Source organism: Embleya scabrispora (genome assembly GCF_002024165.1).
In the GTDB taxonomy this organism is placed as follows: domain Bacteria; phylum Actinomycetota; class Actinomycetes; order Streptomycetales; family Streptomycetaceae; genus Embleya; species Embleya scabrispora_A.
On record NZ_MWQN01000001.1, the window covers coordinates 6,077,400 to 6,192,742 of the forward strand.

78 protein-coding genes (2 of these 78 cut by a window edge) are annotated in these 115,343 nt (G+C 72.1%); 42 read left to right on the forward strand and 36 right to left on the reverse strand.

Features of this window, described 5'->3' with window-relative positions:
• The 6 genes from B4N89_RS26615 to B4N89_RS26640 all read left to right on the forward strand — a co-directional run.
• Positions 1 to 1,705, forward strand: the end of a protein-coding gene (locus tag B4N89_RS26615) for a non-ribosomal peptide synthetase (RefSeq protein ID WP_078978320.1). The gene continues 6,074 nt to the left of window position 1, outside the view; only the last 1,705 of its 7,779 coding nucleotides appear in the window; its start codon lies off the left edge, out of view; its stop codon occupies positions 1,703 to 1,705.
• A gap of 11 nt (positions 1,706 to 1,716) precedes the next feature.
• Complete coding sequence (locus B4N89_RS26620) at positions 1,717 to 9,399, forward strand: non-ribosomal peptide synthetase (RefSeq protein WP_078978321.1); 7,683 nt, start codon at positions 1,717 to 1,719, stop codon at positions 9,397 to 9,399.
• A gap of 4 nt (positions 9,400 to 9,403) precedes the next feature.
• Positions 9,404 to 13,294 (forward strand): non-ribosomal peptide synthetase, encoded by a 3,891-nt coding sequence (locus tag B4N89_RS26625; RefSeq protein ID WP_078978322.1) that lies wholly within the window; start codon positions 9,404 to 9,406, stop codon positions 13,292 to 13,294.
• Positions 13,295 to 13,385: 91 nt separating this feature from the next.
• Entirely contained in the window at positions 13,386 to 14,111 is a 726-nt protein-coding gene (locus B4N89_RS26630) for a thioesterase II family protein (RefSeq protein WP_078979656.1), read from the forward strand.
• A gap of 121 nt (positions 14,112 to 14,232) precedes the next feature.
• On the forward strand, positions 14,233 to 15,171 hold the full coding sequence (locus tag B4N89_RS26635; protein ID WP_078978323.1) for an ATP-binding cassette domain-containing protein: 939 nt from the start codon (positions 14,233 to 14,235) through the stop codon (positions 15,169 to 15,171).
• On the forward strand, positions 15,168 to 15,929 hold the full coding sequence (locus tag B4N89_RS26640) for an ABC transporter permease (protein ID WP_078978324.1): 762 nt from the start codon (positions 15,168 to 15,170) through the stop codon (positions 15,927 to 15,929). Before B4N89_RS26635 ends, B4N89_RS26640 begins: the two co-directional genes overlap by 4 nt.
• A 13-nt stretch (positions 15,930 to 15,942) precedes the next feature.
• On the opposite strand, the gene B4N89_RS26645 is transcribed toward B4N89_RS26640, so the two are convergent.
• Entirely contained in the window at positions 15,943 to 19,086 is a 3,144-nt protein-coding gene (locus tag B4N89_RS26645) for a BTAD domain-containing putative transcriptional regulator (protein ID WP_078978325.1), read from the reverse strand.
• Between the two features lie 516 nt (positions 19,087 to 19,602).
• Here B4N89_RS26645 and B4N89_RS26650 point away from each other — a divergent pair.
• The 10 genes from B4N89_RS26650 (at position 19,603) to B4N89_RS26700 (ending at position 46,067) form a co-directional block, all read left to right on the forward strand.
• Complete coding sequence (locus B4N89_RS26650; RefSeq protein ID WP_078978326.1) at positions 19,603 to 19,914, forward strand: phosphopantetheine-binding protein; 312 nt, start codon at positions 19,603 to 19,605, stop codon at positions 19,912 to 19,914.
• Positions 19,911 to 21,158 carry a cytochrome P450 gene (locus B4N89_RS26655; RefSeq protein ID WP_078978327.1) on the forward strand — a complete coding sequence of 416 codons (1,248 nt, stop codon included), beginning with the start codon at positions 19,911 to 19,913 and terminating at the stop codon, positions 21,156 to 21,158. The genes B4N89_RS26650 and B4N89_RS26655 overlap by 4 nt, the downstream gene beginning before the upstream one ends.
• Positions 21,155 to 21,892 (forward strand): thioesterase II family protein, encoded by a 738-nt coding sequence (locus B4N89_RS26660; RefSeq protein ID WP_078978328.1) that lies wholly within the window; start codon positions 21,155 to 21,157, stop codon positions 21,890 to 21,892. The genes B4N89_RS26655 and B4N89_RS26660 overlap by 4 nt, the downstream gene beginning before the upstream one ends.
• Before the next feature lie 67 nt (positions 21,893 to 21,959).
• On the forward strand, positions 21,960 to 25,052 hold the full coding sequence (locus B4N89_RS26665) for a type I polyketide synthase (protein ID WP_078978329.1): 3,093 nt from the start codon (positions 21,960 to 21,962) through the stop codon (positions 25,050 to 25,052).
• Positions 25,043 to 30,655: a type I polyketide synthase gene (locus B4N89_RS26670; RefSeq protein ID WP_078979657.1), complete on the forward strand. Its 5,613-nt coding sequence runs from the start codon at positions 25,043 to 25,045 to the stop codon at positions 30,653 to 30,655. The genes B4N89_RS26665 and B4N89_RS26670 overlap by 10 nt, the downstream gene beginning before the upstream one ends.
• A gap of 9 nt (positions 30,656 to 30,664) precedes the next feature.
• Positions 30,665 to 37,246, forward strand: a complete 6,582-nt coding sequence (locus B4N89_RS26675; RefSeq protein ID WP_078978330.1) for a type I polyketide synthase — start codon at positions 30,665 to 30,667, stop codon at positions 37,244 to 37,246.
• Between the two features lie 2 nt (positions 37,247 to 37,248).
• Positions 37,249 to 40,374 (forward strand): type I polyketide synthase, encoded by a 3,126-nt coding sequence (locus B4N89_RS26680; protein WP_078978331.1) that lies wholly within the window; start codon positions 37,249 to 37,251, stop codon positions 40,372 to 40,374.
• 247 nt (positions 40,375 to 40,621) lie between these two features.
• Positions 40,622 to 43,942, forward strand: coding sequence for a non-ribosomal peptide synthetase (locus B4N89_RS26685; RefSeq protein WP_078978332.1), 3,321 nt, complete (start codon positions 40,622 to 40,624; stop codon positions 43,940 to 43,942).
• Between the two features lie 14 nt (positions 43,943 to 43,956).
• Positions 43,957 to 44,727: a thioesterase II family protein gene (locus tag B4N89_RS26690; protein WP_078978333.1), complete on the forward strand. Its 771-nt coding sequence runs from the start codon at positions 43,957 to 43,959 to the stop codon at positions 44,725 to 44,727.
• Between the two features lie 491 nt (positions 44,728 to 45,218).
• On the forward strand, positions 45,219 to 46,067 hold the full coding sequence (locus tag B4N89_RS26700) for a DUF4097 family beta strand repeat-containing protein (protein ID WP_078978335.1): 849 nt from the start codon (positions 45,219 to 45,221) through the stop codon (positions 46,065 to 46,067).
• Between the two features lie 57 nt (positions 46,068 to 46,124).
• Here B4N89_RS26700 and B4N89_RS26705 read toward each other — a convergent pair whose 3' ends face one another.
• Both B4N89_RS26705 and B4N89_RS26710 read right to left on the reverse strand, forming a co-directional pair.
• The gene (locus tag B4N89_RS26705) at positions 46,125 to 46,637 is read right to left on the reverse strand and encodes a hypothetical protein (RefSeq protein ID WP_078979658.1); all 513 of its coding nucleotides are present in this window, start codon (positions 46,635 to 46,637) and stop codon (positions 46,125 to 46,127) included.
• A gap of 242 nt (positions 46,638 to 46,879) precedes the next feature.
• Complete coding sequence (locus B4N89_RS26710) at positions 46,880 to 48,085, reverse strand: serine hydrolase domain-containing protein (protein WP_235618805.1); 1,206 nt, start codon at positions 48,083 to 48,085, stop codon at positions 46,880 to 46,882.
• Positions 48,086 to 48,795: 710 nt separating this feature from the next.
• Between B4N89_RS26710 and B4N89_RS26715 the strand changes: the two genes are divergently transcribed.
• The 4 genes from B4N89_RS26715 (at position 48,796) to B4N89_RS26730 (ending at position 52,733) form a co-directional block, all read left to right on the forward strand.
• Positions 48,796 to 50,511 carry an alkaline phosphatase D family protein gene (locus tag B4N89_RS26715; protein WP_078978336.1) on the forward strand — a complete coding sequence of 572 codons (1,716 nt, stop codon included), beginning with the start codon at positions 48,796 to 48,798 and terminating at the stop codon, positions 50,509 to 50,511.
• A gap of 100 nt (positions 50,512 to 50,611) precedes the next feature.
• Positions 50,612 to 51,448 carry an AraC family transcriptional regulator gene (locus tag B4N89_RS26720; RefSeq protein WP_078979660.1) on the forward strand — a complete coding sequence of 279 codons (837 nt, stop codon included), beginning with the start codon at positions 50,612 to 50,614 and terminating at the stop codon, positions 51,446 to 51,448.
• 83 nt (positions 51,449 to 51,531) lie between these two features.
• Positions 51,532 to 52,017, forward strand: coding sequence for a cupin domain-containing protein (locus tag B4N89_RS26725; RefSeq protein WP_078978337.1), 486 nt, complete (start codon positions 51,532 to 51,534; stop codon positions 52,015 to 52,017).
• Positions 52,014 to 52,733 carry an SGNH/GDSL hydrolase family protein gene (locus B4N89_RS26730; RefSeq protein ID WP_078978338.1) on the forward strand — a complete coding sequence of 240 codons (720 nt, stop codon included), beginning with the start codon at positions 52,014 to 52,016 and terminating at the stop codon, positions 52,731 to 52,733. Before B4N89_RS26725 ends, B4N89_RS26730 begins: the two co-directional genes overlap by 4 nt.
• A gap of 264 nt (positions 52,734 to 52,997) precedes the next feature.
• On the opposite strand, the gene B4N89_RS26735 is transcribed toward B4N89_RS26730, so the two are convergent.
• Entirely contained in the window at positions 52,998 to 53,339 is a 342-nt protein-coding gene (locus tag B4N89_RS26735) for a VOC family protein (RefSeq protein ID WP_321170714.1), read from the reverse strand.
• Between the two features lie 412 nt (positions 53,340 to 53,751).
• Between B4N89_RS26735 and B4N89_RS26740 the strand changes: the two genes are divergently transcribed.
• From B4N89_RS26740 to B4N89_RS26770, 7 genes are all read left to right on the forward strand, one after another.
• Positions 53,752 to 54,309 carry a cysteine hydrolase family protein gene (locus B4N89_RS26740; protein ID WP_078978340.1) on the forward strand — a complete coding sequence of 186 codons (558 nt, stop codon included), beginning with the start codon at positions 53,752 to 53,754 and terminating at the stop codon, positions 54,307 to 54,309.
• A 195-nt stretch (positions 54,310 to 54,504) separates the two neighbouring features.
• Positions 54,505 to 54,879: an STAS domain-containing protein gene (locus B4N89_RS26745; RefSeq protein WP_161500816.1), complete on the forward strand. Its 375-nt coding sequence runs from the start codon at positions 54,505 to 54,507 to the stop codon at positions 54,877 to 54,879.
• Between the two features lie 166 nt (positions 54,880 to 55,045).
• Entirely contained in the window at positions 55,046 to 56,158 is a 1,113-nt protein-coding gene (locus B4N89_RS26750; RefSeq protein WP_235618806.1) for a glycosyltransferase family 1 protein, read from the forward strand.
• A complete protein-coding gene (locus B4N89_RS26755; protein WP_078978342.1) occupies positions 56,155 to 57,219 on the forward strand; it encodes a glycosyltransferase in 1,065 nt (354 codons plus the stop codon). Before B4N89_RS26750 ends, B4N89_RS26755 begins: the two co-directional genes overlap by 4 nt.
• Entirely contained in the window at positions 57,216 to 58,256 is a 1,041-nt protein-coding gene (locus B4N89_RS26760) for a glycosyltransferase (protein WP_101897181.1), read from the forward strand. Before B4N89_RS26755 ends, B4N89_RS26760 begins: the two co-directional genes overlap by 4 nt.
• Positions 58,241 to 59,110 carry a glycosyltransferase family 2 protein gene (locus B4N89_RS26765; protein ID WP_078978343.1) on the forward strand — a complete coding sequence of 290 codons (870 nt, stop codon included), beginning with the start codon at positions 58,241 to 58,243 and terminating at the stop codon, positions 59,108 to 59,110. Before B4N89_RS26760 ends, B4N89_RS26765 begins: the two co-directional genes overlap by 16 nt.
• A 10-nt stretch (positions 59,111 to 59,120) precedes the next feature.
• Positions 59,121 to 59,435 carry a DUF6479 family protein gene (locus tag B4N89_RS26770; protein ID WP_078978344.1) on the forward strand — a complete coding sequence of 105 codons (315 nt, stop codon included), beginning with the start codon at positions 59,121 to 59,123 and terminating at the stop codon, positions 59,433 to 59,435.
• A 93-nt stretch (positions 59,436 to 59,528) separates the two neighbouring features.
• Here B4N89_RS26770 and B4N89_RS26775 read toward each other — a convergent pair whose 3' ends face one another.
• The 3 genes from B4N89_RS26775 to B4N89_RS26785 all read right to left on the reverse strand — a co-directional run bounded on the left by B4N89_RS26775 (position 59,529) and on the right by B4N89_RS26785 (position 61,362).
• The gene (locus B4N89_RS26775; RefSeq protein ID WP_143658093.1) at positions 59,529 to 60,038 is read right to left on the reverse strand and encodes a hypothetical protein; all 510 of its coding nucleotides are present in this window, start codon (positions 60,036 to 60,038) and stop codon (positions 59,529 to 59,531) included.
• Positions 60,039 to 60,248: 210 nt separating this feature from the next.
• A complete protein-coding gene (locus B4N89_RS26780) occupies positions 60,249 to 60,698 on the reverse strand; it encodes an SRPBCC family protein (RefSeq protein WP_078979663.1) in 450 nt (149 codons plus the stop codon).
• A gap of 130 nt (positions 60,699 to 60,828) precedes the next feature.
• A complete protein-coding gene (locus tag B4N89_RS26785) occupies positions 60,829 to 61,362 on the reverse strand; it encodes a ferritin-like domain-containing protein (RefSeq protein WP_078978346.1) in 534 nt (177 codons plus the stop codon).
• Positions 61,363 to 61,624: 262 nt separating this feature from the next.
• Between B4N89_RS26785 and B4N89_RS26790 the strand changes: the two genes are divergently transcribed.
• Positions 61,625 to 62,725, forward strand: coding sequence for a DNA topoisomerase IB (locus B4N89_RS26790; protein WP_078978347.1), 1,101 nt, complete (start codon positions 61,625 to 61,627; stop codon positions 62,723 to 62,725).
• A gap of 98 nt (positions 62,726 to 62,823) precedes the next feature.
• Here B4N89_RS26790 and B4N89_RS26795 read toward each other — a convergent pair whose 3' ends face one another.
• Genes B4N89_RS26795 through B4N89_RS50810 form a run of 4 tightly spaced genes read right to left on the reverse strand, consistent with a single transcriptional unit; the run spans position 62,824 to position 66,927 of the window.
• Positions 62,824 to 63,723 (reverse strand): ECF transporter S component, encoded by a 900-nt coding sequence (locus B4N89_RS26795; RefSeq protein WP_078978348.1) that lies wholly within the window; start codon positions 63,721 to 63,723, stop codon positions 62,824 to 62,826.
• On the reverse strand, positions 63,720 to 65,420 hold the full coding sequence (locus B4N89_RS26800) for an ABC transporter ATP-binding protein (protein ID WP_078978349.1): 1,701 nt from the start codon (positions 65,418 to 65,420) through the stop codon (positions 63,720 to 63,722). Before B4N89_RS26800 ends, B4N89_RS26795 begins: the two co-directional genes overlap by 4 nt.
• The gene (locus tag B4N89_RS26805) at positions 65,417 to 66,628 is read right to left on the reverse strand and encodes a CbiQ family ECF transporter T component (protein WP_078979664.1); all 1,212 of its coding nucleotides are present in this window, start codon (positions 66,626 to 66,628) and stop codon (positions 65,417 to 65,419) included. Before B4N89_RS26805 ends, B4N89_RS26800 begins: the two co-directional genes overlap by 4 nt.
• A gap of 2 nt (positions 66,629 to 66,630) precedes the next feature.
• A complete protein-coding gene (locus B4N89_RS50810; RefSeq protein ID WP_201260912.1) occupies positions 66,631 to 66,927 on the reverse strand; it encodes a hypothetical protein in 297 nt (98 codons plus the stop codon).
• A 411-nt stretch (positions 66,928 to 67,338) separates the two neighbouring features.
• Between B4N89_RS50810 and B4N89_RS50815 the strand changes: the two genes are divergently transcribed.
• Positions 67,339 to 67,503, forward strand: a complete 165-nt coding sequence (locus B4N89_RS50815) for a hypothetical protein (RefSeq protein WP_201260913.1) — start codon at positions 67,339 to 67,341, stop codon at positions 67,501 to 67,503.
• A 133-nt stretch (positions 67,504 to 67,636) separates the two neighbouring features.
• Here the strand turns inward: B4N89_RS50815 and B4N89_RS26815 are convergent, their stop codons facing one another.
• From B4N89_RS26815 to B4N89_RS26825, 3 genes are all read right to left on the reverse strand, one after another.
• Positions 67,637 to 67,882, reverse strand: a complete 246-nt coding sequence (locus tag B4N89_RS26815) for a hypothetical protein (RefSeq protein ID WP_143658094.1) — start codon at positions 67,880 to 67,882, stop codon at positions 67,637 to 67,639.
• A gap of 128 nt (positions 67,883 to 68,010) precedes the next feature.
• Entirely contained in the window at positions 68,011 to 69,105 is a 1,095-nt protein-coding gene (locus B4N89_RS26820; RefSeq protein ID WP_078978351.1) for a hypothetical protein, read from the reverse strand.
• Positions 69,106 to 69,246: 141 nt separating this feature from the next.
• Positions 69,247 to 73,206, reverse strand: a complete 3,960-nt coding sequence (locus B4N89_RS26825) for a fibronectin type III domain-containing protein (protein ID WP_143658095.1) — start codon at positions 73,204 to 73,206, stop codon at positions 69,247 to 69,249.
• A gap of 750 nt (positions 73,207 to 73,956) precedes the next feature.
• Here B4N89_RS26825 and B4N89_RS26830 point away from each other — a divergent pair.
• The 5 genes from B4N89_RS26830 to B4N89_RS26850 all read left to right on the forward strand — a co-directional run bounded on the left by B4N89_RS26830 (position 73,957) and on the right by B4N89_RS26850 (position 77,889).
• On the forward strand, positions 73,957 to 75,045 hold the full coding sequence (locus B4N89_RS26830) for a hypothetical protein (protein ID WP_078978353.1): 1,089 nt from the start codon (positions 73,957 to 73,959) through the stop codon (positions 75,043 to 75,045).
• Positions 75,046 to 75,094: 49 nt separating this feature from the next.
• Positions 75,095 to 75,643: a UGSC family (seleno)protein gene (locus tag B4N89_RS26835; RefSeq protein WP_078978354.1), complete on the forward strand. Its 549-nt coding sequence runs from the start codon at positions 75,095 to 75,097 to the stop codon at positions 75,641 to 75,643.
• A 75-nt stretch (positions 75,644 to 75,718) separates the two neighbouring features.
• On the forward strand, positions 75,719 to 76,519 hold the full coding sequence (locus B4N89_RS26840; RefSeq protein ID WP_078978355.1) for an SDR family NAD(P)-dependent oxidoreductase: 801 nt from the start codon (positions 75,719 to 75,721) through the stop codon (positions 76,517 to 76,519).
• A gap of 47 nt (positions 76,520 to 76,566) precedes the next feature.
• Positions 76,567 to 76,848 (forward strand): hypothetical protein, encoded by a 282-nt coding sequence (locus B4N89_RS26845; protein WP_078978356.1) that lies wholly within the window; start codon positions 76,567 to 76,569, stop codon positions 76,846 to 76,848.
• Positions 76,849 to 76,893: 45 nt separating this feature from the next.
• Positions 76,894 to 77,889 (forward strand): IclR family transcriptional regulator, encoded by a 996-nt coding sequence (locus tag B4N89_RS26850; protein ID WP_078978357.1) that lies wholly within the window; start codon positions 76,894 to 76,896, stop codon positions 77,887 to 77,889.
• 58 nt (positions 77,890 to 77,947) lie between these two features.
• On the opposite strand, the gene B4N89_RS26855 is transcribed toward B4N89_RS26850, so the two are convergent.
• The 4 genes from B4N89_RS26855 to B4N89_RS26870 all read right to left on the reverse strand — a co-directional run bounded on the left by B4N89_RS26855 (position 77,948) and on the right by B4N89_RS26870 (position 80,869).
• On the reverse strand, positions 77,948 to 78,838 hold the full coding sequence (locus B4N89_RS26855; protein WP_078979665.1) for an amidohydrolase family protein: 891 nt from the start codon (positions 78,836 to 78,838) through the stop codon (positions 77,948 to 77,950).
• 5 nt (positions 78,839 to 78,843) lie between these two features.
• Entirely contained in the window at positions 78,844 to 79,581 is a 738-nt protein-coding gene (locus tag B4N89_RS26860; RefSeq protein WP_235618808.1) for an ROK family protein, read from the reverse strand.
• A 92-nt stretch (positions 79,582 to 79,673) separates the two neighbouring features.
• On the reverse strand, positions 79,674 to 80,009 hold the full coding sequence (locus B4N89_RS26865; RefSeq protein ID WP_078978358.1) for a YnfA family protein: 336 nt from the start codon (positions 80,007 to 80,009) through the stop codon (positions 79,674 to 79,676).
• Positions 80,010 to 80,164: 155 nt separating this feature from the next.
• On the reverse strand, positions 80,165 to 80,869 hold the full coding sequence (locus B4N89_RS26870) for a TetR/AcrR family transcriptional regulator (RefSeq protein WP_078978359.1): 705 nt from the start codon (positions 80,867 to 80,869) through the stop codon (positions 80,165 to 80,167).
• A 143-nt stretch (positions 80,870 to 81,012) separates the two neighbouring features.
• On the opposite strand from B4N89_RS26870, the gene B4N89_RS26875 reads away from it, so the two are divergent.
• Together B4N89_RS26875 and B4N89_RS26880 are read left to right on the forward strand one after the other, a co-directional pair.
• Positions 81,013 to 81,849, forward strand: a complete 837-nt coding sequence (locus B4N89_RS26875; RefSeq protein ID WP_078978360.1) for an SDR family NAD(P)-dependent oxidoreductase — start codon at positions 81,013 to 81,015, stop codon at positions 81,847 to 81,849.
• Between the two features lie 55 nt (positions 81,850 to 81,904).
• Positions 81,905 to 82,498 carry a hypothetical protein gene (locus B4N89_RS26880; RefSeq protein WP_143658096.1) on the forward strand — a complete coding sequence of 198 codons (594 nt, stop codon included), beginning with the start codon at positions 81,905 to 81,907 and terminating at the stop codon, positions 82,496 to 82,498.
• A 54-nt stretch (positions 82,499 to 82,552) separates the two neighbouring features.
• On the opposite strand, the gene B4N89_RS26885 is transcribed toward B4N89_RS26880, so the two are convergent.
• Genes B4N89_RS26885 through B4N89_RS26895 form a run of 3 tightly spaced genes read right to left on the reverse strand, consistent with a single transcriptional unit; the run spans position 82,553 to position 84,108 of the window.
• Entirely contained in the window at positions 82,553 to 83,164 is a 612-nt protein-coding gene (locus B4N89_RS26885) for an ester cyclase (protein ID WP_078978362.1), read from the reverse strand.
• Entirely contained in the window at positions 83,146 to 83,367 is a 222-nt protein-coding gene (locus B4N89_RS53405; RefSeq protein WP_078978363.1) for an SDR family NAD(P)-dependent oxidoreductase, read from the reverse strand. Before B4N89_RS53405 ends, B4N89_RS26885 begins: the two co-directional genes overlap by 19 nt.
• Positions 83,368 to 83,382: 15 nt before the next feature.
• Complete coding sequence (locus B4N89_RS26895; RefSeq protein ID WP_078978364.1) at positions 83,383 to 84,108, reverse strand: SDR family oxidoreductase; 726 nt, start codon at positions 84,106 to 84,108, stop codon at positions 83,383 to 83,385.
• 104 nt (positions 84,109 to 84,212) lie between these two features.
• On the opposite strand from B4N89_RS26895, the gene B4N89_RS26900 reads away from it, so the two are divergent.
• Complete coding sequence (locus tag B4N89_RS26900) at positions 84,213 to 85,145, forward strand: LysR family transcriptional regulator (RefSeq protein ID WP_078978365.1); 933 nt, start codon at positions 84,213 to 84,215, stop codon at positions 85,143 to 85,145.
• A 498-nt stretch (positions 85,146 to 85,643) separates the two neighbouring features.
• Here the strand turns inward: B4N89_RS26900 and B4N89_RS26905 are convergent, their stop codons facing one another.
• On the reverse strand, positions 85,644 to 86,540 hold the full coding sequence (locus tag B4N89_RS26905) for an RNA polymerase sigma-70 factor (RefSeq protein WP_078979666.1): 897 nt from the start codon (positions 86,538 to 86,540) through the stop codon (positions 85,644 to 85,646).
• Between the two features lie 316 nt (positions 86,541 to 86,856).
• On the opposite strand from B4N89_RS26905, the gene B4N89_RS26910 reads away from it, so the two are divergent.
• From B4N89_RS26910 to B4N89_RS26920, 3 genes are all read left to right on the forward strand, one after another.
• Complete coding sequence (locus B4N89_RS26910; protein ID WP_078978366.1) at positions 86,857 to 87,606, forward strand: SDR family oxidoreductase; 750 nt, start codon at positions 86,857 to 86,859, stop codon at positions 87,604 to 87,606.
• A 406-nt stretch (positions 87,607 to 88,012) separates the two neighbouring features.
• The gene (locus B4N89_RS26915; RefSeq protein ID WP_078978367.1) at positions 88,013 to 88,927 is read left to right on the forward strand and encodes an MBL fold metallo-hydrolase; all 915 of its coding nucleotides are present in this window, start codon (positions 88,013 to 88,015) and stop codon (positions 88,925 to 88,927) included.
• Positions 88,928 to 89,313: 386 nt separating this feature from the next.
• Positions 89,314 to 89,976, forward strand: a complete 663-nt coding sequence (locus B4N89_RS26920) for an O-methyltransferase (protein WP_078978368.1) — start codon at positions 89,314 to 89,316, stop codon at positions 89,974 to 89,976.
• Here B4N89_RS26920 and B4N89_RS26925 read toward each other — a convergent pair.
• The 14 genes from B4N89_RS26925 to B4N89_RS26990 form a co-directional block, all read right to left on the reverse strand.
• Positions 89,954 to 91,129, reverse strand: a complete 1,176-nt coding sequence (locus tag B4N89_RS26925; protein WP_078978369.1) for an HAD-IIIC family phosphatase — start codon at positions 91,127 to 91,129, stop codon at positions 89,954 to 89,956. The genes B4N89_RS26920 and B4N89_RS26925 overlap by 23 nt on opposite strands.
• A complete protein-coding gene (locus tag B4N89_RS26930; RefSeq protein ID WP_078978370.1) occupies positions 91,110 to 92,216 on the reverse strand; it encodes an acyl-CoA dehydrogenase family protein in 1,107 nt (368 codons plus the stop codon). The genes B4N89_RS26925 and B4N89_RS26930 overlap by 20 nt, the downstream gene beginning before the upstream one ends.
• On the reverse strand, positions 92,209 to 92,523 hold the full coding sequence (locus B4N89_RS26935) for an acyl carrier protein (protein ID WP_235618809.1): 315 nt from the start codon (positions 92,521 to 92,523) through the stop codon (positions 92,209 to 92,211). The genes B4N89_RS26930 and B4N89_RS26935 overlap by 8 nt, the downstream gene beginning before the upstream one ends.
• Entirely contained in the window at positions 92,520 to 93,413 is an 894-nt protein-coding gene (locus B4N89_RS26940; RefSeq protein ID WP_078978371.1) for a 3-hydroxyacyl-CoA dehydrogenase family protein, read from the reverse strand. The genes B4N89_RS26935 and B4N89_RS26940 overlap by 4 nt, the downstream gene beginning before the upstream one ends.
• 26 nt (positions 93,414 to 93,439) lie before the next feature.
• Positions 93,440 to 94,585 (reverse strand): Rieske 2Fe-2S domain-containing protein, encoded by a 1,146-nt coding sequence (locus B4N89_RS26945; RefSeq protein ID WP_078978372.1) that lies wholly within the window; start codon positions 94,583 to 94,585, stop codon positions 93,440 to 93,442.
• Between the two features lie 4 nt (positions 94,586 to 94,589).
• On the reverse strand, positions 94,590 to 96,041 hold the full coding sequence (locus tag B4N89_RS26950; RefSeq protein WP_078978373.1) for a cytochrome P450: 1,452 nt from the start codon (positions 96,039 to 96,041) through the stop codon (positions 94,590 to 94,592).
• Between the two features lie 8 nt (positions 96,042 to 96,049).
• Positions 96,050 to 97,063, reverse strand: coding sequence for a 3-oxoacyl-[acyl-carrier-protein] synthase III C-terminal domain-containing protein (locus B4N89_RS26955; RefSeq protein ID WP_078978374.1), 1,014 nt, complete (start codon positions 97,061 to 97,063; stop codon positions 96,050 to 96,052).
• 17 nt (positions 97,064 to 97,080) lie between these two features.
• Positions 97,081 to 103,083, reverse strand: a complete 6,003-nt coding sequence (locus tag B4N89_RS26960) for an SDR family oxidoreductase (protein ID WP_078978375.1) — start codon at positions 103,081 to 103,083, stop codon at positions 97,081 to 97,083.
• Complete coding sequence (locus B4N89_RS26965; protein ID WP_235618987.1) at positions 103,080 to 104,531, reverse strand: acyltransferase domain-containing protein; 1,452 nt, start codon at positions 104,529 to 104,531, stop codon at positions 103,080 to 103,082. Before B4N89_RS26965 ends, B4N89_RS26960 begins: the two co-directional genes overlap by 4 nt.
• A gap of 410 nt (positions 104,532 to 104,941) precedes the next feature.
• The gene (locus tag B4N89_RS26970) at positions 104,942 to 107,140 is read right to left on the reverse strand and encodes an AAA family ATPase (protein WP_107504175.1); all 2,199 of its coding nucleotides are present in this window, start codon (positions 107,138 to 107,140) and stop codon (positions 104,942 to 104,944) included.
• Positions 107,141 to 107,488: 348 nt separating this feature from the next.
• Positions 107,489 to 107,725 (reverse strand): DUF5988 family protein, encoded by a 237-nt coding sequence (locus tag B4N89_RS49105; protein WP_143658098.1) that lies wholly within the window; start codon positions 107,723 to 107,725, stop codon positions 107,489 to 107,491.
• Between the two features lie 415 nt (positions 107,726 to 108,140).
• Positions 108,141 to 109,469 carry a flavin-dependent oxidoreductase gene (locus B4N89_RS26980; protein ID WP_201260914.1) on the reverse strand — a complete coding sequence of 443 codons (1,329 nt, stop codon included), beginning with the start codon at positions 109,467 to 109,469 and terminating at the stop codon, positions 108,141 to 108,143.
• Positions 109,470 to 109,666: 197 nt separating this feature from the next.
• Positions 109,667 to 110,359, reverse strand: coding sequence for an alpha/beta fold hydrolase (locus B4N89_RS26985; RefSeq protein ID WP_078978379.1), 693 nt, complete (start codon positions 110,357 to 110,359; stop codon positions 109,667 to 109,669).
• Positions 110,360 to 110,483: 124 nt separating this feature from the next.
• Complete coding sequence (locus B4N89_RS26990) at positions 110,484 to 113,300, reverse strand: helix-turn-helix transcriptional regulator (RefSeq protein ID WP_161500819.1); 2,817 nt, start codon at positions 113,298 to 113,300, stop codon at positions 110,484 to 110,486.
• A gap of 534 nt (positions 113,301 to 113,834) precedes the next feature.
• On the opposite strand from B4N89_RS26990, the gene B4N89_RS26995 reads away from it, so the two are divergent.
• Positions 113,835 to 114,584, forward strand: a complete 750-nt coding sequence (locus tag B4N89_RS26995; protein WP_078978381.1) for a MerR family transcriptional regulator — start codon at positions 113,835 to 113,837, stop codon at positions 114,582 to 114,584.
• Positions 114,581 to 115,343: the 5' portion of a hypothetical protein gene (locus tag B4N89_RS27000; protein ID WP_321170716.1), read on the forward strand. Its footprint extends 104 nt past the window's final position; only the first 763 of its 867 coding nucleotides appear in the window; its start codon is at positions 114,581 to 114,583; its stop codon lies off the right edge, out of view. Before B4N89_RS26995 ends, B4N89_RS27000 begins: the two co-directional genes overlap by 4 nt.

Here is a 115,343-nt window from a genome sequence, read left to right on the forward strand (position 1 = left end):
GGAGCCCGACCGGATCGCGGTGATCGGCGAGCACGAGACGCTGACCTACCGGGAGTTCAACCGGCGCGCCAATCAACTGGCGCACTGGCTGGTCGTCCAGGGCGCGGGCCCCGAGCAGCCGATCGCGGTGCGGATCGCGCGCTCGGTGGACCTGATGGTGGCGATCTACGCCGTGGTCAAGGCCGGCGCGGCCTACCTGCCGGTGGACACCGACCTGCCCGAGGACCGGGTACGGCACGTGGTGGACAGCGCCAAGCCGCTCCTGGTGCTCGACCGCGTGCTGCCGGACGTGTCCGGATACCCGGTGGTGAACCCGGAGCGGCGCCTGTCGCCGGACAACGCCGCGTACGTCATCTACACCTCCGGATCCACCGGCGGCCCCAAGGGCGTACAGGTCTCACACCGGTCGATCATGAACCGGCTCAAGTGGGGCCTGGCGCACTTCGACGTCGACGAACGGGACCGGGTGCTGCTCAGCACCTCGGCGAGCTTCGACGTGTCGGTGCCCGAACTGTTCGCCCCCCTCCAGGTCGGCGCCGCCGTGGTGATCGCCAGGCCCGACGGGCGCCGGGACCCGGCCTATCTGGCCGAGCTGATCCGCCGCGAGAAGGTGACCGGCGCCGACTTCGTGCCCTCCCTCCTGGAGGCGTTCGTCGCCGAACCCTCGGCCGCGGCGTGCACCAGCCTGCGCTGGATCGAGGTCGCCGGCGAGGCGTTCCCGGCCACTCTCGCGAACAAGGTCGCCGACCTGCTGCCCGACTGCGGGGTGCACAACCTCTACGGGCCCACCGAGGCGGCCGTCGAGGTCACCGCCTGGCAGCACGTACCCGGCGCGGACCGGGTCCCCATCGGCGCGCCCGTGTGGAACACGCAGGTGTACGTGCTCGACGCGGCGCTGCGCCCGGTCGCGCCCGGCGTCGCGGGGGAGCTGTACCTGGCAGGCGCCGGCCTCGCCCGGGGCTACCTCGGCCGCACCGACCTGACCGCGAACCGATTCGTCGCCTGCCCGTACGGCGCGCCGGGAAGCCGGATGTACCGCACCGGCGACCTGGTCCGCTGGAACGAGGACGGCCAGGTCGAATACCTCGGCCGCACCGACTTCCAGGTCAAGGTGCGCGGTTTCCGGATCGAGCTCGGCGAGATCGAGGCGGCGCTGACCGCACACCCCGACGTCGACCACGCCGTGGTCGTGGTGCGCGAAGAGCGCGCCGGCGACCAGCGGCTGGTCGCCTACGTCGTCCCGGGCAAGGGCCCCGGCACCGCGCCGGCGGCCGACCTCGACCTCGCCGCGCTGACCGACCTGGCCCGGGAACGACTGCCCGAGTACATGGTCCCCTCGGCCATCGTGCCGCTCGCCGAGTTCCCCACCACGGCGAGCGGAAAGCTCGACCGCAAGGCCCTGCCCGTGCCCGAGCAGACCGAGGTCGCCGTCGGACGCGGGCCACGCAACCCCAGGGAGGAAGTGCTCTGCCGGCTGTTCGCCGAACTGCTCGGTGTGGAGGAGATCGGCATCGACGTCGACTTCTTCGAGCACGGCGGCCACTCGCTGCTGGCCACCCGGCTGACCGGTCGCATCCGCAACGAACTCGACGTCGACGTGAAAGTCACGACGGTGTTCCGCAATCCGACCGTCGCCAAGCTGGCGGCGAGCCTCGGCGAATCGACCGCCTCCAGCCGCCCGCAGCTGCGCCCGATGACCACATAGGAGAAGCGTCGATGATCCCGTTGTCCTTCGCCCAGCGTCGGCTGTGGTTCCTCCACCGTCTGGAAGGCTCGTCCGCGACCTACAACATTCCGTTCGTGCTCCGCCTGGACGGGCCACCGGACACGGCGGCCCTGGCCGCGGCGGTGACGGACATCGTCACTCGGCACGAGAGCCTGCGCACGCTGATCGTGGAGGACGCCGACGGAACGCCGGAGCAGCGGATCCTGGCCCCGGACGAGGCCGTCCCGCGCTTCCGGGTGATCGACGTGGCGGCGGACGCGGTCGAGGCCGTGACGCGGGAGGTCGCCTGCGAGGGGTTCGAACTGGACACCGACCTGCCCCTGCGGGTGACCCTCCTGCGGATCGCCCCGCAGGAGCACGTCCTGGTGTTCGTGTTCCACCACATCGCCGCCGACGGATCGTCGATGGCACCGTTCCTCCGGGACCTGGTGTCGGCGTACGCGGCCCGGCGGCAGGGGAGCGCGCCGCAGTGGACGGCGCTTCCGGTGCAGTACAAGGACTACACGCTGTGGCAGCAGCAGTTGCTCGGCGACGAGGCGGATCCGAAGAGCCTCGCAGCGACGCAACTCGACTACTGGCGGGAAGAACTGGCCGGAGTGCCACAGCCTTTGCAGCTGCCGCTCGACCGGCCGCGGCCGACGGTGGCCGGCCACGACGGCGGCCATGTCTCCTTCGAGTTGGAACCCGAGTTGCTCACCCGACTCGCCAAGTTGGCCGCGGACCGCGGGGCGACGGCGCCGATGGTGGCCCAGGCGGCGCTGGCGGTACTGCTGCGCACCCTCGGCGGCGGCGACGACGTGACGATCGGCAGCCCGATCGAGGGGCGCACCGACGAGGCCCTGGCCGATCTGATCGGATTCTTCGTCAATACCTGGGTGCTGCGCGCCGATCTGTCGCGGAATCCGTCCTTCGGCGAACTGCTGGAACAGGTACGGGACAAGTCCCTGGCCGCCTACGACAACCAGGACGTGCCCTTCGAGCGGCTGGTGGAACTGCTCGACCTGGAACGGTCCACCGCGTACCAGCCGCTGTTCCAGGTGATGCTGGCCTGGCAGTTCGTGTGGCCGCCGATCGAGATTCCGGGCCTGCGGGTCACGCCCGTGCCGGTGGGCACGGACACCGCCAAGGTCGACCTCTTCCTCAACGTGGTCCCGGACGCCACCGGCCGCGCGCACGGCCGACTCGAGTACGCGACCGAACTGTTCGACCGTGCGACGGCGACCGACATCGTCGACCGGTTCGTCCGCATCCTGGAACTGGTGGTCGCCGATCCGGGCGTGGGCGTCGGCGACCTCGACGTGCTCGGCGAGGACGAGCGCACGTGGCTGCTGCGCACGGCGAACGACACGGTCGAGCCGATCCCCGCCGCCGACCTCGTGGAGACCGTGGCACGGCACGCCCGCGACACCCCCGACGCGCTCGCCGTCATCGGTGCGGAACAGACGCTGACCTACCGGGAGTTGGATACCCGGGCCAACCGGCTGGCGCACCGGCTGATCGAGCGCGGAGTGCGGCCGGAGTCACCGGTCGCCGTCCGGCTGCCCCGCTCCGCGGACCTCGTGGTCGCGCTGCTCGCGGTGCAGAAGGCCGGTGCCGCCTACATCCCGATCGACCCGGAGCACCCGGGTTCCCGGATCGACCACATCCTGGCGGACTCCCGCCCGGTGCTCGTGCTCGACACCGGGACATGGGCCGAGTCGGACCTGTCCACGGGCCCGGACACGGCGCCGGCGGTGCGGGTGTCGCCGGACAACACCGCGTATGTCATCTACACCTCCGGTTCGACGGGCAACCCGAAGGGTGTGGCGGTCCCGCGCGGCGCGCTGACGAACTTCCTGGCCACGATGAGTCGGCGGGTCCCGCTGTCGCCCGCGGATTGCCTGCTCGCCGTGACGACGATCTCGTTCGACATCGCGGCACTGGAGCTGTACCTGCCGTTGATCTCCGGGGCGGCGGTGGTGCTCGCGGACAAGGACACCGTGTCCGATCCGTCCGCCGCCGTGGCGACGATCGGCCGGCACGGGGTCACCGTCGTGCAGGCGACGCCCGCGTTCTGGCAGATGGTGCTGACCCACGAGCCGACCGCCGCGACGGGCCTGCGGGTCCTGGTCGGCGGCGAGGCGCTGCCCCAGCGGTTGGCCGAGACGTTGGCCGACCAGGCCGTCGACGTGCTCAACGTGTACGGCCCGACCGAGACGACGATCTGGTCGACGAGCGCGACCGTCGCGCCCGGACCCGGTGCCCCGGCGATCGGCACCCCCATCGGCAACACGCAGGTCTACGTGCTGGATTCGCGGCTGCGGCCGGTCCCGCGCGGGGTCGACGGCGAGCTGTACATCGCCGGCGACGGCCTGGCCCGGGGATATTCCGGGCGGCCCGATCTGACCGTCGGACGATTCGTCGCCTGTCCGTTCGGTCCCGCCGGTGCCCGGATGTATCGCACCGGGGACCTCGTGCGCTGGGGTCGGGACGGGCGGCTGCACTACGTCGGGCGGACCGACTTCCAGGTCAAGGTCCGCGGGTTCCGGATCGAACTCGGCGAAATCGAGCATGTATTGGCGGCACACCCCGGCGTGACGCAGGCGGTGGTCGTGGTGCGCGAGGACGGGGACGACAAGCGGCTGGTCGCCTATGTGGTTCCGGAGCCGGATCGCGAGGGGGACGCCACCCTGCTCGCCGACCTGCGCGAGCACCTGCGTACCCGGCTGCCCGACTACATGGCGCCCGCCGCGATCGTCCCGCTCTCCGCGATTCCGCTGACGCCGAACGGGAAACTCGACCGGCGGGCGCTGCCGGCGCCGGACTACGCACAGGTGTCGACCGGCCGGGCGCCGCGCAACCGACGCGAGCAGACGCTGTGCGCCGTGTTCGCCGAAGTGCTCGGTCTGGAGAGCGTCGGGATCGCCGACGACTACTTCGCGCTGGGCGGCGACAGCATCCGCTCCGTCCAGGTCGTGGCCCGGGCCAAGGCCCGGGGCATCACGGTCGGCGTCCGGGAGATCTTCGAGCACCGCACGGTCGCTCGGCTCGCCGAACTGGTGGCGGGGCGCGACACCGAAGCGGGCGCGACCCTGGCCGAGTTGCCGGGCGGCGGCGTCGGCCCGGCCCCGCTGACGCCGATGGCGGCGCACGTTCTCGCACTCGGCGGTGGCATCGGGCGATTCTCGATGTCGGCGATGCTGACCCTGCCCGAGGGCATCGACCGCGCGGAACTGCTCGCCGCGCTCCAGGCCGTGCTGGACCGGCACGACGTGTTGCGCGCGCGGCTCGACCGGGCCCGGTCGGGCCTGTGGATCGAGCCGCCCGGCAGCGTGGACGCCGGCGCCCTGCTGCGCGAGGTGCCCAGCGGCGACGCCGACGTCACCGCCGAACTGGACGCGGCCGCGGGCCGGTTGGATCCGGACGCGGGCGTCGTGGCGCAGTTCGTGTGGTTCGCCGCCGACCCGGGCGCGGGCCGGTTGTTGATCGTGCTGCACCACCTGGTGGTCGACGGGGTGTCGTGGCGGATCCTGGTACCGGACCTGATCTCGGCGTGGCAACGGATCCACGCCGGCCGCACCCCCGCACCGACGCCGGAGGGAACCTCGCTGCGCCGCTGGGCACATGCCCTGGTCGACGAGGCCACCGACGCGGCGCGCGTGGCGGAACTGCCCGTGTGGCAGCGGATCCTGAGCGGCCACGAGCCCGTGCTCGGTGCGCGGGAACTCGACCGCACGCGCGATGTCGCGGCCACCGTGGACACGGTGCGAGTCCGGGTGCCGGCCGACGTCACGCGGGCCCTGCTGACCACGGTCCCGGCGGTGTTCCGCGGCGGGGTCGACGACGCGCTGTCGGCCGCGCTCGCGCTGGCGTTGGCGCGATGGCGCCGTGCCCGGGGCGAGACCGAGTCCTCGGCGCTGGTGCGGATGGAGCGGCACGGCCGGGAGGAGCACGTGATCCCCGGCGCGGACCTGTCGGGCACGATCGGATGGTTCACCTCCGCCTTCCCGGTACGGCTCGACCTGGCCGGGGTCGACGTGGCGGACGCGTTCGCCGGAGGGCCGGCCGCCGGCCTGGCGATCAAGGCGGTCAAGGAGCAGTTGCGCGCGGTGCCGGACAACGGCATCGGCTACGGCCTGCTGCGCCGGCTCAACCAGGACACCGCCGCCACGCTGGCCGCCGAGCGGGAGCCGCAGATCGGGTTCAACTACCTCGGCCGCGCCTCCGGTACGGACATCCCCGCGGACCTGCGCGGCCTGGGCTGGGCGCCGGACACCACGCACCCGGACCTGATCGCCGCGCCGGACGCGGACATGCCGGTGCTCTCGGCCCTGGAGATCGACGTGGTGGCCACACCCACCGCCGCCGGCGACGAGTTGACCGCCTACTTCGCGTTCCCCACCGGTGTGCTCTCCCGCGAGGACGTGACCGAACTGGCCGGGTCGTGGGTCGAGGCGTCGACCGCGCTGGCCCGGCACGCCGCGACTGCCGACGCCGGCGGGCTGACCCCGACCGACGCGCCGCTGGTCGAGGTGCGCCAGGAGGAGATCGACGCCTGGGAGGCCCGGCTCGGCCGGCTGACCGAGATCTGGCCGACCACCCCCGCGCAGTCGGGGATGTTGTTCCACACCATGCTGGCCGGAGCGTCCTTCGACGCCTACCACGTGCAGTTGGTCTTCCAGCTCTCCGGCGACGTCGACCCGGAACGTATGCGTCGGGCCGGACAGGCCCTGCTGGAGCGGCACACCAACCTGCGCGCGGCGTTCGTCGAGCGGGCCGACGGCGGTCTCGTACAGGTGGTGCCGGCACGGGGGGTGACCCTGCCCTGGACCCACCTCGACCTGACCTCGGTCGGCGAGGCGGAGCGGACCGAGACGTTCGAGCGCTTCCTCGTCCGGGACCGGGCCGCCCACTTCGACGTGCGTACCCCGCCCCTGATGCGACTGGCCCTGGTCACCGCGGAGTCCGGGCGAGCGGAGTTCGTGATGACCGCCCACCACGTGCTGTTCGACGGCTGGTCGATGCCGTTGCTGATGCGCGACCTGCTCCTGCTCTACGCCTCCGGAGGCGATCCGGCCGGCCTGCCCGAGAGCCGCGGCTACGGCGAGTTCCTGGCCTGGCGCGCCCGGCAGGACGAGGGCGAGACGGCACGGGCGTGGGCGAGCGAACTCGACGGGGTCGAGGAGCCGACCCTGCTCGCGCCCGGTTCCGCCGACGTGGGCGAGGGCGGCCTCGACCAGGTGGAGATCGCCCTCCCGGTCGACGAGGCGCGCGCGTTGAGCCGCGGCGCCGCCGCGATGGGCATCACCGTCAACACCCTGGTGCAGGGTGCCTGGGCGCTGCTGCTCGGCCGACTCACCTCCCGCGGGGACGTGGTCTTCGGCGCCACCGTCTCCGGGCGCCCGCCCGCGGTGGCGGGCGTCGAGTCGATGGTCGGGATGTTCATCAACACCGTCCCCGTCCGCGTGCGTCACGCCCCCGGCGACACCGTCGCCGAGGTCCTGAACCGGTTGCAGAGCCGACAGGCCGACCTGATGGAGTACCACCACCACGGGCTCACCGAGATACAGCAGGCCGTCGGCCTGCCGTCCCTCTTCGACACCCTGGTGGTCTTCGAGTCGTATCCCATCGACCGCGAGGGCCTGACCGCCGCCGGCGCCGCCGCGGACGGCATCACCTTCACCGGTCTGCGCCCGAACAACGGCACCCACTACCCGCTGGCCCTGATGGTGGCCGCCGACCCGCACCTGGAGTTCATCCTCCAGTACGCCCCGGGCGCCTTCGACCGGGCCGCGGTGGAGGCGATCGCGGCCCGCTTCCTGCGCGTCCTGCGGCAACTCGTGGCCGATCCCGGACGCACGGTCGCCCGGATCGAGACGCTGGATCCCGCCGAACGCGAGCGTCTGCTCGTCGCGTTCAACAACACGGCCGTGCCGACCCCGGACGTGAGCATCACCGAACTGGTCGAGGCCCAGGTGGCGCGCACCCCGGACGCGGTCGCCGTGGTCGCCGAGGGCGTGTCGCTGACGTACCGCGAGCTGGCGATCCGGGTCGATCGTCTGGCGCGCGAACTGGTCGAGCTCGGGGTGCGCCCGGAGTCGCCCGTGGCGGTGTCGCTGCCGCGCACGGCCGACCTGGTGGTGGCGCTGCTCGCGGTCCTGAAGGCCGGCGGCGCGTATCTGCCGGTCGACCCCAGATATCCCAGCCAACGCCTGCGGGCCATCCTCGAGGAGGCGCGCCCGCGCCTGGTCCTGACCGACTCCGCGACGGTCGCGGCGCTGCCGGAGCACGACGCGCCGGACGTGTTCCTCGACGCGCTGGACCTCTCCACCGCCCGCGCCGGGCTCGAACGGACCCCGTACGCCGAGCAGTTGGCGTACGTGCTGTACACCTCCGGATCCACGGGCAAGCCCAAGGGCGTCGCGATCACCCACTCCAACGTGGTCAACGGCGTACTGCGGCTCGCCTCCCGGGTGGGCATGGAGCCGGGCAAACGCCTCCTCGCGGGCACGTCGATCAACTTCGACGTCTCGGCGTTCGAGATCTTCACCACCCTCGCCGCCGGCGGCGTCGTCGACGTGGTCCGCGACGTGCTGGTCCTGGACGAGCGGGCGAGCTGGAGCGGCGCGGTCGTATCCACCGTGCCGTCGGCCTTCGCCGAACTCGTCGACCGGATCCGCGACCGGGTCGAGGTGGAGACGATCGTCTTCGCCGGCGAGGCCCTGCCGCCGTCGCTGGTCGACAAGACGCGCGAGGCCTTCCCGGGCGTACGGATCGTCAACGCCTACGGGCAGAGCGAGTCGTTCTACGCCACCACCAGTACCGTCTCCGGCGACACCCGGGACTGGGCGGGCAGCGCGCCCGTCGGCACCCCGCTCGGCAACATGCGGGCCTACCTCCTCGGCCCCGACCTCGCGCCGGTGCCGCCGGGCGCGGTCGGCGAGTTGTACGTCGGCGGGAACGTGGGCCGCGGCTACCACGGCAACACCGGATCGACCGCGGAGCGCTTCGTCGCCGACCCGTTCGGCCCGGCCGGCTCGCGCATGTACCGCACCGGAGACCTGGCCCGCCGGAACGCCGAGGGCGAACTCCGGTACGTGGGTCGCGGCGACGCGCAGGTCAAGCTGCGCGGCTTCCGGATCGAGCCCGCCGAGGTCGAGGCCGCGCTCACCGCGCACCCCGACATCGCCCGAGCCGCCGTGCTCACCCGGGGCACCGGCGTCGGCACGCGGCTCGTCGCGTACCTGGTGTCGTCGGGCGAGGTCGATGCCGACGCCGTTCGCGTGTTCCTCGCCGAGCGGCTGCCCGAGTACATGGTGCCGTCGGCCCTGATCTTCCTGGACCGGCTCCCGCTGATGCCCAACGGCAAGCTGGACCGGGCCGCGCTGCCCGAGCCGGAGATCGGCACAACCGCCTACCGGGCGCCGCGCAATGCCCGCGAGGAGGCCCTGGTCCGCCTGTTCGCCGAGGTGCTCGGCATCGACCGGGTCGGCATCGACGACAACTTCTTCGCGCTCGGCGGGCACTCCCTGCTCGCCACCCGGCTGATCAGCCGGGCCCGCGCCGACCTGGGGATCGAGATACCCATCCGCAAGATCTTCGACCTGCCGACAGTGGCCGCGCTCGCACCGTGGTCGGAGGAACCGACGGCTCCCCGCCGCCCCGGTTTGCGCAAGATGACCGTAGAGGAGTGAGGCAATGATTCCGCTGTCATTCGCACAGCGTCGCTACTGGTTCCTGCACCAGCTGGAGGGTGGGGAGACCTGGAACATGGCGGCGGCGTTCCGGTTGACCGGGACGCTGGACCAAGACGCCCTCGCCGCGGCGGTCCGGGACGTGGTCGAGCGGCACGAGGTCCTGCGCACCACGTACGTGACCGACGAGGACGGCGAGCCGCACCAGCGGATCCTGCCCCTGGCGGAGGCCCTGCCGCAGGCGCGGATGCCGGTGGTCGAGGTGGCCGCCGAGGACGTGTCCGGCGCGGTCGACGAGGCCGTCGCACACGGATTCGACCTCGCGACCGAGATCCCGTTTCGGGCGAGCCTGTTCCGCTGCTCACCCGAGGACCACGTACTGGCCGTGGTGATCCACCACATCTCCACCGACGGCAGCTCGGGCGCGCCGCTGGCCCGGGACCTGGGCGTGGCCTACACCGCGCGCCGCGACGGTCGGGCACCGGAGTGGGAGCCGCTGCCCGTGCAGTACAAGGACTACACGCTGTGGCAGCGCGAGGTCCTCGGCGACGTGGACGACCCGGACAGCCTGGTCGCGACGCAGATCGAGTACTGGCGCGACGAACTCGAGGGCGTACCGGAGCCGTTGAACCTGCCGCTGGATCGCCCGCGGTCGGTGGAGACGGACACCGCCGGGGACGCGGTCGCCCTCGTGGCGACCCGGGAGGTGTCGGCCGCGCTGGAGAAGCTGGCCGCCGAACGCGGTACGACCATGGCGATGGTCGTGCAGTCCGCGGTGGCGGTGCTGCTGAGCAGGCTCGGCGCCGGGGAGGACGTGCCGGTCGCCACCCCGATCGCCGGCCGCACCGACGACGCGCTCGCGGACCTGATCGGCTGCTTCGTCAACAACCTGGTGCTGCGCGTGGACCTGTCGGGCGACCCGTCCTTCGTCGATCTGCTCACCCGGACGCGGAACAAGGCGCTGTCGGCCTACGAGCAGCAGGACGTGCCGTTCGACGTGTTGGTGGAGACGCTCAACCCCGACCGCTCGGCCGAGTACCGCCCGCTGTTCCAGGTGATGTGCGGCTGGCAGAACTACGCCCGCCCCAGCTTCGAACTGCCCGGACTCCGGGTGGAGTTCCAGCAGGCGCTCACCCAGAAGACGATGGTCGACCTGTTCTTCAGCATGGGCATGGACGAGGCGGGCCGGCTGCACGGCGACATCCAGTACTCGGGCCGGCTGTTCGACCGGGGCACGGTCGAGGACATGGCCGCCCGGTTCGTCCGGGTCCTGGAGCAGGTGGTGGCCGATCCGAGCGTGCGCGTCGGGGACATCGACGTGCTGGTCGCGGGGGAGCGGGAACGACTGCTCGTCGAGATCAACGACACCGCCGAACCGACCCTGGACCAGGACCTGTTGGCGGCGATCCAGCGGCAGGTGGAGGCAACTCCGCAGGCCCTCGCCGTGATCGGCGAGGAGGCGACGCTCACCTACCGGGAACTGGACGTCCGGTCGAACCGGCTGGCGCACTGGCTGGTCGAGCGCGGCGTACGGGCCGAGTCGCTGGTCGCGGTGTGCCTGCCGCGCACGGTGAACCTGATGGTGGCGATCCTCGCGGTGCTCAAGGCCGGCGGAGCCTACGTCCCGGTCGATCCGGACCACCCGCGCTCGCGGATCGACCACGTCCTCGGGCAGGCGGATCCGCTCCTGGTACTGGACGCGGACACGTTGGCCGGCGCGGATTGTTCGGGATACCCGGACTCGGCGCCGGAGGTGGTCGTACGGCCGGACAACACCCAGTACGTGATCTACACGTCGGGCTCGACCGGAACCCCGAAGGGGGTGGCGATCCCGCGCGGCGCGCTGGCCAACTTCGTGGCCGCGACGCGACGGCGGTTCCCGCTGTCGCCCGACGACCGCATGTTGTTCAGCACGACGGTGTCGTTCGACATGGCCAACACCGAGCTGTACCTGCCGTTCGTCTGCGGCGCGACCATGGTCATGGCGACCAGGGACACGGTCACCGAACCGTCGAGGATGGTGGCGTTCCTGCGTCGGCACGGGGTCACCGTGGTGCAGGCCACGCCCGCGTTCTGGCAGATGGTGCTGACCCACGAGCCGACCGCCGCGCGGGGCCTGCGGATCATCACCGGCGCCGAGGCGGTGCCGGTACGGCTGGCCGAGACGCTGGCGGACCAGGCCGTCGAGGTGGGCAACTGGTACGGCCCCACCGAGACCACGACGTGGTCGACCATGGCGCCGGTCAAGGCCGGGGCGGGGGTCGCCATCGGCACTCCGGTCGGGAACACGCAGGTGTACCTGCTGGACGCGCGGCTGCGCCCGGTCCCGCTCGGGGTACAGGGCGAGCTGTACATCGCCGGTACCGGTATGGCGCGCGGCTATCAGGGTCGGCCGGACCTGACCGCGGAGCGGTTCGTGCCCTGCCCGTTCGGCCCGGCCGGGGCGCGGATGTACCGCACCGGAGACCTGGCCCGGTGGAACCGCGACGGCCTGCTCGAATACATCGCGCGTACCGACCACCAGGTGAAGATCCGGGGCTACCGGATCGAGTTGGGGGAGATCGAGCACGCGCTCGCCGGGCATCCCGCGGTCGCGCAGGCGGCGGTGGTGGTCCGCGAGGATCGCGAGGACGACCGGCAGATCGTGGGTTACGTGGTGCCCGCGTCCACCGTCGGCGCTTCGGCCGAATCCGGTGCCGCGACGAGCGAGGGGCCGCGGGTGTACGACGACGAGGCGACCGTCGCGCTGCTCGCCGAACTGACCGAGCACCTGCGCGGCAGCCTGCCCGAGTACATGGTGCCCGCCTCGGTGATCGCGCTCTCGCGCATCCCGCTGACACCCAACGGCAAGCTCGACCGGCGGGCACTGCCGGCCGAGCAGACGGGCGCCGCCGTCGGCGAAGGGCCCCGCGACGTCACCGAAGAGAAGTTGTGCGCGCTCTTCGGCGAGTTGCTCGGCCGGGAGAGCGTCGGCATCCACGAGGACTTCTTCGCCCTCGGCGGACACTCGCTGATGGCCACCCGGCTCAGCGTGCGCATCCGCGCCATGTTCCAGGTCGACGTGCCCCTCAGAACGATCATCAAGTTCCCGACGGTGGCCGAGTTGGCCTCGCTCGTGCTCATCGGCGGCATCCCCGTGGGCGACAACGTCGACCCGTTCGGGGTCGTGCTGCCGCTGAACAACGACCCCGGGACGGGCAAGGAGCCGCTGTGGTTCTTCCACGGGGGAGGCGGCCTGGGTTGGGCCTACTTCAGCTTCGTGATGCACGTGCCGGACCGCCCGGCCTACGCCCTGCAATCACGCGGCTCCAACGGGGTGGACGCGTTGGCGGGCTCCGTCGAGGAGATGGTCGACGACTACATCGCCGAGATGTTGAAGATCCAGCCGGAGGGCCCCTTCTTCCTGATCGGCTGGTCCTACGGCGGCACCGTCGTGCAGGCCGTCGCGGAAGGGCTCGACCGGCGCGGGCACGAGGTCGCCCTGGTGGCCATCCTCGACTCCCAGCCGGGCGGCGAGGGGTTCTCGGAGATCCACGCCGGCAAGACGCTGGAGGACTACCGGGACGAACTCGAGGAGTTCTTCGGCCAATACATCGGCACCGACAACCAACAGGACTTCCTGGACACCATGTCGAAGGTGTTGGCCAACAACACCCGGCACATCATGTCCTTCCAGTCGCCGGTCTACCGCGGCGACGTGGTGTTCTTCAGCGCGACGCTCAAGGACGACCTGTACGCGCACATGTGGCGACCACTGGTCCTGGGCGACATCGAGGTGCACGACGTGCGCGCCACGCACCACGAGATGAACATGCCCGCGCCCGTGGCCGAGGTCATGGAGGTCGTCGTCCGCAAACTCGCGGACGCGGAGCGAGCGGCCGCCGACCGGGCGTAGCGGGGTCCGCGGTGGCCGGCTCGCCGGCTCGCGGGTTTTCCATGAACGATCGAATACATGATTGGGGTTGGTCGGGGTGAGCGCACCCGGCATGTCCGCGCCGGACCGGGAGCAGACCGCGCTGTTGTGCGTGCCGTTCGCCGGAGCGGGACCGTCGTTCTTCCACCCGTGGCGGGCAGCGGCCGCGGACCGGTGGCGCCTGGTCTCGGTCGAACTGCCCGGCCGGGAACGGCGGATCCTGGAGACGCCGTATCGCAATGTGGTCGAGGCGGCCAAGAACTCGGTCGACGAGATCGTCGGGAATCTCGGCCGGGGCACGCGGACCATACTGTTCGGGCACAGCCTGGGCGCGGTGCTCGCGTACGAGTTGGTGCACCTGCTGAGCACGCGCGACGTGCCCGTCGAGCGGCTGGTCGTCAGCGGCTCACCGGGTCCCTGGACCCAGCGGGAGCGCCGCGCGACGGGCCTGCCGGACGAGGAATTCCTGGCCCGGGTCGAAGAGTTCGCGGGCTTTCGGCACGAGGCGCTGGACCATCCGGAGATGCGCGAGCTGATCCTGCCCGTGTTGCAGGCCGACTGCGAGATGCACGAGAACTACCTCCCGAGCACCGACGACCCGGTGTCGGTGCCGATCTGCTCGATTCGCGGCAGCTCCGACGGTCTGGTCGACGCGGACCAGGCCCGGGAGTGGCGGGACGCGACCACGAGCACGTTCACATACGCGGAGTTCCCGGGCGATCACATGTATCTGGTCGATTCGGCCCGGGAGATCCTGGACCTGATCGAGGCGCAATCCACCCGCGACACCACGAAGTGACGAGCGGCCGCCTGCCGCAGGGGAGGTGCCCCGACCCGGGGCGATACGACGGAGTGCCATGTCAGCGGCCGTGTCAGGGGTGTGACAGTCGGGTGACAGTCACCGTGGAAATGGTGGATGCATGACAAGTTCGGCGATCGCAGTTTCCGGGCTGCGCAAGGCATATGGCGACCGGGTGGTGCTCGACGGCATCGACTTCGAGGTCGCCGAGGGATCGGTCTTCTCCATGCTCGGCCCGAACGGGGCGGGCAAGACGACGACGGTGAACGTTTTGGCGACATTGCTGAAGGCCGATTCCGGAACGGTGCACGTCGCCGGGCACGACGTGGTGACGGCGACCAGGCAGGTCCGCGCGGCGATCGGGGTGACCGGTCAATTCGCGGCGGTGGACGAGTTGTTGTCGGGTCGGGAGAACCTGCAACTGATGGCGGACCTGAAGCGGGTGCGCTCCGGGGAACGGGTGGTCGAGCGACTGCTCGAGCGCTTCGACCTGGTCGAGTCGGCGGACAAGCGCATCTCGACCTACTCCGGCGGCATGACCCGCAAACTGGACCTGGCGATGACCTTGGTCGGCGACCCGCGGATCATCTTCCTCGACGAGCCGACGACGGGCCTGGACCCGCGCAGCAGACGCACCATGTGGGGAATCGTCCGCGAGTTGGTGGCCGGCGGCACCACCATCTTCCTCACCACCCAATACCTCGACGAGGCCGACCACCTCTCCGACCGGGTCGTGGTCCTGGACCAGGGCAGGCTCGTCGCCGAGGGCACTCCCGACGAACTCAAACGTCAGGTCCCCGGCACACACGTCCGCCTTCGGTTCGCCGACCTCGACGAACTCGACGCGGCGGCGCGCGTGCTCGGCGGCGGCACCAGGGACGACCAGGAACTGCTCCTGCGGGTGCCCAGCGACGGCCAGTCGAAGTCGCTGCGGGCCCTGCTGGACCGGCTCGACGAGTACCGGCTCAACGCCCAGGAGTTCTCCGTGCACACCCCGGATCTCGACGACGTCTTCCTCGCCCTGACCGGGCACCCCAGCGAGGAGGCGATCGCGTCATGAGCAATGTCGCCACCGCGTGGGCCGACTCGACCATCATGTTGCGCCGCAACCTCAAGCACACCATGCGCAACCCCCTCGTGCTGTTCAACGCGATCCTGTTCCCGATCGTGCTCCTGCTGATGTTCGTCAAGGTGCTCGGCGGTGCCTTCGAGGTCGGCGAGAGCTACATCGACTACGCCACGCCGGGCATGCTCGTGATGGCCGTCAGCTACGGGCTGGGGTCCACCGCGACGGCCGTCAACGACGACATGACCAAGGGCATCATCAACCGCTTCAAGGCGATGGACATCTCCCGTGGCGCCGTGCTGACCGGGCAGGTCATCGTTACCACGGTGCGCTGCCTGGTGGCCTGCACGGCGATCATCGCGGTGGCCTTCGCGATGGGGTTCGACCCGGACGCGAGCGCCCTCGACTGGCTCGGTGTGCTCGGCTTCGTCGTCCTGCTCACCGTGGCCGCCGCCTGGCTCACCGTCGCGGTGGGACTGGCCGCGAAAACCGCGGAATCGGCCGGCCTGGCCACCGTGCCGCTGATCATGCTGCCGTTCCTGAGCAGCGCCATCGTGCCCGCGGACACGATGGGCGCCGGAGTGCGCCAGTTCGCCGAATACCAGCCCTTCACCCCGATCATCGAGACGCTGCGCGGGCTGTTGGCGGGCGACCCGTCGACCGGCGACGCGCTCGCGGGCAGCGCCTGGTGCGTCGGGCTCGCCATCGTCGGCTACATGTGGGCGATCTCCACCTTCAAGAAGCGGGCCTAGCCCGACGCCGGCTTTACGAAGCGAGCGTGACCTCGACCAAGCGGGACCAGTTCGTTCGAGTCCCCTCCCGAGCCGCCTCGGCGAAACCCCCGTCGCCGAGGCGGCGTCGCGCGTCCTGCTCGATCCGCGCCGCGTCCGGATGGGAGCGGTCCGGCAACCCGCGTACGTCCGCGCTCGCCGCGAGCAGCCGCGCGGCCTGCACGGGATCGTCACGACGCAGCGCCAGATCGGCGACCCCGACGAGCACCTGCGCGATCACCGGCGCGTGTCCCGCGTCGGTCGCCGCCCGACAGGCCGCCGCCCGGTGCTCGCGCGCCTCGTCGAGATCCTCGGCCAGATAGCCGAGCAGGTCGTGCGTCGCCGCGCGGGTGTACGGATGCCGCGCCTCCTCGCCCAACATGGCCGTCGCGACCCCGAGCTGCCGGCGCGCCTGCTCGGTGTCACCGCCCCACCGGGCCAGTTCCGCCCGCGCGAAGGCCAACTCGGCCAGCGCGTCCGGCCAGGTGACCCGCTTCGCGTGCCGCTGCGCCTCGGCCATGGCGGCCGCGCCCGCCTCCGCGTCGCCCAGCAGCCAGTACAGCTGGGCCTGTCGTGAACGCATCCGGATCACGTCCTCCAGAGCACCCACCTCGGTGACCACCGCGATCGCCTGCTCGTAGTGCTCACACGCGCCGGCGAACTCGCCGCGCACGGCGATCCGATCCGCCAGCTCCGTCTGGGCGAACGAGATCCCGAACCGCTCGCCGATCTCGCGGAACTCGGCCAGCGCCATCTCCAGATACGCGTCCGCGTCCCGCCCGCCCTGGCCCAGCATGATCCGCATCTTGCCCAGGTGCAGCCGAGCCAGCGCGCGTACCCACGGGTCCTCGTTGTCGAGCAGCGGTTCGAACGCGGGCAGGAACGCGTCGGGCGCCTGCAACAGGCGCTCCAGCGCGGCGACGAGCCCGAGCAGCGGATACCTGCGCCGGCTGCGCAGGCTGAACCGGTGCGCCTCGCGGATCCACACCGCCGCCTGGTGCTCGTCGCTGCGCCCGGAGCTGACGAACAGCACGACCAGCGCGTACACCATGGCCCGGGTCTCGTCGGTCACCTCGCCCGGCGTGCGGGTGGCCGCGATGATCAGCTCGATGCCCTCGGTCCGGTGTCCGCTGAGCCACCAGTACCAACCCGTGCCGGCGGCCAGCCGCATCGCCGCCTGCGCCTCGCCCGCGGCCAGCGCGCCGCGCATCGCCGCGCTGATGTTGTCGTGCTCGGTCTCCAGTGTGGCGAGCCATTCCAACTGCTCGGCGCGGCGCAGATGCGGCTCCGCCGTCTCGGCGAGTTCGGTGAACCAGGCCAGGTGCGCGTGGCGCGCCCGGTCCGATTCACCCGCCTCGGCGAGCCGGTGCCGGGAATACTCCTTGATCGTGCCAATCATCCGATAGCGCTGGGTACGGTCGCCCTCGACGAGCAGCAGCGACTTCTCGGTCAGCGCGGTGAGCAATTCGAGCACCTGCTCCGGGTCCACCGCGTCGCCGGCGCAGACCCGTTCGGCCGCCTCCAGGCTCGCCCCGCCGGCGAACACCGAGAGCCGGCGCAGCACCACACGCTCGACGTGGGTGAGCAGTTCCCAACTCCAGTCGACGGCGGCGCGCAGCGTCCGGTGTCGGGGCAGTGCGGTCCGGCTGCCGCTGGTCAGCAGCCGGAACCGGTCGTCGAGCCGGTTGGCGAGCTGGTAGATGGACATGGTGCGCAACCGCGCCGCGGCCAGTTCGATCGCCAGCGGCATCCCGTCCAACGCCCGGCACACGCGCGCCATCGTCTCCGGCGCGGGGGCCTCGACCCACAGGTCCCGGCGCACCGCCCCGGCCCGGTCGCGCAGCAGCCGGACGGCGGGTGAGGCCTCGATCTCGTCGGGGCCGGCGTCCGCGCCCGGCAGGGCCAGCGGCTCGACCAGCCACAGCGCCTCCCCGGTGATGCCCAGCGGTTCCCGGCTCGTGGCCAGGATCCGCAGCCGCCGGCACTCCCCGAGTACCCGGTGGGCGAACACCGCCGCGGACTCGATCACGTGCTCGCAGTTGTCCAGGATCAGCAGCGCCTCCCGCTCGCGGATCGCGGCGATCAGCCGGTCCGTCGGCTCCACGCTCGGCGCCGCGCCGAGCAGCGCGTCGCGCAGGCCGAGGCCGGCGAGGGTGGAGCGGGCCACGTCGCCGTCCGTGCCGATGGCGGCCAACTCCACCAGCCAGGCCCCGTCCGGCAGGTCGTCGAGCAGAGTGCGCGCGGTCTCCGTGGCCAACCTGGTCTTGCCCGCCCCGGCCGGCCCGATCACCGTGGTGAGCCGGTGCTCGGCGACGAGTTCGCGGACCGCGGCGAGGTCGGCGTCGCGCCCGACGAAGGTGGTCAGCTCGGCGCGCAGGTTGCTCCTGCGGCTCTCCTCCCGCCGCCCCAACTCGCCCCGCAGCAGCGCGCCGTGCAACGCGGCCAGTTCCGGCGAGGGGCCCACGCCCAACTCGTCGGCCAGGGCCTCCCGGGTGCGCTGGTACACCAGCAGCGCGTCACTGTCGCGCCCGGTCGCGACCAGGGCGCGCATCAGCGCGGTGGCGAACCGTTCCCGCAGTGGATGTGTGGCCACCAGGTCGGTCAACTCCGTGACCACCTCGGCGCCGCGCCCGAGGGTGACCTCCGCGTCGAACCGCTCCTCGGTGGCGGTCAGGCGCAAACCTTCCAGGCGCACGATCGCGGCGTCGAAGGCGGCGCTGTCCGCCAGACCGACGTCCTGCATGGCCGCACCGCGCCACAGGTCGAGAGCTTCACGCAGCAGGCGCACCCGCCGGGAGGCGTCCTCGGTGCGCAGGCGGCCCGCGGCGACGAGGCGTTCGAACCGCACCGCGTCGACGGCGTCGGGATCAACGGTCAGCCGGTAGCCGTCCGGCTGCCCCTCGATCACCCCGTCGGGCAGTGCCTTGCGCAGCCGGGACACCAGGCGTTGCAGCGCGTTCGTCGCGTCGGCGGGCGGGTGTTCGCCCCAGATCCAGTCCACGAGCACGGCCTTGGGGACCGGGTGGCCCGGTCTCAGCGCGAGGGCGATCAACAACGCGCGCAGCCGCGCACCCGGCACGTCGGCCGAACCGCCGGCGTCCGTGCGAACCTCGAAAGGACCCAGCATCCCGATCTGCACCCGCCGATTTTGCCACGGTTGTTCGGCTCGCCCGACCGGGTCCGGAAACCTTGACGGACCTCGAACGCCATATGGCGCCCCCGCTGGTCGATAGGACGGGGAAATTCGGTACCGATTTCGGGACATCGGCAGCGGCCGTCGAAAAACCGGGCGGCGCCGGAATCAATGCCCGGACGAGCTCCGGCAATTCTTCGAGGCCGTGGGGCCCTTCACGGACCGGTGCCGTATTACTGTCCTGTCGGCGGGACATCGGCGTCCGTCGGTGTGCGCGAACCACCGTCCCTTGCACCGGGTTTCCCCGGCGATTTATGTTGGCGACGCGAGTTTGCCCCGACAGCCGCCCACCGTAACGCTCTTCGGTCGGCGTGCCCAGGCGGTCGCTTTCACCTCGGGGTCCCCGGTGCCGCCGGCACGAACCAATCGTCGAACAGCGGGCGCAACGCCTGCGGATGGCGTTGTCATGCCGGTTCGCCGGCGCATTCCCGATCCGTTCGGCGGAGGAAGGAGAGGCTGGCCATGGAATCGCTGCCGCGTATCCACGAACGAGGCGGACAGGACGAGACATCGGAGGGGCGGGCGGCGCCGACGAGTGCGCCGACGGCCCTCGTACGGGAAATCGCGGCGCTGTGGGGGGAATACCTCGACGGTCGTGAGGTCGCGGCGGACGACGACTTCTTCGCGATCGGCGGCAATTCGCTGATCGGGATCAAGATCATCGATCGGGTCGCCCGGGACTACGGCGTCGCCCTGTCCGTGCGCGGGTTCTACCTGGCCCAGACCCCCGCCCGGGTCGCCGAGCTGATCGAACAGGAAAGGGCGCGAACGTGAGGTTGACGCCGGGTGCCGCACGCGCGATCGACCTCGACCGCGTCGACCTGTTCGACCTGGACCTGTACACCTCGGGCGATCCGCACCCGATCTGGGACGTGATGCGCGCCGAGGCCCCGCTGCACCACCAGGTCCTCCCGGACGGCCGCGAGTTCTGGTCGGTCACCCGCTACGACGACGTCTGCGCCGTGCTCGGCGACCACCGCAGGTTCACCTCCGAGCGCGGCACGGTGGTCACCCACCTCGGGGAGGACGACGTCGCGGCGGGCAAGCTGATGACCTCCACCGACCCACCGCGGCACACCCAGGTGCGGCGGGCGATCGGCGCGCGGCTCACCGCGCGCGCGGTGGCCTCGTGGCAGGACCGGATCCGGGAGGCCATCGTGCGCTTCCTCGAACCGGCCCTCGACGGCACCACGTTCGACCTCGCCGAGAAGGCGCACCGGCTTCCGATGATCGTCGCGGGACCGCTGCTCGGCATCCCCGAACGGGACTGGGACGAGCTGGTACAGCTGACCGCGATGGTCACCGCGCCCTCGGACCCGCACTTCAAGCACGGCAGCGAGGCCGCGACGCTGGCCATCTCCCACCACGAACTCGTCACCTATGTCACCGAATGGGTCAAACGGCGCCGGGCCGCCGGAGGCGAGGACGGCAGCCTGCTCGACCACCTGATGACCGTGCGGGCGGGCGACGCGCCGCTGACCGACGAGGAGATCGCGCTCGACGGCTACAGCATCCTGCTCGGCGCCAACGTGACCACCCCGCACACCGTTTCGGGCACGGTGCACGCGCTGATCGAGCGGCCCGAGCAGTTCGCAAAGGTCCAGGCCGACCCCTCGCTCGTGCCGTCCCTGGTCGAGGAGGGACTGCGCTGGACCTCGGCCGCGTGCAACTTCATGCGCTACGCGGTCGACGACACCGAGATCGGCGGCGGTACGATCCCCGCCCGCGGCGCGGTCGTCGCGTGGATCGGGTCGGCCAATCGGGACGAGTCGCAGTTCACCGACCCGCACCACTTCGACGTCACCCGGCGCGAGAACCGCCACGTCGCGTTCGGATTCGGGCCGCACTACTGCATCGGCGGCCCGCTGGCCCGGCAGACGCTGCGCATCTTCTTCGAGGAACTGCTCGCCCGCTTCGGCTCGATCGAACTCGACGGCGAGCCGCAACACCTGCGGTCGTACTTCATCGCCGGGATGACCCACCTCCCCATCGTCGCCCAGAAACGAACGACGCCATGACATCCGGCAGCGCCCCCGTCACATCGCCGTGGTTCGTTCGGCCGCCGGCCGGCGACCACCCGGCCCGACTGTTCTGCTTCCCCTACTCCGGCTCCGGCGCGTCCGCGTTCAGCGCCTGGCCGGCCGCGATCGACGACGTCGAGGTCTGCCCCGTGCAGTTCCCCGGCCGGGAGAGCCGGCTGGCCGAACCGCACTACGGCACCTACGAGGATCTGGCCGCGGCCCTGGTGGAACCGCTGGTATCGCGCCTGGACCGGCCGTTCGCGTTCTTCGGGCACTGCGCGGGCGCCCTGCCCGCGTTCGAGACCGCGGTCCGGCTCGCGGAACTGGACCTGCCGGGGCCGGACTGCCTGTTCGTGTCCGGCCAACCCGCGCCGCACGACGCCGCGAGCGATCGTATGCTCACCATGACCGAGGCCGAACTGCGCGCCGAGTTGGTGTCCGTGGTGCGCGGCCGGGGCATCGAGCCGCGGCCGGACATGGTCGCGGTGGGGATGAGCGTGCTGCTCGACGACCTCGCCGCCGCGCGCGCCTACCGCAGGGTCGAACCGGTTCGGCTGGACTGCCCCATCGTCGTCCTGCACTGGCGCGACGACCCCGACGTGACCCCGGATCACCTGGAGGGATGGCGTCGGTACGCGGATTCGGTCGAGATCCGGGTCGTCGAGGGCGGCCACCACGACTTCATGAACGCGCCGGACGAGCTGCTGAAGCTGCTGACTTCCCGGCGGTGACGGTGACGGCGGTGACGGCGGGGCGGTCCGCGAGCGCCGGCCGGCGAGGGAATCGGAAGGAATTCATATGAGTGGCGCAGCCACCGATATTGCCGTCGTCGGGATGTCGTGCCGCTTCCCCGGTGTGCACGGTCCGGACGAGTTCTGGCGCCTGCTGGTCGACGGCGGGTCCACCATCGCGACCTTCCCCGAGCGGCGCGCCGCCGACGTGCGGCGCTCCACCCACCCGGACGCCGCCACGGTGAACGCGGGTTCCTTCCTCGACGCCATCGACGGGTTCGACGCGGAGTTCTTCGGCACGGACGCGGCGGAGGCCACCGCGATGGACCCCGTGCAGCGGCTCGGCCTGGAACTCGCCTGGGAGGCGGTCGAGGACGCCCGGATGCCGGCGGCGGCGCTGGCCGGCCGGGAGATCGACGTCGTGGTCGGCAGCGCGCCCTCCGGCTACGAGGCGCTGCGCAAGCTGTCCGGCGGCGACCGGGACGACCACTACGCCGCGCTCGGCTCCGGCGGCGCGTTGATCGCGAACCGGATCTCGGCCCTGTTCGACGTGCGCGGGATGAGCCTGTGCGCGGACTCCGGCCAGTCCTCCTCCCTCGTGTCGCTGGCGCTCGCGTGCGACCGGATCCGCGCCGGCGCGGTCGACCTGGCGCTCGCGGGCGGCGTGCACCTGATCGCCGACCCGGAGTCCGGACTCGGCCTGGCCAACCTGGGCGCGTTGTCGCCCGAGGGCCGCTGCTTCCCCTTCGACGAACGCGCCGGCGGCTTCGTCCGGGGCGAGGGCGGGGCGTTCGTCCTGCTCAAGCGGCTCGACCTGGCCGTCGCCGACGGCGATCACATCTACGCGGTGGTGCGCGGCTGGGGGGTGGGCAGCGGCGGCGCGACCAGCCGGATGCCGGATCCCAGCCCGGCCGGGCAGGCGGCGGTGATCCGGACCGCGCTGGAGCGTGCGGGCGTGCCGTTCGACACCGTCGACTACGTCGAGGCGCACGGCACCGGCACCCGCGTCGGCGATCCGGCCGAGGCCGCCGGGCTGCGCGAGGTGTTCCGGGCGGCCGGACGCGAACGCCCCCTTGAAATCGGCTCGGCCAAGGCCAACGTCGGGCACCTGGAGCCGGCCGCCGGCGTCGTCGGCTTCGTCAAGGCCGCGCTGTGCCTGGACCGCGCGCAACTGGTGCCGCACCCGAACTTCCGCACACCCAACCCCGCCATCCCCGACTTCGACGAGCACTTCGACGTCCCGCGCGCCGCCCGGCCCTGGCCGAACCCGGCCGGTCGGCCGCGACGGGCGGGGGTGTCGGCGTTCGGCCTGGGCGGGACGAACGCGCACGTGATCCTCGAACAGGCACCGGAGGAGCAGGCGCGGCCCCCTGTCGCCGACGCGGGGACGGTGCCCTGGGTGTTGTCGGCGCGCACCGAGCCGGCCCTGCGGGAGCAGGCGGCACGGTTGCGGGATCGCGTGGCCGCCGACACGTCCGCGTCGGTGGCCGAGGTGGGCCACTCGCTGCTCGCCACCCGAGCGTCGTTCGCCCACCGGGCGGTGGTGCCGGCCGCCGATCGCGAGGAGGCCCTGGCCGGGCTGGACCTCGTCGCGGCGGGCGGCGATTCGCCCCGCGTGCCGCGCGGGGTCGCGGCGAACCCGCCCGGCCCGATCGTCTTCGTCTTCCCGGGCCAGGGCTCGCAGTGGGTGGGCATGGGCAGGCGGCTGTACGCGGAGTCGGAGGTCTTCGCCCGCTCGATCGACGAGTGCGCGCGGGCCCTGGAACCGTGGCTGGACTGGTCGTTGGCGGACGTGGTCACCGGTACGGACGCGGCGGCGCTGCTCAAGCGCGGCGACGACGTGGTGCAGCCCGCGCTGTTCGCGATGATGGTGTCCCTGGCCCGGGTCTGGCACTCGCTGGGCGTGGTCCCCGACGTGGTGGTGGGGCACTCGCAGGGGGAGATCGCGGCGGCCTGCGCGTCGGGCGCGCTCTCCCTGGACGACGCGGCGCGCGTGGTCGCGCTGCGCGGCACGGCACTGACCGAACTGGCCGGACTGGGCGGGCTGAACGCGGTGTTCGCGCCGCCGCACTGGGTCGAGGAGCGGTTGCGGCCGTGGGCCGGACGGTTGTGCGTGGGCGCGGTCAACGGGCCGGACTCGGTGGTGATCTCCGGCGACCTGGAGGCACTGGCGGAGTTCGCCGCGATGGCGGCGGGCGACGGTGTCCGGGTACGCCGGGTCAGGATCGAGTACGCGTCGCACTCGCACCAGGTCGAACGTATCCGGGACCGGGTGCTCGCCGCCGCCGAGGGCATCACGCCCAGGGCGTCGACCGCGGCCTTCCACTCCACGGTCACCGGCGGCCCGCTCGACACCCGCGGCCTCGACGGCGCGTACTGGTACGACAACCTGCGCTCGAAGGTGCGGTTCGGCGAGGTGATCGAAGGCCTGATGCGCGAACGCGGCGGCGTGTTCGTGGAGGTCAGCCCGCACCCGGTGCTCGCGGTGGCGATGGCGGAGACCGCCGACGCGCTGGCCGCCTCGCCGGTGCTGTCGGGCACCCTGCACCGGGACGACGGGAGCATGGGCCGGATCCTGGCGGCGTCGGCCGAACTGTACGTGCGCGGCGTGCCGGTGGACTGGACGGCGTGCTTCGGCGCGGCCCGGCCGCGCCGGATCGGCCTGCCGACCTATCCGTTCCAGCGGCAGCGGTACTGGCTGACGCCACCCGCCGACACCACCCCCGCGGATGCGAAGTCCCCTACGGTGGCTCTCGATTCGGAATCGGCGGTGCGCAAACTCGTGTGCGCCGAGACGGCCGCCCTGCTGAGCGCGCCCGACGCGCCCGTCACCGGCGGCGAACTCGCCGCGAGGTCGACCGAGACCTTCAAGGCCCTTGGCTTCGAGTCCTCGATGGCGGTACGGCTGCGCAACCGGCTCACGACGGCCGCCGGTGTACGACTGCCCGCCACCGTCGCGTTCACCTACCCGACCCCGCAGGCGCTCGCCCGGCACATCTTCACCCTGCTCGGACCGACGGCCCCCGAAGTCCCGGAAACAGCACCGGAATCGATGCCGACGCCGCCTTCGGCAACGGCCCCCACCCCGGAGCCGGACACACCTTCGGCGAGCCGCAGCGACGACGAATTGTACGCATTGATCGACCGCGGATACGTGTAGCGCCACCCGTTCGTCCGAGCAACCGTTGGGGAGTTCCCGTGGAGGATGTCGACAAGCTCCGGTCCTACCTGCGCCGTGCCGTCGGCGACGCGCAGGAGTTGCGCGAGCGGGTGCGCGCGTTGGAGGAGTCCGCTCGCGAGCCGGTCGCGGTCGTGGGCATGGGGTGTCGTTTCCCGGGCGGGGCGAACTCCCCCGAAGGATTGTGGGACGTGGTCTTCGGCGGGGTCGACGCGGTGGGCGGCTTCCCGACGGATCGCGGCTGGGACCTCGCGGCACTGTACGACCCGGACCCGGCGGCCCAGGGGAGGACGTACACCCGCTCGGGCGGATTCCTCCCCGATCTCGCCGAGTTCGACGCGGCGTTCTTCGGGATCAGCCCCCGCGAGGCGCTGGCGATGGATCCGCAGCAGCGGGTGATCCTGGAGACGTCGTGGGAGGCGCTGGAGCGGGCCGGGATCGACCCGGCCGGCCTGCGCGGTTCGGCGACCGGGGTGTTCACCGGGATCTACGCGGTCGACTACGGCCCGCGGATGGGCGGCGGGGCGGGCGCCGAGGTGGAGGGCCACTCGATGGCCGGGACGTACACCAGCGTGGCCTCGGGCCGAGTGGCGTACGTCCTGGGCCTGGAGGGCCCGGCGATCTCGATCGACACCGCGTGCTCGGCGTCGCTGGTCGCCGTGCACCAGGCCGTGCGGTCCCTGCGCGCGGGGGAGTGCACGTTGGCACTGGCGGGCGGGGTGTCGGCGCTGCCTAACCCCGGGATGTTGGTGGAGGCCGCCCGACAGCGCGGCCTGGCCGCCGACGGGCGGTGCAAGTCCTTCGCCGAGGCGGCCGACGGCACCGGCTGGGGCGAGGGCGCGGGCGTGCTCGTCCTGGAGCGACTGTCCGACGCGCGGCGCAACGGCCGGCGGATCCTGGCGGTGATCCGCGGCTCGGCGATCAACCAGGACGGCGCCTCCAACGGGCTGACCGCGCCGAACGAACTGGCGCAGCGGCGGGTCATCCGCGCCGCCGTGGCCGACGCCGGACTCTCGCCCGCCGACGTGGACGCGGTGGAGGCGCACGGGACCGGCACCCGGCTGGGCGACCCCATCGAGGCGGAGGCGCTGCTCGCCACCTACGGACAGGGCCGCGACGCCGCCGGCCCGCTGTGGCTGGGCTCGCTCAAGTCGAACATCGGGCACACCCAGGCCGCGGCGGGCGTCGGCGGCATGATCAAGATGATCATGGCGATGCGCCACGAGGTGTTGCCGAAGACGCTGCACGTGGACCGTCCGACCCCGCACGTCGACTGGTCCTCCGGCGCGGTGGAACTGCTGACCGAGGCCCGGGAATGGCCCGCCACACCCGGACGGCCCCGGCGGGCCGGCGTGTCGTCCTTCGGGATCAGCGGCACGAACGCGCACGTCGTGCTCGAAGAGGCCCCCGAGGAGCCCGGGGCCCCCGAGGCGGCGGAGCCGGCGAGCGCGCCGGTACCGCAACCGCATCCCGTGGCGGTGCCGTGGGTGGTGTCGGCGCGCTCCGCCGAGGCGCTGCGGGAACAGACGCTGCGGTTGCGGGACGGCCTGGCCGCCGACCCGGACCTGTCGCTCGGGGGCGTAGGCCGCGCGCTGGTGACGACACGATCGTTGTTCGAGCACCGCCGGGTGGTGATCGGCGCGGACCGCGACGAACTGCTCGCCCGCCTGGGCACCGACGTCGGCACGACCAGGAATCCCCCCGGGGTGGTCTCCGGCATCGTCGAGCCCCTCGGCAAGACGGTCTTCGTCTTCCCCGGCCAGGGCTCGCAGTGGGTCGGCATGGGCCGGGAACTCCTGGACAGCTCCCCGGTATTCGCCGAGCAGATGGACGAATGCGCGCAGGCCCTCGCGCCGTGGGTGCCGTGGTCGCTGATCGACACCGTGCGCGGCGAGCCGGCGGGCGCCGACCTGGAGCGCATCGACGTCGTGCAACCCGTGCTGTTCGCGATGATGGTGTCGCTGGCGCGGGTGTGGCGCTCCTTCGGCGTGACCCCCGACGCGGTGATCGGGCACTCCCAGGGCGAGATCGCCGCCGCCTGCGCGGCCGGCGCGCTGACCCTGCGGGAGGGGGCCAGGATCGTGGCCCTGCGCTCGCAACTGCTGGCCACCGCCGATCAGGACGGCGGCATGGCCGGGATCGTGCTGCCCGAACAGCGGGTCCGGGAGCTGCTGGAGCGGGTCGGCCCCGGAGTGGTGATCGCCGGCATCAACGGCCCCTACTCGACCACCGTCGCGGGCGAGGCCGCGGCGGTCCGGGAGGTGGTCGCGCTCTGCGAGGCCGAAGGCGCCCGCGCCCGGTGGATCCCGGCGAGCGTGCCCGGGCACTCGCCCCTGGTGGACCGGTTCGAGGGGCCGCTGCGGGACATCCTGGGCGAGGTCACCACCGTGACCTCGCCGGTGGCGTTCCACTCGACGGTCACCGGCGGGCCGCTCGACACGGCGGGACTGGACGGCGCCTACTGGTTCCGCAACATGCGCGAACCGGTGCAGTTCGAGGCGGCCATGCGCGGCCTCCTCGACACCGAACACGGCGCGTTCATCGAGATGAGCCCGCACCCGCTGCTCACCATCAACATCCGCGACATGCTCGACCACACCCCCGGCGCCGGCGGGGTGGTGGCGGGCTCGCTGCGCCGCGGCGACGGCGGGCCGGGCCGGTTGTACCGGTCCATGGCCGAGGCGTTCGTGGCGGGTGTCCCCGTGTCGTGGGAGGCGGCGTTCCCGGGCGGCGCCGGGCCTGCGGTCGAGTTGCCCACGTACGCCTTCCAACGGCAGCGCTACTGGCTGGACATGCCCGTGGAGGGCGGCGCCGCGAGCAGCTCGGACCACCCTCTGCTCGACGCCGTGATCGACCTGCCCGACGACGGCGAACGCGGCGGACTGGTGGGCGGCGGGCGGTTGTCCGCGCACCGCCACCCGTGGCTGGCCGACCACGTGGTCCACGGGGTCGTACTGGTGCCGGGAACGGTGCTGGTCGAACTGGCGGCGTGGGCGGCGCACAGGGTGGGTTGCGACGTCGTCGAGGAACTCACCCTGGAGACACCGCTGGTGTTGTCCCGCACGGCCGAGCGGGAGATCCGCGTGGTGATCGACGCCAAGCGCGTGCTCGCCGTGCACTCCAGGGGCGCGGGCGAACCCGAGTGGACACGCAACGCCGTGGGAGTCGTCGGAACCGACACCGGGGCCGGCCGGCGCGAGCCCGACCTGGTGGCGTGGCCGTCCCCGGGCGCGGTCGAGGTGCCCGCCGAGGACGCGTACGCCGGGTCGGCCGCGCTCGGGTTCGACCACGGGCCGCTGTTCCGCGGTCTGAAGCGGATCTGGCGCAGTGGCGAAGTGACTTTCGCCGAGGTCGAGTTGCCCGGCGCCGACGGCGCGGACCCGGGCCCGTTCCGCATCCATCCGGCGCTGCTGCACACCGCGCTGCTCCCGATCGGCGCGGGGGACGGCGACGAGGGCCGGCTGCCGCATCGCTGGACGGGCGTCCGCCTGCCCTTTGCCGCGCCCACCGTGCTGCGCGTACGCCTGGCGCCCACCGGCGAGGGCGGCCGGTCGGTGACCATCGCGGATCGCCACGGAGCCCGCGTCGGCGGCGTCGAGTCGCTGACGTCGCGGCCCGTGGACGTCGCGGAACTGACCGAACTGGGCTTCGACCGACGGGACTCGCTGTTCCGGGTGGACTGGGTCCCCCTCGCGGTCCCGCCCGGGGAGGCCGCGGGCCGGTATGCCGTGGCGGGGCCGCCCGACGAACTCACCGCGTTTCTCGGGGCGCGCGGGGCGCTGTTCGCCGACCTCGACGAACTCGCCGCCGCCGAGGGGCCGATCCCCCCGATCGTCGTGACCACCGTCGAGCACACCGATCCGGGCGTCGGCAACACCCCGGCCCTGGTCGAGCGCAACCTGCACCGGGTGCTGCGGTGGACGCAGCGTTGGCTCGCCGAGGACCGGTTCGCCGACTCGTGCCTGGTCGTCGTGACGCGGGAGGCGGTCGCCGACGACCCGGCCGAATGCAGCGACCCCGCCGCGGCCGCGATCTGGGGATTCGTGCGCACCGCGCAGACCGAGAACCCGGGCCGGTTCACGCTCGTGGACACCGACGACCGCCCCGACTCGTGGGCGCGCGTCCCGGCGGTGGTCGAGACCGGGGAAACCCAGCTCAGGGTGCGGGCGGGCGTGGTGACCACCCCGCGACTGGCCCGTGTGCCGGCGGTGCCCGCCGAGCACCGGGCCCGCGGCCTCGGGTCCGGGACGGTGCTGATCACGGGCGGAGTCGGCGGACTGGGCGCGACGTTGGCCCGGCACGTCGTGGAGCGGCACGGGGTGCGCCGGTTGGTGCTGGCCGGCAGGCGGGGGCCGACGGCTCCGGCCGCCGACGCGCTGCGGCGCGAGTTGACCGAAGCGGGAGCCGAGGTGGAGATCGTCGCCTGCGACGTCACGAGCCGCGAATCCGTCGCGGCGCTGATCGCCGGCGTGCCGGCGGAACACCCGTTGACGGCGGTGATCCACTGCGCGGCGGTGCTCGCCGACGGGGTCGTCGATGCGCTGACCGAGGAGCGGGTGGACGAGGTCCTGGCGCCGAAGGTGCGCGGCGCCTGGTATCTGCACGAACTGACCACACACCTGAACCTGTCCGCGTTCGTGTTGTTCTCCTCGATCGCAAGCGTGCTGGGCACGGCGGGGCAGGCCAACTACGCGGCGGCCAACGCGTTCTTGAACGGACTGGCCGAAGCCCGGCGGGCCGAGGGGCTCGCGGCCGGCTCGCTGTGCTGGGGCTACTGGGCGCAACGCACCGAGGCGGGCGCGGACATCGGCGAACTGGACATCGCGCGGCTGCAACGACAGGGCGTGCGGCCGATGGCCACGCACGAGGGACTGGCGCTGTTCGACGCGGCGATCGCGCGGGACGAACCGGTGCTGGTGCCGGTGCGGCTGAGCCTGCCGGCGCCGGGCGCGCCCGGCGCCGACCAGGTGTTGTCGCCGCTCCTGCGCGCGCTGGTCGGAACGCCCGCCGGTCCCGGGAGTTCGAGCCCTGTCGTTCGGGAGGGCGCCGACATCGGACTCGCGCGGCGGATCGCCTCGCTGCCCCCGGCCGACGCGGAGGCGCTGCTGCTCGACGCCGTGCGCACGCAGACCGCGAGTGTGCTCGGCCTCGCCGACGCCGCGCGGGTCGGTCCCGCCTCGGCGTTCAAGGACCTGGGGATCGACTCGCTCATGGCGCTGGAGTTGCGCAACCGGCTGACGGCGGTGACCGGTCTGAAGTTGTCCGCCACGCTCGCGTTCGACTACCCGAACCCGGCCGCCCTCGCCGGGTTCCTGTACGCGGGCATCCGCCCCGACTCCGGCGCCGACCCGCAGTCCCCGACCGATCGCCTGAGCAAGGAGATCGAGGAACTGGGCGCCCGACTGGAGGACGCCTTCCGCGACCTCGCGGCGGCGGACAAGGCCACCATCACCACGCTGCTCGGCGAGTTGCAGGGCCGCGCACGGGCCCTGGCGGGCGACGAATCGCCGGGCGGGATCGCCGACCGGATCAGCGCGGCATCGGCCGGCGAGCTGCTTTCGCTGCTGGACAAAGAGCTCGGCTAGGGGAGAGCGATGACAAACGACAACAACGCCGATGTGCTCGACTACCTCAAGCGGACGTCGATCGAACTGCTCGACACCCGTCGGCGTCTGCGGGAGCTGACGGAGGCCGCGGCCGAGCCCATCGCCGTCGTCGGCATCGCCTGCCGCTACCCGGGCGGGGTGACCTCGCCGGAAACGTTGTGGGACCTGGTGCGGGCGGGCCGGGACGCGGTGTCGGACTTCCCCGACGACCGCGACTGGGACCTGGACCGGCTCTACGACCCGGATCCGGACCGGCCGAACACCTGCAACACGCGCGCCGGCGGATTCCTGTACGAAGCGGGCGACTTCGACGCGGAGTTCTTCGGGATCAACCCGCGCGAGGCGCTGGCCGCGGATCCGCAGCACCGGTTGCTGCTGGAGTCCGCGTGGGAGTCGCTGGAACGGGCCGGCATCGACCCGCACACCCTGCGCGGCAGCGCCACCGGCGTATTCGCCGGCCTGGCGTACTTCGGCTACGGCAACCACTTCTCCACCCCCGAGGTCATCTCCGGCTACGGGCAGACCGGTTCGCTGCTGAGCGTGGCGTCCGGGCGGGTGGCGTACGCGCTGGGCCTGGAGGGTCCGGCGATATCCACCGACACCGCGTGCTCCTCGTCCCTGGTGGCGGTGCACCAGGCGGTGCAGTCGCTGCGGCAGGGCGAGTGCGGGCTGGCCCTGGCCGGGGGCGTCACCGTGATGGGGACCACGCAGGTCTTCCGGGAGATGGCGCGCCAGCGCGGACTGGCCGTCGACGGCCGGTGCAAGGCGTTCGCGGACGCCGCCGACGGCACCGGATTCGCCGAGGGCGTCGGGGTGCTGGTGCTGGAGCGGCTGTCCGACGCGCGGCGCAACGGGCGGCGGATCCTGGCGGTGATCCGGGGCTCGGCGATCAACCAGGACGGCGCCTCCAACGGGCTGACCGCGCCGAACGGGCCCGCGCAGCAGCGGGTGATCCGGGCCGCGTTGGCGAACTCGCGGGTGCAGGCGGGTGACGTGGACGTGATGGAGGCGCACGGGACCGGCACCACGCTGGGCGATCCGATCGAGGCACAGGCGCTGCTGGCCACCTACGGCCGCGACCGCGACCCCGGGAACCCGCTGTGGCTGGGCTCGCTCAAGTCGAACATCAGCCACACGCAGGCGGCGGCGGGCGTCGGCGGCATGATCAAGATGATCATGGCGATGCGGCACGGGATCATGCCCAAGACGCTGCACGTGGACCGGCCCTCGACGCACGTGGACTGGTCGGCCGGGGCGGTGGAACTGCTCACCGAGGCCAGGCCGTGGCCGAGCGCCCCCGGACGGCCCCGCCGGGCGGCGGTGTCCGCGTTCGGGGCCAGTGGCACCAACGCGCACGTGATCCTGGAGGAGGCGCCCGAGGAGGTCGCGCCCGAGGAGGCGGCGCCGGAGCGCGAGGATCATCCCGCCGACGCGCTCGCGTGGGTGGTGTCGGCACGCTCCGAGGCGGCACTGCGGGCCCAGGCGGAGCGGCTGCGCGCATTCGCCGCCGCCGAGCCGGATACGCCTGTCGCCGACATCGCCCGGTCGTTGGTGGCGAGCCGATCCCGGTTCGAGCACCGCGCGGTGGTACTGGGCCGGGACCGGGACGAGTTGCTGAGCGGTCTGGCGGCGCTGGGCGAGGGCGCCGATTCCGCGGGGCTGGTGCGCGGCGTGGTCGGCGAACTCGGCGGCACGGTCTTCATGTTCCCGGGACAGGGTTCGCCCTGGGCCGGTGTGGCCCGGGAGTTGTACGACGCCTTCCCGGTCTTCGCCCGGAGCCTCGACGCGGTCTGCGCGCGCTTCGACACCCACCTTCCCTTCGCGCTGAAGGCGCTGCTGCTCGCCGAGGCGCCCGAGGAGGCCCGCGCGCAGCGCACCGACGTCGCACAGCCCGCGCTGTTCGCCCTCCAGGTCGCGCTGTACCGGCTCCTGACCGGATTCTGCGGGGAGCCGAACCACCTGATCGGCCACTCCGTCGGCGAGATCACCGCCGCGCACGTATCCGGCGTCCTGGACCTGGACGGCGCGACCAGGCTCGTGGCCGCGCGCGGCCTGCTCATGCAGACGGTCACCGAGCGCGGCGCCATGCTGGCGGTACGCGCCTCGGAGGACGCCGTCGACGCGCTGCTCCACGGATACGACCGGCTCGGCGTCGCGGCCGTCAACGGCCCGGAATCGGTGGTGGTCTCCGGTGCCCGGGACCAGGTCGTCGCACTGCGCGATCGGCTGGTCGCCGAGGGGACTTCGGCCAAGCTGCTCGACGTCGACCACGCGTTCCACTCGCCGCTCATGGACCCGATCCTGGACGAGTTCGCCGCGTCGATCGGCGAACTTCCGGCGGGGCGCATGGCGATCCCGATCGTCTCGACCCGGACGGGCCGCGAGAGCACGGCCTCGGAACTGACGTCCGTCGCGCACTGGGTGCGGCATGTGCGCGAACCCGTTCGGTTCTTCACCGCCGTGGAGAGCGCCCGGGCGGCCGGCGCGGGCGTCTTCTACGAAATGGGCCCGGGATCGGCCCTCACGAGCATCGCCAAGGACGCGTTCGCCGCTTCGGGCGTGACCGACGCGGTGGCCCTGTCGGCGTCGCGGCGCAACCGCGGGCCGGTACGCACCCTGGTCGGCTCGCTGGCTCAACTGCACGTCCGCGGCGGGGCCGTGGACTGGGCGGCCCTGCTCGGCGACGCGCGGCGGTCGGTGGACCTGCCGACCTACGCGTTCCAACGGCAGCGCTACTGGCTGGACTTCCGGGCCGGAACCGGCACCGCGGACGTGGTGTCCGCCGGTCTCTCGGCCGCCGAACACCCACTGCTCGGCGCGGTGGTGGAGCACCCCGGCACCGACGAGGTGGTGTTCACCGACCGGTGGTCGCTGCGCACCCACGCGTGGCTGGCCGACCACGCGGTCTTCGGCGCGGTCGTGGTACCGGCGACGGCGTATCTGGATCTGGCGCTGTGGGTGGGCGACTTCGTCGGGTGCACGGCGATCGGGGAACTGTCCCTGGAGGTGCCCCTGATCGTCCCCGACACGGGCGAGGTACGGGTACGGGTCGTGGTCGGCACGGCGGACGAGAGCGGACGGCGCGCGCTGGACGTGTACTCCGGCCCCGACGGCGACGAGGACCGCGCCGGCGGGTGGACCCGGCACGCCACGGGCAGCCTGGCACCGGGAACCGCCCGGGCGGACGACGCGGGCACGCCGGCCGCGTGGCCGCCGGCCGGCGCCGAACAGGTCGACATCGACGCCCTGTACGACTCCTTCGCGGACGCGGGCTTCGACTACGGGCCGGTGTTCCGCGGGCTGCGCGAGGTGTGGCGGCGCGGCGACGACCTGTTCGCGACGGCCACACTGCCGACCGATGCCGACGGCTCGGCCGCCGGCGGGTTCGCCCTGCATCCGGCGCTGCTCGATGCCGCGCTGCACGCGGTGGTGGCGGGCGGGGTCGTGGAGATCGGTGCCGACCGGGGCTGGATGCCGTTCTCGTGGTCCGGGGCGGAGCGGTTCGGCGAATGCGGCTCGACCGTACGGATTCACCTCTCCCCGGCCGGCGATCCGGCGGCCGGCGACCGAGCCGTGGCTGTGGCGATCGCCGACGAGCGGGGCCGCCCGGTCGCGCGCGTCGGGGCGCTGAGGTTCCGACCGGCGAGCGCCGAACACCTGCGCGCGGCGCGCGGCGAGCGGTCGTTGTACGAACTGGTGTGGCGACCGGCCCGCGCGATCGAGGCGGCGACGCCTCCCGGGCGGTGGGCCGTGCTCGGCGCGCCCGCCCGACTCGGCGAACCCGCGCACCAGGAAACCGAGTTCCACGCGAGCCTGGACGAACTCCTCGCGGGGGACCCGCCGCGACACATCGTGCTCCGCGCGGACGAGATCGCCGCGCCCGGGACCGACCTGTTCACCGCCGTCGCCGACACCGACACCCGCGTCCTGGAGTGCGTCCAGCGCTTCCTCGCCGAGGACTCGCTCGCCGCATCCACGCTGGTGGTGCTCACCCGGCTGGCCGTGGACACCGGTGGCGGGGAGCGGGTGGACAGCCTGCCCGGCGCGTCCGTATGGGGCCTGATCCGGTCCGCCCAGACCGAGCACCCGGGCAGGTTCCGGCTGGTGGACGTCGAGGACGTGGCCGCCGCATGGCCCCGCATCCCCGACGCGCTCGCCCTCGACGAGGAGCAACTGGCGCTGCGCGGTGACGCGTACCTGGTGCCGCGCATGACGGCCGCGGCCCCCGCGAGCAACCGGATCGAGCCGCCGGCGGTCGGCGCGTCCCGGCTGGGCATCCCGACCAAGGGCACGTTGGAGAACCTGACCTGGATTCCCTGCCCCGAGGTGGAGGCGCCGCTGACGAGCGGTCAGGTGCGCATCGCGGTACAGGCCGCCGGCCTCAACTTCCGCGACGTCACGATCGCCCTGGGACTGGTGGAACGCACCGCCCTGGACGCCGGAATCGGCGGCGAGGGCGCCGGAACCGTCCTGGAGGTGGCCGACGACGTCACCGAACTCGCCCCGGGCGACCGGGTGATGGGCATCTTCTCCGGCGCCTTCGGCCGGGTCGCGGTGGCGGACCACCGCCTGCTCATGCCCATCCCCGACGGGTGGACCTACACCGAGGCGGCATCCGTGCCGGGCGCGTATCTCACCGCCTACTACGCCCTGTTCCACGTGACCAACCTCGAAAAGGGCCAACGGATCCTGATCCACGCCGCGGCCGGCGGCGTCGGAATGGCCGCCGTGCAACTGGCCAAGCACGTCGGCGCCGAGATCTACGCCACCGCGAGCCCGGCCAAGTGGCCCACCCTGCGCGCCCTCGGGCTCGACGACGCCCACCTGGCCTCGTCGCGCACCCTGGAGTTCGCGGACAGCTTCCTGGCCGCCTCCGACGGCCGCGGCGTGGACGTCGTGCTCAACTCCCTGGCACACGACTTCGTCGACGCCTCGCTGCGCCTGCTGCCCGAAGGCGGCAGCTTCGTCGAGATGGGCAAGACCGACATCCGCGACCCGCACCGGGTGTCGGTTGGGCATCCGGGCGTCGACTACGCGGCGTTCGACCTCTACGAGGCCGGCCCCGACGTCATCCACGAGGTCTTCCGCGCGGTCATGGAACTGTTCGCCGACGGGCGGGTGCGGCTGAACCCGATCGCCGTACGGAACATCCGCGACGCGCGCGGGGCGTTTCGCGAGATGAGCCAGGGCCGGCACGTCGGCAAGATCATCTTCGACATGGGCAGCGGCTTCGGCGGCGGCACCGTCCTGATCACCGGCGCCACCGGCGGCGTCGGCTCGCTCGTGGCACGCCACCTCGTCGCCGAACACGGCGTACGCAGCCTGGTGCTGGCGAGCCGCCGGGGCCCGGCCGCCGACGGGGCCGCCGAACTGGTCGCGGACCTGGAGGCGGCCGGCGCCCTCGTCCGGGTCGCGGCCTGCGACGTCGCGGACCGGGCCGCCGTGGCGGACCTGCTCGCCGAGATGCCGCCCGGATACCCGCTGACCGCCGTCGTGCACGCGGCGGGTGTACTCGCCGACGGCACCCTCGAGACGCAGAGCGCACAGAGCCTGGACCGCGCCCTGCGGGCCAAGGTCGGCGGCGCGATCAACCTGCACGAACTGACCCGCGAACACACCCTGTCCGCGTTCGTGCTCTTCTCCGCGCTCGCCGGCACGCTCGGCACCGGCGGCCAGGCCAACTACGCCGCCGCGAACGGCTTCCTGGACGGCCTGGCGGCTCGACGCCGGGCCTTTGGCCGGGTCGGCACGTCCCTGTGCTGGGGCTGGTGGCAACAGCGCAGCGGGATGACCGAGAACCTGGACGAGGTGGACCTGCGGCGCATCCGCCGCCTCGGCATCGCCGAGATGCCCGGCGCCGAGGCACTGGGCCTGTTCGACGCCGCGTGCACGATCGACAAGCCGGTCCTGATCCCGGCCCGACTGGACCTCACCGCGCTGCGGAGCCGGGCCGCCGACGAACTCCCGCTGCTCCTGCGCGACCTCGTCACCGCCGGCCGCCCGGCCCGCGCCCGCGCGAACAGCACCGCCGGCACGGGCTCCCTCGGCCTGCCCGCCCGATTGGTCGGGCTGTCCGAGAGCGAAGGGGAGGCGACCGTGCTCGACTGGGTCCGCGAGCAGGTCGCCGTCGTCCTCGGACACCCCGCCGGCACGGCCGTCGACGCCGACCAGGCGTTCACCCACCTCGGCTTCGACTCGCTCACTTCGGTCGAACTGTGCAACCGCCTGGCCTCCTCGACCGGGCTGCGCCTTGCCTCCACCCTCGTCTTCAGCTACCCGACCCCCCGCGAGCTGGGACAACACGTCTTCGACCTGCTGCGCCCCGCGGAGCGCACGAGTGCGGACCCGGACGAGGACGCGCGGATCCGCGAGGTGCTGCGCACCATCCCCATCGACCGGCTGCGCGGCGCGGGCCTGCTGGAGCAGGTTCTGGCGTGCGCCGCCGCGCCGTCGGACCCCGACGACGGATCGCCCGACGCGGACACCGGCACCGATGCCGGCGCGGACGAACTGGCGGCGCTGGACCTGGATGCACTCGTCGACCTGGCTCTGGCCGAGAAGGGCAAGTGACCATGAACACCTCCGCGAACAACGCCGCGGACCGGCCGGCGGACGGCGGGGACCGGGTCGCCCAGGCGCTCCGCACCCTCCTGGAGGAGCGCGACCGGCTGAGCCGGGAGAACGACGCGCTCAAGGCCGCCCGGGTCGAGCCGATCGCCGTGGTGGCGATGGCCTGCCGCTACCCCGGAGGGGTGTCCTCGCCGGAACAGCTGTGGGACATGGTCCGCGACGGGGTCGACGCGATCGACGAGTTCCCGACCGACCGGGGATGGCGGGACCTGTACGACGAGGACCCCGAAACGCTCGGCAGTTCCTACGTCCGGCACGGCGGATTCCTGGCCGACGCCGCCGACTTCGACCCGGAGTTCTTCGGGATCAGCCCGCGCGAGGCGCTGGCCATCGACCCGCAGCAGCGCCTGCTGCTGCAAACCTCGTGGGAGGTCCTGGAACGAGCCGGCATCGTGCCCGCCGACGTCCGCGGCAGCGATGTCGGCGTGTTCGCCGGGGTGGCCTCGTCCGAGTACGGAATGCGCTTCCTGGAGGGCAGCGCGGGCGAGTTGGAGGGCTACCTGCTGCACGGGAGCGCGCTGAGCGTGGCGTCGGGCCGGGTGGCGTACGAACTGGGGCTGACCGGGGCGGCGGTGTCGGTGGACACGGCGTGCTCGTCGTCGCTGGTGGCCCTGCACCTGGCGATCCAGTCGTTGCGCTCGGGGGAGTGCTCGCTGGCATTGGCGGGCGGGGTGTCGGTGATGGCCACGCCCGCGATCTTCGTGGAGTTCTCCCGGCAGCGCGGTCTGTCGGCGGACGGTCGGTGCAAGTCCTTCGCGGACACGGCCGACGGGACCGGCTGGGCCGAGGGCGCGGGTGTCCTGCTCCTGGAGCGGTTGTCCGACGCCCGCCGCAACGGCCACCCGGTGCTCGCCGTCGTGCGCGGCTCCGCGGTGAACCAGGACGGGGCCAGCAACGGGCTGACCGCGCCCAACGGCCGGGCCCAGGAGCGGGTGATCCGGCAGGCGCTGGCCAACGCCGGGGTCGAGGCCGCCGAGGTGGACGCGGTCGAGGCGCACGGCACGGGCACCGTGCTGGGGGATCCGATCGAGGCGGGCGCGCTGCTCGCGACGTACGGGCGGGACCGGGCCGAGGGCCGGCCGCTGCGGCTCGGATCGATGAAGTCCAACATCGGACACGCGCAGGCCGCCGCCGGGGTGGCCGGGGTGATCAAGATGGTGATGGCGCTTCGGCACGGCTACCTGCCGAAGACGCTGCACGTGGACACCCCCTCCCGGCACGTCGACTGGTCCTCGGGCGCGATCGAACTGCTGGTGGAGGGGCGCGAATGGCCCCGATCGGGCGGTCCGCGGCGGGCCGCGGTGTCGTCGTTCGGCGTCAGCGGGACCAACGCGCACGTGATCCTGGAGGAGGTACCGGAGCCGGAGCACGACGGGCGCGTCCCGGACGCGGGCGTCGTCGGCGGGCTGGTGCCGTGGGTGTTGTCGGGCAAGAGCGCGGCGGCGGTGGAGCGACAGGCGGGCCGGCTGCACGAGTTCGTCGCCGGCGATCCGGACGCGGACGTCGCCGACGTCGGCTGGTCGCTGGTGTCGAGCCGGTCGCGGTTCGACCACCGTGCGGTGGTCCTCGGCCACGACCGGGACGAACTGCTCGCCGCCCTGGCGGCGTTGCGCGACGGCACCGAGTCGGCCGAGGTGGTGCGCGGTGTCGCCGGGAACCTCGGCGGGGCCGTCTTCATGTTCCCGGGTCAGGGATCCCAGTGGGTCGGCATGGGCCGGCAACTCCACGAGGCGTTCCCGGTGTTCGCGCGGACCCTCGACGCGTGCGGCGCGGCGCTGGCCGAGTGGACCGACTGGTCGCTGCTCGACGTGGTGCGCGGCGCGCCCGGGGCGCCGACGCTGGACCGGGTGGACGTGGTCCAGCCGACGCTGTTCTCGGTGATGGTGTCCATGGCCGCGCTGTGGCGATCCTGGGGCGTGGAACCGGCCGCGGTGGTCGGGCACAGCCAGGGCGAGATCGCCGCCGCGCACGTGTGCGGCGCGCTGTCGTTGCGCGACGCGGCCAAGGTGGTGGCGCTGCGCAGCAAGGCCCTGGTGGACCTGATCGGCCACGGCGGGATGGCCTCGGTCGCGGAATCCGCGGATGTCGTCGCCGACCGGCTGACTCCGTGGAAGGACCGGGTGAGCATCGCCGTCGTCAACGGGCCCCGCTCGGTGGTGGTTTCCGGGGAACCCGACGCGCTCGACGAATTCGTCGAGAAGATGAAGGCGGAAGGCGCCCAGGCGCGCAGAATATCGGTCGACTACGCCTCGCATTCCCCCCAGGTGAGCCGGGTTCGCGAGCAGGTGATCGCACCCCTGGCCGACCTGGAACCGAAAACCTCGACACTGCCCTTCTACTCGACCCTGCACGGCGAGCCGATCGACACCGCGACCTTGAACGCCGAATACTGGTACACCAATCTCCGGGAGAAAGTCAGCTTCGAATCCTCGATCCGGCGATCGGTCGACGACGGATTCCGGACCTTCATCGAGATGAGCCCGCACCCCGTATTGACCGTCCCCGTACAGGAGATCGTCGAGGACGTGGACGACGCCGTGGTCCTGTCCTCGTCCCGCCGGGATCGTGGCGAGGCGGAGGCCGTGCTCGGCTCGCTGGCCCACCTCCACACCCGGGGCGGCACGGTGGACTGGGACGCCCTGTTCGGCGCACGCCGCCGGGTCGACCTGCCCACGTACGCCTTCCAGCGGCAGCGCTACTGGCTGAACTCCGCGCACGCCGCGCCGACGGCGCAACCGAGCGCGATCGAGACCCCCTCGGACGAGGAGCAGGCCGTCCCGCTCGCGGACGTGCTGTCGACCCTGTCCGCCGACGACGCTGCGGCATTCGTCCTGGACCACGTCCTGACCAGGGTCGCCGTCGTGCTCGGGCACGCCTCGGGCGCGACGATCGACCCCGACCGGGAGTTCAAAGAGCTCGGCTTCGACTCGCTGCTCTCGGTGGAACTGAGCAAGCGCCTCGCCGCGACGACCGGCCTCAAACTCAGGGCCAACCTGGCGCTGCGGCATCCGTCGCCGCGACTGGTGGCCGCGCACATCCTGTCGTCGATGGGCGGGCGCGCGGCGTAGCGTCGCCCTCGTGACGGGGTACGCGCGGGGTGGCGACGCCACGCCGGGAAGCGGGCGCGGGTCCGGCGTATCCTCGCCGTTTCGTGCGGGATTTCACCCGCCGGCGGTGTCCCGCCGGCGGGACACCGCGGATTCCACGCGGCACCGCCCGCTCCGGCACCCGTTGTCTTGACCGGCCGATCACACTTCCGTGAAGGTGGAGGTGATCTGCGAATTTCTTCAGGTTCCTGGCCTGTTTGCCGAGGGGATGATCCCTGTGCGTTCGTTCGGTGCGTCGTCGGCGCATAAAGGATTGTGGCTGGCCCAGAAAATGTCCCCGGACATGCTCAACCATGCGCTGAGCATGTGGGACGTGGACGGTGAAATCGACACGGCGGTCATGGAATCCGCATTCCGGCACGTGCTGGCGGAAGCGGAAGTGCTGCGGATCGATTTCGTCGACGACGGCGAGGGCAATCTGCTGCTGGTGCCCCGGGAATCGACCGACTGGCAGCCGTTCTTCCTGGACGTCGGCGCCGAGCCGGATCCCGAGCAGGCCGCGCGCGAGGCGCTGGCCGACATGCTCAAGCAGCCGTTCGACCTGGAGCGCGACCTGCTGCTCCGGCTCGGCGTGGTCAGGCTCGGGCCGGCCCGCTCCCTCGTGGTGATCGCCTACCACCACCTCGTCTCGGACGGGTACGGCGCGGGCGGCCTGCTGTCGCGGCGCCTCGCCGAGGTGTACACCGCGCTGGCCCGGGGCACGGCGGTGCCGGAGCCCGAACACCCGTGGGACATCGAGTCGTTCGCCGCCGGTGCCGCGCGATACCAGGCGTCCCCGAAGTTCGCCGAGGACACCGAGTTCTGGCGCGACTACCTCGCGGACGCGCCCGCGCCCGCGCAGGTGCCGCGGGTACCCCTGTCCGACGCGGCGCGCTCGGCGCTGGTCGAGCCGATGAGTCGGGTGGACCGGTGGGCGCAGTTGGCCGACTCCATCGGCATGGTCAGTCGTACCCTGACCGTGCCGCGCGCCGAGGCGGACGGGTGGATCGAGGCCGCCGAGTCGATGGGCGTGTGGATGTCGTCGCTGTTGACCGCGGCCTCGGCGGTGTACTTCCGACACCGGTGCGATCGGCAGGAGTTCCTGCTCTCGTTGGCCGTGGCCAACCGGGCCGGCGAAGCGAGCCGCACGCCCGGCCTGGCGGTGAACGTGGTGCCGATGCGGGTGAAGGTGCCGCTGGGCGCGACCTTCGCCGACATCGCCGACTCGGTCGTGGACGAGACCTACGAGATCTTCGGGCAAACCGCCTGCCACTACTCGGAGATCCAGCGCGCGAGCGGCACCGTCCTGAGCGGACGCGGCAGTTTCGGCGCGGTGCTGAACATCGTCGAGTTCGCGGAGCAACTGCACTTCGCCGACCACGCCGCGCGCTACCTCGGCGGAACGAACGGGGTCTTCGACGAACTGTCCGTCGGCGTCTACACCGACGGCAGCGCCGACAGCGACCTGTTCGTGCGCCTCGACGCCCCCGCCGGCCTGTACACGGGCGCCGAACTGCGTTTCATCGGCGCCGAGTTGATCGAACACATCCACGCGGTGACGGCCGATCCGCAGCTGCGCGTCGGCGCGCTGGACGTGCTCGCCGGCGACGCACGCGACCGGGTGCCGACCGCGCCCTCCGACACGACCGTGCCCCTGCCGGAACAGACGGTTCCGGAACTGTTCGCCCGCCGGGTGGCGCAGGCCCCCGACGACATCGCCGTACAGTTCGGCGAATCGGCGCTCACATACCGCGAGTTGCACGCACGATCCGGCCGCCTGGCCGAGACGCTGCGCGGGCGCGGCGTCGGTCCGGAAACGGTCGTGGCGGTGGCGCTGCCCCGGTCGGTGGATCTGGCCGTCGCGCTGCTCGGGGTGGTGCGGGCGGGCGGAGCCTACCTCCCGATCGACCCCACGTCCCGGGCGGAGCGCGTCGTGCCGGTGGTGCGCGACTCCTCGGTGCGGGTGCTGCTCACCGACGCGGCGACCGCCGAAGGGGCCGCCGTCGCCCGGGACGTCGCGGTGATCCTGTTCGACGACGTGCGGCCGGAGACCGCCGCCGACACCGGCGACACCGGCGACGCCGCGCCGGAGGCCGCCGCCCCGTCGCACCCGGACAACCTGTTGGCCGTGATGTACGGCTCCGGACCGACCGGCAAGGCCGCCGGCGTCGCCGTGACGCACCGGAACATGGCCCGCCTGGCCCTGGACCGCCGGTGGCACGAGGGCGGCCGAGGCACCGTGTTGTGGCACTCGCCGATCACCGCCGACGCGCTCGCCCTGGAACTGTGGGTGCCGCTGCTGAACGGCGGCCGGGTGCTGGTGGCCGGGCCGGGGGAGTCGGCGGTGGACGCGCTCGCCGCGTCGACGCCGATCACGGCGGCGTGGTTGTCCGCCGGCCTCTTCTCGGCGATCGCGGCGCAACGCCCCGAGCGTCTGGCCGGATTGCGCGAGGTGTGGACCGGCGGCGACCGGGTGTCCTCGGCGGCGTTGCGCCGGGTGCGCGAGGCCTGCCCCGACCTGACGATCGTGCACGGCCACGGCCCGACGGAGACGACCGTGCTCGCCGCGTGCGACCACCCGGTCGAGGGCGAGGCGGCGCACCACGCGGGCTCGCTCGGCCGCCCGATGGACCACACCGCCCTGTACGTCCTGGGCCCGGGCCTGGCGCCGGTTCCCGTCGGGGTGACCGGTGAACTGTACGTGGCCGGCGCCGGTGTGACGCGCGGCCGTCCCGGACGCCCCGGGCAGACCGCGGAGCGCTACGTGCCCTGCCCGTTCGGCCCGGCCGGGGGTCGCATGTACCGGACCGGGGATCTGGTGCGGTGGGGAACCGACGGCGGGTTGGAGTACGTCGGCGCGGCCGATGCCCGGTTCGACGTGCGCGGTGTCCGGGTCGAGCCGGCCGAGGCCGAGGAGGTGTTGTCCGAACACCCCGGTGTGGCACAGGCGGTGGTGGTCGGGCGGGCGGACGAGTCGGGGCAGCCGCGTCTGGTGGCCTACGTGGTTCCGGTCGGCGGCGCGGGAGAGGGCGCGGCGAACTCCTCCGGGCTCGCGGGCTCCTCGGGTTCCCCGGTTTCCTCGGTTTCCTCGGATTCCGGCTCCCCGGCCCCGTCGGGCGAGGAGTTGCGCCGGTTCGCCGCCGAGCGGTTGGCCGAGTCCGTCGTGCCGACGGCCTTCGTGCTCCTCGAACGCCTGCCCGTGACCGCGGGCGGTCGGGTGGATCGGGCCGCCCTGCCCAAGCCCGAGTTCGACGGCGGGTCCTACCGGGCTCCGCGCAACCGGACCGAGCGGGTCCTGGCCGCGCTGTTCGCCGACGTGCTCGAACTGGACCGGGTGGGTATCGACCAGGACTTCTTCGACCTCGGCGGGAACTCGCTGCGGGCGATCCGGCTGGTCGGCCTGATCCGGGCGGAGTTGAACCTCGAGGTGTCCATCCGAACCCTGTTCGCGGCGCGCACCATCATCGGCCTGTCGGACATGTGGGGAGACCTCTCCCGGTCGAGCCGGCCGGCTCTGCGCAGGCGGACGAAGGACGGCAAGGCCCTCTGAGAGGAATCCCGAGAATGACGAGTCCGGTGGAAGAGCGGTGGCTCCGCCGCTTTCGTGACGACGACGCGTGCGCGACCAAGCTCGTCTGCTTCCCGCACGCCGGCGGCTGGTCCAACGCGTACCGCACCTGGGCACGGGGACTGCCTTCGGACGTCGGGCTGTTCGCCATCCGGTACCCGGGCCGGGAGGATCGGATCGGCGATCCGTTTCCGTCCGGGTTGGAGGCCCTCGCCGACGACATCGTCGACGCCCTCGTCGGGTTGACCCGGTATCGGCTGGTGTTGTTCGGGCACAGCATGGGGGCCTCGGTGGCACACGAGGTGGCCCTGCGGCTGCACAAGCGCGGGTGCCCGCCGGCCGCGTTGTGCGTGTCGGGCAGGCGCCCGTCGCATGCGCTGGAAGGTTTGCGGCGACACTTCGGCACGGACGAGGAGATCATCGCGGACGTCGTGCGCTTCGACGAGAGCCGCGCCCCGGTGTTCGCGGATCCCGACCTGCGGGAGATCCTGCTCCCCGCCGTCCGCGCGGACTACCGGATGGTGGACGACTATCCCGCCGGCGATCGGCCTCCGCTCGACTGTCCGGTATACGGCTACACCGGCGACCACGATTCCGAGGTGAGCCCGGAACTGATGCGCCGCTGGGCGGATACGACGAATGCCGGTTTCCGGATCCGGGTCTTCCCGGGTGGGCACTTCTACCTCCGCGCCGAGGAGGACACACTGCTGGCGGATCTGCGGGATGTATTGGATCGGGTCAAGCGTGGCGTGGAGGCCGCCTCGTGACCCGACGGGCCCGGTCCGGGTACGTCGACCGGCGCGGCGAGGTGTCGATCCGGATACCGTGACTCGCGCGAGGTGTTCGGCTCGCGGTGCCGTACGGGTGTTGCCCAGGCCCGGTGACCTGCCCGGATACTCGTCCGGGCCGAGCCGGCGTACCGTCGATGGCGCCATCCGGGTCATGGCGACTTGTGATGGCGCAACATGTGCGCCATGATGACGTCATGGATATGGGTCCGTTCGTGGACGGGTTCGGGCACGAGTTCGCCGCGCTCGCTCGGACCGACAGTGGGGACGCGGTCGTGCCGAAGGCGCGACCGCCGGAGCCCGGAATCCGCCGCATGTCGTTCGACGCGCCGGGCGCAGCCGCGGACGAGATCGATCACGACCCGGCCCCGGGCGTGGTCGAGTCTTCGGCCCCGCGAGGGCGAGCCGTACTTCGCCGTGCTGCCACGCGTGCCGAAGGGTCCGCCCGGAAATGACGAGGAAGGAAAACCATGCCTGTTTTCGAGACCCCGAAGCCGATCTCCGTCGAGTTCGAACTCGGTGTCGGTGACGTGGAGATCACCGCCGAGGACCGCACCGACACCGTTGTCGAGGTACGGCCGACCGACGAGAAGGACCCCTCGGACGTCAAGGCGGCCGACCAGATCCGGGTCGAATACGCCAACGGCGTGCTGCTGATCAAGGGGCCCAAGCGCGGGGTGCCCGTGGTGGTGGACTTCTCCCGGAAGTCCCGCTCGGTGGACGTGTCGATCGTGCTGCCCACGGGCTCGCGCGTGCGCGGCGAGGCGGCGATGGCGGACCTGCGCGGCTCCGGACGCCTCGGGGAGTGCACGTACAAGACGTCCACCGCGAACATTCGCCTGGAGCACGTCGGCCGGTTGAACCTGCGCACGGCGGGTCACATCGGCGTGGGCCGGGTCGACGGGGACGCGGAAGTCGCCACCGCCACCGGGCGGATCCGGCTGACGGAGGTCGACGGCGCGATCGACGCCAAGAACTCCAACGGCGACATCGAGATCGGCCGGGTCACCGGCGACGTGCACGCGCGCACCTCCAACGGCGACATCACCGTCGGCCACGCCTCCGGGAACACGACCGAGGCCAAGACCGCCAACGGCAACATCCGGGTCGCGGAGGTGACCCGCGGCTCGCTCGTGCTCAAGACCGGGTCCGGCGACCTGGAGGTCGGCATCGGTGGGGACAGCCCGGCGAAGCTGGATCTGAACACCGGATACGGGCGCGTGAACAACACGCTGGAGGAGATCGCCAAGTCGCTCGGGGAGGCGATCGAGGTGCGGGCGCACACCTCCTACGGGGACATCACGATCCACCGGGCCTGACGGGCGGGCCGCCGCGCGGAGGGCGGCCGGGCAGAGGGGCCGTCGCGCCGGGAGCGGCTACTGCACCCAGCCGTTGAACTGCTGCTTGCCGCGATGGGACCGCTTGCTGTTGGACAGCGCCGCGGCGGAGGCGCGGACCATCCACGTGTTGACCGAGACGCCCTGGCGGGTCGCCGCCTTCTCGATCTCGTCCTTCATCTCCTGCGGCGGCCGGAAGTTGATCCGAGCCGTGGCGCCACCCCTGGTGCCACCAAACTCGCCGGTCGACCAGTCGCTCGCCGGGTCACCGCTCTCCTCCGAGGCGTCCTGGGCGGGGCCGTCGTCGCCCGAGGGCGGCGTCACCACGAAGCTGGGGTCCATCCCGCGCAGGCGCAGGTCCACCGAGCCGGGCGCCAGGTCCCGGGTGATCTCGTCGGCCGCCGCCGACAGGACCTTGAGCAACGTGAGCCGGACGGCCGACTCCAACGGGGCGACGAGCCGCTCGGCCACCGCGCGGGTCTCGGCATCTCCGGCCGCGGAGGCTGCGACCAGCTCGTCGCGCAGCGCCTCGACATACTCCCGTAGTTCCATGTGCCCCATCATGGCACAGTGATTGCGCCGCACGGCGCCTACCTGGCCCGATGTCGGGCCGCGATCCCTTTGTCCAGGTGGCGGCGCGGGAGTCGAAGCGGCCGGCGGCGCGACCCGGACCGCGCCGGCCCGCCCGGACCGGCGGGATCCGGTCGACCTGCCGCCACGGTTGGCGCCATGGCCGCGCCATCGGGGTGCGGGAGGGGCGGCGCCGCGTCGCACCACCCGCTCCGGCGCCCGCCTCAGCGCGTGTCGGACGGCGTGTCCGCAGGCGTGTCCGAACGCGCCGGGCAGAACTCGGCGTTCACGATGGGCAGGATGGTCTCCGCCGCCCAAGCGCCGTTGTAGTTGAACGCGAGCTGATGCCGGCCGTCCTCGGTCAGGGCGACCATGGTGATCGACCCGGGCGCGCCGCCGTCGTGGTACCACAGCGTGACGCCGCAGCCCAGCGTGAACCGCTCGATGCCGAGACCGTAGGACGCGCCCGGAAAATCCGGATTGTCGACGGTCGTCTTCAACTCCGCCAACTGCCGTGGCGGCAGCAGCCGTCCGCGGATCAGGGCCGAGTAGAACCGGTTGAGATCGTCCGCGTCGGAGATCATGTCGCCGTTGCCCCAGGCCTGGGACCCGTTCGTCTCGGTGACGTCGTCGATGCGATCCGGCTGCGCCGCGAAGAGCTTGGCGTAGCCGCGGCTGCTCGGCCGGGGGAGCCGGACCCGGTTGCCGGGGTTGGACGTCGCCCCGAGCCCGAGGGGTTCGACGATGCGATCGTGCACCTCGTCCTCGTACCGCCTGCCGGCGACGCGCTCCACGATCAGCGCGGCCAGGACGTCGTTGGTGTTCGAGAACGAGTGCCGGACACCGGGCCCGAACGGCGCCGCGTGGGAGAGCGCCACCCGTACGCGCGTCTCGGGGGTCAGCGTGTCGTAGCGGTGCCGCAGGAAGCCGTCGCCCGCCAGATACGTGGCTCCGTATTCCGGGTCGAGGGCGTAGTCGAACAGCCCGCTGGTGTGGTTGAGCAACTGCCGTACGGTGATCGCCCGCCCGTCGTTGCCGTTGCCTCGGACGACGCCCGGCAGATGGCGCTCGACGGTGTCGTCGAGGCGCAGGCGCCCCTCCGCCTCCAACTGGAGCAGTACGGTCGCCACGAACGTATCGGTGACGTTGCCGACCCGGAACCGATCGTCCCGGCCGCGCGGCGCACCCGTCCGGAGGTTGCCCACCCCCGACGCCGACCGCCAGACCCCTCGGCCGTCGCGTGCCTGGACGGTGACCCCGGGAACCCCGGCCCGCACGGCGGCCTCGATCGCCCGCCGCGTCTCCTGGTGCCGGCCCCCGGACCGGTCCGCCCCATCCGACGAAGCCCCCGCGGACCCGGTGAACACGGTGGCCACCAACGCCATCACCGCCAACCCGACCACGCCGCCCCGCGCCCTCTTCCACGCCACCACGCCGTACCCCCGAATGTCGTCACACTCGCCCGTCGGCCGCACCCAACGCCGCGCCCCCGAGCACCCGTCGGCGGCAGCGTAGATCACCCCCGAGCCCCATGGGGCTCCCCAGAGCCAACACCACACCCGACAACGAACAACCGACCGACCGACCGTGCCCCGCCCCCATGTCCAGCCGCCAGGACACCCCGAACCCACCCCGCGACAGATGCCGCCCCCGGGAGATCCGATGATTCATCAGGACATCGACACAATTGCCGAACCGGCCGTCCCCGCGCGGTACATCGTGGATCCGTCCGTGCCGGGCTCGATTTCCCGCCCGGCGGCACAGGCGCGCGCGAGGGACACGACCCCGCTGCGGGTCAGCTGCCGGCGGACGGCATCACACGGCGCCCGCGTAGCCGCAGTGGTAGTGACGCTGAGAATTCCCCGCCTTCGCAAGAGCCGAAGGTTGGGGACCCGATGCCCGACTCGGAGCCGTTCCGGGTCCTCGATCGGTGCTGGACCCGGCGGGCTCCCCGGTCGTCGAACGCAGCGTTGAACCGGCCCTCAACTTTGGCGGTAGTCCGGCAGTCCGGCGACGGCGCCCGTCCGGGCCGGGGGGTATGCGGCACGTGCCGGCATGAGGGTTCGTGGGGTGTGCGGGTATCGGGGGCGGGCAGGTACAGGGGGTCGAGGGTGTCGACGAGGTGGGAGGGCCGGGGACGATGGCCGAGTTGTTGCTCGGTCCCGTGTTGCGGCACGTGGATCGCACGAGTGCCACGGTGTGGGTGGAGACCGACTCGCCCTGTGTGGTGACGGTGACGTGCGAGGACGGCGTGGCCAGTGCGCCCACGTGGACGATCTTCGGCCACCACTACGTGCTGGTGGTGGTCGAGGGGCTGACACCGGGGCGGTCGCGGGAATACCGGGTGCTGCTGGACGAACGCGCGTGCTGGCCGGACGAGCGCTCGGGTTATCCGCCGAGCGTGTTGCGTACCGCCCCGGCCGACGACGGGGAGCGGGACCTGAACGTCGTGTTCGGGTCCTGTCGCTGGTCGAGTCCGCCGAGCACCGAGGCGGGCGAGGAGCGCCGGCTCGATCCGGACGCGCTGGACACGCTCGCCCGCCGGCTGATGCGCTCGCCGGACGAACCGCTGCCGGACGCGCTGTTGTTGCTCGGCGATCAGGTGTACGCGGACGAGACCTCGCGCGCGATGCAGAACCGGCTGGCGCGGCGGCGCGACCTGAACGAACCCCCGGGCGGCCAGATCGCCGACTTCGAGGAGTACACGCTGCTCTATCACGAGTCGTGGTCCGATCCGCAGATCCGCTGGCTGCTGTCGACCGTGCCCAGCGCGATGATCTTCGACGACCACGACGTGATCGACGACTGGAACACCTCGCACGCGTGGCGCGCCGACATGGCCGCGACCGACTGGTGGTCCGAGCGGATCGCGGGCGCGCTCGCGTCGTACTGGATCTATCAGCACGTCGGCAACCTGGACCCGGCCGCGCTGGCGCGCAACGAGGTGCTCGCGCAGGTCCGGGCGGCGGGGCCGGGGGAGGATGTGGGGCCGCTGCTGCACGAGTTCGCGCTGCGGGCCGACGCGGAGGCGGACGGTAAGGCGACCACGCGGTGGAGCTTCCGGCGCGACTTCGGCCGGACCCGGCTGCTGATGATCGACTCGCGCGCCGGTCGGGTGCTGACCGCGGACCGACGGGCGATGATCGGCGCCGACGAGTTGGCTTGGATCACCGAGCAGGCGGACGAGGGCGGATACGACCACCTGCTGATCGGCACGTCGCTGCCGTGGCTGCTGCCGCCGGGCATCCACGACCTGGAGTCGTGGAACGAGGCGCTGTGCGCGGGCGTTCGCGGGCCCCGCCTCGCGCGCTGGAGCGAGTGGTTGCGGCGGGCGGGCGACCTGGAGCACTGGGCGGCGTTTCGCGAATCGTTCGAGGCGCTGTCCGCGCTGATCGGGCGGATCGCGCTGCACGGGCCGCGGGCGGGCGGGCCGGCGCCGGCCACGGTGTGCGTGTTGTCGGGGGACGTGCACCACGTATACGCGGCGGAGGCGCACTGGCTCGGCTCGGGAGAGGGGCCGCAGGCGGGCGACGCCTCCGGTGGCGCGGCCCGGGTCTATCAACTGACCTGCTCGCCCGTGCACAACTCGGTCCCGCCGGCGATCCGGATCGGCTTCCGCTTCGGGTGGGGACGTACGGCGACCCGGATCGGGCGGGCCCTGGCCGGGCACGCGCGGCTGACCCCGCTGCCGGTCGAGTGGACGAAGCTGGGCGGACCGTGGTTCGGCAACCACCTGATGACGCTCACCCTGCGCGGGCGCCGCGCCACGCTCTCCCTGGACCGGGCCGAGAACGGCCGGCGCAACCGCGCGGCACGGCTGCGCCGCGTGGGCCGCGCGGTACTGCGCAAGGACTGACCGGACGGACCGGGTGCCGGGACGCCCCGTGCCGGCGGGCCGGCACACGGTGGCCCAGGTGGTGATCTTGTCGAACGCGCCGGCTCGTACACTGACGAGCGTGGAGGATCGCACGACCACCGGGGCCGGTGCACGACCGACGACCGCCCTGCGGCCGTATGTCGACTCGTACATCGGTTTCGACCTCCGCGGGTTCCCCGAGGGAGTGCACTGCGGGCCGCCGGGACGCGTGCTGACCACGGTGATCAGCCTGTCGGGCCCCTTGGAAGTGGCGACGGGCGTCGACGACGGGTCGCCGATCACCCGATACGACAGCGTGGCGTGCGGTCTGCGCAGCCGGTCCGTCGCGATCCATCACGACGGACGGCAGCAGGGTGTGCAGATCGCGCTGACACCGCTCGGCGCCCGGGCCGTCTACGGCATGCCCGCCGCCGGGCTCGCCCACCACCTCGTCCCGCTCGACGAACTACTCGGATCGCTCGGCACCGAGTTGGTCGAGCGGCTCCGCGCGGCGACGACATGGGCGACGCGGTTCGCCGCACTGGACGAACTGCTCCTTCGAGCCGTCGAACGCGGCGCCGGCGGCGACCGGGCGCACCGGGCGCGCCCCGAGGTGGCCGAGGCATGGCGCCGGCTCGTCGCCACCCGGGGCCGGGTCCAGGTCAAAGCGGTCGCCGAGGAACTGGGCTGGAGCCGTCGCCACCTCACCGAGCGGTTTCGCGACGAACTGGGGCTCTCACCGAAGACCTTCGCCCGAGTCCTGCGCTTCGAGCACGCGCACGAACTGGCCACGGCGCGCGCCCCGCTCCCGTGGGCCGACCTGGCGACCACGTCCGGCTACGCCGACCAGGCCCATCTCGTCCGGGACTGGAACGAGTTCACGGGCCGATCACCCACGGCCTGGCGTCGTGGCGAAGTCCTCCTCGCGACCGGATAGCCGCCGACCGGCTGCCCGTCGCCCGGGCTCGTGTTCCCTTTCGTTCAAGACCACCCGATCGCCCACGCGGCACGATCGTCGGCATGAGACTCCTCAACGACGAACACGACGCCGTCGACCTGCGGACCACCCCCGTGCACCTCGGACTGGGATCCAGGGCCAAACCCATCGAGGGCTTCGCCTGGAGTCCGGAGGTGCTCCAGGCATACGGCGCCGCGGTCGCGGCGGACGGCGCCGAAGGCCGGATGGTGATGATCTTCGACGGCGACGGCCCCGGCGACCACTGGGAGCGCCACCCCGCCGGCGACGAACTGGTCGTCTGCCTGAGCGGATCGGTGACGGTGATCCGCGACGTGGACGGGGCACGCGAGCGTGTGACGCTGGAGCCGGGCGAGGCCACCATCAACCCGGCCGGCGCCTGGCACGTCGTCGACATGGCCGGGCCGACGTCCATCCTGACCATCACCGCCGGCCTCGGTACCGACCACCACCCCCGCACCGACGCCCACCCTCGCACCGACGCCCACCCGAGCGAACACCCCGGCACATCCGACCCGGAGACGCGGTGACCATACGCATCGCGTGCCTGGGCGACAGCCTCACCCGCGCCCAGTTCAGCGTCGACTACCTGCACCTTCTCCAACAACGCCACCCTCGCGGCGACGTGCGCCTCGCCCGCTTCGGCGTCAACGGCGACTTCGCCTACAACCTCCTGCAACGCCTGGACGCCGTCGTCGCGGACCCGCCCGACGTCATCACCGTATTGATCGGGACCAACGACGCCCGAGCGAGCCTGGCCGGCTACCCCGTCGAGCAGATCATGAAGCGCAAACACCTCCCGGAGCGCCCGTCGGCGGCCTGGTTCCGGCAGTGCCTGGAAGCCGTCGTCGAGCGGCTACGCACCCGGACCGATGCGACGATCGGCCTGCTGTCCCTCCCGGTGCTCGGCCAACAACCCGACGGAGCGGCGGCACGGGCATCACAGGCGTACAGCGCAATCATCGCCGAGGTCGCCGCCGCCCACGAGGTGACCTACCTTCCCCTCCACGAAAGCCAGATCGAGGAACTGCGCCGAGCGGACCCGCCGCCGATTCCGTACCGCGAGGTGACACCCGCAGCGGTCGTCGGCGTCCTCCTCCAACACGCCGTGCTGCGCCGCAGCCTGGACACGATCTCGAGCCGGCGAAATCTCGTCCTCACGACCGACCACATCCACCAGAACAGCCGCGGCGCCGCCCTCGTCGCCGAGGCCATCGACGCCGGCCTGCTCACCCGAAGCACCTAACCGGCCCCGGCCGAGCGCCGGCACGGGGGCAACCCGCCCAAGGGCACGGCAACGCGGCCGCGGGAGACCGCGGCGTCTCGGTGACGGCTTCGCGGTACTTCACGGCGCTTCGGCGTTTCGGCGTTCCGGGCCCCGTGACGCGTGTTCCACGACCGGTCCCCGGCCGGTCCACGCGCTACGGGGCCTTCAGGGCGTTCCCCAGTGCCCCAGTGCCCCAGGTGCCCCAGTGCCCACGGGCGGGTGGTTCGGTCTCCGGCCGCCTGTTCAGGGCTTTTGGACCACCACGCAGAACGGATGGCCGTCGGGGTCGCCCAGGACGACGAAGTCGGGGTCTTTCGGGTAGTCCCACGGCAATCGGGTGGCGCCCAGTGCGAGCAGGCGTTCCACCTCGCCCTCCTGGTCGTCGGTGTACAGGTCGAGGTGTACCCGAGGCGGCTCCACCCGCTCCCACACCTCGCCGAGTTGCAGGCTGATCCGGTGCCGGCCGCCGTCCGGTTCGACCAGAACGACGAACTCGGTGTCGTCGGTCACGGGGTCGCGCGGACGCAGTCCCAGCGCGTTCGTCCAGAACGCGACGCCTCGGTGGATGTCGGTGGTGGTGATCACGACACATCCCAGTCGAAGATTCATTGATTCCGGACGCCTTTCTCTCGTGCCCCGAGTGCCGGGCCTCGGGCCCTGCTACCCCGGTCCGCGGGGATTACCGTTGGGGTTCACCGTTGCGGCCCCTGCCCGGGGAACTCGTTGCGCCGCGTGATCACGTTGTCGACCGAGTGGTAGAGCCATCCCGCCCGCCGCGGATCTCTGCCGGTGCCCCGGATACCCCGCTCGTGTCCGGCCCTGGCGCATGAATGGGCCAGGGCCGGGCAAGTGATCATCGTCCGTGTCGCTGCCGGAATACGCCGCGTGAAGCGGAGAGTGCCGCCACGCGCCCGGTCTCCCAAGCGGAATTCGCGGCGCGATCGTCGCGGCGTTCGCCGCGAACCGGACTTCGGCGCAGGTCGAGGGAGGTGCGGCGATGACGAACACGGCCCTGATCGTGATCGACATGATCAACGCCTACGAGCACGAGGACGCCGAGGTCCTGATCCCCGCGGTCCGCGAAGTCCTCCCCGAGGTCCGCGCGTTGATCGCGCGAGCCCGCGCGGCCGACGTGGACGTCGTCTACGTCAACGACAACTTCGGCCGCTGGCGCTCCCACCACGACGAGATCCTCGAGATCGCGCTGAAGGGCCCGCATGCCGACCTCGTGGAGCCGATTCAACCCGACGACACCTCGATGTTCGTGGTCAAGGCTCGCCATTCCATCTTCTACCAGACCCCATTGGAGTACCTGCTGACGCAACGCGGTGTCGGCCGGGTGGTGCTGTGTGGCCAGGTCACCGAGCAGTGCGTGCTGTATTCGGCGCTCGACGCGCACATCCGACACCTTCGCGTGGCGGTGGCCGAGGACGCCGTCGCCCACATCGACGTCGAACTCGCGCGAGCGGCTCTGCGGATGATGCGCCGCAACATGCAAGCCGATGTGCGCCCGTGGCGTCGACTCGACCTGGGCGGACCGGCGACACGGGCATAGTCCCGAACGACCCCGGACCAAGCCACATGGCGCCGCCGAGCCGAACGGCGCCGACCTGGAAATCACCGAACCGGTACGGGCACGGATGAGGCGACGAGAAGCGGGCAGCGGGGTGTGACGGAAGAACGTCGCCCGGCCGGAACGCGGCGACGCCTGTACATGACCGGGTCAGCGATACATCAGGAGCGTTCGCTCATGGACCGCCAACCAAGTCTCGACATCCACCGAAGCCGCGGACGGCTCGCCGAGGCCGCCGTGTCCGGCGAACTCGACGCGGACACGGCGCCGTTCCTGTCTCGACAGGTGCACGGAGTGCTCACCAGGCACCGGGATCTGATCCTGGACCTGGAGGGAGTCGACGCGTGCGACTCCTCGGGGTTCGACGCGCTGATAGAACTGCGCCGGCGCGCGGCGGAGGCCGGCGGACGGTTGTTCCTCGCCGCCCCGCCACCCCCGATGCTCCGGCTCCTGGCGGCAACCCGATCGGACATCGTCTTCGCCGTACACGCCGACGTCGACGACGCCCGGGCCGCCTACACCTGCGGGGACAGCGCACAGACCTCGCGTTGAGGCGGGCCGCCCCGCGACGGATGCCCCGTCGCCACCGACTCCGCCGGGCCGGGGCGCGATCGCCTCCCGGCTCCCGCTCGCCTCGGCCCGGCCATGTGCCCGCGGTGCGCATACGTCTTGATCACCCGGGTATCCGGGGACGGTCCCCAACGTGCAGGGAGAAGACGTGCCTGATCGTGCGTGGGCGCCCGCTGCCCGTCCGGACGGACCGATCAGGGTGGCGTCGGTGCCCGCCGGGCACGTCTATGTGCGTCACTGTGCGGTGCGCGAGATTCCGGACACGGTCGTACGCCTGCCCGACCCCCGGCCCAACGGCGCGCCCAGCACGTCGCAGCGTTGGTGGCCGCCCGTCATGCTCGACCCCGACTGGGTCGACGCGCATCACGACGAGTTCGACCTCTACCACCTGCACTTCGGATTCGATGCCGAGTCACCGGCCCGACTGCGTACGTTGGTGGACGTGCTCGCCGGGCGGACGAAGCCGTTCGTCTACACGGTGCACGACCTCCACAATCCGCATCAGCGCGATCCGGCCCCCCACGAGGCGGCACTGGACGTGCTGATTCCGGCCGCCGACCACCTGATCACGCTCACCCCGGGCGCCGCGGCCGAAATCGCTCGCCGCTGGAAACGCTCGGCGACCGTCCTGCCGCACCCCCACGTGGTCGCGCCATCGGACCTCGTGCGCCCGCGTCCGCCCCGCACCGGTTACACGGTCGGTCTGCACGCCAAGAGCCTGCGTCCGAACATGGCCGTGCTGCCGACGGTGCGTGCGCTGATGCCGATCGTGGCGGAACTGCCCTCGGCCGTGCTGCGCGTGGACATCCACCCCGACGTCGAGGATCCGGCGGCATCCGCCTACGCGCCGAACGTCATGGCGGAACTGCGCGAGTACGCCCGATCGGGTGCGATCGACCTGCGGGTGCACGACTACTTCGACGACGCCGGACTGTGGGACTACCTGAGCGGCCTGGACCTGTCGGTCCTGCCGTATCTGTTCGGCACCCACTCCGGGTGGTTGGAGGCGTGTCACGACCTGGGCACGGCCGTGGCGGTTCCCGACTGCGGTTTCCATGCCCAGCAGCGCCCGTGTTTCGGCTACCGCCTCGACCACGCGATCGACCCGCGGGGACCCGATGCCGAGTCCCTGGGCGCCGCGGTGCGGGAGGCGTACCGTCGGCGACACCACGTCGTGCGCGCCGATCCGGGGCTGCGGGCGGCCGAGCGGGCCCGGGTGGCGCGGGCGCACCGGGAGATCTACCGGCGGCTGCTGTCGTGACCGGGCCCCTGCGCGTGGGCTTGATCGCGTCCGCCCGGCATCCGATCCGCGAACCGTTCGCCGGCGGCCTGGAGGCACAGACCTGGACCCTGGCCCGCGCGCTCGTCGCCCGCGGACACCGGGTCACCCTGTTCGCCGGGCCGGGCTCCGACCCCGAACTGAATACGCTGACCCTTCCCGTGCACGAGATGCGGCTGAGCGAACAGGCCCGAGCCGACGTGAGCATGCCGCACCGGGATTCGCTCCGGGAACACCACGCCTACCTCCGCCTCATGTTGACGCTGGGCAGGGAGAACCGATTCGACGTCGTACACAACAACAGCCTGCACTACCTGCCCGTCGCGATGGCCCCGGCCGTCGAGGTCCCCGTGCTGACCACCCTGCACACCCCGCCCACGCCCTGGCTGGAGTCGGCGATCCAGACCTGCGAACCGTGCCCGGTGACCTTCACCGCCGTGAGCGAGCACACCGCGCGCGCCTGGCGGCACGTGGTTCCGCATGCCAGGGTCGTCCGCAACGGCGTCGACACCGCGCTGTGGCGGGCGGGCCCGGGCGGGGGAGTGGCGGTGTGGACCGGGCGGCTGGTGCCGGAGAAGGGTCCGCACCTGGCGATCGCCGCAGCCCGTGCGGCGGGTTGCGGACTGCGCCTGGCCGGTCCGGTGGCCGACCACACGTACTTCACGGAGCGGATCGAGCCGCTGCTGCGTGGTGACATCGAGTACGTCGGGCACCTGCCCTGCGCCGAACTGGTCGCCCTGGTCGGCGAGTCGTCGGTCGCGTTGGTCACGCCCTGCTGGGACGAGCCCTACGGGCTGGTCGTGGCCGAGGCGCTGGCCTGCGGCACACCGGTGTGCGCGTTCGATCGTGGCGGCGTCGGGGAAATCGTCACACCCGACTGCGGGCGTCTGGTGCCGTCGGGGCGGATCGACGCGTTGGCGGAGGCCATCGCAGAGGCGAAGGCGCTCGACCGCTCGGCGGCACGGGCGCGGGCCGAGGCGTTCTGCTCGGTGGAGACGATGGTCGCCGACTACGTGGAGCTGTACCGGGAGTTGGCGCGGTGATCGGCTACTACGTGCACCACCACGGGCGCGGTCACCTGCATCGGGCGGTGTGTGTGGCGCGGTGCGCCCGTACGCCGATCACGGGCCTGTCCTCGCTGCCGCGGCCGGACGGCTGGGCCGGGGACTGGGTGCGGCTGCCGATCGACACGGGCCCGCCGGGCAGGCCCGTCGCGGATCCCACGGCCGGTGGCCGACTGCATTGGGCGCCTTTGGGACACGAGGGATTGCGCGGGCGCATGGCGATCACCGCGCGATGGATCGCGCGGGCGGCGCCGGAGCTGTTCGTGAGCGATGTGTCGGTGGAAATGGCGTGCCTGGCCCGTTTGATGGGGGTGCGGATCGCGGTGATGGCCATGCGAGGGAATCGCCTCGACGCCCCGCACGACCTGGCCTACACGATGGCGGATGCCCTGATCGCACCGTGGCCGGCGGCCCTGCCCGAGCCGGACTGGCCCGAAGCGTGGAGGAGCAAGACCGCACACGTGGGTGCGTTCTCCCGATACGACGGACGGCCCGTGCCCGCGCGCGGCGAACGCGCGAACGATCCCCGCCCGCGGCCCAGGGTGGCCGTACTGCTCGGCGCCGGCGGCAGCGACGTGAGCGGCGAGGAGCTGCGCGAGGCCCGCGCGGCGACACCCGAGTGGGAGTGGCAGGTGCTGGGCCATCCGGACGCGCCTTGGTGCGAGGACCCGTGGCCCGTGTTGTGCGGCGCGGATGTGCTGGTCACCCACGGCGGCCAGAACGCGATCGCCGAATGCGCGGCGGCGCGGCGGCCCACGATCTGCATTCCCCAGGACCGCCCGTTCGGCGAACAGCGGGCCACCGGCCGGGCCCTGGCCGCGGGCGGCCTCGCGGTGGTCCGGCCGCACTGGCCGAGCGCCGCCGAATGGCCCCGACTCCTGGAGAGCACACGACGGCGCGACGGCTCGCGCTGGGCCATGTGGGCGCCCGGCGACGGCGCGACCCGCGCCGCGGCCGTCCTGGACGCGCCGGCCGCGTCCCCGGTCCCCGGTGGTCACGCATGCGCGTCGCCGTGATCACCCTGGTGGCGGGCAGGGACCGTCACCTCCGTCTTCAGCAACGGGGCCTGGCGGCCGGCAGTCGGGTGCCGGACCACTACGTCGTGGTGACCATGGACGATCCGGCGGCGGACCGGCCGATCCTCCCGCCCCCGCCGGCCGCCGATGTGGTGGCGGTGCCGGTGGAGGGAACCGCGCTGCCGCTGGCCCGCGCGCGAAACGTCGGCGCCCGCCGGGCACTGGCCGGCGGCGCGGACGTACTGATCTTCCTGGACGTGGACTGCGTCCCCGGCCCGCGAACCGTGGACCGGTATGCGCGGACCGCCGTCGACGGCATGGTCCTCAGCGGCGCCGTGACCTACCTGCCGCCACCTCCGCCCGCGGGTTACGTGCTCGCGGACCTCGCCTCCTCTGCCGAGCCGCATCCCGCCCGCCCCGACCCGGCCGACGACCAGGTGCTCGGCGGCGGCGACCCGAACCTGTTCTGGTCGTTGTCCTTCGCGCTCACGCCCGCCACGTGGACGCGGGTGGGCGGGTTCTGCGAGGAGTACGAGGGCTACGGCGGCGAGGACACCGACTTCGGCTACGCGTGCGCGCGTGCCGGCGTCGAGTTGGGCTGGCTGGGCGGAGCGCCGGTGTACCACCAGTGGCACCCCGTGAGCCGGCCGCCGGTCGAACACATCGACGACATCCTCCGCAACGGAGCGCTCTTCCGGCGCCGGTGGGGCATGTGGCCGATGCGGGGCTGGCTGGCGGAATTCGCCGCGATGGGCCTGGTGCACCACGACGAGGCGACGGACACGTGGCGACGCCACACCGGGCGCGGGACGTCGACCCGGGGTGCGAGGTATCGGTTCGATGGGCCGGGGTAGCGGTGTCGGCATGACCACTTTGGCGCAGTACACCTCGGCTTCTCCCGGGACCGTGGCCGCGATCGCGATTCCGGCGGCTTTGCTGATCGCCGTGTTGCTGATCATTCCCGTGGTGAGTGGTGTGCGTCGAAGGCGCCGCCCGCCGCCGGCTCCCCCGCAGGGGCTGCCCACGGAGTCGACTCCGCATCCGCGCGACCCGGGCCGGGAGTCCGCGGACGTGCCTCGAGACGGCCGTCGGCGCGGACCGCACGAGATGCCGGGGTACGGCAACCTCGGCTCCCGGCCCTCGGATCCCGAAAACCCCGATCGCGACCGGAATTCCTGATTCGCGCTGACGCCCGACTGCCCGAGGGGATGCCTCGGGCAGTCGGGCGGCGTGTGATGTCGGGGTCGGTGCGAGTCGGCGCGGGAGCTGCGGTCAGTGCGAGTCGGCGCGGGATTCGACGTAGGCGCGCAGGTGATCGAGTGCTCGTTCGAGCAGGTCTCCGGTGGCCGGGCGATGTTCGGCGGCACCGGTGAGGGCGTCGACGGGCAGGGCCGTCCGGCCGTGCGAGCCGCCGAAGTCGCCCGCGTCGTGGGTCTGGGCGAGTTCGGCGTCGAGGTCCGGCGGGTCCTCGTCGTCGTCGACGCTCACGGTGACGATGCTGTCGACTTCGCTCGGACCGCCTCGAACGACGACGGTGCCGCGATGGGGGATACCGTGGACGGCCCAGTCGATCCGAGTGGCCGGCCCGTCGGTATCGAGGGTGACCAAAGCCCGCGCGGCGGAGGCCCCCGCTCCTACGACGATCTCCCATGACCCCTGGGCCACCGCGCGGGCCTCGGTCACCGGCGGGAAATAGCCCGGCAGGCACGCGGGGTCGACCAGCGTGAGGTATACCCGATCGTCGGATGCGGCGATGTGGACGGAACGCGTGTGAACAACCATGCCCGGACTGCTGTCCGTCGGCCGGCCCTCCATGCGCGATCGAGCGGCACGGTGTCGATTCGGCCGGCGGGGCCCTGACGTGGACGCGCGCACGGTGCCAAGGCACGCGGCCGGGCCGGCGTCTCTCGCGTCGGGGGACGCCGGCCCGGCCACGCGTGGGGGCAACGCGCGGATGTGATCGTGACTGGTGCGGACGCGGGGTGAACGCGCTCAGACTTCGCCGCGCCAGGCGCCGGTGGCGGTGCCCCGGGATTCGATGAACTTCTTGAAGCGTTGCAGGTCGCCCTTGGCCTGGCGGCGAACGAAGCCGAGTTTGTCGCCGACGGTGTCGGCGATGCCGTGCGGATCGTGGTCGAGTTGCAGCATGACCTTGGTGCGGGTGTCGTCCAGGCGGTGGAAGGTGACCACGCCCGCCTGGTGAACCTCACCCTCGACGGTGGTCCAGGCGACTCGCTCGTCGGGGATCTGCTCGGTGATGGCGGCGTCGAACTCGCGCTTGACGCCGTGCACGTTGGTGATCCAGTGGGTCAGGGTGGGCGTGCGCTGTTCGATCCGCTCGACGCCGTCCATGAAGTGGTGGAAGTCCTCGAACTGCGTCCACTGGTTGTAGGCGACGGTGACGGGCACGTCGACCTCGACGGATTCTTCGATCTCGGACATGGTGACCTCCGGTCGGTGGGGCTCCAAGGACATGACAGGGCTCCGCTGCCCGGATTCGCCACGCCGACACGTTCCCGCGTCGGTCGGCGGGCTTCGGCATGCCGGCGCTCACCCGCTCGACGGATGTCGATCAAGTGCTGAGCAGGTCCGTCAGATCGTCGGCGTGCTCCTCCTCTTCCTCCAGGATGGACTCGATCAGACGCCGGGTGGTGGGGTCGCGGTCGCCGAGCCAGCGGGCGATCTCCTGGTAGCTGGAGATGACGATGCGTTCGGCGAGCAGGTTCTGTTCGAGCATCGCCTTCAGATCGGTGTCCGCGGCGGTGGAGTACTCGGTGTGCGAACGCCGGTGCAACGTCGTGGGATCGAAATCGGGATCGCCGCCGAGTTGGGAGATGCGCTCCGCCGCGCGGAGCGCGTGTTGCATCTCCTCGGCGGCGTGTTCGGTGAACTCGGCCGCCACCTGGGCGCGATCGATGCCCGCCGCCGAGATGGCGTGCCGGGTGTAGCGCAGCCAGCACACGACCTCGGTGGCCACCACGTCGTTGAGCACTTCGATCACCCGACTCGTGTCCAGCCCGTATGTCGGGGTGATCGCGCCTTCGCTCATCTTCTGCCGGGCCTGATCACGGATCCGGGTCACGTCCAGCACGAAGTCGTCGCTCATGGTGTTGCCTCTCGTGTGTTGCCTGCCGCTGTCTCGTCGGCGCCGCCGAACGGTGCCCAACCCCAGTGCCTCGAAAGCCGACGGTTCACACTCGAAGCCGTATGCCGTTCACCCGCCGTCTCGCCTTCGGCGGATCCCCCATCATGTGCTCCGGCGGTGTCCGCGCCGCCGGTCGGCAAGCCCGCGGTCGGTCGGACCCGCGTTTGCGCGGATACGCCGTGGGCAATCGCGCAACCCTCGGGACGATGACCGGAAGGTGCACATGGGCGATGCCGACCGGCAGGCGAAGACGCGGCTGCGGCGAGTGGATCCGGCGGGGCCCGGCCTGACCCGGCGCCGCCACGGACGCGGCTTCGGCTATCTGGACCAGACCGGCACCACGATCACCGACGCCGCCGTACTGGAACGGATCCGCGCCTTGGCCCTGCCGCCCGCGTGGACCGACGTCTGGATCTGCCCGCGTCCCGACGGCCACATCCAGGCGGTGGGTTCCGATGCCGCCGGCCGACGGCAATACGTCTACCACGCGTCGTGGCGCGCCCGACGCGACGTGGCCAAGCACGATCGAGCCGCGGAACTGGCCCGCCACCTGCCCCGGGCCCGTACGAAGGTCGAGGAGGACCTGGCCCGGCCGGGCCTGGGCCGCGAACGAGTCCTCGCCGCCTGCTTCCATCTGGTCGACCTCGGCTTCTTCCGTTCCGGCAGCGAACAGTACGCACGGGCCAACGGCTCGTGTGGGCTCACCACCCTGCGGCGCGAACATCTCCGGGTCCGGCAGGGACAGCTGCGGTTCGCGTTTCCCGCCAAGAGCGGGCGCACGAGAATTCGGGTCCTGGTGGACGACCGGGTCAAACCCGTGGTGGTCGCGCTGCGTCGCAGTGCCACCGGCGAGGATCCGCTGTTTCGCTACCGTCGCGACGACGGCCGACTCGTCGCCGTCCACGCGGCCGACCTCAACGCCTACATCCGCGAGCGCACCGGAGGCGATTTCACGACGAAGGACTTCCGTACCTGGCATGCCACGGTGCTCGCGGCGGTGGGGTTGGCGGTCTCCGTCGAAGCGGCGGATTCGCCCACCGGACGCACACGCGCCCGAGCCAGGGTGGTGCGCGAAGTCGCCGACCACCTGGGCAACACGCCCGCCGTGGCCCGCGCTTCATACATCGATCCGCGAGTGTTCGACTGCTACGAACGCGGAATCACCGTCGCCCGCGCCCTCACTCGCATGGGAGCCGGTATGGACTTCGGCGACCTGGCCACCCGCGGCCCCATGGAACGCGCGGTCCTGCGCATGCTCGACCGCGAACGCCGCCCCCCGAGCGGACGAGACCCGGCACCACCACGCCCCCAGGGCGACGACTGAACGCCGCCTCGCACAGCGCCCACGCAGTGCGGACGTTCGGCCGAACCCGGTGCCCGACGACGCCTGTGTACGCCTGCCGCACGAGACGGGTCGCGACGCTAGGGAGCGAGCTTGGCCTGCCCGGCGGCGGCCGCGGTCCCGACTCGCGCGTGGTCGGCGTCGGCCGGGGCGGACTCGAACACGACCGGGGTCTCGAACCCGGCCTTGCGGGACGCGCGGCGCAGCGCGGCCAGCACGGCCGGCCCGACGAGGACGATCGCGACACAGTTGGTGATGGCGCGGCCGGTGTCCCAGCCGAAGGTCGACGTCAGCATGGTGAACACGAAGAACCGGCGCAGGTTGTCGACGATGCCGTCGCCGGGTACGAACGCCGGGCCGACCATGGATTCGGAGTCGGCGAGGAACGGCCAGAACCACATGTTCATGAGGAACCCGAACGCGTAGGCGGCGAACACGCCGTAGCAGGCGAGCATGACGATCTCGCGCCGGCCGCGGACGCGCCGGGGCAACAGGCCCGCGCCGAGTCCGACCCAGGCCGAGGCGAGCATCTGGAACGGCAGCCACGGTCCGACGCCCGCGGTCAGCAGGGCGGACGCGAACAACGAGGTACAGCCGAGCACGAACCCGAAACCGGGGCCGAACACGCGTCCGGCCAGGACGAGCATGAAGAACACCGTCTCGATCCCGGCGGTGCCGGCGCCGAGCGGGCGCAGCGCCGCGTTGATCGCGGAGAGCACGCCGAGCATGGCCAGCGCCTTGGAGTCGAGCCCACCACTGGTGAGTTCGGCGAGAACCACGGCGACCACGAACGGCAGGGTGACCGCGAAGATCAGCGGCGCGTCCCCCGAATGTGCCGCCGACTCCGGCGCCGGGGAGGCGAACAGCGGCCACAGGAACATGGCCAGGCCCGCGAGGGAGGCGATGGTGAGCACGATCGCGGTGCGCGGGGTGATGCGGATCGCGTTGGCGCGTTTGCGGGCGTCGATGACGGTCGTCATCCGGTGGGCTCCCTGTCTGCGACGGACGCGCGGGCGTCGGATGTGGCCGGCCGGTCCTCCCGTGGGGCGGGCCGGCGGTGGGCGATGTCGGCGTCGTCAAGGGCGTTGCCGACATCGGTGACCGTCAGCCACTCCGCGGGTGCGAGGATCTTGGCCACTTGGGGTGCGAACGCGGGGGAGGAGACCACGACTTCGGCGGTCGGGCCGTCGGCGACGATGTCGCCCTCGGCCATCACGACCACGCGGTCGGCGACCTGTGCCACGACCTCGACGTCGTGTGTGGCGAGCACGATCGCCCGTCCGGCATCGGCGAGTTCGCGCACCACCCGGACGAACCGCCGCTTGGCGTGGTAGTCGAGACCGCGGGTCGGCTCGTCGAGCAGCACGACCCGCGGCGCGGCCACGAGTTGGATGGCCAGGACCAGTGCGAGGCGTTGCCCCTCCGAGACGTCGCGCGGGTGCACGGCGCCGTCGACGCCCGGCGCGATGCGATCGAGCAGCACTCGGCAGGCACCCGCCTCGGCGCCGGACTCGCGGTCCGCCTCGGCGCATTCGGCGTCGACCGTCTCCAGGTAGAGCAGGTCGCCGGGGGTCTGCGGGACCAGACCGACGAGCGCGCGAGCGCGATGCGGATCGGCCTTGCCGGGGTCGGTGCCCGCGACGTCGACGGTGCCGCCCTGGCGGGCTCCGGAGCCCTGGAGAGCCCACAGCAGCGAGGACTTGCCGGATCCGTTACGGCCCATCAGCGCGGTGACCCGTCCGGCGGTCAGGTCCAGGTCGAGACCGCGCACGGCGATCACGTCGCCGTAGCGCACGACGACCCGCCTCGCGCTCAGCAGCGGGGCGGCGGTGGGGTCGGGCGTCCGGGGCGCGGGCGGGGTACGGTCCGCCAGGCGCTCGCGCAGCGGCGGCGCCAGTCGGCGGGCGTCGCGCACCGACAGCGGCAGCGGCGAGCACCCGACGAGTCGGCCCAGTTCCACCACCGGTGGGGCGATGTCGCAGGTCTCCAGGACCTCGGCGGGCGCGCCCTCGCGGACGGTGCGGTCCCCGGGCAGGTGCACGAGCCGGTCGGCGTACTGCACCACCCGCTCCATCCGGTGTTCGGCGACGATCGCGGTGATGCCCAGATCGTGTACGAGTCGGGTGATCGCGGCGAGTACGTCCTCGGCGGCGGTCGGGTCGAGCGCCGACGTCGGCTCGTCCAGCACGAGAACGCGCGGGTGGGCGGTCAACACCGAGCCGATCGCGACCCGTTGCTGCTGGCCGCCGGAGAGCGTGCGCAGCGGACGGTGCCGCAGCTCGGCGATGCCGAGCAGGTCGAGGGTTTCCTCGACACGTTTGCGCATCACCGCCGACGGGATGGCCAACTGCTCCATTCCATAAGCAAGTTCCTCCTCGACCGTGTCGGTGACGAAGCCCGCGAGCGGATCCTGGCCGACCACGCCGACCAGGTGCGCGAACTCGCGCGGTGGTTGTGAACGGGTCTCGATGCCGTCGACTCGCACACTGCCGCGCAGGGTGCCGCCGGTGAAGTGCGGGACCAGGCCGTTGATCGCCCCCAGGAGGGTCGACTTGCCCGCGCCGGTACGGCCGACGACCAGACACAACTCCCCTTCGGGAATGGTCAACTCGACATCGCGCAGGGCGGGTGCCGAGGTGTCGGCGTAGGTGATGGTGACGCCGCGGAATTCGATCACCGGACGGACTTCTCCCTGATGGTGGTGCCGGTATCGGTCGAGCCCGACCCCGGCGCGTCGGGCATGGTGTCACCGAGGCGCGGTGTGGTCGGTGGCGGCGGCGGCGCCAGCCACGCCGGCAACACACCCGCCAGCAGCGCGAGTACCGGAAGCGGCGCCAACTCGGGCCAGGCGAGCGGACTCAGCGACGGATACAGGTTGCCCGCGTCGATCCGACTGGTCAGGTAGAGCAACGCGCCGGTGCCCAGGCCGCACGCGGCGACTCCGAATTCGGCGAGTCGCCAGCGGTCCGGCAGATACACACTGCGGTTGATTCTCCGCCCGGTGAGTACGAAGCCGATACCGGCGACGACAAGTCCCCCGGGCAGCATCGTGGCGCCCAGGTAGCGGGGCGTGCCGCCGTCGAGGAGCGCGTACACCCCCACGCACACCCCGATCAGGCCCACCAGGGTCAACACCCCGGTCACCAGCCGGATCGAGCGCGGCAGATGCCGGTTGCGGCCGTACCCGCGCGAGTCCATCGCCGCCGCCAGCGCCAGCGAACGATCCAACGCGTCCTGGAGCACCGGGATCGCGATCGACCGCAGCGCCCGCATGCCCTTCTGCGCGCCGCCGCGCAGTCGCCGTGCCCGGCGCACCCGATGCACGCTCTCGACCAGCTGCGGCGCCACCGACAGGGCGACCACCACCGCCGCGCCCACCTCGTACAGCGCCGCCGGTACCGCCTTGAGCATGCGCTTGGGACTGGCCAGGGCGTTCGCCGCGCCCAGGCACACGATCATCGTGGCCAACCGCAACCCGTCGTAGAACCCGCCCAGGACGTGTTCCAAGCCGACCGGCCCGAACAGGTGGATCCCCGCCGCCCATTCGGGCAGCGGGATCTCGGGCAGATCGACGAGTATGTGCCCGCTCGCCGCGCCCGCGCCGAAGACGATGCGGAACAACACCCGCATCACGACGATGAACAACCCGAGAAACAGGTACATCCGAAAGGCGAGTGCCCAGGGCGCGTCGCCGCGCCGGTTGGCCACGACGAACCCGGCGACGGCCAGGAGCAGCGCGAGCAGCAGGGGATTGGTGGTTCGGCTCGCGGCGGTGGCCAGGCCGAGGGCCCACAACCACCACGCGCCGGGGTGCACGGTGCGCGGCAGTCGGCCGCCGCCGCGGCGGAACACGACGGCGACCGGCACCGGTTTCGGGTGGGGCATGTTCATCCCGATTCGTCGGCGCGGGTGCGGCGGCGCCACGTGGTGAATCCGGCCGCCGCGCAGATCGCCACGAACAGCGCGATGCCGACGATGGTCATGGTCGGGATCCCGTCGCGCTTCCTCGTGGCCAACTCCTCGCCGCCGGTCCAGGTCCGGCCCTGCGGGGTGACGCCGGAGGGCTGTGCCGGCGGCGCGGCCGAGTCCGGCTGCGTCGCCGCGGACTCGGGCGGGGCCGCGGTGGGTACCTCGCTCGCCGGGGCGGCCGGCGGCGGCTCGGGCTCCATCCGGTTGCCGGACACACCCGGCCCCGGGGCCAACGGATCGGTACCCGAAGTGGTCCCGTTCGCCCCGTTCGAGCCGGCCACGGCCGACTTGCCGCCCGATGCCGCCGACGTCGTGCCCTTGCCGGAGTTGCCCCCGGCGCCGGCCGGCGGTTGCGGGTTGTTCGTCCCGGGCGGCGGGTCCTGGGTGGCAGGGACTGCCGGGCGGACGGCGCGACCCTCGGCGGCGGGTTGGTCGTCTCGGTCTTGTTCTTGGCGAACGACCAGCCCTCGAAGCTGCCGAGCGGCGGCTTGCGGTTCATCACGCCCCACTGGCTGTACGTCCACGAACCCCCGTTGGGGGAGTGCCAGTACGACCAGTAGGCGGAGGCCGGGGGCGTGTCGATGCACGGCTCCGAGTTGGCGCCGGGCTTGCCCTCGATCCGACATATGAACGCTTCGCCCCAGCGGGCCGCGCCCGTGATCTCGATGCCGGCGTTCTTGAGCGCGGCGTGTCCGGTGGCCTGGTCGCCGCGCGCGCAGCGCACGATGGTCGTGCCGCCCAGTTCGTGGAAGTCGATCACGACCGTCACGCCGTTGCCGTCCGGGCAGTAGCCGGGGGTGCCCTTCGACGTGTCGACCGCCTGTGCGGTCGGCGTGGTGACCGTGAGCTGCGTGGCGGCGGGGAGGGCGAGCAGGGCCAGGGCGGTGATCAGGCGGGCCACGCGGCCGCTTCGTCCGAGGCGCCTCATGCGTGCTCGCGGGTGGCGGCCGGCGCCGTCATGGTGTCGATGGCCAGGCCCCAGTCCGAACCGGCGAACCCCGGTACACCCCCGTCCGCCGGCTCCCCGGCCTGCCGGTTCGCCGCCGCGCCGGCCTGCGCCGCATACGGGTTCGCGGCATCGGCCGACGCGGAGAAGACGGGGAAGGCCGCGACCAGGATCGCGCCGCAGGCCGCGACGGCGCCGGTCCTTCGCACAGTGAGCCAGGACATCGATGGGACCCTTCCGATAGGACCAATACGCGGACGCCGGCGAGGCGGGCCGAAGTACGGGCGGCTTCGGCGCGGCCGGCGGGGAGGCGGGTGGGTCTCCCCGCCGGACGGCGGCTACTCGGGACTGGTCAGGGGATACACGGGGTGGGGGTGGGGGTGGTGAAGGACGGGTTCAGGGGGAACGGGGCCCCGGCCGCGCCCCATACGGACTGCTGGGTGGCCAGGAGGTCGGGTGCGCCGCTGCTCCAGGGGGAGGCGAAGGCGCCGACGTCGCCGGGGTTCGCGGTGCAGCCGATCTGCCAACTCAGCAGGGATGTGTAGGGGTTGAGGGTTCCGCCGCTCTTCTGCCACGTGGCGGAGGTGGGGTTGCCGCCGCCGGCGATGATGGCCTGGATGACCAGGGACGTGGAGTTGGGGTCCGAGGCGTAGGCGGGTTGGTAGGCGAAGCCGGCGTCGGACTCCTGGACCGCGTCGAGCCAGCCGAGGGCGTCGCCGACCTCGCCCGAGTAGGTGGTGTGGGAGACGGAGACCAAGGCCTGGATGGCGAATGCGGTGGAGTTGCTGTCGGCGTCGTCGCCGTCGCAGGTCGAGCCGCCGTACGAACGCCAACCGCCGTCGTCGGCGTTGGATCCGCCGGCGCACTGCTGTCCGAGGAGCCAGGTGGTCGAGGAGGAGTCGACGGACTGTCCGACGGCGCGCAGGCCGAGGATGGCGAGTGACTGGCGGAAGGTGCCGTCGTAGGTCGGGTCGGCCGAGCCGAACAGGCCGGTGTCGGCCCCGGTGGTCTGGCGCAGGTTGCCGAGCCGGGTCACGAGGTCGACCCCGCCGAAGCTGGTCGGGCTCTCCCCGGCGGCGTCGGCGACGAGCAGCAGGTAGCCGAGGCGACCCGGGTTGTCGGTGCCGCCGGGGGCGATGGTCGTGGTGACGTTGGCCTTGAGCCAGTCCACCGCGTCGTCGAAGGTGGCCTCCTCGACGCCGGCGGCGGCCAACGCGAGGGCCGCCTGCATCGTGTTGGACGGTTCGGGTGTGGTCGGGCTGCCGGTCGCGGGGATGAACTTGTTGCCGTTGCCGTCGCTGACGAACCGGGAGGCGAGCCAACGGGCTCCGTAATCGGCGGCGGTGGTGGGGACGTTGGTGGGCGGGGTGGCATGCGCGGTGGGCAGCCAGGCCGTCATGGCCAAGGCGAGCCCGGAGGCTATCGCCGCGATACGGGACTTGGTCATAATACGTGACTTATCAGGGCGAATCGGTGTGCGCAGGGGCACGGCTTCTCCTCGATGGTGATGGCTGTGGTGTCCGGGTCGGTGTCTCTTCGTCCTCCGGGAGCGGTCGCTCCGGAGGTCACGCGGTGTTGCGGGAAATGGTCACGGGCCCGAACGGTCGTGTGGTCGGGCGCGACGGCGCAGGACGGTGCCGATCGTGGTGGCCGCGAGGGCCAGGGCGATCAGCGGCGCCGGGTCCGTTCCGGTGCGGGGAAGTTTGGACAGGGGCACGGGCATCGACGGGCTGCCCGTGCCCCCGACTCGTGTGGCGGTGACGACTTCGAAACCGGCCCGAGCCGTGTCGCCGTTGCCCTGATCGACGAGGTCGAGCGTGTATGAGCCGCCGGCGGCGTCGTGGGGGACGGTCCAGGTGAACGCGACGTCACCGGCGAAGTCGGCCCTGGCCTGCGGGAGTTCGATCGGGATGCGGGCGCCGCCGACGGTGGCGGTGACCGGCATGCCGGGGCCGAAGCCGCTGCCGCGCACGGTGACTCGCTCGCCCGGGCGAACGCTCGTGGGTGAGGCGAGGGCTGTCGGCCTGTCGTGTGGACCGGGGCCGCCGGGGTTCGGTCCGCCGGGTCCGGGATCGTCCGGGCCGGGATCACCCGGGACGACGGGCTCGATCGGTGTCGGGTTGCCGACGCCGATGTGGCCGAACACGGGCAGGCCGAGCCCGAGGATCGCCTGGGGTGTGGAGCGGTGCCACTGGTCGCGGGTGACGTCGTCGATGCCATGGGCACGGGCGTCGGCCAGCGCGTCGGCGTTGTAGGCGAGCGCGCCGGCGTCGTCGCCCTCGATCAGGGCCATCGATCGGATCCAGTCCGCGGCGCGGCCGGCCCGCTCGCGTTGTCCGACGGCGGCCAGGGTCTGGGCGATCAGGCCGGTGGAGTTGGCGTTCACGGCTGCGGTAGGGCCGGTTCCACCGAACGCGCCGACCGCGGCGTCCTGCTTGGACAGGAGCCAGCCCACCGCGCGGGTGAGCGAGGCCGCCACCGGCGGTGTCCGGGGCACGGTGAGCAGGGCTTGGACGACGAGGGCGCTCGTGTCGGTGTCCGCCGTGCACGATGTGGGGGTTCCGGGCATGAGGCGGTATCCGCCCGAGCCGCACTGGGTGCTCAGCAGATACCGGATGGCGGCGTCCGGCACGCCCTCTTCGCTGCGGGCCAGGGCCAGCACCGCGTAGGCCTGGCCGAAGGTGTTGGCGTTGTCGGGCGCGTGCGGGTTGCGGTCGGCGAACCGACCCGCGTCGGCACCCGTGGTCGTCATCAGAGCGCGCAGTTCGGCGTCCGCGTTCCGACCGCCGATCGACGTGACGTCACGGCCCTGGGCGGCGAGGGCGAGGGTGAGCTTGGCCAGTGGACCGGCCAACAGCACGCCGGGCTTGCCCCGAGCGTCCCAGGTGACGTAGTCGGTGGCGGTCGCGGCGAGCCGGTCGGCAACCCGGGCCGCCGTCGCGCCGTGTGGGTCGACCGCCGACAGGGCGAGCAGCGCGTCCGTGGTCAGGCCCGGGTCCGGAACACCGGCGCGCGACAACACGCCGTCGCCGCGCGCGAGTTCCCTGGACAACCAGGCGGCGGCCGCCGTGACCGTCGGGTCGTCGGTCGCCGGCGGTACGACCTTCCAGATCGCGTCGGCCGACCCGGTGTTGTCCGCCGGGTCGGTGGCGCTCACCCGCAGGGTGTGCGGGCCGACCGCCAACCCCTCGCCGCGCCACGGGGACGTGCACGGCGCGGCTTCCCCCTGGTCGAGGGCGCAGGTCACGGTCGCGGCCGGGTCGTCGACGGTGAAGGCCACGGCGGCCTGACGGTCCGACCCCTCGGCCGGGGGCGTCGAGGTCAGGGCGACCACCGGGGCGAGTGCGTCCGGGCCGGTGACGCGGCGCACCCGCTGCGCGTCGGGTTCGGTCAGGTACACGTGCCCGGACGCATCCACCGCCAGCCCGGAACCGCCGTACACCGAGGCGGTCGTGGCGGGCAGGCCGTCGCCGGCATAGGCCGGTGTGCCGTTCCCGGCGAACGCGGTGAGAGTGCCGGTGGTCGGGTCGAGTACCCGGATCCGGCCGGTCTCGGAGACGTACACCCGGCCGTCCGGGCCCACGGCGACACCCGCGACGTCGACCGACTCCGTCGCGATCGTGGGCCCGCCCGCGCCCTGCGGGCCGCCGCCGGCGACCGTGGTGACGATCCCGTCGACGCCGATGCGGCGCAGGCGGGCGTTGCCGGTGTCGGCGACGTAGACCTCGCCCGCCGAGGAGATCGCCAGCCTGCTGCCGGCCCGGAAGGCGAACCAGGTCTCGGTCGCCGGCCCGCCGTCACCGCCGTAGCCGTCGCCGCCCCGGCCGGCGAACCCGGTGACGATGCCTCGCGCAGGGTCGATGCTGCGGATCCGGCCGACGCCGGCGTCCAGGGCGAGTACCGCGCCGTCGGGCCCGACGGCGACCGCGACGGGGCGTACGAGTGCGGCGTCGACCGCCGGTCCGCCGTCGCCGGTGTCGTCCGCGGCACCGGTGCCCATGACCGTGCTGATGAGGCCGTCGGCCGCGGCGACCCGGCGGATCCGCCTGCTGCCGGTATCGGCGATGTACAGGTCGCCGTTCGGCGCGACGGCCACCGCCGAGGGGTCGCGCAGGGACGCCGAGACGGCCGCGCCGCCGTCACCGGCGAACGCGCGGATGCCGTTGCCGGCGACCGTCGCGATGGTCCTCTTCGCCGCGTCGATCCGACGTACACGCTGATTGGCGGCGTCGACCACGAAGACGTTGCCCGCCGCGTCCGTGGCGACGGCGCCCGGCCGCGCGAGGTCGGCGGCCGCGGCCGGTCCGCCGTCGCCGGTGAACCCGCGCGTACCGGTGCCGGCGACGGTGGTGATCCGGCCGGGCACCAGGCGCGGATCGGCGGCGGTGACCACGACCGGAGCCGAGGCTGCGGAGGGCTCGGAGACGCCCGCCGCGTTCACCGCGCGCACGACGAACGTGTAGGCGTCGCCCGGTGCCAGACCGGTGATCCTCGCCGGAGCGACCGTCACCTCCACGACGCGCCCACCGGGGATGACCTCGACGCGGTAGCCGGTGACGGGGCTGCCGCCGTCGGAGGTCGGCGCGGTCCAGCCGACGATCGCCTCGCGGACGCCACCACGCGCGGAGACCGCGGTCGGCGCCCCGGGCACGCGCGAGTCGGGCGCGGCGGGCACGACCGGATTGCTCGCCGCCGAGGGCGCGGACTCACCCGCGCCGTTGAGCGCACGCACGGTGAACGTGTAGGACCGGCCCGGCGTCAGGGCCCGGACCGTGGCGGAGGTGACACCGGCGTCCACCCGGGTGCGGGCACCGCTCGGCGCGGCCTCGACCACGTATCCGGTCACCGGATTGGGGCCGGTCGACGCCGACCACGACACCGTGGCGGCGGCGAGTCCGGCCGTCGCGGTCACCGTCGCGGGGGGTTGCGGCAGGCCGACCGGGGGCGAGGCGCAGCACACGACGTCCCAGTCGGGTGCCTGGCGCGGTCGCGGAGTGACGTCGCCGAGTCTGGTCTCGACGTAGCGCCAGCCGTCCATCGTCCCGTCGGTCGGCCGCCGCCCGGCCGGGCCGATGCCCGCGTACGCCCAGCCCGGTCCCTTCGCCGGCTCGTGCAGCCAATAAGACCAATAGCGGATGATCCCGCCCGGCAACGTCTCGGCGCAGCCCTCGGCCGGGTAGCCGTCGATGGCGCACACCAGACCGGAGGCGTTGGTGCGCAGGGTGTGCCCGGTCCGGGTCAACAGGTCCAGGCCGCTGACCGCTGGGCCGCTCGCGCCGCGCAGCGGCGTCACACAGGTCCAGGTCAGCGCGGGGACGGGGCGGGGGCCGGCGAGCGGGTCGTCGACGGCGCCGAAGTCCAGCACCAGCCCGGCCCGATCGCCCGACGGACAGGCTTCGGGACCGGCGGCCCGTACCGGAAGGGCGCCAACGAGGCCGAGCAGAACGAGGATCGCCGTCAGCACCGCGACGCTCGCCGCGCCGCGCCGATCGGCGGGAGGCGTGCGCGGCGGGCATGCCCATTCCGCGTCTTCGGCAGACGTGCTCACGGCCGTTCCTTCCCCCACCGGATTCGTGGCAGAGGAAGCGACCCGTGAACCGGGGCAACCGGTCGTCCGGGCTCTTCGCTGTCCGCAGTCCACGACGGATCTCGACGAAAAAACCGGACCACGGGCAATCCGACTCGCACTCCGCGCGATTGCCCGGAGCGCCTACGGTTGCGGGACAGTGCCGGAGTTCGACCGGCTTTCCCCGAGGAACGGCGCCATGCATCCGACCCCACGGCACTGCCGCCGGGCCGAACGCAGTCACGGTCGCACACGCGCCATGTGTGAGGCAACGGCGCCTTTCGGCCAGGCGGTTCCGGGAACGCGAAGTGCCGGCGGCCCCTTGCGCCCGCCCGTCCCCCCGCCCGCCCGCTCGCTCGTGAACGGGCGGTCGGCCGCGCGTCGTCGCCGTGCCCGCGCCGCCCGACAGGCGTCGCCTCTCGGCGCCGGTCGCCGGTGCACCGACCGTGACGCCGTGCGGTACCCACGCGAGCACCTCGGCGCCGCGCACCAGGCGGGCCCGGGCGCTCGAAATACGCCGGGCGGTCGGGCATCCACACGCGCCCGGACCGCACGGCGGGCGGATCCGACCACCCGGCAGGGGGTCGACGGACCTGCCTCCAACAAACTCGGGTGTTCGAGTATATGAATGCCATAGTCATTATTTCGAACAATCGCTCTTGTGGTCCGATCCCCGGGCGCCTAGCCTCACAGCCACTTGAACGTCCCGTCTCCTCGACCTGGGAACGCCTCATGGTTGATTTCGCCTCGGCTGCGCCCGCCCTCGACGCGGGTGCCGACACGCACGTCCTGCCGGACCATCGGTCGGAAACGGTCTACGCGTGGCTGGAAAAGCGGGGATGGGGCGATGGCCTGCCGGTCGTTCCTCCCACTCGGGAGCGGGTCGAGGCCATGCTGGCCGGGTACAACGGTGATCCCGACGAGGTCATCGGCGCATTGCCGCCCCGGCTCGGTGAGGCCACCCCCAGGGTGCTGGCGGTGAACGCGGTGATGGCCGGTTGTACCCCGCCCTCGCTGCCCCTGCTCGTCGCCGCGATCCGGGGCGTCTGTGCGCCGGAGTTCAACCTGCGCGGGGTGAACTCCACGACCCACCCGGTGTCGGTGATGGTGCTCGTACACGGAGAGGCCGTCCGCGCGGGCGGCTTCAACGCCGGGACGGGGACGCTGGGCCCGGGCAACCGGGCGAACGCCACGTTGGGCCGGGCCGTGCGCCTCGCGCTGCTGCACATCGGCGGCGGCACCGCCAAGGGCGCGGGCGACTCGGGCATGGGGGACGCGGCAACCCACGGCCAGCCGTCGAAGTACACGTTCTGCTTCGCGGAGAACGCGGAGGCGAGCCCCTGGCCGGTCTACCCGCGCGCGTTGGGCCTGGACGCCCGCAGCGCGGTGACCGTGGCCGGCATGGAGAACCCGCACAACATCCACGACATGGAAACGCGCGGCGGGCCGGCGCCGATTCTCGACAAGATGGCCACGGTCATGGCGACGTTCGGGGTCAACAACGCGGTCGTCTCCAGCGCGGAGTACTTCATCGTCCTGGGCCCCGAGCACGCCGCCACCCTCGCCGGCGACGGATGGGCGCGCCAGGACGTCCAGGCCTACCTGTTCGAGAAGGCGCGGCGCCCGGCGGGCGACTTCCGCAGGCACTTCCAAAGCTCGATGTGGCGGCCGTGGATGCGCGCCCTGGGTGACGACGACCTCCAACCGATGACCGAAACCGCAGAAAACATCCGCATCCTCGTCGCGGGCGGACCCGGCAAGCACTCGCTCGTGATCCCCAGTTGGGGCCTCACCCGCAGCGTCACCACCCCCGTCGACTGAATCCCCTCGCGCGGTCCCGCTTCGGCAGCCGTTCTCGAAAGGCAGGCCCATGGCCGTCACCCTGCTGGACCCGGCCGGCCGCGTCGGCGAACCGACCAAGCAACTCGCGGCCGGCATCGAGGTGTTGACCGGCGCGCGCATCGCCGTCCTGGACAATCTCAAGCCGCACGCCGGCTACATCCAGGGCGCCATCGCCCGCCTCCTGGCGGAACGCACCGGCGCGGTGGTCACCCTGGAGATCCCGAAGGTCAGCGCGGCACTGCCGGCCGAACCCGAAGTCCTCGAACGTCTCCAGGAATCCGCGGACCTCGTCATCACCGGTTCGGCGGACTGCGGTTCGTGCACGTCGTGGAGCTGCCACGACACCGTCGTCCTGGAGCAGGCGGGCATCCCCACCCTCCTGCTGGCCACCGCGGGATTCACCGAACTCGCCCGCCAGGTCACCGCGTTGTACGGGCTGCGCCAGGCCCGCGTGCTCACCGTCCGCGGTCCCCTCGGCGGTTCGACCGACGCCGAACTAGACACGATGGCGCTCGAAGCCGTCGAGAACGCCCTGGTTCTGGCGACCACCACACCGGCCGCGCCGGCTGCGGCGTAGACCCGCGACCACCCCGAACGGACCCGCGCCCGTCCGCGGCCACACGTCTTCCCCACAACCAAGGAGCACTCGGCCATGACCATCCCGATCACCCTCGCGGGTACGTCAGCGCTGGTCACCGGCGGCGGCGCGGGTATCGGACGCGCCGTCGCCGTCAGACTGGCCCAGGCCGGCGCGAACGTCGCCGTCACCGACATCGTCGCCACCGCCGCGTGGGAGACCTGCGAACTCGTGCGCGCCGAGGGGCGCGAAGGGATCGCGCTGATCGGCGACATGACCGATCCGGACCAGGTGGATCAGCTGATCGAAGAGGCCGCGCAACGCCTGGGCGGAGTGCACATCGGCGTGAACAACGTCGGCATGCTGGGCAAGCACACCGCCGCGCCGTTCCTCGAATGGACGGCCCGGGCCATGTCGGACGTGGTGACCGGCAACCTGCTCGCCACGATGTACTCGTGTCGGGCCGAGGCGACAGCCATGATCAGTCGAGGCATCGGCGGGGTGATCGTCAACGTCACCTCCGGTGAGACCACCCGCCCCGCCGTGCGTTTGGCTCCGTACGGAGCCGCGAAGGCCGCGATCAACCACCTCACCCGGACCCTCGCCATCGAACTCGCGCCACACCGCATCCGGGTCAATGCCGTCGCACCGGGCACCACCCTCACCCACGACGTGGCGGCACGACTGGGCGCCGAGTACCGACAGGCGCTGAAGGCGTCCATCCCGCTCGGCGGTGAACTCTCCGACCCCCGGGACCTCGCCGACCTCGTCCTCTTCCTCGCCTCGGACCTGGCCGCCCACACCACCGGACAGTTCCTGCTCTCCGACAACGGCGCCTTCCTCTCGCGCAGCCGCCCGGAACTCACCGCCGGCTGACCCTACGGCCGCTGCCCCGTTACCGCCAACATGCGCGAGGAGCGCCCATGACGAACAAGGACATCAGCGACGAAGCCGTGTCCCAGGCGCTTGCCCCCCTGGCCCAGACCCTCGCCGCCGACGACTACCAACTGAACTGCGCCCGTTCGGCCCCCCACCACGTCCTGGTGACGGTCACCGCCGGCCCCGCGGCCTGCGCCGACTGCCTGGTCCCCAAGGAGCTCATCGAGCGCATGGCCCTCCAGCGCCTGCGGGCACTCGGGCCGTCGGCGCCGTGGGCGGTGGAGGTCCGCTACCCCACCGACCCGGCGGAGACGATCACCCGGTGAACGGCGTTCGCCACCGGCGCCAGGGCCTGCGGACGACTCGGTAGGGTGTGGCGCGCCCGAGAGGCAGCGGGGGCGAGGCCGGGCACCGGCTACGAGCAGGGGAGAAGCAGCCATGGTGGCGGTCGACGACGGCGCAACGGGCACGACACCCCCGGGACGAGCCCGTCACCGCCGACGGACCGGGTCATCGGTGTCCTGGAACTCCTTGCGAGCCGGCCCGCGCACCCGTTCAGCCTCAGCGACATCACTCGGGCGCTCGGCATCAGCAAGGCAACGTGCCATGCGGTGACGTCGAGCCTCGCAGGCGCCGACTACCTGATCCGCAATCCGGTCGACAAGACGTTCACCCTGGGGCCGGCCGTCGTCGCGGCGGGCCGCGCGGCGGAGCAGGCGTACCCGGCGGTGCACCTCGCCCAAGCGGAGGTGGTGACCATCGCCGACGAACTCGACCTGCAGGCCACCGCCGCGATCCGCAGCGAGGAGCACCTGGTGATCGTCGCGCACGCGGGCACGGGACCGGACGCCGAGGCCGTGCGCATCGGCCGCCGGATCCCCTTGGCGCCGCCGTTCGGCGGCGTGTTCGTGGCCTGGGCCGACGAGGCCGTCATCGAGGACTGGGCGGCACGCACCGACCGTGTCGCTCCCCGCGAGCCGCTGCTCGACTCGCTCGCCGCCATCCGCGCGCGCGGCTACAGCGTCGAGCGCCTGACGCCTGCGGGTGTACGACTGCGCCACGCGCTCGCGGATCTCGGCGACGACCCGCTCGCCGAGGGTCTTCAGCCGATGGTGATGGCGTTGTTGGCGGAATTGCGGCAGGCCGAGTACCTTCCGGGCGATCTCGAGGGTGGTGGTCGGCACCCGGTCAGCGCCATGAGCGCGCCGGTCTTCGACGCCGAGGGCCGCACCGGGATGAACCTCTCGGTGCAGCCGCACCGCGAGATGACCGCGCGCGAGATCGACCGCGCGGGGCGCCGCCTCCTCAAGGCCTGCGCCCGCATCACGCGAGCGGTCGGCGGAAAGCCCCCGACGCGTCGGACCTGAGCGGCGTGCCGGGCGGCAGCGATGCTCGCTCGGCGGCCCGAGATTGCCGACGCGGTGATCACGCACCGCTTTCCGGGGACCGGATGTCGCGGGCGAACCACAGGCGTTGGGCCGTTCCACCGAGGATCTCGGCCCGGGCGCGGGCGTCGCGCCTGCGGATGGCGTGGCGGGCGAGTGCGAGCATCCCGGGATAGTCCGGTGTCCGGGTCTGGGGGTGGTCGGATCCCCACGCCAACCTCCGCTCGCCGAAGGCGGCGGCCAGATCGTCGACGACGTCCGCAGGGTCCTCGCCCGCCGCTTGGGCACCGGCGAGGAGGTGCGTGGTGACCTTCAGGTACACGCCGGGCAGGTCCGAGAGGTCCCGCACGGCCGTTCGCCCGGCGGCTCGCGCCCGGGGGTCGGGGAAGGCGCAGTGGTCAAGGGCCACGCGCAGGCCCGGACGGGCCTCGATCGCCGGGCGCAGCAGGGGCAGTTGCCGCGTGAACGCGGTCAGGACGACGGTGAGTCCCGCTTCGGCCGCGACGTCCCACACCGCGTGCGACGTGTGGTCGGTGAGCCATGTCGGGTCCGGGGCTTGCGGGCCGCCGGACACGGCGAACAGCCGCACCCCCGTGACGGACGGAACGCGAGCGTGATCGCGCAGACACCGGGCGGCAGCGGCGGGATCCGACATGTCCACCGCGATGACCGCGGCTGTGCGCCGCGGATATCGGGCGACCGTATCGAGCAGGTAGCGGCAGTCGTAGCCGTACGCGCCCACGCCTTGGACGAGTACGGTCCGCCGTACGTCGTTGGCGGTTTGGGTACCCAGGACCTCGGCGGCCGAGCAACCGCCGTCGCTCCAGTAGTCCGTGCCGTCGCGGGTGCCGCCGTCCAGCGGATAGCGCCGCGTGTCGGGTGACACGACGTGCACGTGCGCGTCGATCACCGCGGCTGCCTCGCCGGTCATGTCGCTCACGTCCGATCCCCGTTCCCGCCGATGTGGGCGACCGGCGCTCGCATGGTGCCACGCGTTCCGCGCGAGACGCGAGGGTCCGGGGGCTGTCGTGTATGGCCGGTCAGGCGATGCCGAGGGGTCGGCGAGGACGCGGGCGAGCACGGTCCCCGCGGCGCCCCGGACCGCGCTCTGCGTCGCCAGGGTCGAGGCGCGCTGGGCGGGGGAGCGGCCGCGCAGCGCACCGCCGCCGGGGCGAGGGCCGCCTCGATCGGGGGGATGAGCCACGGCGCGAGGCGGGCGTGCAGGCCGCCGAGGACGATCGTGTCCGGATCCAGGAGGTTCACGGCGCCGACGAGTGCGACGGCCGGCCCGCGCCCGGCCGCGCCGACCGCGTGCAGGGCGTCGCGGTCGTGGTCGTGGAGGCGCGTCAACTCCGCGAGCCGTGACTCGGACGGGCCCGCCGCGTCGGGGACGCCCGTGCGCAGCAGCGCGTCGAGTCCGGCGACCTGCTCTGGGCAGCCGGTGCCGCCGCAACGGCACGCCGGCCCCCGGGGGTCGACGACGCCGTGGCCGAGTTCGCCGGCCGCGCCGTGGGCGCCGCGAAAGAGTTCGCCCTCGACGACGATGCCGGCCCCGATGCCGGTCTCGCCCGACAGGTACAGGTAGCCGCCCGCCCCACCCGGGTCAACGCGCCCGACCTCGGTTGGGAGGCCGTACCCGCGGCGGCGCTGCTCGCGGACGCCCTGCCGACCCAAGCGCTCGACGTCGAGGTCGACAACGAGGCGAACCTCGGCGCGTTGGGCGAGCTCTGGTACGGCGCGGGGCGCGCTCGGGGAGCCCGCGCGGGTCAGGTGCTCCGGGGCGCGTACATGATGACGCCGACGCCGACGAGGCAGATCAGCGCGCCGGCCACGTCGTACCGGTCGGGGCGGAAGCCGTCCAGGGCCATGCCCCAGGCGAGCGAGCCGGCGACGAACACGCCGCCGTAGGCGGCGAGGATACGGCCGAAGTCGGCGTCCTCCTGGAGGGTGGCGACGAACCCGTAGGCGCCGAGGGCGACGACGCCGGCGCCGATCCAGGCCCAGCCGCGGTGTTCACGGGCGCCCTGCCACACCAGCCAGGCGCCGCCGATCTCCAAGACGGCGGCGGCCAGGAACAGGGCGATGGAACGCAAGATCGTCACAGGCGGGAGCGTACCCAGACGTCGACGACAGGTGGTGCGGCCTCGGTGCCGCCGCAGTCGCCGGCCCGGCGTGGTCGGCGCGGTCGTGGGTCGTCAGGGTTGCAGGCCACGCGAACCCGACGGTGCGGATGGGTTCGATCGGCACGGCCCGGGTGTCACCGGGGCGATGGCCCGGTCGTGGGCGGCGCGGGGCGGTTCCGTCGTGGCCGGCCGGCTTCGGTGGGTTGGCGCAATGGTGTCCGGTGCGGGTCGGCGCGGAGTCCGTCGAGGATGATCGCCAAGTAGCGTCGCCACGACTCGGCGGGCCGTTCCTCGAGTTGCTCGTCGGACAGGGCCATGACGGCGTCGATCATCGCGGCGATGGGCACGATGTCGCCTGCGGTCACTCCGTCGCGGAGCCTGCCCTGGAGGCGGGCCCGTTCCATGAGGCGCTCGCAGTGTGACGTGATCTCCTGGCGCGCTCGGGCGAGGCCCACGCCTTCGCCGATGCCCCGGCGCATCAATTCGCGCAGTCCGCGGTTGTCCGCGGCGCGTGCCAGCGCCCGCTCCAGGAACTCGGCGAGGGCATCGAAAGCGTCATCCCGATCCAGGGCCTCCCGCGCCATTGCCGCGATCTCGTCGAGTTCCTCGCCGAAGACGACATCCACCAGCGCCCGCTTGTCGGAGAACTTGCGGTAGACGGTGCCGACTCCCAGTCCCGCGTGGTGGGCGACGTCGTTGAGCGTGGCCTGAAGCCCGCGCGCGGCGAAGACCTCGCGCCCCGCCTGGACGATACGCCGACGGTTGGCTTCGGCGTCCCGTCTCGGCCGCCGAGTCGTCGCCGAAGCCGGGGATTCGTCGCCGGCCGTGCGACCGCTCATGGGGCTCCTTCCGACGATCCGACCCTAGCACGAAGCGGATGTCGAATATCCGCTTGTGGTACGGTCACGGATAAGCGGATACTCGATATCCGCATACTCCGCACAGTGGTCCTGCGGCATTGCCCGAGGGAGGAGTACCAAGGATGCAGACCGTGGTCATCACCGGAGGAACCGACGGGCTGGGCAGAGGACTTGCCCTGCACTACCTGCGCCTCGGGGCACACGTGCTCGTCGTGGGCAGCACCGCCGCCAAGGGCGAGGCCCTGCCGGCAGCCGCCGAGACCTGCCCGGCCGGCGGACGCGCCACCTTCCTGCAGGTGGACCTCACCTCGGTCGCGGCAGCCCGGGAACTCGTCACCACGATCGAGGACGGTTGTCCCTCGGTCGACAAACTCGTCTTCTGTGCCCAGCGCTACCGGCTCTTCGGTCCGCGCACCGTCACCCCCGAAGGGTTCGAGCACAGCTTCGCACTCGCGTACCTGAGTCGATACGTGCTCGGTCACGGCCTACGCAGGACACTGGAATCCGCCTCGCGCCCGGTCGTCATGAACGTCGGCACCCCCGGAGTTCCGCTGGGTCGCATCCACTGGGAGGATCTGCAGGTGACGCGCCGCTACAGCGGTACCAAGGCCACCCTGCAATCCTTCCGCGCCAACGACCTGCTCGGCGCGGCGTTCCCCGCCGTACACGCCGACACCCCGATCCGCTACGTCTGTTACAACCCCGGCGTCGTGGCGACCGGCATGCCCGACCACCTTCCGCAGCCGTTGCGTGCCCTGACCAAGACCTCCTTCGCGGTCTTGGCCACCTCGCCGGAAAAGGCGGTGGAGCCGATGATCCGGCTCCTCGACGAACCGCCGGACCCGGCCTTCACCGCCTACCGCAAGACGCGTCGACTACGCCTGACGGGACCGGCCTTCGACCTGGACTCCGCGATGCGCCTCCATCACCTCACCCGGGAACTCATCCGCGATCGATGACGACCGCGAACATGACCAGGGCGAGCGTGAATCCCCCGGAAAGGAAAGGTCGTTCGTGGTCGATCAAGCAGCGCTGCAAGCCACCGTGAACCCGCTCCTACGTCCCGGAGAGCACCTCGTGCGCATCGCGCGCGTGGAGGTCTCGGGCGGCGAAAGCGACAACCCACTCGATGCCGGGACCATCCGCGGAAGCGCGAAGGAGGTTCGGCGCAGATACGGCACACGCGGCGAACTCGCTTTGCTGTACGGCCTGTTGGGCCCCCTGCTCGTACTCCTGGTCGTCGTCACGATCATCGGCCTGGTCGTGCTGGAACGACTGAGCCGCCGCGAGCGGCACAGCCTGCCGGCCGGCAGCATGGCGGGCGGCAGGCCACCGGAACTGCGCCTCGAGGGCCGGGTCGACCACAGCGCCGCCTTCCTGGTGATCACCGACCGACGCATCCTGATCACCGTCGTGGGCTGTACCGCGCCACGGCCGGCCCCCGTCCTGTGGGAGTGCTCCACCGAAACGGTCCGGAGCGCGCGGTCGAGATGGACGGACAACCTGCGTCGCGAGTGTCGAGTGACCTTCCTCGACGACTCGTTCATATCCCTACTGACCCCCGGAACCTCCCCCGCCGACCTGGCAAAGGCCCTCACCCGCACCTGACCCGAAGGCGACCCGTCACCACCCCGCCCCGGGACGGGAGTTGCTCGGTCGTCATCACCCGAGCGCGCCGATGCCGAGTTGACTCATCAGGGTCTGGTTGTCCTCGATGTGCCAGTCCTCGATGATCTTGTCGGTTCCGACGTGCTGGATGTCGATGGCGTTGAAATCGACGCTCTGGCCCTTGCCCCGGACACCGTTGAAGGTGCCGGTGAAGTGACCGCGGAAGACCAGCCGGGCGGTGATCTTGTCGCCGGTGACCAGTACGTCGGACAACTCGCAGGTCAGATCCGGCACGGCGGTGCGGAAGTTCGCCGAGGCGAAGATCGGGCCGGCGGGACCCTGCGGGCGGCCGGTGGGCAGCGTGTTGTCCTTGAATCGGGGACTGACGGCGGCGTCCAGGTACTTCTGCTGCCCGGTGTTCCAGAAGGTGTAGAGCTGCTGGGCCAGGTGCACCTGCCGGGCGGCCCTGCGCTCGCCGATCGAGCGGTCGACGGTCAGCGTCTCGGGTTGGACCAGGTCGGGTGAGCGGTCGATCAGGCGCTGCGGCCAGGAACGTGCGGAACGGGTCGCGTGGTCGTGGGCGGAGGCGATCGCGACGGTGCCGCCGGCCAGACCGGCGACCGAGGCGGCGACCGCGATGGTGCGGATCACGGTGCGAGAACGCATGAGAGTACTCCCGGGAAGAGATGGAGATGAGGGCGGGTCGGAGCTGACGCGGAGCGCCGCCGTCGACGGTCGCCCGGGTGGCGGGCCGCGGCCGCGCCGACGACGGTGGCGCCCTCGGCGTGGAGCAGCCGAGCCGTGGCCGCGCCGATCCCCGCGAAGGCTCCGGTGACGAGGAAGACCTTGCCGTTCAGGTGCAGATCCATCAGTGTTCCGTCCCGTCAGGCGAGTCGGCCGCCGCCGTCGACGTGCAGCACGCTGCCCGTGACGTAGGGGCTGGTGACGGCGAACAGCACCGCCTTGATCAGGTCGTCCGGAGTGCCCACCCGACGGGCCGGGTTGCGCTCGGCGATGGAGCGAAGGAACGCCTCCTTGTCGGTGCCGAGTCCGTCCCAGGAGCCGGTGTCGACGATGCCGGGGGAGATGGCGTTGACCCGCACCGGGGCGATCTCCACGGCGAGGGCTTGGATCAGGAAGGCCAGCGCCCCGTTGGTGGTCGCCATCACGGTCCGGGCCGGGGCGGGACGCCAGGCCGCCACGCCGGAGAAGAAGGTGAACGAGCCGCCCTCGCGCACCCTGTCGGTCAGGTGCTTGGCGAGCAACAGCGGACCGATCACCTTGGCGGCGAAGGCACGCTGTACGTCGGCGAGTTCGAGTTCGGCGAGTGGGCCGTTGGCGGGCATCGCGGCGGTCGAGACCAGGTGGTCGAAGCTGCCGACCTTCCGGGCGAGGGCGGCGATCGTGGCCTCCTCGGCAAGGTCGACCTGAACCACGTCGGCCCGGCCCGCCAACTCGCCGGCAGTCCATTCCAGCTTGCGCGAGTCGGGGCCGGCGAGCACCAGGTCCGCGCCGGCAGCCGAAAAGGCCCGAGCCAGCAGGCGTCCGGTGCGTGAACCGGCGCCCACGACGACCAGACGCTGCCCGGTGAGATCAGTGGAAGTTGTCATATCCGGCTCCAAGGGAGAGGTGGTGGGCTTGTTTCGAAAACCCTCTCCCGCCGACGCACTATGAGTCCAAGGCTTGTTTTCTCTGCCTGCGATAAAATTTGTTCATGGCGACGTTGCGGCAGCTCGAATACCTGGTCACGGTGGTCGACACCGGCTCGTTCACGCAGGCGGCCGAACAACTGCATGTGACGCAGCCGGCCCTGTCCCACCAGATCCGTGCGCTGGAGAGCTCGCTCGGTGGCCCGCTGCTGGAACGCCTGCCACGTGCGATCAGGCCCACACCGATGGGCCGCGCCGTCCTGCCGCACGCCCGAGCCGCACTCGCCGAGGCACGACGCCTGCACACGGCGGCGCGGCGGACGGCCGACCTCGAGGGCGGCGAACTGGAAGTCGCCACCGTCTACTCGGTCAGCCTGGGCATCCTGCCGCCGGTCCTGCGGGCGTGGCGCCGCCAACACCCGGGCGTGCGGATCCGGCTCCGCGAATTCGCGCACGCCGACCGGTTGCAGGCGGCGATGGCGGCGGGGGAGGCCGACCTCGCCGTCGGCCCGTCCCCGGCGGGCTGGGAGGGCCCGATCCGCGACCTGGGCATCGAAGAGTTCGTCATCGTGCTGCCCGGTGACGACCCCCTCGCGGGCGAACCGCCGGGGCCCTTGGCACTGGCCGAGCTGGCCGACCGCGCGTGGGTGCGCTACGCCCCCGCCAACGGGCTGGCCGACATCCTGGACCAGGCCTGCCACGAGGCGGGTTTCGCTCCCGGGACGGCCGTCCACGCCGAACAGACCTCTGCCGCACCGCTGCTCGCCGCCGCCGGGCTCGGACCCGCCCTCGTTCCGGCCAACATCGTCCCTCCGGACTTCGACGGCCTGCTGCGACCGCCGGACCCGCCGATCCGCCGCACGCTCACCGCGTACACCCGCACCCGGCCGGACCTGCTGACCACCGCGTTCGCGGACCTGCTCGCCTCCCAGGCATGCGTCGTCCCGCCCCACATCCAGGCGCTCGCCGCAGCACACGACTCCGCTCCATCACACTGACGAAGGGCCGACCCGACCGAAACCATCACCACCGCCCGCACCGCTCGGTCCCCCGGTCGCGCCCCGCACCTCCGCGCCCGAACCGACTGGTGGGGCGCGGACGTGACGTGATGCGCGGGCCCGGTCGGGCCAGGCGTGCGACGGGGAAGGATGCCTCACGGTGTCCGATGCACGCGCCTTACGGTGCCCGTAGCCGCGTCACGAGAACAACGAGGAGCCGTCCGTGCGGTCATCAGTGGAGATCGAGGAAGTCGCGCTGGCGGAGGCCCGCGCTGCACGTGGGCCCCACGTGGCAAAGCTTGCCGATCTCGTCGAGAAGTTCGGCGGATACGAGTTCGATTTGCCCGCGGCGGAGCCCCGGGCTGCGGGCGGACAGAGGGTAGGTCCGCGTAATCGTCACCTTGTCCGTCCCTCGTGTCTCGGAGAATTCCGGACGTCCGGACGCCCCGGCCGGCCATCGCGGCCGGGGCACGGGACGGTCGGTGTGGCGAAGGGTGTTCAACCGCGCAGCGATGCCAGGTAGGGCGACAACTTGGCGGCGTTCATCAGCCACATGATCCGGTCGATTCCCTCGGCGGACACATCGACGGAAAGCAGGGCCACCGCGTTCCCGTCGGCGGAGACGACGACGGCGGGACGACCGTTGGCCTCGACCCACCGCACCTCCGACCCGGGCCAGAACCGTGGCGCGAAGGCCGCGAGGTACTTGGAGACGTGCAGGCGTCCGACGACCGGGATCCTGGACGCGCCGCGCACCCCTCCGCCGTCGGTGTAGCTGACGACATCCGCAGCGAGCACGTTCTCCAGTGCCGCCAGATCACCCTCCCGTGCGGCGGCGAGGAACACCTCCAGAAGGCGGCGGTGATCAGTCGTGCCGGCGCGTTCCCTGCGCTCGGCAGCCAGGTGTTTGCGCCCGCGGCTCACCAGTTGACGGGTGTTCGTTTCACTCGTCTCCAGGATTTCCGCGATCTGCGCGTAGGGGTAGTCGAAGGCCTCGCGCAGGACGTAGGCGGCACGCTCCATCGGGTTCAGCTTCTCCAGCAGGAAGAGAACCGCCAGTTCGAGGGCTTCGGCTCGTTCGGCACCCATCTGCGGATCCGAACTGGTGTCGACCGGTTCGGGCAGCCACGGGCCGACGTAGGACTCCCGCCGCACTCTGGCGGACTGGGCCAGATTGATGGCCAGACGGGCGGTGACCGTGGTCAGGAATGCCGTCGGATCCAGGACGTGAGCGCGGTCCGCGCGCTGCCACCGCAGCCACGCCTCCTGGACGATGTCCTCCGCTTCCACGGCGCTTCCGAGCACCCGGTACGCGACACCGAAGAGCCTGGGGCGCGCCGCGAGGAAATCCTTCGCCGCCTGATCGAGAGAATCGGTGTCGGCTCCCGCGTGCATGGTCGCCTCCTTCGGGTTCGGCGCCGCCATGCTACAAGCCACTTCGAAACAGTGCTTCCGGGCCTCACACGCCATACGAGGCAAGCACACGCTGCCACGTTCGGCGCGCCGGTCCGCGCCTCGAGCGGCATCCGTTTCGCACTGTTCCTCTCCCCGCCCATCGTCCAACGGCCAGGTCTCCCCGCGTCTGTCACAGATTCATCGGGCTCCCGGCGGAGGACTTCGACGGATCCGGAACTGTCACATCCGGATGGGGTGCCCGGTCTACCTGTCGTCCGGGAGACGCCGAAGTCCCCGGGAACAAGGAGGATCCCGCATGAAGATCGTGGTCATCGGTGGTACCGGCCTGATCGGTTCGAAGGTCGTCGGCCGTTTGGGCGAGCACGGGCACGAGGCGGTCGCTGCGGCACCGAACACCGGGGTGAACACCCTCACCGGCGAGGGGCTGGCCGAGGTGATGAAGGGCGCGGACGTCGTCGTCGACGTGTCGAACTCGCCGTCGTTCGAGGACGCGGCGGTATTGGACTTCTTCACCACCTCCACCCGCAACCTGCTGGCCGCCGAGAAGGAGGCGGGAGTGGGGCACCACGTGGTGCTGTCGGTCGTGGGCAGCGACCGCCGACCCGACATCGGCTACTTCCGCGCGAAGATCGCCCAGGAGCGACTCGTCAGGGAATCGGCGATCCCGTTCTCGATCGTGCACGCGACGCAGTTCTACGAGTTCGGCCGGCGGATCGCGGACGAGGCGACGACGGGCGACGAGGTGCACATCGCGCCGGTCGCCTTCCAACCGGTCGCCGGCGACGACGTCGCGCAACTGGTGGGCAGGACCGCGGCGGGCACGCCGAGCAACGCGATGGTCGAGATCGCCGGCCCGAACCGGTACCGGATGGACGAGTTCTTCCGCAAGGCACTGGTTGCGTGGGGCGACCCGCGTGAGGTGGTCACCGACGCGCGGGCGCACTATTTCGGCGCGGTGCCCGACGAGCTCACCCTCGTACCGGCCGACGGCGCCATCCTCGCCGAAACCGCCTACACGGACTGGTTGCGGCGGGCCGGTGCCTAGCCGGCGGCACGCCCGTATGGCCCCCGGCCGAGTCGGTGGAGCGCGCACCGCGTCGGCCGGGTCCCATCGGAACGCGAGACGACGATTCGACCCATCCGTGCGGGAAGAGGCGGCGCACCACTGCCGCTTCCGGGAACTCGGGTCCGGCCGCCGCCACCGGCGCGGCGACGCGCCCCAGTCTCACCAAGTGTCCCACGGGCACAGCGCGTTCGTCGACGGGATGGACCCGAGGCGGGGCCGAGTACAGGCAGCCGCGCGAGCCGGGAGTCGGCCGACCACGGCCCGCGGCTGTCACAATCCAGGGCGCCGTCCGGTCCTCTGTGATGACTGGACGGTGTGCCCCCATGGCGCCGTCGATGTCTTCGGTTCACACGTTTCGGTTCACACGTTTGAAGAGGAGAACACCATGAGCCAGGTCAACCTCGCACACTCCCACGCACTGGGGCATGACGAACCGGTTCCGTCGCGCTACGCGCTGAAGGTCGGTGACATCGACGTGATGGTGATCAGCGACGGCGTGCTGCCGATCACCACCACCACGCTGGCCACCAACGCCGCCCAGGAGGAACTGGCGGCCTGGCTCGGTGACATGTTCCTGCCGCCGGAGGTGTGCGACTGGCCGCTGAACGTCGCCGTGGTGCGCAGCGGCGACCGGACCATCCTCGTCGATGCCGGGCTGGGCACCGAGTTCCCGGGCTTCCCGCGCGCCGGGCAGTTGGCCATGCGACTGGACGCCGCCGGGATCGACGCCGCGTCCGTGACCGACGTGGTGCTCACCCACCTGCACATGGACCACATCGGCGGGCTGCTCGTCGAGGGGCTGAGGGGCCGGTTGCGCCAGGACCTGCGAGTCCACCTGGCGGCGGCCGAGGCCGAGTTCTGGGACGTGCCGGACTTCTCCCACACCGTCATGCCGACACCGGTGCCGGACGTGCTGCGAAAGACCGCCTCGCGGTTCCTGGACGTGTACCGCGGCCAGTTGCGGCCGTTCGAGACGGAGTACGAGGTGGCACCGGGAGTGGTGATCCAGCGCACCGGCGGGCACACCCCCGGCCACAGCGTCATCCGCCTGGAGTCCGGCGGCGATCGGCTGCTGTTCGCCGGCGACGCCGTGTTCCAGACCGGGTTCGACAAGCCCGACTGGCACAACGGCTTCGATCACGACCCCGAGGAAGCGGCCCGCGTCCGCTTCGGCCTCCTGACGGAGCTGGCCGCGAACGGCGGGCAACTGCTGGCCGCACACCTGCCGTTCCCGTCCGCCTGCCATGTAGCGGTCGCCGGCAGCGCCTTCCGTTTCGTACCGACCGTTTGGGACTACTGACCGCACCTCGACCGACGCCGGCGCATGAGTTGCGCGCGAGAGGCCGGTACCGATGTGTAGCCCCGGTTGTCGATCGAGCATGGTGGAAGCAGGGTGGAGCAGTGCCCACTCCAGGTCACTGTGGGCACTTTGGGATGCCGCAGCTGCTGAAACGTGGCCAGTGGATGCAAACGACGACGGCCACCCACCCGATCGTTCGGGCGGGTGGCCGTCGAGTTTCGGGTGGGCCGGGTGGCGATGAAATACGGGTGTTGCTCGCGCGGGAGTTCGACGTACTCGATAAACCGTGCCATGTCTTCGGCAAACTCGGCATCGAGTCGTATGTCGAATTGGCCCGTCTCGGGCGTCTATTGAATTGTGGTCGGAGCGTCGTCTAGGGTTTTGGTATGGCGGATCAAATTGCGGCCGGGTCGGAACTTCTCGGGTATGTCAGAGAGTTCTCGCTTCGGGAGGACGAGATTCTGCGCGATCTGCGGCTGATGAGCGCAGAGCTCCCCGGCGGGGAAACGATGCAGGTCATGCCCGAGGAAGGGCAGTTCCTCGCGATGTTGGTCGCGGCGACCGGTGCCGCGGAGGTGCTGGAGCTCGGTACGTTCACGGGGTACAGCACGCTGTGTATGGCGCGTGCGCTTCCCCCGCGCGGGCGATTGGTCACCTGTGACATCAGTGCGCGGTGGCCCGAGATCGGTGTCGAGTATTGGCGCCGGGCGGGAGTTTTCGATCACATCGATGTCCGCATCGGAGCGGCGATGGAAACGTTGGAGGAAATGATCGCGGAGGGCCGCTCCGGGGAATTCGATCTCGTTTTCATTGATGCCGACAAGCGGAACTATCCGGATTACTACGAGCTTTGCCTGCGCCTTGTGCGGCCGGGTGGATTGTTGGTGTTGGACAATACGCTGTTCTTCGGTCGGGTCGTCGACCCCCTCGCGGAGGACGCGGACACCGTCGGAGTTCGGGAGGTCAACGCCAGGATTCGGGACGACCGGAGGGTGGACATCTGCATGCTTCCCCTGGCCGACGGCGTCACCCTGGTCCGTCGGCGGTGACCACGAGATCCGGAGCGATCAGCCGGACCGTCTCCGACCTCGGGCGCCGTTCGGCAACGAGGTGCAGGACCTGGACGTCACCGTCGTCGGAACCCGGCTCGCCGGCCGCGCCCCGACAGGCGCACGGTCGTTCGTCGAAACCGGCGAACCGGTAGGCGATCTCCATCATGCGATTGCGGTCGGTGGCGCGAAAGTCCGCCAACAGGTGCACACGGGCCCGAGCCGCCTGGTCGGCCAACCAGTTCAGGATGATCGTGCCCGCGCCGAACGCCACCACGCGGCACGACGTGGCGAGCAGCTTGAGATGCCACGCGCGCGGGTGCTTTCGGAGCAGCAGTACACCCACCGCACCGTGCGGTCCGAAGCGGTCGGTGAGCGTGGTGACCAGGACTTCGTGGCAGGCGTCATCGACAAGCGCACGCAGCGCGGTGTCCGGATAGTGCACCCCGGTGGCGTTCATCTGACTGGTGCGCAACGTCAACTCCTCGACGCGGGACAGTTCGTCCTCCGTGGCCCGCCCGATGTGCATCACCATCTCCAACGAGCGCAGGAAGTCGTCGTGCGAGCCGGTGAAGCGTGCCTGCTCGTCGGTGCGTCGGACCCCGGCCCGGTACATCGTCCGGCGGCGGCGTGCGTCGACGGTCACCGACGTCGGACTGAACTCGGGCCGGTCGAGCAGCGTGGCGGCGTCCTCCGCCCGATAGCAGCGCACGTCCGGGAGATGGTGGGCGACCTCGGCCCGCTCGGCCGGTTGGTCGTCGATGAAGGCGATCGTGGACGTCGCGAAGCCCAGCCGCTCGGCGATCCGCCGAACCCCGTCCGACTTGCGCCCCCAACCGATCTCCGGCACGACGAACCACTCGGTCATGCCCAGGGCCTGCAATCGGGCCCAGGCCGGGTCGTGGTCGTTGCGGCTGCACACCGACTGCAGGATGCCGCGTGCGTCCAGTCCGGCGACGACTTCGCGGATCGTCGGGAACGGGTCGATGGTCTCGTCCTCCGACAGCGTGCCGCGCCACAGCGTGTTGTCCAGGTCCCAGACCAGGCACTTGACCAGGACGGGCGGGATCGCCCGGGCGGGGGCGCGCGTGTTCCGCCCCCACCGCGGGGTTCGTCGGCGGCCACGACCCGACTCACCGCCGGCCCAGCACATGGTCGGCCAGCATCAGCTGGCACATTTCGTTGCTGCCCTCGATGATCTCCATGAGCTTGGCGTCGCGATACGCGCGTGCGACGACGTGGCCGTCCCGTACACCCGCCGACGCGAGGACCTGCACGGCCGCGGCGGCGCCCTTGACCGCGTTGTTCGCACCGACGTACTTCGCCAGTACGACGGCGGCGGCCAGGTCGGCGGCATGCTCGTCCCAGCAGCGACTCGCGTACTCGCAGACCCGGGTCGCGACCTGCTCCGCGGTCCACAGTTCGGCCAAGTGCCGTGCGACCAGCTGGTGTCGTGCCAGCGGCCGACCGAACTGCTCCCGGGACAGCGCATGCTCGACGGTCGCCGTCACGCAGGCCCGCAGGATGCCGACACATCCCCAGGCGACGGAGATCCGCCCGTAGGCCAGAGCGGTCGTCACGAGCAGGGGGAGCGGTTGGCGCCCACCGCCCAGCAGGCTGTCGAGCGGCAACCGGACCCCGTCGAGCCGGACTTCCGCGTGTCCCGCCGCCCGACAGCCCAGCGGGTCGGCCACCCGGGAGACCCGGACCCCGGGTGCGTTTCGGGGTACGACGACCACGGCGCCGCCGTCCCCCATCCGGGCGACGACCAGGAAGAGGTCGGCGTGGTCGGCCGCCGTGACCCACGTCTTGTCGCCGGTGAGCAGGACGGTGTCCCCGTCGACGGTGACGGTGGTGGCGACGGCCGCCAGGTCGCTGCCCGCCCCGGGTTCGCTGAAGGCCATCGCCGCCGTGTCGCCCGACGCCAGTCGAGGCAGCAGGTCCGCGGCCTGCGCCGGATCACCGAGGCGTTCGACGGTCCATGCGGCCATGCCCTGCGAGGTCAGTACGCTGCGCAACGAACCACACAGGCTGCCCACATGCGCGGTGAATTCGCCGCCGTCCGCGCTCGTCCACCCCAACCCGCCGTATTTCTGGGGGACTTGCCCGGTAAGCAAACCGGCCGCACCGAGCTTGCGGACGACGTCGTCGGGGAGTCGGCCCGCGCGATCCCAGTCGGCCGCCCGATCACCGACCAGTTCGGTGACCGCCGCGGTCGCGGCGGCGACGGTCTCACGCACCGGGACCCCCGAGGGCCGACTGCCGGAGTCGGTCGACCAGTTCGGCCATCCGCACCACCGTGCGGAAGTTGTCCATGCGCAGGTCGGCGCCGCGGATGGCGATGTCGTAGGTCCGCTCCAGATAGACCACCAGTTCCATGGCGAAGAGCGAGGACAGGCCCCCGGGACCGAAGACGTCCGCGTCGATCGTCCACTCCCGGCCCGTGTGCCGGGCCAGGAACCGCAGCAGTTCCGCCTCGAACGACCCCAACGCCTCGGACGACTCGGACGACTCCGACGACTCCGACGACTCCGACGACACAGTCATGCCTGTTCTCCCTCGTATGCGTAGAAGCCGCGTCCGCTCTTGCGGCCCAGCCGGCCGGCGCGCACCATCTCCAACAGCAGGTCGCAGGGACGGCACCCCTCGTCGCCGGTCCGGTTGTGCAGCACCCACAACGAGTCGACCAGGTTGTCGAGGCCGATCAGGTCCGCCGTGCGCAGCGGGCCCGTCGGGTGGCCCAGGCACCCCTGCATCAACCGGTCGACCGCCTCGACGCTCGCGGTGCCCGCCGCCACCACCCGGACCGCGTCGTTGATCATGGGGTGCAGGATGCGGCTCGTGACGAAGCCCGGTGCGTCGTCGACCACGATCGGTTCCCGGCGCAGCGCGGCGAGCAGGGCCCGCAGCGTGTCCATGGTGACCTCGTCGGTGTGCGTGCCCCTGATCACCTCGACGGTGCGGATCAGGTGGGGCGGGTTCATGAAGTGGGTGCCGATCAACTCCGCCGGGCGGGCCGTCGCCCGGGCCAGCTCGTCGATCGGGATCGAGGACGTATTCGAGATGATCGCGGTGCCCGGCGCGACCAGTGCGGACACCTCGGCGAGAACCTTCGCCTTGGCGTCGGCGTCCTCGGTGACCGCCTCGACCACCGCGACGGAACCGGGGCTGTCGGCCGTCGCGTCCTCGGCGAACGACGCTCGGGTGACGAGAACACCGGTACCGGACTCCTCCGGCAACGTGTTCAACAACCGCGCCATCCGCACCATCCTGTCGATGCGCGCGGGGGCTTCGCTCAGGCGGTGTCGGTCCGGGTCGATCAGCGAGACCGGGATGCCGTGACCGATGGCCAGTGCGGCGATGCCCGTCCCCATCACTCCCGCTCCGAGGACGGTCAATCGTCGCCCGCCCTCGGGCGTACCGTCTTCCGCTGCCATGTCGTCTCTCTTTCGGTCCCGGCGAGTCACGGGGACACAAGACCGCCCGTGGGATTCGCGTCCACCGCCTCGGATGGTGCGGCGACACCCTCGGAGTTCGCGGATTCCATGTGGACGCCTTCGACGCCGGCGTAGAACTGCTGCGCCCACAACCGGTATCGCCCGATCGGCCCGTCTCCCTTTGCGAGCTTGGGCTGTTCGACGTGTTCCTGGTGGTTCCACATCAGCAGGTCGGCGCCGGTGTCCAGGCTCGCCAGCCGCTGAATGAGGACGCTGCTCAGCCGGGCGACGGGCAGTGTGGCCGCGCGCCCGAGCCGTTCGGGCAGACCCGGCACGGCGCCCAGTTCCAGCTTCGTGCCGAAGCGCAGGTGGATGCGCCCCGGGGTGGTCGGCGTCGCATGGAGCATCACATACAGGTTGCCCGCGCCCCGGGGCAGGACGGTGCGGGCGGCGATGGTGGCCAGGCCGATCACGGTGAGCGTGTACGACTGACGGAAGCCGCGCATGACGGTGCCGCGCGCGGTCGCGGTGACCGTGGCGATCGGTTCCCCGGGCATCGGTTTGCCGTCGATGTCGACATCCTCGAGGCCGTGCAGCGCGGGCAGGTGGCCCCAGTCGAAGGCGTTCTCGATGACGTCCTGCGGATGGCCGGCGATGTCGAACGTGTCGTGGCTGTACGGCTGCCGGTCGTCCATGGGCAGCGCCGGGACCCGCCACTGCGGGGGCAGGCCGAGGACGTGCCGCCACACATAGATCGAGCCGTTCGTCTCGCACACCGGATACCGGGTCAGCGACGCCTTCGGCGGTGGCCCGCCGTATCCGGTGCGCACGCACGTGCCGGCAGGGTCGAAGGCGAACCGGTGGAACGGGCAGACGATGTTCTCGCCCTCGATCGATCCGCCTACCCCCAGGTGTGCGCCCAGGTGCGGGCATCGCGGGCGCACGGCCCGCAGCACGCCGTCGGTGGTGCGATACAGGACGACCTCGGCACCCGCGAGCGCCCGGGTGGTGACGGTGCCCGGGCGTACCTCGTCCGAGAAGGCGAGGCAGAACCAGCCGTTCGGGTGCGGGCGGGTGGGGACGTGCAGGGTGTCGGCCGGGGCCGCCTCGAACGCGCCGACCCGGCGCGCCCGCAGCAGGCCTTTCACCAGCGGCTTCACGTGAGACCTCATGGCATCACTCCTGATGGTCGAGCGGGCAGCCGCCGCCCGCCGTCGTGGTGGAAGGGGTGGACGCCGACCGCACAGCGGTGGTGGTGTCGGCGTCGCTCGTGCGGCGTTCGTCGAGGCGCAGGCGCAGCCCGCGCGAACTCAGGCTCGTCTCCACCTTGGGTTGGAAGGGTTCGTGGCCGACCGGAACCAACCGCCAGCGAGCGACGATGGCGGTCAGCGCGAGGATGGCCTCGGTGAGGGCGAACTGGTCCCCGATGCACTTGCGGGGGCCGGCGCCGAACGGGATATAGGTCGCCCGGTCGGGCTGGGCGCCGAGCCAGCGGTCCGGGTCGAACCGGTTCGGCTCGGCGTACAGGTCGGAGCGGCGGTGCAGGAGGTAGGGGCTGAGCACGATGGTGCTACCGCCCTTGAGCCGCACGCCGCCGAGTTCGGCGTCCTCGCGCAGGGTGCGGGTCATCATCCAGGCGGGTGGGTACAACCGCAGCGTCTCGGTCACCACCCGGCTCGCCAGGCCCAGCGAGGGCAGCCGGCCGGCGTCGAGTGTGCCGCCGCCCTCGGCCAGGACGCTGTCGGTCTCGGCCTGGAGGCGGCGCTGCACGTGCGGGTTCTCGGCGAGCAGGTGCAGCGCCCAGGCCAGGGTGATGGCGGTGGTCTCCATCCCGCCGAGGAAGAACGTCAGGGCCTCGTCGGCGAGCTCGCTGTCACTGAGTTGTTTCTCGCCGCCCTCGCTCTCGTCGTCGACCGCGCCGATCAGCGCGGAGAGCAGGTCGGCGTGGTCGGTCGGGTCGGCGCGCCGCTCGGCGATGATCCCCTCGATGGTGGCCGAGAGCCGGTGTCGGGCTTCGTCGTACCGCCGTTTCTTCGGCGTCGGCAGCCCACGGAGCAGGGCCGGCGTCATCATCCGGCGGAAGAACGCGCTGACCACGGTGGAGGTGTCGGTCAGGGCCCGCCGCATGGTCTCCTCCGGCAGGGCGCCGCTGAACATCGTCTCCATGGTGGCCCGCGTCGTCAGCGTCATCATTTCCTGGGTGATGTCGACGACGTCTCCGTCGCGCCAGCCGGCCGCCTTCGCCTGGGCCGCGCGGGCGAACACGGCCGCGTATCCGGTCAGTCGGGTGGGGTGGAAGGACGGCTGGCACAGGCGTCGCTGGCGTCGGTGCAGGGGATAGGCGCAGGTGGAGAGGCCGTCGCCGATGACCTCGCGGATGCGGTCGTAGATCGCGCCGCCCTTGTCGAACACGCGGTCGTTGAGGAAGACCTGCCGAGTGAGACCCGGGTCGCAGATCATCACGGCGGAGCTGGGGCCCAGCCGGACGCGGACCATCTCGCGGTAGCCCGACAGGGATGTGATGAACGCCAGCGGATCGCGCAGCAGCGGCAAGGCGTGACCCAGCAGAGGCAGGGCTCGCGGGGCCAACGGGATCGACGCGACGGTGGCCGTAGTCGTGTCCGGCATGGACGACCTCATTCCCTGTGTGTTCCGGCGGCCGGCGCCGCGGGGGCGGTGTCGCGGGTGACCTCGATCAATGCGATGGTCCAGCGGAAACCCAGCCCGAAGCTCAGCACCAGGACGCGGTCGCCCGCCCGTGACGCGCCGGAGCGGAACAGGCGGTCGAGGCCGAGCAGGATGTCGCACGGGCCGGCGTGGCCGAGATGTCGGCCGAACGTCCAACTGGTGTCCTCGCAGCGCAGGTCGAGCGGGGACCCGGCGAGCACGAGGTCGAGCACGATCGATCCGATCGCGATGGCCACGACGTGCGTGACGTCCGCGGGCTTCGTGTCGGTCTCGTCGAGGACGGACTCGACACACCGGCGGGTGGCGCGTTGCAGTGTGTCCATGTGCGGCATGAGTCCGCTGTCCTCGATCGGGAATGGACGACCGTTTCCGTCGTGCTCCTTCCGCGCCCGCGTCAGTACTTCCAGGTGTGGCTCCACGACCTGGGCGGTCGCGGCCAGCCGGGCGAAGCCGGTGCCTCGGGTGAGTACGGCGGCGGCGCCGGTGTCGCCGGCCACGTAGCCCATGTTCCGGGCGCCGCCCCAGCGTTGCTCGGGGAATCGGGCGCCGACGGTGACCAGGGCGGCCTTCGCGGCGGGGCGGGCGGTGAGGTGTTCGGCGGCGACGATCAGCGCGGCGGCCCCGCCGTCGCTGGCGGCGCACAGTTCGTAGCCGATGGTGTGCGGACCGCCGAGCGCCCGCTGCATGTAGGTCGCGGGCGTGTAGTGGTCCTCGTCCTGGAAGTTGGCGTGTACGAGCAGGCTCAGGTCGGTGGTGGCGACGTCGGCATGGCGCAGCGCCTTGAGGCCGGCGCGGGCGGCCATCCGGGTCGGCGTATGGTCGGTCGCGATGGCGGCCGAGGTGAATCCGTTGAGCGCGGCCTGCCGCGGCGCGGCCGTCGACGCCTCGCCCGGATCGGGCACCGGGACGATCGGCGGAATCCAGGCACCGGTGCCCGCGATTGTGATGTCCTGCCACAACATCGCTGCCTCCTCGGCTGTCACGAAACGATCGATGGGCGGGCGTCGGCGAGGGGTCGGACGAGTTCGCCGGGGTGGTCCGGGTCGTGCGCGGCGACCGAGGCGATCCGGGCGAGTGTGCGACCTTCGGCGGTGGCGGCGGTCAGGACGCCGGTGGCGAAGTCGCAGTACAGGCGGATGGTCGGATGCTCCGCGCCGAGCCGGCAGTCGTTGCCCGGCCCGCCGAGGTCGACCTCGCCGAGACCGGCCATCGGGCCGACTCGGGGCGGGAGTTCGCCGATCGGTGGCAGCAACAGCAGGTGCACCATCGCGTCCAGCAGGATGGCGGGCACCATCGTGTCGCCCAGGGCCGGTGCCCAGGCGGCATGATCGAACCCGAACGCGGCGCTGTTCCCGTCGGCCCCGCGGGCGTGGTCGCGGGTGCCGGCGAACGGGCCGGTGAGCGAGATCGGCGGATCGGGTGTGTAGACGGGCATTGCGAAGTCGGGTTCGGGTCGGTGGGTCGAGGAGTCGGGGGGCGGGGCGAGCGTGGGATACCGCCGGGCCAGGCGCACGTTCGTTTCGCACAGAAGGTCGTTGAAGCGCAGGACTCGGCCGTTGCGGCCGACCCGGTGGGTCGTCATCCGGACGGCGACTTCGGCGCGATCCCGCCGCAGGCTCGTGACCCGGGCCTCGACCGTGACGGTGCGCGGCGGGCCGGTCGGTCCGACCGTGATCGAGGTTCGGCAGATGAGGTCGCGGAATCCGGTGACGACGAGATCGGGGCACACGAGCGCGGCGGCGCCGGCGGCGGCCTCGAGGGTGAACGTGCCGGGCAGGGTGTACTCGCCGTTGACCCGGTGGTGGCGCATCCAGCGGCCGTCCTGTTCGGCCAGGGTGCGGGGATCCCAGGTCTTGGTCAGGACGACCCAGCTCGTGCCGCGGTACAGGACGCCGTCGAGCAGGGGAGTGCGCAGGCCCGGATCCGGCGCGGCGGGCGGCGGCATGTCGGGAGTGGGCATGCGGAGGTCGTCGGGCGAGCCGTGTGCGGCGATCCCGCGGGTATGCAGCAGGGTGCGTTCGTCCTCGCGGACGAAGAACGTCACCCCGCCGGCCGGTGGACGGGCGACGGCGGCCAGGAACTGGGCGGATCCGAGCGCGTTGTCGATGTAGGCGTCCATGCGGTTGCGTTTGAGCGTTTCGCGCATCGTGATGCTGCTGGCCACGCCGGCTTCGAGCCAGCCGCTCCACAGGATCGCGAACTCGTGCCGGTCGGGCGGTGCGTGGCGACGAGCCCGGGCGCTCGCGTATGCGAGGTATTCGTTGGCGGTGCAGTAGTCGACGTCGCCGGGTGCGGGCGCGAGAGCCGCGAGGGTGCCGAAGTTGACCCAGGTTCGGGGCGGGCGCCCGGCCAGGGCACGTTTGAGGTTGCGGTAGCCGGTCGCCTTGGTGGCCCGTACCGCGCGGAAGTCGGCGAGGGTTTTGGCATGCAGCGCGCGTGAGCGCAGCTCCAGGACGGTGTTGACGAGCAGGTCGATGTGCCCGTGTCGGTCCAGGACTTCGCCGAGGACGGCGGTGGTGCGCTCGGCGTCGAGAACGTCGCACACCCGGTGGTGCACCCGGTCGGCGCCGCACAGCTCGGCCAGCCGGCGCATGGTGCGACCCACCTCCAGGCGCGCCTGGGCCCGCTCGTAGTCGGCGCGCAACTCGCCCACGGACGCGTCGGGGCGTTTGCGTCGTTCGGTGATGATGAACTCGGCCTGTGCCGGCAGGATTTCGTCGGGTTCCGGTGGTGGGGTGCGGCCGACGACGTACATGTGGGGTCGGTCGACGGCGTGGGCCAGCGCGTGCATGATCTCGGGGGTGATGCCCCGGGCGCCGCCGAAGGCGACCACGACCGCGCCGGGCGGAAGTTGGGCCCGCGGCGCGGGAACCGGTGCGGCGTTGTCGTCGACGACCGCCATGGTGAGCCAGGTGCCCGCGCGGCAGGCCAGGGTGTGCGTGGGGACCTGGGCGCCGGCCGCTCGGGCCAGGAGGGCCAGGGCCGTTGCCGCGTCCGGTGTGTCGGTGAGCAGGGCCGCGCCGCCGCACTGGCGGATCTCGGCTCGGACGGAGCGGACGAGACCGACGATCAGCGCGCTCGACGGGGTCGGCAGGTCGTCCGGTATCGCCCCGAGCAGCGCGGCGGCGAGCGAGCCGCCGTTGCGCAGGGCGGGCAGTGCGGCCTGGAGCGTGGTGAACGTGAGGTCTTGGAGGGCCTCCATGCGGGCGGTCTCGGCGTCGTCCGCGCCGTCGCCGTCGGGGGTGCCGTCGTCCTCGGGCAGTCGGGTCAGGATCCGGACGTGGCGGGGGATGAAGGCAAGGCCGGCCAGCGCGGTGGGCGCGTCCTCGGGCGGGACGTGGGTGGTGGCGCCGATGCCCGATGTCGGGGCCCAGACGGCGATGTCCGGGCCGCCGGCCGCGGCGGCGAGGTCGGGGGAGTCGGTGATCACGACGGTGCCCGGGGGGATCGCGGCCGCTGCCGCCTCCTCGGGGGGCGGGGTCGTCGGGACCAGGCGGACGGTTTGGCGGCGGCCGAGGTATTCCTCGGTGTGCTCCCGCCGGACGACCGAGTCGGGAGTGGTGTCCCCCTGCGACGCGATCCGGTCGGGTGCCGTGGACGCCGACACCGTGTGGTCGGCCCGTTCGGCCCGTTCGGCCCGAGGCGGTTGCGGCTCGGTCGGTGGGGCGAACCGGATCGGCGGTGATCCCGGGGCGGCGGGTGTGACGACGGTCGAGGTTCCGGTGACGACCGCCTTCAGGATCGTGAGCAGGGCGTCGAGCGAGAGGTAGGTGTGTCCGGTGTCGGTCAGTACGGGCAGCGCGTGCGCGGGCACGGCGCCGGCGTCGTCACCGGCGAGGCAGGTGGACAGGGTGCCCAGGATCGGCAGGCCGTGCTCGCGCGCGGTGGAGCGCCGGGCGATGGCCAGGACGGCGGCGCCCTCCGCGATGGATCGGCCCTGCGGCACCAGGCCGGCGAGATGGCGATCCCACCCGCTGATCGGGCGCAGGCAGACCGCGCCGACCAGGGCGAGATCGCAGGCCCGGTGCCGGAGTTGGCGCAGGGCCAGGTCGAGGCCGGTGTGCGCGGAGTCCCGGTGCGCGTAGACGCTGACGCCCATGCCCCGGAAGTCGTAGTAGTTCGCGGCCCGGCCGGACAGGATGCAGGAGACCGCCCCGGTGAAGTCGTCCTCGTTGAGGTCGCCGGGAATCACCCCCGCGGCCTCCGCCATGCCCTTCGCGAGGTATTCCCTCAGCCGTCGCGCCTGCGCGGGGTCGGGCAGGATGTCGAACGCGGCGGCGCACTCGGTGGCGTGCACGCGCAGTGCGGCCCGGGTGTTGTGGGTGGTGGGCAGCGACGATCCGACGACGACCGCGGTCGTGGGTCGCAGGCGGTTGCCCGGCTCGCCGAGCCGCTCCAGCAGCGGGCCCAGGGCCTGGAGCGTCATCAGGTGCGCGGCGTCCATGTGCCGCATCGTCAGCGGTGGGATGCGTACCTGGCGCGGGGACGGCAGCGGATAGGGCAGCCCGAAGCCGGCGTCCGGGGGCGGGCCGCCGCCGGTGAGCCAGGCCGGCACATCCTCCGCGCCGAGACCGGGCAGGTGGGTGTTCCAGCCGACGACGACCAGGTCCTCGGTGTCGGCGACGCCCGCCCCACCGCGCCGCGTCGCGGGCGCGGCCCGCGGCACACGGTCGGAGAGCACCACGTGTGCGTCGGCGCCGCCGAGACCGAACGCCGACACCCCGACCACACGCGGCCGGGTGTGCTCCGCCGGCCAGGGGGCCTCCACGAGCGGTACGGTCAGCCGCGAGCCGTCGCCGAGCACCGGGTGCGGATCGGTGACCACACACTGCCCGGGGATCGCCTCGCGCTCGAACGCGATCAGCGCGTGGGCGACCGAGACCAGGCCCGCGAGGACCCCGGTGTGGCCGAAGATCTGTTTGTTCGACGTCACCAGACACGCCCGCCGCCGCGGTCCCAACCGGGAGAGCAGCGAGCGCAGTTCGATCTCGTCACCCACCGGCGTCCCGGTGCCGTGGGCCACGATCCAGTCCACGTCGTCGGCCTCGACGCCCGCGTCGGCCCAGGCCCGGGCGATCGCCGATTCCTGGCCGCGGGTGGCCGGGGCGTGAATGCCCTTGCCCCGCCCGTCGGCGGCCAGACCGCTGCCCCGGACCACACCGAGCACCCGGTCGCCGTCCGCCACGGCCCGTGCGTACGGCTTCAGGGTGAGCATCACCGCGCCCTCGCCGATCACGGTCCCGTCGGCCGCCTGGTCGAACGGGCGTACGTTGCCGCTCATCGAGATGCCCTGGGCCCGACAGAAGAGGGTGAACCCGATCGGCTCGATCACCGAGGTGCCACCGGCGAACGCCACGTCGCACGAGCCGTCGCGCAGTGCCTTGACCGCCGCGTCGAGGGCGAACAGGCCGCTCGCGCAGGCGGAGTCGAGGGTGAGGTGTTGGGCATCGTCGGGGATCAGTCCGCGTAGCGCGTTGCGGGAGACGGACGCGGGCAGGTACGCCTGCGGGTTTCCGCCGTCGCCGGCGTAGTGCGCGTCGATCGCCTGGTCGGCCGACTCGGCCAACCAGTCGCCTTCCCGGTCGGCCGGGATCGCCTCGCGGACCATGCGCCGGTACTCGTCGCCGAGCACCACGGCCTGGGAGCCGAGTCCGGTCTGGTCGTGGATGCCGGTGGTCGCGACGAACCAGCGGTCGGTCGGGCGCCGGCCCACTCCGGCCAGGGCTCGGACGGCGCAGTGGCGCAGCCAGCGGTTGGTGCGCGGCCACCCCGGGTGGTCGACGTTGCCGTGCGGTTCGGTGATCGAGGCGGGGTCGGGTACGAAGTTCCGGACGTAGCCGGCCTCGCGAACGTAGAAGGCGTCGGTGTCATCGCGGGTGGGTGCCCAGAAGTGCTTCAGGTCGAAGGCGGACGGCTCACTGCGGATCGGGGTGCCCTCACGCAGCCGATCCCAGAAGTCGTCGGTGGAGTTCGCACCCGGCAGGACCAGGCCGAGGCCGACCACGGCGATCGCCTCGGGGTCGAACCGCGGCGTCGGATCGGGTGTCGGGGATGGCGTCGTGTCGGGCCCCGAGCGCGCCGCCTTCGGTGGTTCGGGGCCGGACCCGTCCGCCTCGGGCGGCGCGGTTCGCGCCGCCACCGACGGGATCGGTCGGCCGCGGGCGGGGATACCCACGCGGTCCGCCAGCTTGCTGTGCAGGCGGGCGCCCTGCATGCCGCCGATGGCTATGCCACCGTCGGCGACGATGGTCTGTCCGGTGATGAAGCCGGAGTTCGGGTGGAGGAGGTGGACGATCAACGTGGCGGCCTCCGGTGTCGAGAGGGCACGGCTCATCAGTTCGCTCGTCGTGGCCGGGTCGCCCAGGGCCGCCGGGGGATTGTCCAGGTTCTCGACGAACTCGCTGTCCACGGTGCCCAGTTGCACGGTGTTGACGCGGATGCCCTGGGGGAGGAGTTCGAGGGCCAGGTAGCGGACCAGCGATTCCAGGGCTGCCTTGGTGACCCCGCCGGGGCCGTATCCCGGGATCGGCAGGTGGGCGCCGACGCTGGACAGGCACAGGATGTTCGCGTTGTCCCGGCCGGCCATCAACTCGGCCGCCCGGCGCGAACAATGGTAGGCCGCCATCACATTGGTCGACCACGCCCGTTGCCAGTAGGTGTCGTCGATGTCGAGCAGGGGGAGGAACGCGCCGCCGGCGGCGTTGTTGATCAGGATGTCCAGGCCGCCGTGCCGCTCGGCCACCAGATCGAAGATGCGGTCGATCTCGCCGGTCTTGGCCACCGAGGCGCGGATGAACTCGCAACTGTGGCCGCCCTGTTCGAGCTCAGCCTCGAGCAGCTTCGCCTGCTCGACGGAGTGGAAGTAGTTGACGATCACGTGGGCGCCGTCGCGCGCCAGCCGGCGGACGATGTCCGCGCCGAGGCTTCTCGCCGCGCCGGTGACCAGGGCGATCCTCCCGCGGAGGTGGTCGGTGTCGGTCATCGTGCGGCAACCTCCGCCCGAGCGCGCACCACGGTCTCCGCGATCCGGCGCAGGGTGGCGAGGGTCAACAGGGAGGTGTCCGCCCGTAGATCGGGAAGGTCGAACCGATCGGACACCCGCCCGAGCAGGGCCACCTGCTTGAGCGACTCCACTCCCAACTCTGACTCCAGGCCGTCGTCCGCACCGAGCAGATCCGGCGGATATCCCAGGAAGTCGCCGTAGAGCACTCGCAGTTCGTCCAGTACCGCGTCGTAGTCGAGCCCGCCGGGCGCCGAGGCGGCCGGCACGGCAGCGGGGACCGCCGGCGCCGCAGTCGTGAGCGCCGGGTCGGCGGCGGGGTTCTCGTACGCCACGGGAGGCGTCGGCGCGGAAACACCGGCGGACCGCCTCGGGGGCAGGGCGGGGAGGGTGACCGTCGCGGCGGCCGCTGGTGCGCTCACGTGAGCGGCGCGACCGTTGGCGGAAGGCGCGGGCGGCGCGGGCACCCGCTCGCGGAACAGCCCACCCCGGGACGGACCGGCGGCCAACGATCGCACCGCCTCGAACGGATCACCCTCGCTCAGCGGAACCACACACCTCACACCCGGGACGGACGCCTCGACGAACTTGGTGACGACCGGCCATTCGCCGCACTCCACGAAGGCGTCGACACCACCCGCGTGCAGGTCACGGATCGTCTGCAACATCCGCACCCGGGCGGTGAGCGCGCCCGCGACCAGGTCCACGGGGTCGTCGTCGCCGACGTCCCGGCCCAGCCATGGGGAGCACACCCGCCAACGCCCGGTGCCGTACGGTACCCGCGGCGCGCTCGCCCGCAGGTCCCGCGCGGCATGCACCATCGCCGGGGTGTGCGTCGGATGCGGGACATCAAGCCGCAGACTCGGCCACCCCAGAGTGTCCGCCACCCGTTCCACGAACTCGATCAACGGCTCCGGGCCGCTGAGCACACTCTGCCGAGGAGCGTTCTCGCAGGCCAGCACCAGGTGGGGATGGTCGAGCAACCCGGCGAGCGACTGCGCTCGGCGGCCGTCGACACCGACCGCGAGCATCTTGCCGCCCCAGCCCTGTCGGGTCAGCGCCTGCGAGCGAGCCACGGCCAGGCGCGCGGCGTCCTCCACGGCCAGGTGTCCCGCGGCCGCCAGGGCCCACAGTTCCCCGATGCTCTGCCCGACGATCGCGACCGGCCGGACCCCCTCGGCGACCAGCATGTGGTGGGTCGCGAGGCTGACCGCGTAGATCTCCAGATACTGCACCTCGGGACCGCGGCGGTCGCTCGTCCCGTTGTCCTCGATCAGCCGGGGACTGATCTCGGGCAATCCCATTTCCCGGGCCGCCTTGTCGATCCGGGACAGGGATTCGCGTACGGTCTCGTAGCGGTGGTGGAAGTCGCTCAGGATGCCTGCGCGCGGGGCAGGCACCGTACCGGGCATGACGAAGACAGAGTCCATCACGTGCGTCACCCTCATTCCGTCCCACCGGCCGGCGATGTCTCGTCGGCGGCCGGAGTCCTGAAACGCCACGTCGGTGCGACGACGTCGACGGCACGAGCACGTTGGTCGTGCGATACCCGGGCGGCAGGGCCGCCGAAATGCGAGCGGGTATGCGGTGCCGTTGTCCCGAACGTTTCGTCGCCACCAGGAATGGGTTGCCATGCCCACGCCGAAAATCAGTCTCGGATCCAATGTGGGAAGGTGGCCAGACCATTCTCTGCTCATCCACTGCTCGGTTCTGCTCACCGCGGGCTCGCACGACTCGACCGCCACGGCGGCGGGACGGGCGGATGGACCCGGCCGAGGAGACCGTGCCACCGCCCGAGACGGCGATGTCACGGCATCCGCGAGCCGCGTCCGCAATGAGGTCAGGACCGGGCGACGACCGACGCGGCGGGGGAAACGCTCCGCATCACCTGGTGCCAGAGGAGTTCGCTGACGTGCCGGATGCCGAGGGTGAGGTGTCTGCGGTAGGTGCTGAACGGCAACTCCACCCGCCTCGCGGCGGCTTCCTGTGTGGGTGCGCCGTCCACGAACGTCACGGTCAGGGCTCGGTGCGCCTTCACACTTCTGGGGTCGCCGCCGAGGGTGTCGATCGCCCGCTCGAGTGCGTCCCGGAGGGAGCTGCCCGCGTCGGCGAGCAACCCGCTGCGCGACAGAGGATTGCGGGCCAGGGCATCGGGTCGATGCCAGCACCGCAGCGCCTCGCGAACGGCCTCGTCGAACTCCGGCCGCGCCATGATGGTCGTTTTGTGCGCGCAGGCGGACGACTGCGCCATCGGGCGCAGGTTCCGGGAAGGCCCGGTGTGGTCGAGGGCGTACTCCAGCGGCTCGGCCCGCCAGTCGTGCCCGAAGATCCGGTGCGTGTGGCGGCCGACGACCACGTCGGTTCCCGTCGGGCGAAAGGGGCCGTGAGCCGTGGTCGATCTCGCAAGGTCGGGGTCGGCCGAGGTGATGAACGACCAGACCGCTCCCCTGACGAGCAGCACTTCCTCCGCGATCCGCAGCACCATCGAGTCCATGACGGGTGAAGGCCGAGGGTGAGGCTCCGACGAGACCATGAATCGTGCGATCCCCACGTGCTCCCCCGGACGTAGCGCGCCCACCGCGTGGATGTGGCCCCACACCGCCGCCAAGACCGGATCCGCGCGCAACTCCTTCTCGTCGGGGTCACGGAGCGTCAACCAGGTCGAGAATCCGACCATTTCCCCCGTGCCGGGGCGCCGGTACAGGCGAAACGCCGCCGGTTGCCGGGCCAGCCAGAGCCGTACGATCGCGGCGGAACGGGCCCCTTCCGCCCGCTCCGCCATCCGCGCGACCGCTGTGTGGTCCTTTGATCGCAGTTCCTCTTCGTGGACCTCACTTCGGTTCCCCCACGTGACGAGGTCGCCCAGGAAGCCGCCGCTCCGGTACAGATACATGATCGGCGCGACGGCGCCGATCCGATCCGCGCCGCGTGCCTCGACGGCACGCTTCAGCAGGTGATCGCGGATCCGGCCGTGCATGGCGGCGTAGCGCTGTGGATCACGCCAGCGCAGATCCGCGTCCACGGCGCCCCGCACGACATCGTGCGGGGCCACGCCCTCCGGCCCCGCCTCCACGGAAGGCAGCCGACGAAGCCAGGCGAAGAGAGTCGCCGCGTCCTCGCCCGGCACCGCGGCCCTGAGCAGTTCCTCCGTCGTGGCCCGAGCGTGGCAGCAGACTTCCAGGGCATGCCGATGAGCCGCGGACGGCAGATCGCCGACCAGGTGCTCCACCAGCTTGGAGTACACCTCCTGCGCCGGGAGTTCGCCTGCGGACGGCGCGGACTGGAGGGCGACCTCGGCGACGAGGGCGAGTGCCAGCGGATGCCCGCCGGCGAACGCGAGCAACGGCTCATACGGCACGCCACGCGACCCCAACAGCGCTACGGCATCCTCACGCGACAGGTCCTCGAGCCGCACCACACGCACCACTTCGGCCCAGCCCGGGTCGGTCTCCCAGACCGGCGCGGGGGCCCGGCGCCCGGCGAAGACGGTCAGCGCCCCGACCGGCAACCGGGGCAGGAAGTGGTCCCGCAGCCAGCCCTCCAGGACCTGACAGCGCTCGAAGTCGTCGACCAGCAGCACCGCGTTGTCGCGCGTGAACATCTCCGCGGCGGCGAGTTCGAACGCCGCGGGCGACGAGCCGACGCGCCCGCTGATCTCGACCACGGTCCGTCCGGCCGAGCGTGCGTCGACGGCGAACTGCCTTAACAGGGACGACTTGCCGACACCCGCGAGCCCATGGAGCAACAGGACGGACAACGAGCCCGCCTCACCTGCGAGCGCGCGTCGAAACAACGCCAACTCCCTCGCCCTCCCGACGAAGGCGCGGTTGCGGGCGGCCTCGAGATGTTGGGCGAGACTGGGGAACGGGTGTCCGTCGATGGATGGCGTGCATGGCAATGGGGACTCCCGTGGATGAGGGGCATCGCGCAGGTCGGATCCGCCGCGACGCGGCAAGACGCACCGCCGGCCCGGGATGCTCTGGATGTTCGTGACCGGAAGGGCGGACGTGGCCGGCCGGCGCCGACGAGTAGCCCGCATCACAGGCGGGCCCGACGATTCCCCTCACAACTCACAGTACCTCTGCTCTCGCAGACGGTCACCGGCTCACGATCGCACCCCGGCGCGCACGCCGGGCTCGCACGTGCGGCTCGCGTCGCCCGAACCGATCGATGCGGGAGGCGACTTGATCGTGGGAGCGCGGCCGCCGCAGCGGGAGCGGGGCGGGACACCGGGCAACTCCCGGCACCTCGTGTGCGTACGTCACCAAGGAGGCGGAGTCGGGGCACCGGCCGGCCGGCTCGCGCCGATGCACCGGCTCACGCGTTCGGTGTGGACCATCGTGAACCGGCGCTCCGACGGTGCGGCGAACAGCCGATCGCCCGACCGTTATTCGGCGATCCTCGTGGAGTAGCTCCACCGGAAGAGCGGCAGACTCGCGCCATCCAGGTCCAACACGCCGCCGGTGTACTCGTAGTGTTCACGACCGTTTCGGAATTCTATGGATACCTTGTCCGGTATATCGGGTCCCGCCACCACGAGCATCGACGGCATCTCGGGAAACCCGCCCGTCAGAGCCACCCGTAGCTCGTTGTCCGGATGCGCCGGAACGGCGCCAGTGTTCATGGTCCACCTCGCATCACGCGTCACCGCGCAAGGGGCCTGTTCGGTCGCGGCCACTCCTGGGGTGCACAGCTGCACAACGGGACCGACGACCGGAAGCCGATCGTCCTGCAAGGAAATCAACACCCAAGGCGTCAAGCACAGGGCGCACGAACGCACGGCGGGCGCATACACGGCCACAGAGGAGTGCGACGACCGTCGACTACTTCCTCCACGCGCTCTTGGTGACCAAAACGCCGGCGTGCGCGTCGTGCGCCCCGGCGTACCGCGTGACATGCGCCACCGGCGGCAGCACCGCCACACGGGGAAGCGTCTTCGTGCGCGTCGTGGACGACACCGGTGAGGACGAGGGTCGGCTCCTGTGGCTCGTCTCGGACGACGACGGCGCGGCTCCCGGTGACATGGCTCGGCACGTTTGCTACGCCGTCGTTCCGGACGGTGGGGTGGTGAGTTCGCCGCCGGTGCTCGTGGGGGCGGGGCCGGGTGCTTCTCGGCGGCGCGGATCGGGGGCGGGGTGCGGGACCGTCCACGACGCGTGAGTGTTGACCTGCGCCACCGTGGCCTGCGCCAGCCGCTTGTATCGGGTCGCGATCTCCTCGGCCCGGTCGGCGGACAGGGGGCCTGCGTGCTCGGCGGCACGCGCGATGATCTCTTCCGGGCCCAAGTTGCGATTGGCCAGGACGATCGCGTTGACCGTCCCTCGGCGCAGGGCGTCGTAGCGGTCCAGCGCGGCCACGGGGTCGGGCTCCCGGGCCAGGCACCAGGCGAGTACGCGGGCGTCGACGATGGACTGCGAACCGCCGTTCATGCCCATCGGGAACATCGGGTGGGCGGCGTCGCCCAGCAGCGTGACGCGGCCGAAACTCCATCGGGGCAGCGGGTCGCGGTCGAGCATCGGATACTCGAGGATCGTCGAGGAGCGCTCGACCAGCGACATCGGGTCGAGCCACGGCAGGTCCCACTCGGCCAGGCCGGCGCGGGCCTCCGCCGCCGGGACGCGACGGTGCGAGGGATTCGGCGGTTCGACGGACGGCCCGTGTCGTACCTCCAGCACCCAGTTCAGCAGCGCCTCGCCGCCCGGGGTCGCCGGGTCCTCGATCGGATACGCGACGAACTTCGCCCCGGGGGTGCCGCCGGCCACCACGATCGAACGGCCGTCGAGGATGTGCGGATGACGGGCGACCCCGCGCCACATGTGCACGCCGTTCCACCGCGCGGCGCCCTCGTCGGGGTGGAGCCGGGCGCGGACCACCGAGTCGATGCCGTCGGAGCCGACCAGCACGTCGGCGTCCTCCACGGCAGGCGCGCCGCTCGCGCGGTCCCGGAAATGGGCCCGAATCCCACCCGATGTCCGCTCGAAGCCTCGGAACATCAGGCCGGTGCGGACGGCGTCCGGCCCCAGGCGTTCGCGTACCGCCGCCAACAACATCATGTGCAGCCGGCCGCGATGCACCGAAAATTGCGGCCACCGGTAGCCGGCCGCCAGGCCCAGCGGCTCCGCCCAGATCGGCCCGCCCGCCCGATCGTGGTAGCCCAAGCGGGACGGGGGCAGCGCGATGGCGGCCAACTCGTCGGCCAGACCCAGCTCGGCCAACTCCCGGACGGCGTGCGGCAGCAGGTTGATCCCGACCCCCACCGCCTCGATCGTCCGCGCCGCCTCGCTCACCCGCGGCCGGAACCCGGCGGCATGCAGGCTCAGGGCACAGGTCAACCCGGCGATTCCGCCGCCCACGATCGCGACCCTCATCCGCCCGTTCCGCCTTTCGCCGACGTTGTCGTGGAAGTTCGTCCGCCCGAATCCGGGCGAAACACCGACATCGATCCGGGGTGTCGGGGCCTGCCCACGAGCGTGAGACGTGTCGGTGCCCGCCGGACCGGCCGTCACGGACGGGTACGGCGGGCACGGACGGGTACGGCGGGCACCGGGAGTGCGCGTGCGTCGGCTCAGGCGCCGGCGGCCCGCTTGATCAGATCGGCGACGGCGGCCGGCTGCGACACGTAGATCGCGTGGCTGCCCGCCACCTCGACCGTCGTCGCCCCGATGCGCTCGGCCATGGCCTGCTGCGCCGGCGGCGGGATCATCCGGTCCTCGGAGGCGACCAGGTACCACGACGGCTTCGTGCGCCAGGCCGGCGTGGCCACCGCGCCCGCCAGGGCCTCGACGCCCCACGGCACCTGTGAGTCGGCCAGGAACCGGGCCTGGGCGAGCGGCAGGTCGCCGGCGAAGGACTCGGGGAACTTCTCCCGGTCCAGGAGCAGGAAGCCGTCCACCGGCGGCAGGATCGGCGGCACCGGCGCGCCGGGCGGCGGGTCGGCGATCAGCGTGTTCACCGACTCGCTCTTGTCCGGCGCGAAGGCGGCGACGTACACCAGCGCCGTGACCTTGTCGTGGTTGCCGGCCTCGGTGATCACCGCGCCGCCGTACGAGTGGCCGACCAGGGTGACCGGTCCCGGCTGCGCGTCGATCACCCGCCGGGTGACGAGCACGTCGTCGTCCAGGGACAGCGTGGGGTTTTGCACGACGGCCACGGTGTAGCCGTCGTCGACCAGGGCCTCGTACACCCCCTGCCAGCCGGCGCCGTCCACGAAGCCGCCGTGGACGAGGACGACGTTGCCGCGCGATGCGTTGTCGCTCATCGTTTCGTTCCTCCCGAGTCCCGCGGAGCCGATGACGCCGCTGCCCCGGCCCGCAACGCCGACACTAGGAACGCGAACCGCCCCGCCTCTTGCGTCATTTGACGCAATTCGCGGCCGCGTCTCGTCACCGCCGGGTGCCGCCGAGGGCGTCGCGCAGGCCGGCCCGGGAGGTGATGCCCAGCTTGGGGAACACCCGGTACAGGTGGGAGGAGACCGTTCGCGGGGACAGGAACAGGCGCTCGCCGATCTGCTTGTTGCTCAGGCCGGTCGCCGCCAGGCTCGCGATCCGGTGCTCCTGCGGGGTGAGCGCGCCGATCCGCGGGACGTCGTCGACGCAGGCGCGCAGCTCCTCGCGGGCGCGCTGTGCCCAGGGCGCCGCGCCGAGCCGTTCGAAGCCCTCGACGGCCGCGGCCAGTTGCGGGCGGGCCGGGATGGGCGCCCCGCCGGCCCGCAGCCGTTCGCCGCAGTACAGCCGGATGCGGGCGTGGTCGAACGGCCACCGTTCGGCGTCCTCGTCGGCCAGGGCCTCGCCGAAGTGGCGCAGGGCCTCGGCGTCGTTGCGCGACGCCATGGCGGCGCACGCGCCCAGGACGATGCGCAGGCGCGGCGAGACCGTGTCGAGCCCCGCCTCGCGAGCCGCCGCGACGTGGTCGCGCGCCTTGTCGTGCCTGCCGGTTCGCGCCGCCGCCTCGACCGTGTCCAGGATCGCCCACAGCGCGTGTCCGACGAACGGGGCGAGTGTCCCGGCGGGCGAGATCCGGCACGCGTGGTGGTAGGCCGACTCGAAGTCGCCCTGGGACAGCGCGAGTAGCGTCTTCACGTGCGCGGCGTAGCAGGTGACGGCGCGTGCTCTGCGGGAGGCGCCCCACTGGTCCATCCCCTCGGCGAGCGAGCGGGCGGTCGCGAAGTCGCCGCAGGCCGCGGACACACACGCGAGGACGAACTTCCCGGTCCAGGACCGCAGCGGGTAGTGGAACTCCTCGCACAGCGCCAGCCCGTTGCCGACCACGTCGCGCAGCTCGACCCACCGGCCGGTGAACCAGGCATGGCTGCCCCACAGGAACGACGCCTGGATGGCCGGGAAATGGTTCTCGCCGCCGCTTCCGCCCCGCGCCGTGCGCAACAGCGGTTCGTCCATGGCGCCGAGGCGGTCGACGTACGCGCCCGCGGTGCCGATGCGTACGATGCGGACCGGGTCGGAGGTGTCGGCCACGGCCGCGACGGCGGCGTCGAGCCGGTCCCAGTCGGACGGGCGGGCGTGGGCCGGGTCGGCGAACGTGGCCCGCAGCAGACGCAGGGTGTCCGGGACCGAGATGCACTTGGCCAGCGCCGCGTCGTAGCCCGCCCACAGGCCCGCCCTGGCGCCGTAGACGCACACGATGAGCAGCGTGGACAGGGCTTCGAGCAGGGTGGGGTCGCTCAGGTCGTAGGGCTCGGGTTGGAGTGCGATGGCGCCGGACAGCAGGCGGTGCGCGGTGTCGACGTCGCCGTGGCTGTTGAGGAGGTACATCGTGGCGGCCACCGTGGCGGCCGGCGAGTCGGAGTCGGGGTGGATCCGGCGGGCGTGCTCCAGCAGGCGAGGCACCTCGCGCAGATCGCCGGTGATGTTCGCTCCGACGTACGCGGCCTTGGCGAGCAGTCGGGCCTGCTCGGCCGCCGCCGGACTCAGGTCGGCGGCGCGCACCAGCGCCGCCACCGCGCTCGGCCCGTCACCGCGACGGGCGCCGGTCTCCGCGGTCTCCTCCAGCAGCGCGGCGATCCGCTCGTCGGGCTCCTCCGCCGCCTGCGCCAGGTGCCACACCCGCTGCTCGGGTACCCCCGCCCACGCCTCGGCGAGCGCACGGTGCACACCGCGCCGCTGGTCACTGGTGGACAGGTCCACCACCGCCGAGCGAATGAGGGAGTGCCGGAACCCGAGCCGGCCCGTCGTGTCGTCGACGCGGACGAGGTCGACCCGCTCGGCGGGGGCGAGGTGTTTGAGATCGCACCGCCCGGCCACGGCCCGGCGCACCACCAGCAGGTTGCCGCTGCCCTCCAGGGCCGCGACGAGCAGCAGATGCCGGGTGGCCGCCGGCAACACCGTGATCCGGGAGGCGAAGGCCGCCTGAAGCCGCCGGCTGAGCGGGATGCGTCGCGGCAGAGCCCGGCCGGCGCTGCGCTGGGAGTCGGTGAGCGCGGCCGGCAGTTCGAGCAGCGCGAGCGGGTTGCCCTCGGCGTCCGCCATCAGCCGCCGGCGCACTCTCGCGGCGAGCGAGGGAAAGCGGCGGACGAGGAGTTCCTCCGACGCGGCCTCGGAGAGCGGGCCCAGCTCGTACGACGGGAGGCCGCCGTGGGCGAAGAAGCTCTCGTCACCGACCCGGACCGCGCACACCATGCCGGCCCGGGCCACCCCCGCCAACGCACCCGCCACATGGGCGAACACCACGGCACTTGCCGGGTCCAGCCACTGCGCGTCGTCCAGCACGAGCACGGTGGGCCGCTCACGGGACAGATCCGTGAACAGCGACACCACGGCCGCCGCGACCGCCTCCTGCCGCCCGGACACGGCCGCGTGTCCCAGATCCGCCACCGCGGCCAGGACGGGCATGGCGCCGGCCCGGGACCGCACGTCCGCAACGGAGGTCAGCAGTTGCCGCAGCGCCCCATATCCGGTCTGGGCCCGGTACTGCACACCCACGGTGTGCAGCACCCGAATCCCGGCGGCCTCGGCCTCCCGGGCGAACACGCCCAGCAGCGCCGTCTTTCCGACCCCCGGATCCCCGAGCAGTACCAACGACCCGCCACGGTCGCCGACTTCGACGACGAACGCGCCGAGCCGCGCCAGGTCCGCCGCGCGGCCGACCAGTATCCCGTCGTCGATGGTGGGCGCGTGGCCGCCGCCCGAGGCGCCGAAGAGGTCGTGGATCCCGGTTCCGGTCTCCGCGCCGGTGCGGTCGTCCATGCCGACACCTCCTGGTCCGTTGCGTTCGGCGCCACGCCGACGAGCACAGCCGAACCGCACGCGCCGCGGCGGTTCGCCGGGGACGGTGCGGATCGCGGGTGCCGCCCGCGGTACCGCTGACATCGACAAGATTCCTGCTCCGGGCGCGAGTTCGACACCGTTCAAGTGATGTGGATCATGTGGCGGTCGGTCATCGGACGTCCGGTGGTCGCCAGCGGTGCCGTGCACGAGGTCGGCCACGGCGGAGGCGAAGGCAGGGGGCCGGGAGTGGATCGGGCGGACCGGGCCGGTAGCGGACACATGGTATCGATGGACGGTGCCATCGACGTCAAGGGTGTGCGTGCCCGGAGAGAGCGGATGCGGGGCGTCGGTCACGGAACGACTCCTGCGTGGGGGCGGATGTCGCGGGATGCCGTCACCGCAGGAGGCGGTCGCACCCGGTCGCTTCGGTCGGAGGACCGAGGAAGGCCCGTCGCGGAGGCTCGCCCCCGAGATGCTTGACCTTGTCGCAACGTCAGGGTTTCTACTGGACGCATGCGAATCGGCGAGATCGCCGCCCTCGTGGGAGTCACTCCTCGGGCCGTGCGGCACTACCACCATCTCGGACTGCTGCCCGAGCCCGTACGGCGAGGCAACGGATACCGCGAGTACGGCATCCGGGACGCCGTGCTCCTCGCCCGGATCCGGCGGCTGAGCGAACTCGGGCTCGGCCTCGACGAGGTGCGGGACGTCCTCGCGGACGACGAGGGCCGCGAACTGGTGGAGGTGCTGCGGGAGTTGGACGAAGACCTCGGCCGGCAGGAAGCGCTCGTCCGGGAGCGGCGCGCGCGGCTCGCCGTACTCCTCGAGGAGGCACGGGCCGGCCGGCTGACCGCCGAGGGGCCGCTGTCACCGGAGCTGACCGCGCTGTTGGCGGGTCTCGGCGAGGTGCCGGCCTCCCCGATGGCGGTGAAGGACCGGGAGGTCCTGGCCCTCCTGGACACCGTGATCCCCGAGGAGGACCGGGTGCGGCTGATGGAGTCGCTGCGCGGCATGGAGGCGCACGCGGGCGAGGTGTACGGCCTGCTGGACGACCTCGCCGAGGCGGAACCGGACGACCCGCGCGTGGCCGGCGCCGCGGCCGTACTCGCGGCCCTTCTGCCCGACGACGTCGCCATGCGGTACCCCGACACCGCCGGACGCGGTCTGGCGGAAGCCGTCTTCGCGGACATGGCGCCGGCCCAATCGGCGGCGATCCGCCGCGCGATCGAACTGGTGCGGCAACGAAGGGAGGGACCATCGTGACGACCTCGGAGATCCGCGCGCTCCCGCCCGAACCCGCCGCCCCCGCGCGGGGACGCGTTCCGCGGACACTGCGCGCCATCGTGTTGTCGGCCCAACTCGGGTCGCTCGCCTGCCTGCTCGGCGGCGTGCCGGTGCCCGGCGCCGCCCTGCTCGGCGGGGGCCTGCTCCTGCCGGTGCTGCTCGGGTCCGAGGCCCTGGTCTGGCTGCGGCTGCGGCGACGCGGGCTCTCCCGGCGGGAAGCATTCGCCCGACTCGTCCCCGAGCGTACGGCGCGGTGCATGGCGCACGAGGCGCGGATCATGGCGAGCCTGCTCCGGTGGGCCGTACGCCGTCCGCACGGCGTCGACAGGGCCGACGCGGTCTTCCCGCATGCCCGTGACCAGGCCGCCCTGATCTTCGGCCTCGCGTTCGCCTGCGTGATCGAGACCCTCGCCATGTCGTACCTGCTCGCCGACCGACCCGTCGTGCACACCGTGTTCCTCGTCGTCGACATCTACACCGTCCTGTTCCTCTTCGGCCTGCACGCCGCCGCCGTCACCCGCCCGCACGTGCTCGCCGACGGTGTCCTGCGCGTGCGCCAGGCGGCCCACGTCGACATTCGCGTACCGCTCGACCGGATCGCCTCCATCCGGCGTGAGACGCGGTTCACCCATGACCGGGAGGACGGCGAGCTGAACCTGACCGTCGGCGCGCAGACCTCGCTCACCCTCGACCTGACCGAACCGGTCGACGCTCCGAGGTTCTTCGGCGCCCCCCGCC

Bases quoted from the DNA above. Each gene is read 5' to 3' on its own strand.
- B4N89_RS26815 (WP_143658094.1), bottom strand. From the start codon at position 67,882: ATGTCCTGGCTCACTGTGCGAAGGACCGGCGCCGTCGCGGCCTGCGGC.
- B4N89_RS26775 (WP_143658093.1), bottom strand. From the start codon at position 60,038: ATGGTTGTTCACACGCGTTCCGTCCACATCGCCGCATCCGACGATCGG.
- B4N89_RS26980 (WP_201260914.1), bottom strand. From the start codon at position 109,469: ATGAGGGTCGCGATCGTGGGCGGCGGAATCGCCGGGTTGACCTGTGCC.
- B4N89_RS26785 (WP_078978346.1), bottom strand. From the start codon at position 61,362: ATGAGCGACGACTTCGTGCTGGACGTGACCCGGATCCGTGATCAGGCC.
- B4N89_RS26935 (WP_235618809.1), bottom strand. From the start codon at position 92,523: ATGACTGTGTCGTCGGAGTCGTCGGAGTCGTCGGAGTCGTCCGAGTCG.
- B4N89_RS26790 (WP_078978347.1), top strand. From the start codon at position 61,625: ATGGGCGATGCCGACCGGCAGGCGAAGACGCGGCTGCGGCGAGTGGAT.
- B4N89_RS26845 (WP_078978356.1), top strand. From the start codon at position 76,567: ATGACGAACAAGGACATCAGCGACGAAGCCGTGTCCCAGGCGCTTGCC.
- B4N89_RS26660 (WP_078978328.1), top strand. From the start codon at position 21,155: ATGACATCCGGCAGCGCCCCCGTCACATCGCCGTGGTTCGTTCGGCCG.
- B4N89_RS53405 (WP_078978363.1), bottom strand. From the start codon at position 83,367: ATGGATCTGCACCTGAACGGCAAGGTCTTCCTCGTCACCGGAGCCTTC.
- B4N89_RS26840 (WP_078978355.1), top strand. From the start codon at position 75,719: ATGACCATCCCGATCACCCTCGCGGGTACGTCAGCGCTGGTCACCGGC.
- B4N89_RS26780 (WP_078979663.1), bottom strand. From the start codon at position 60,698: ATGTCCGAGATCGAAGAATCCGTCGAGGTCGACGTGCCCGTCACCGTC.
- B4N89_RS49105 (WP_143658098.1), bottom strand. From the start codon at position 107,725: ATGAACACTGGCGCCGTTCCGGCGCATCCGGACAACGAGCTACGGGTG.
- B4N89_RS26650 (WP_078978326.1), top strand. From the start codon at position 19,603: ATGGAATCGCTGCCGCGTATCCACGAACGAGGCGGACAGGACGAGACA.
- B4N89_RS26955 (WP_078978374.1), bottom strand. From the start codon at position 97,063: ATGTTGTGGCAGGACATCACAATCGCGGGCACCGGTGCCTGGATTCCG.
- B4N89_RS26715 (WP_078978336.1), top strand. From the start codon at position 48,796: ATGGCCGAGTTGTTGCTCGGTCCCGTGTTGCGGCACGTGGATCGCACG.
- B4N89_RS26625 (WP_078978322.1), top strand. From the start codon at position 9,404: ATGATTCCGCTGTCATTCGCACAGCGTCGCTACTGGTTCCTGCACCAG.
- B4N89_RS26765 (WP_078978343.1), top strand. From the start codon at position 58,241: ATGCGCGTCGCCGTGATCACCCTGGTGGCGGGCAGGGACCGTCACCTC.
- B4N89_RS26665 (WP_078978329.1), top strand. From the start codon at position 21,960: ATGAGTGGCGCAGCCACCGATATTGCCGTCGTCGGGATGTCGTGCCGC.
- B4N89_RS26635 (WP_078978323.1), top strand. From the start codon at position 14,233: ATGACAAGTTCGGCGATCGCAGTTTCCGGGCTGCGCAAGGCATATGGC.
- B4N89_RS26725 (WP_078978337.1), top strand. From the start codon at position 51,532: ATGAGACTCCTCAACGACGAACACGACGCCGTCGACCTGCGGACCACC.
- B4N89_RS26855 (WP_078979665.1), bottom strand. From the start codon at position 78,838: ATGACCGGCGAGGCAGCCGCGGTGATCGACGCGCACGTGCACGTCGTG.
- B4N89_RS26690 (WP_078978333.1), top strand. From the start codon at position 43,957: ATGACGAGTCCGGTGGAAGAGCGGTGGCTCCGCCGCTTTCGTGACGAC.
- B4N89_RS26995 (WP_078978381.1), top strand. From the start codon at position 113,835: ATGCGAATCGGCGAGATCGCCGCCCTCGTGGGAGTCACTCCTCGGGCC.
- B4N89_RS26685 (WP_078978332.1), top strand. From the start codon at position 40,622: ATGATCCCTGTGCGTTCGTTCGGTGCGTCGTCGGCGCATAAAGGATTG.
- B4N89_RS26740 (WP_078978340.1), top strand. From the start codon at position 53,752: ATGACGAACACGGCCCTGATCGTGATCGACATGATCAACGCCTACGAG.
- B4N89_RS26805 (WP_078979664.1), bottom strand. From the start codon at position 66,628: ATGCCCCACCCGAAACCGGTGCCGGTCGCCGTCGTGTTCCGCCGCGGC.
- B4N89_RS26620 (WP_078978321.1), top strand. From the start codon at position 1,717: ATGATCCCGTTGTCCTTCGCCCAGCGTCGGCTGTGGTTCCTCCACCGT.
- B4N89_RS26705 (WP_078979658.1), bottom strand. From the start codon at position 46,637: ATGGAACTACGGGAGTATGTCGAGGCGCTGCGCGACGAGCTGGTCGCA.
- B4N89_RS26630 (WP_078979656.1), top strand. From the start codon at position 13,386: ATGTCCGCGCCGGACCGGGAGCAGACCGCGCTGTTGTGCGTGCCGTTC.
- B4N89_RS26970 (WP_107504175.1), bottom strand. From the start codon at position 107,140: ATGCGGGCTACTCGTCGGCGCCGGCCGGCCACGTCCGCCCTTCCGGTC.
- B4N89_RS26885 (WP_078978362.1), bottom strand. From the start codon at position 83,164: ATGCGTTCTCGCACCGTGATCCGCACCATCGCGGTCGCCGCCTCGGTC.
- B4N89_RS26910 (WP_078978366.1), top strand. From the start codon at position 86,857: ATGAAGATCGTGGTCATCGGTGGTACCGGCCTGATCGGTTCGAAGGTC.
- B4N89_RS26875 (WP_078978360.1), top strand. From the start codon at position 81,013: ATGCAGACCGTGGTCATCACCGGAGGAACCGACGGGCTGGGCAGAGGA.
- B4N89_RS26745 (WP_161500816.1), top strand. From the start codon at position 54,505: ATGGACCGCCAACCAAGTCTCGACATCCACCGAAGCCGCGGACGGCTC.
- B4N89_RS26795 (WP_078978348.1), bottom strand. From the start codon at position 63,723: ATGACGACCGTCATCGACGCCCGCAAACGCGCCAACGCGATCCGCATC.
- B4N89_RS26770 (WP_078978344.1), top strand. From the start codon at position 59,121: ATGACCACTTTGGCGCAGTACACCTCGGCTTCTCCCGGGACCGTGGCC.
- B4N89_RS26990 (WP_161500819.1), bottom strand. From the start codon at position 113,300: ATGGACGACCGCACCGGCGCGGAGACCGGAACCGGGATCCACGACCTC.
- B4N89_RS26940 (WP_078978371.1), bottom strand. From the start codon at position 93,413: ATGGCAGCGGAAGACGGTACGCCCGAGGGCGGGCGACGATTGACCGTC.
- B4N89_RS26895 (WP_078978364.1), bottom strand. From the start codon at position 84,108: ATGACAACTTCCACTGATCTCACCGGGCAGCGTCTGGTCGTCGTGGGC.
- B4N89_RS26965 (WP_235618987.1), bottom strand. From the start codon at position 104,531: ATGGACTCTGTCTTCGTCATGCCCGGTACGGTGCCTGCCCCGCGCGCA.
- B4N89_RS26700 (WP_078978335.1), top strand. From the start codon at position 45,219: ATGCCTGTTTTCGAGACCCCGAAGCCGATCTCCGTCGAGTTCGAACTC.
- B4N89_RS26900 (WP_078978365.1), top strand. From the start codon at position 84,213: ATGGCGACGTTGCGGCAGCTCGAATACCTGGTCACGGTGGTCGACACC.
- B4N89_RS26960 (WP_078978375.1), bottom strand. From the start codon at position 103,083: ATGACCGACACCGACCACCTCCGCGGGAGGATCGCCCTGGTCACCGGC.
- B4N89_RS26915 (WP_078978367.1), top strand. From the start codon at position 88,013: ATGAGCCAGGTCAACCTCGCACACTCCCACGCACTGGGGCATGACGAA.
- B4N89_RS26985 (WP_078978379.1), bottom strand. From the start codon at position 110,359: ATGAGCGACAACGCATCGCGCGGCAACGTCGTCCTCGTCCACGGCGGC.
- B4N89_RS50815 (WP_201260913.1), top strand. From the start codon at position 67,339: ATGAACGCTTCGCCCCAGCGGGCCGCGCCCGTGATCTCGATGCCGGCG.
- B4N89_RS26680 (WP_078978331.1), top strand. From the start codon at position 37,249: ATGAACACCTCCGCGAACAACGCCGCGGACCGGCCGGCGGACGGCGGG.
- B4N89_RS26920 (WP_078978368.1), top strand. From the start codon at position 89,314: ATGGCGGATCAAATTGCGGCCGGGTCGGAACTTCTCGGGTATGTCAGA.
- B4N89_RS26640 (WP_078978324.1), top strand. From the start codon at position 15,168: ATGAGCAATGTCGCCACCGCGTGGGCCGACTCGACCATCATGTTGCGC.
- B4N89_RS26905 (WP_078979666.1), bottom strand. From the start codon at position 86,540: ATGCACGCGGGAGCCGACACCGATTCTCTCGATCAGGCGGCGAAGGAT.
- B4N89_RS26925 (WP_078978369.1), bottom strand. From the start codon at position 91,129: ATGTGCTGGGCCGGCGGTGAGTCGGGTCGTGGCCGCCGACGAACCCCG.
- B4N89_RS26675 (WP_078978330.1), top strand. From the start codon at position 30,665: ATGACAAACGACAACAACGCCGATGTGCTCGACTACCTCAAGCGGACG.
- B4N89_RS26830 (WP_078978353.1), top strand. From the start codon at position 73,957: ATGGTTGATTTCGCCTCGGCTGCGCCCGCCCTCGACGCGGGTGCCGAC.
- B4N89_RS26870 (WP_078978359.1), bottom strand. From the start codon at position 80,869: ATGAGCGGTCGCACGGCCGGCGACGAATCCCCGGCTTCGGCGACGACT.
- B4N89_RS26945 (WP_078978372.1), bottom strand. From the start codon at position 94,585: ATGAGGTCTCACGTGAAGCCGCTGGTGAAAGGCCTGCTGCGGGCGCGC.
- B4N89_RS26950 (WP_078978373.1), bottom strand. From the start codon at position 96,041: ATGCCGGACACGACTACGGCCACCGTCGCGTCGATCCCGTTGGCCCCG.
- B4N89_RS26820 (WP_078978351.1), bottom strand. From the start codon at position 69,105: ATGACCAAGTCCCGTATCGCGGCGATAGCCTCCGGGCTCGCCTTGGCC.
- B4N89_RS26835 (WP_078978354.1), top strand. From the start codon at position 75,095: ATGGCCGTCACCCTGCTGGACCCGGCCGGCCGCGTCGGCGAACCGACC.